At 53.0% G+C, this 115,343-nt stretch carries 96 protein-coding genes and 1 pseudogene (2 of these 97 only partly in view); 35 read left to right on the forward strand and 62 right to left on the reverse strand.

The window, feature by feature from the left end:
* From HCX89_RS00575 to HCX89_RS00600, 6 genes and pseudogenes are all read right to left on the reverse strand, one after another.
* Nucleotides 1-931 carry the 5' portion of an HD-GYP domain-containing protein gene (locus tag HCX89_RS00575; protein ID WP_028779362.1) on the reverse strand. Its footprint begins 278 nt before the window's first position, so 931 of the gene's 1,209 nt are visible here — the first part of the coding sequence; the start codon lies at nt 929-931; its stop codon lies beyond the left edge, outside the window.
* A gap of 279 nt (nt 932-1,210) precedes the next feature.
* Nucleotides 1,211-1,744, reverse strand: a complete 534-nt coding sequence (locus HCX89_RS00580) for a DUF2919 domain-containing protein (protein ID WP_232786026.1) — start codon at nt 1,742-1,744, stop codon at nt 1,211-1,213.
* Nucleotides 1,745-2,014: 270 nt separating this feature from the next.
* Nucleotides 2,015-2,296, reverse strand: a pseudogene (locus HCX89_RS00585) (IS4 family transposase); the annotation flags it as partial.
* 148 nt (nt 2,297-2,444) lie between these two features.
* The gene (gene ligA, locus HCX89_RS00590; RefSeq protein WP_167714708.1) at nt 2,445-4,451 is read right to left on the reverse strand and encodes an NAD-dependent DNA ligase LigA; all 2,007 of its coding nucleotides are present in this window, start codon (nt 4,449-4,451) and stop codon (nt 2,445-2,447) included.
* A gap of 74 nt (nt 4,452-4,525) precedes the next feature.
* On the reverse strand, nt 4,526-5,494 hold the full coding sequence (gene zipA / locus HCX89_RS00595; protein WP_129979016.1) for a cell division protein ZipA: 969 nt from the start codon (nt 5,492-5,494) through the stop codon (nt 4,526-4,528).
* Between the two features lie 21 nt (nt 5,495-5,515).
* A complete protein-coding gene (locus tag HCX89_RS00600; protein ID WP_167714710.1) occupies nt 5,516-8,941 on the reverse strand; it encodes a chromosome segregation protein SMC in 3,426 nt (1,141 codons plus the stop codon).
* A 243-nt stretch (nt 8,942-9,184) separates the two neighbouring features.
* Between HCX89_RS00600 and cysZ the strand changes: the two genes are divergently transcribed.
* Nucleotides 9,185-9,955: a sulfate transporter CysZ gene (cysZ, locus tag HCX89_RS00605; RefSeq protein ID WP_025011788.1), complete on the forward strand. Its 771-nt coding sequence runs from the start codon at nt 9,185-9,187 to the stop codon at nt 9,953-9,955.
* A 73-nt stretch (nt 9,956-10,028) separates the two neighbouring features.
* Here cysZ and HCX89_RS00610 read toward each other — a convergent pair whose 3' ends face one another.
* Nucleotides 10,029-11,153 carry a beta-ketoacyl-ACP synthase III gene (locus HCX89_RS00610; protein ID WP_167714712.1) on the reverse strand — a complete coding sequence of 375 codons (1,125 nt, stop codon included), beginning with the start codon at nt 11,151-11,153 and terminating at the stop codon, nt 10,029-10,031.
* An 11-nt stretch (nt 11,154-11,164) separates the two neighbouring features.
* Nucleotides 11,165-12,313 (reverse strand): RDD family protein, encoded by a 1,149-nt coding sequence (locus HCX89_RS00615; protein WP_254428335.1) that lies wholly within the window; start codon nt 12,311-12,313, stop codon nt 11,165-11,167.
* Between the two features lie 212 nt (nt 12,314-12,525).
* On the opposite strand from HCX89_RS00615, the gene cysK reads away from it, so the two are divergent.
* The 5 genes from cysK to HCX89_RS00640 all read left to right on the forward strand — a co-directional run bounded on the left by cysK (nt 12,526) and on the right by HCX89_RS00640 (nt 22,165).
* Nucleotides 12,526-13,494: a cysteine synthase A gene (gene cysK, locus HCX89_RS00620; RefSeq protein WP_025011786.1), complete on the forward strand. Its 969-nt coding sequence runs from the start codon at nt 12,526-12,528 to the stop codon at nt 13,492-13,494.
* Between the two features lie 232 nt (nt 13,495-13,726).
* Nucleotides 13,727-14,797, forward strand: coding sequence for a methyltransferase (locus tag HCX89_RS00625; RefSeq protein ID WP_144132031.1), 1,071 nt, complete (start codon nt 13,727-13,729; stop codon nt 14,795-14,797).
* A gap of 91 nt (nt 14,798-14,888) precedes the next feature.
* Complete coding sequence (locus HCX89_RS00630) at nt 14,889-15,896, forward strand: TDT family transporter (protein WP_028779371.1); 1,008 nt, start codon at nt 14,889-14,891, stop codon at nt 15,894-15,896.
* A 424-nt stretch (nt 15,897-16,320) separates the two neighbouring features.
* Complete coding sequence (locus HCX89_RS00635; protein ID WP_167714714.1) at nt 16,321-19,218, forward strand: TonB-dependent receptor; 2,898 nt, start codon at nt 16,321-16,323, stop codon at nt 19,216-19,218.
* Nucleotides 19,219-19,519: 301 nt separating this feature from the next.
* Nucleotides 19,520-22,165 carry a TonB-dependent siderophore receptor gene (locus tag HCX89_RS00640; protein WP_028779373.1) on the forward strand — a complete coding sequence of 882 codons (2,646 nt, stop codon included), beginning with the start codon at nt 19,520-19,522 and terminating at the stop codon, nt 22,163-22,165.
* 90 nt (nt 22,166-22,255) lie between these two features.
* On the opposite strand, the gene panF is transcribed toward HCX89_RS00640, so the two are convergent.
* Together panF and HCX89_RS00650 are read right to left on the reverse strand one after the other, a co-directional pair.
* Nucleotides 22,256-23,704, reverse strand: a complete 1,449-nt coding sequence (gene panF / locus HCX89_RS00645) for a sodium/pantothenate symporter (RefSeq protein ID WP_167714716.1) — start codon at nt 23,702-23,704, stop codon at nt 22,256-22,258.
* The gene (locus HCX89_RS00650) at nt 23,701-23,913 is read right to left on the reverse strand and encodes a DUF997 family protein (RefSeq protein ID WP_096141210.1); all 213 of its coding nucleotides are present in this window, start codon (nt 23,911-23,913) and stop codon (nt 23,701-23,703) included. The genes panF and HCX89_RS00650 overlap by 4 nt, the downstream gene beginning before the upstream one ends.
* Nucleotides 23,914-24,860: 947 nt before the next feature.
* Between HCX89_RS00650 and focA the strand changes: the two genes are divergently transcribed.
* The 3 genes from focA to pflA are packed head-to-tail and all read left to right on the forward strand — an operon-like array spanning nt 24,861 to nt 28,852.
* Nucleotides 24,861-25,742 (forward strand): formate transporter FocA, encoded by an 882-nt coding sequence (gene focA, locus HCX89_RS00655; protein WP_025889524.1) that lies wholly within the window; start codon nt 24,861-24,863, stop codon nt 25,740-25,742.
* A 29-nt stretch (nt 25,743-25,771) separates the two neighbouring features.
* The gene (gene pflB / locus HCX89_RS00660) at nt 25,772-28,054 is read left to right on the forward strand and encodes a formate C-acetyltransferase (protein ID WP_028779374.1); all 2,283 of its coding nucleotides are present in this window, start codon (nt 25,772-25,774) and stop codon (nt 28,052-28,054) included.
* 57 nt (nt 28,055-28,111) lie between these two features.
* Nucleotides 28,112-28,852 (forward strand): pyruvate formate lyase 1-activating protein, encoded by a 741-nt coding sequence (pflA, locus tag HCX89_RS00665; protein ID WP_025011778.1) that lies wholly within the window; start codon nt 28,112-28,114, stop codon nt 28,850-28,852.
* 1 nt (nt 28,853) lies between these two features.
* On the opposite strand, the gene yfbV is transcribed toward pflA, so the two are convergent.
* Nucleotides 28,854-29,297, reverse strand: a complete 444-nt coding sequence (gene yfbV / locus HCX89_RS00670) for a terminus macrodomain insulation protein YfbV (protein ID WP_045283407.1) — start codon at nt 29,295-29,297, stop codon at nt 28,854-28,856.
* Between the two features lie 158 nt (nt 29,298-29,455).
* Between yfbV and ackA the strand changes: the two genes are divergently transcribed.
* The 6 genes from ackA (at nt 29,456) to xthA (ending at nt 35,646) form a co-directional block, all read left to right on the forward strand.
* On the forward strand, nt 29,456-30,655 hold the full coding sequence (gene ackA, locus HCX89_RS00675) for an acetate kinase (protein ID WP_025011777.1): 1,200 nt from the start codon (nt 29,456-29,458) through the stop codon (nt 30,653-30,655).
* Between the two features lie 94 nt (nt 30,656-30,749).
* Complete coding sequence (gene pta, locus HCX89_RS00680) at nt 30,750-32,891, forward strand: phosphate acetyltransferase (protein ID WP_107004683.1); 2,142 nt, start codon at nt 30,750-30,752, stop codon at nt 32,889-32,891.
* Between the two features lie 568 nt (nt 32,892-33,459).
* Nucleotides 33,460-33,900, forward strand: coding sequence for a hypothetical protein (locus HCX89_RS00685; RefSeq protein ID WP_025011776.1), 441 nt, complete (start codon nt 33,460-33,462; stop codon nt 33,898-33,900).
* Between the two features lie 95 nt (nt 33,901-33,995).
* Nucleotides 33,996-34,541 carry a septation protein A gene (locus HCX89_RS00690; protein WP_025011775.1) on the forward strand — a complete coding sequence of 182 codons (546 nt, stop codon included), beginning with the start codon at nt 33,996-33,998 and terminating at the stop codon, nt 34,539-34,541.
* On the forward strand, nt 34,541-34,840 hold the full coding sequence (locus tag HCX89_RS00695; protein ID WP_025011774.1) for a YciI family protein: 300 nt from the start codon (nt 34,541-34,543) through the stop codon (nt 34,838-34,840). Before HCX89_RS00690 ends, HCX89_RS00695 begins: the two co-directional genes overlap by 1 nt.
* A complete protein-coding gene (xthA, locus tag HCX89_RS00700; RefSeq protein WP_025011773.1) occupies nt 34,840-35,646 on the forward strand; it encodes an exodeoxyribonuclease III in 807 nt (268 codons plus the stop codon). The genes HCX89_RS00695 and xthA overlap by 1 nt, the downstream gene beginning before the upstream one ends.
* A 147-nt stretch (nt 35,647-35,793) precedes the next feature.
* Here the strand turns inward: xthA and HCX89_RS00705 are convergent, their stop codons facing one another.
* The 3 genes from HCX89_RS00705 to HCX89_RS00715 all read right to left on the reverse strand — a co-directional run bounded on the left by HCX89_RS00705 (nt 35,794) and on the right by HCX89_RS00715 (nt 38,619).
* Entirely contained in the window at nt 35,794-37,209 is a 1,416-nt protein-coding gene (locus tag HCX89_RS00705) for a methyl-accepting chemotaxis protein (RefSeq protein WP_044734322.1), read from the reverse strand.
* 56 nt (nt 37,210-37,265) lie between these two features.
* Nucleotides 37,266-37,769: a DUF1097 domain-containing protein gene (locus tag HCX89_RS00710; protein ID WP_025889517.1), complete on the reverse strand. Its 504-nt coding sequence runs from the start codon at nt 37,767-37,769 to the stop codon at nt 37,266-37,268.
* A 202-nt stretch (nt 37,770-37,971) separates the two neighbouring features.
* Nucleotides 37,972-38,619 carry an MBL fold metallo-hydrolase gene (locus tag HCX89_RS00715; RefSeq protein WP_115390484.1) on the reverse strand — a complete coding sequence of 216 codons (648 nt, stop codon included), beginning with the start codon at nt 38,617-38,619 and terminating at the stop codon, nt 37,972-37,974.
* 193 nt (nt 38,620-38,812) lie between these two features.
* Here HCX89_RS00715 and HCX89_RS00720 point away from each other — a divergent pair, with 193 nt between their 5' ends.
* A complete protein-coding gene (locus HCX89_RS00720) occupies nt 38,813-40,099 on the forward strand; it encodes an alpha/beta fold hydrolase (protein WP_117200620.1) in 1,287 nt (428 codons plus the stop codon).
* Between the two features lie 204 nt (nt 40,100-40,303).
* Here the strand turns inward: HCX89_RS00720 and HCX89_RS00725 are convergent, their stop codons facing one another.
* From HCX89_RS00725 to HCX89_RS00735, 3 genes are read right to left on the reverse strand one after another with little or no spacing between them, the layout of a single operon-like run.
* Entirely contained in the window at nt 40,304-40,687 is a 384-nt protein-coding gene (locus HCX89_RS00725; protein ID WP_025010509.1) for a cytochrome c3 family protein, read from the reverse strand.
* A gap of 44 nt (nt 40,688-40,731) precedes the next feature.
* The gene (gene hutH, locus HCX89_RS00730) at nt 40,732-42,369 is read right to left on the reverse strand and encodes a histidine ammonia-lyase (RefSeq protein WP_107004680.1); all 1,638 of its coding nucleotides are present in this window, start codon (nt 42,367-42,369) and stop codon (nt 40,732-40,734) included.
* A 26-nt stretch (nt 42,370-42,395) separates the two neighbouring features.
* The gene (locus HCX89_RS00735) at nt 42,396-43,955 is read right to left on the reverse strand and encodes a flavocytochrome c (RefSeq protein ID WP_025010507.1); all 1,560 of its coding nucleotides are present in this window, start codon (nt 43,953-43,955) and stop codon (nt 42,396-42,398) included.
* Nucleotides 43,956-44,122: 167 nt separating this feature from the next.
* On the opposite strand from HCX89_RS00735, the gene HCX89_RS00740 reads away from it, so the two are divergent.
* Entirely contained in the window at nt 44,123-45,646 is a 1,524-nt protein-coding gene (locus HCX89_RS00740; RefSeq protein ID WP_167714718.1) for a sigma-54-dependent Fis family transcriptional regulator, read from the forward strand.
* Nucleotides 45,647-45,817: 171 nt separating this feature from the next.
* On the opposite strand, the gene HCX89_RS00745 is transcribed toward HCX89_RS00740, so the two are convergent.
* Entirely contained in the window at nt 45,818-46,585 is a 768-nt protein-coding gene (locus HCX89_RS00745) for a hypothetical protein (RefSeq protein WP_107352223.1), read from the reverse strand.
* 138 nt (nt 46,586-46,723) lie between these two features.
* On the reverse strand, nt 46,724-47,896 hold the full coding sequence (locus HCX89_RS00750) for a porin (RefSeq protein ID WP_025010504.1): 1,173 nt from the start codon (nt 47,894-47,896) through the stop codon (nt 46,724-46,726).
* Between the two features lie 523 nt (nt 47,897-48,419).
* On the opposite strand from HCX89_RS00750, the gene HCX89_RS00755 reads away from it, so the two are divergent.
* Nucleotides 48,420-48,611, forward strand: a complete 192-nt coding sequence (locus tag HCX89_RS00755; protein WP_025010503.1) for a DUF4250 domain-containing protein — start codon at nt 48,420-48,422, stop codon at nt 48,609-48,611.
* A 10-nt stretch (nt 48,612-48,621) separates the two neighbouring features.
* On the opposite strand, the gene HCX89_RS00760 is transcribed toward HCX89_RS00755, so the two are convergent.
* The 4 genes from HCX89_RS00760 to HCX89_RS00775 form a co-directional block, all read right to left on the reverse strand.
* The gene (locus HCX89_RS00760) at nt 48,622-50,658 is read right to left on the reverse strand and encodes a DNA topoisomerase III (RefSeq protein ID WP_167714720.1); all 2,037 of its coding nucleotides are present in this window, start codon (nt 50,656-50,658) and stop codon (nt 48,622-48,624) included.
* 187 nt (nt 50,659-50,845) lie between these two features.
* The gene (locus HCX89_RS00765) at nt 50,846-51,220 is read right to left on the reverse strand and encodes a hypothetical protein (RefSeq protein WP_025010502.1); all 375 of its coding nucleotides are present in this window, start codon (nt 51,218-51,220) and stop codon (nt 50,846-50,848) included.
* A gap of 117 nt (nt 51,221-51,337) precedes the next feature.
* Nucleotides 51,338-51,706 (reverse strand): VOC family protein, encoded by a 369-nt coding sequence (locus HCX89_RS00770; protein ID WP_167715132.1) that lies wholly within the window; start codon nt 51,704-51,706, stop codon nt 51,338-51,340.
* Between the two features lie 67 nt (nt 51,707-51,773).
* Nucleotides 51,774-52,106: a hypothetical protein gene (locus tag HCX89_RS00775; protein WP_107004677.1), complete on the reverse strand. Its 333-nt coding sequence runs from the start codon at nt 52,104-52,106 to the stop codon at nt 51,774-51,776.
* A 325-nt stretch (nt 52,107-52,431) separates the two neighbouring features.
* Here HCX89_RS00775 and HCX89_RS00780 point away from each other — a divergent pair, with 325 nt between their 5' ends.
* The 3 genes from HCX89_RS00780 (at nt 52,432) to HCX89_RS00790 (ending at nt 55,354) form a co-directional block, all read left to right on the forward strand.
* A complete protein-coding gene (locus HCX89_RS00780; protein WP_025889504.1) occupies nt 52,432-52,659 on the forward strand; it encodes a hypothetical protein in 228 nt (75 codons plus the stop codon).
* A 26-nt stretch (nt 52,660-52,685) separates the two neighbouring features.
* Nucleotides 52,686-54,923, forward strand: a complete 2,238-nt coding sequence (locus HCX89_RS00785; RefSeq protein ID WP_167714722.1) for a TonB-dependent receptor — start codon at nt 52,686-52,688, stop codon at nt 54,921-54,923.
* Between the two features lie 107 nt (nt 54,924-55,030).
* Nucleotides 55,031-55,354 (forward strand): hypothetical protein, encoded by a 324-nt coding sequence (locus HCX89_RS00790; RefSeq protein ID WP_109248384.1) that lies wholly within the window; start codon nt 55,031-55,033, stop codon nt 55,352-55,354.
* Between the two features lie 79 nt (nt 55,355-55,433).
* On the opposite strand, the gene HCX89_RS00795 is transcribed toward HCX89_RS00790, so the two are convergent.
* The 3 genes from HCX89_RS00795 to HCX89_RS00805 form a co-directional block, all read right to left on the reverse strand.
* Nucleotides 55,434-55,985, reverse strand: coding sequence for an AAA family ATPase (locus HCX89_RS00795; RefSeq protein ID WP_109248385.1), 552 nt, complete (start codon nt 55,983-55,985; stop codon nt 55,434-55,436).
* Between the two features lie 136 nt (nt 55,986-56,121).
* A complete protein-coding gene (locus tag HCX89_RS00800; protein WP_174839989.1) occupies nt 56,122-56,547 on the reverse strand; it encodes an HIT family protein in 426 nt (141 codons plus the stop codon).
* A 100-nt stretch (nt 56,548-56,647) separates the two neighbouring features.
* Complete coding sequence (locus HCX89_RS00805) at nt 56,648-58,447, reverse strand: acyl-CoA dehydrogenase C-terminal domain-containing protein (protein WP_167714723.1); 1,800 nt, start codon at nt 58,445-58,447, stop codon at nt 56,648-56,650.
* Nucleotides 58,448-58,652: 205 nt separating this feature from the next.
* Between HCX89_RS00805 and HCX89_RS00810 the strand changes: the two genes are divergently transcribed.
* The 7 genes from HCX89_RS00810 (at nt 58,653) to HCX89_RS00840 (ending at nt 68,034) form a co-directional block, all read left to right on the forward strand.
* Nucleotides 58,653-59,501: a D-hexose-6-phosphate mutarotase gene (locus HCX89_RS00810; protein WP_167714725.1), complete on the forward strand. Its 849-nt coding sequence runs from the start codon at nt 58,653-58,655 to the stop codon at nt 59,499-59,501.
* Between the two features lie 23 nt (nt 59,502-59,524).
* Entirely contained in the window at nt 59,525-63,148 is a 3,624-nt protein-coding gene (locus HCX89_RS00815) for a YdbH domain-containing protein (RefSeq protein ID WP_167714727.1), read from the forward strand.
* A gap of 20 nt (nt 63,149-63,168) precedes the next feature.
* A complete protein-coding gene (locus HCX89_RS00820; protein WP_232786038.1) occupies nt 63,169-63,360 on the forward strand; it encodes a YnbE family lipoprotein in 192 nt (63 codons plus the stop codon).
* A 30-nt stretch (nt 63,361-63,390) separates the two neighbouring features.
* Nucleotides 63,391-63,711 carry a YdbL family protein gene (locus HCX89_RS00825; protein WP_039033385.1) on the forward strand — a complete coding sequence of 107 codons (321 nt, stop codon included), beginning with the start codon at nt 63,391-63,393 and terminating at the stop codon, nt 63,709-63,711.
* 171 nt (nt 63,712-63,882) lie between these two features.
* Nucleotides 63,883-65,148 carry an MFS transporter gene (locus tag HCX89_RS00830; RefSeq protein WP_217351518.1) on the forward strand — a complete coding sequence of 422 codons (1,266 nt, stop codon included), beginning with the start codon at nt 63,883-63,885 and terminating at the stop codon, nt 65,146-65,148.
* A 60-nt stretch (nt 65,149-65,208) separates the two neighbouring features.
* The gene (locus HCX89_RS00835) at nt 65,209-65,622 is read left to right on the forward strand and encodes a hypothetical protein (protein ID WP_052657997.1); all 414 of its coding nucleotides are present in this window, start codon (nt 65,209-65,211) and stop codon (nt 65,620-65,622) included.
* A gap of 360 nt (nt 65,623-65,982) precedes the next feature.
* Nucleotides 65,983-68,034: a TonB-dependent receptor gene (locus tag HCX89_RS00840; RefSeq protein ID WP_117200615.1), complete on the forward strand. Its 2,052-nt coding sequence runs from the start codon at nt 65,983-65,985 to the stop codon at nt 68,032-68,034.
* Nucleotides 68,035-68,101: 67 nt separating this feature from the next.
* Here HCX89_RS00840 and HCX89_RS00845 read toward each other — a convergent pair whose 3' ends face one another.
* From HCX89_RS00845 to HCX89_RS00920, 16 genes are all read right to left on the reverse strand, one after another.
* The gene (locus HCX89_RS00845) at nt 68,102-68,932 is read right to left on the reverse strand and encodes a tetratricopeptide repeat-containing protein (RefSeq protein WP_167714618.1); all 831 of its coding nucleotides are present in this window, start codon (nt 68,930-68,932) and stop codon (nt 68,102-68,104) included.
* Between the two features lie 114 nt (nt 68,933-69,046).
* Nucleotides 69,047-69,454 (reverse strand): PaaI family thioesterase, encoded by a 408-nt coding sequence (locus tag HCX89_RS00850; RefSeq protein WP_107111198.1) that lies wholly within the window; start codon nt 69,452-69,454, stop codon nt 69,047-69,049.
* Between the two features lie 92 nt (nt 69,455-69,546).
* Nucleotides 69,547-69,888, reverse strand: coding sequence for a hypothetical protein (locus HCX89_RS00855; RefSeq protein WP_044734307.1), 342 nt, complete (start codon nt 69,886-69,888; stop codon nt 69,547-69,549).
* 134 nt (nt 69,889-70,022) lie between these two features.
* On the reverse strand, nt 70,023-70,448 hold the full coding sequence (locus HCX89_RS00860; RefSeq protein WP_096141227.1) for a DUF6559 family protein: 426 nt from the start codon (nt 70,446-70,448) through the stop codon (nt 70,023-70,025).
* A gap of 6 nt (nt 70,449-70,454) precedes the next feature.
* Nucleotides 70,455-70,886 carry a hypothetical protein gene (locus tag HCX89_RS00865; RefSeq protein ID WP_071238403.1) on the reverse strand — a complete coding sequence of 144 codons (432 nt, stop codon included), beginning with the start codon at nt 70,884-70,886 and terminating at the stop codon, nt 70,455-70,457.
* A gap of 21 nt (nt 70,887-70,907) precedes the next feature.
* The gene (locus HCX89_RS00870) at nt 70,908-71,489 is read right to left on the reverse strand and encodes a GAD-like domain-containing protein (RefSeq protein WP_025010481.1); all 582 of its coding nucleotides are present in this window, start codon (nt 71,487-71,489) and stop codon (nt 70,908-70,910) included.
* A gap of 271 nt (nt 71,490-71,760) precedes the next feature.
* A complete protein-coding gene (locus HCX89_RS00875) occupies nt 71,761-72,144 on the reverse strand; it encodes a hypothetical protein (protein ID WP_144379844.1) in 384 nt (127 codons plus the stop codon).
* Between the two features lie 44 nt (nt 72,145-72,188).
* Nucleotides 72,189-72,494 carry a hypothetical protein gene (locus HCX89_RS00880; RefSeq protein ID WP_045283390.1) on the reverse strand — a complete coding sequence of 102 codons (306 nt, stop codon included), beginning with the start codon at nt 72,492-72,494 and terminating at the stop codon, nt 72,189-72,191.
* A 44-nt stretch (nt 72,495-72,538) separates the two neighbouring features.
* Nucleotides 72,539-72,832 (reverse strand): hypothetical protein, encoded by a 294-nt coding sequence (locus HCX89_RS00885; protein ID WP_025889069.1) that lies wholly within the window; start codon nt 72,830-72,832, stop codon nt 72,539-72,541.
* A gap of 129 nt (nt 72,833-72,961) precedes the next feature.
* Nucleotides 72,962-73,630: a Type 1 glutamine amidotransferase-like domain-containing protein gene (locus HCX89_RS00890; RefSeq protein ID WP_167714729.1), complete on the reverse strand. Its 669-nt coding sequence runs from the start codon at nt 73,628-73,630 to the stop codon at nt 72,962-72,964.
* A gap of 110 nt (nt 73,631-73,740) precedes the next feature.
* Nucleotides 73,741-74,598 carry a hypothetical protein gene (locus HCX89_RS00895; RefSeq protein ID WP_167714730.1) on the reverse strand — a complete coding sequence of 286 codons (858 nt, stop codon included), beginning with the start codon at nt 74,596-74,598 and terminating at the stop codon, nt 73,741-73,743.
* Nucleotides 74,599-74,667: 69 nt separating this feature from the next.
* A complete protein-coding gene (locus HCX89_RS00900) occupies nt 74,668-75,801 on the reverse strand; it encodes an alpha/beta hydrolase (protein WP_167714732.1) in 1,134 nt (377 codons plus the stop codon).
* A gap of 36 nt (nt 75,802-75,837) precedes the next feature.
* Nucleotides 75,838-76,257 carry a DUF6228 family protein gene (locus HCX89_RS00905; protein WP_167714734.1) on the reverse strand — a complete coding sequence of 140 codons (420 nt, stop codon included), beginning with the start codon at nt 76,255-76,257 and terminating at the stop codon, nt 75,838-75,840.
* A 41-nt stretch (nt 76,258-76,298) separates the two neighbouring features.
* Nucleotides 76,299-76,580, reverse strand: a complete 282-nt coding sequence (locus HCX89_RS00910) for a DUF6150 family protein (protein WP_025010474.1) — start codon at nt 76,578-76,580, stop codon at nt 76,299-76,301.
* Between the two features lie 78 nt (nt 76,581-76,658).
* On the reverse strand, nt 76,659-77,102 hold the full coding sequence (locus tag HCX89_RS00915) for a hypothetical protein (RefSeq protein ID WP_025010473.1): 444 nt from the start codon (nt 77,100-77,102) through the stop codon (nt 76,659-76,661).
* A 91-nt stretch (nt 77,103-77,193) separates the two neighbouring features.
* On the reverse strand, nt 77,194-77,805 hold the full coding sequence (locus HCX89_RS00920; protein WP_167714736.1) for a LysE family translocator: 612 nt from the start codon (nt 77,803-77,805) through the stop codon (nt 77,194-77,196).
* 545 nt (nt 77,806-78,350) lie between these two features.
* Between HCX89_RS00920 and HCX89_RS00925 the strand changes: the two genes are divergently transcribed.
* On the forward strand, nt 78,351-78,758 hold the full coding sequence (locus tag HCX89_RS00925; RefSeq protein ID WP_144132064.1) for a GFA family protein: 408 nt from the start codon (nt 78,351-78,353) through the stop codon (nt 78,756-78,758).
* A gap of 132 nt (nt 78,759-78,890) precedes the next feature.
* Here the strand turns inward: HCX89_RS00925 and HCX89_RS00930 are convergent, their stop codons facing one another.
* Both HCX89_RS00930 and HCX89_RS00935 read right to left on the reverse strand, forming a co-directional pair.
* Nucleotides 78,891-80,630 carry a methyl-accepting chemotaxis protein gene (locus HCX89_RS00930; protein WP_096141235.1) on the reverse strand — a complete coding sequence of 580 codons (1,740 nt, stop codon included), beginning with the start codon at nt 80,628-80,630 and terminating at the stop codon, nt 78,891-78,893.
* 440 nt (nt 80,631-81,070) lie between these two features.
* The gene (locus tag HCX89_RS00935; RefSeq protein WP_243880945.1) at nt 81,071-82,693 is read right to left on the reverse strand and encodes a dipeptidase; all 1,623 of its coding nucleotides are present in this window, start codon (nt 82,691-82,693) and stop codon (nt 81,071-81,073) included.
* Between the two features lie 202 nt (nt 82,694-82,895).
* On the opposite strand from HCX89_RS00935, the gene HCX89_RS00940 reads away from it, so the two are divergent.
* Entirely contained in the window at nt 82,896-85,106 is a 2,211-nt protein-coding gene (locus HCX89_RS00940; protein ID WP_144132066.1) for a M3 family metallopeptidase, read from the forward strand.
* 93 nt (nt 85,107-85,199) lie between these two features.
* On the opposite strand, the gene HCX89_RS00945 is transcribed toward HCX89_RS00940, so the two are convergent.
* Together HCX89_RS00945 and HCX89_RS00950 are read right to left on the reverse strand one after the other, a co-directional pair.
* A complete protein-coding gene (locus HCX89_RS00945) occupies nt 85,200-85,616 on the reverse strand; it encodes a GFA family protein (protein ID WP_044735771.1) in 417 nt (138 codons plus the stop codon).
* Between the two features lie 64 nt (nt 85,617-85,680).
* Nucleotides 85,681-87,846, reverse strand: coding sequence for a M3 family metallopeptidase (locus HCX89_RS00950; RefSeq protein WP_025889053.1), 2,166 nt, complete (start codon nt 87,844-87,846; stop codon nt 85,681-85,683).
* Between the two features lie 436 nt (nt 87,847-88,282).
* Here HCX89_RS00950 and HCX89_RS00955 point away from each other — a divergent pair, with 436 nt between their 5' ends.
* Together HCX89_RS00955 and HCX89_RS00960 are read left to right on the forward strand one after the other, a co-directional pair.
* Nucleotides 88,283-90,334, forward strand: a complete 2,052-nt coding sequence (locus HCX89_RS00955; RefSeq protein WP_167714738.1) for a bifunctional 2',3'-cyclic-nucleotide 2'-phosphodiesterase/3'-nucleotidase — start codon at nt 88,283-88,285, stop codon at nt 90,332-90,334.
* Between the two features lie 160 nt (nt 90,335-90,494).
* Complete coding sequence (locus HCX89_RS00960; protein WP_144168430.1) at nt 90,495-91,115, forward strand: DUF938 domain-containing protein; 621 nt, start codon at nt 90,495-90,497, stop codon at nt 91,113-91,115.
* Between the two features lie 157 nt (nt 91,116-91,272).
* Here HCX89_RS00960 and HCX89_RS00965 read toward each other — a convergent pair whose 3' ends face one another.
* The 10 genes from HCX89_RS00965 to fabB all read right to left on the reverse strand — a co-directional run bounded on the left by HCX89_RS00965 (nt 91,273) and on the right by fabB (nt 104,251).
* The gene (locus tag HCX89_RS00965; protein ID WP_144168431.1) at nt 91,273-92,064 is read right to left on the reverse strand and encodes a class I SAM-dependent methyltransferase; all 792 of its coding nucleotides are present in this window, start codon (nt 92,062-92,064) and stop codon (nt 91,273-91,275) included.
* A gap of 99 nt (nt 92,065-92,163) precedes the next feature.
* Nucleotides 92,164-93,678 (reverse strand): amidophosphoribosyltransferase, encoded by a 1,515-nt coding sequence (purF, locus tag HCX89_RS00970; protein WP_025889048.1) that lies wholly within the window; start codon nt 93,676-93,678, stop codon nt 92,164-92,166.
* Nucleotides 93,679-93,721: 43 nt separating this feature from the next.
* Nucleotides 93,722-94,210 carry a CvpA family protein gene (locus HCX89_RS00975; RefSeq protein ID WP_025889046.1) on the reverse strand — a complete coding sequence of 163 codons (489 nt, stop codon included), beginning with the start codon at nt 94,208-94,210 and terminating at the stop codon, nt 93,722-93,724.
* A 107-nt stretch (nt 94,211-94,317) separates the two neighbouring features.
* On the reverse strand, nt 94,318-94,908 hold the full coding sequence (locus HCX89_RS00980) for an SPOR domain-containing protein (protein WP_044734295.1): 591 nt from the start codon (nt 94,906-94,908) through the stop codon (nt 94,318-94,320).
* Between the two features lie 172 nt (nt 94,909-95,080).
* The gene (gene folC, locus HCX89_RS00985) at nt 95,081-96,331 is read right to left on the reverse strand and encodes a bifunctional tetrahydrofolate synthase/dihydrofolate synthase (RefSeq protein ID WP_167715136.1); all 1,251 of its coding nucleotides are present in this window, start codon (nt 96,329-96,331) and stop codon (nt 95,081-95,083) included.
* Nucleotides 96,332-96,420: 89 nt separating this feature from the next.
* Nucleotides 96,421-97,206: a tRNA pseudouridine(38-40) synthase TruA gene (truA, locus tag HCX89_RS00990; protein ID WP_096141610.1), complete on the reverse strand. Its 786-nt coding sequence runs from the start codon at nt 97,204-97,206 to the stop codon at nt 96,421-96,423.
* Nucleotides 97,207-97,338: 132 nt separating this feature from the next.
* Nucleotides 97,339-100,560, reverse strand: coding sequence for a FimV/HubP family polar landmark protein (locus HCX89_RS00995; RefSeq protein ID WP_167714740.1), 3,222 nt, complete (start codon nt 100,558-100,560; stop codon nt 97,339-97,341).
* Nucleotides 100,561-100,726: 166 nt separating this feature from the next.
* Nucleotides 100,727-101,743, reverse strand: coding sequence for an aspartate-semialdehyde dehydrogenase (locus tag HCX89_RS01000; protein ID WP_167714743.1), 1,017 nt, complete (start codon nt 101,741-101,743; stop codon nt 100,727-100,729).
* Nucleotides 101,744-102,874 (reverse strand): 4-phosphoerythronate dehydrogenase, encoded by a 1,131-nt coding sequence (locus HCX89_RS01005; RefSeq protein ID WP_129978977.1) that lies wholly within the window; start codon nt 102,872-102,874, stop codon nt 101,744-101,746. It abuts the gene before it with no gap.
* 165 nt (nt 102,875-103,039) lie between these two features.
* Nucleotides 103,040-104,251, reverse strand: coding sequence for a beta-ketoacyl-ACP synthase I (gene fabB, locus HCX89_RS01010; RefSeq protein ID WP_028781220.1), 1,212 nt, complete (start codon nt 104,249-104,251; stop codon nt 103,040-103,042).
* A 140-nt stretch (nt 104,252-104,391) separates the two neighbouring features.
* Here fabB and mnmC point away from each other — a divergent pair, with 140 nt between their 5' ends.
* Entirely contained in the window at nt 104,392-106,446 is a 2,055-nt protein-coding gene (mnmC, locus tag HCX89_RS01015; RefSeq protein WP_167714745.1) for an FAD-dependent 5-carboxymethylaminomethyl-2-thiouridine(34) oxidoreductase MnmC, read from the forward strand.
* Nucleotides 106,447-106,517: 71 nt separating this feature from the next.
* Here the strand turns inward: mnmC and HCX89_RS01020 are convergent, their stop codons facing one another.
* From HCX89_RS01020 to prmB, 5 genes are all read right to left on the reverse strand, one after another.
* Nucleotides 106,518-106,787, reverse strand: coding sequence for a YfcL family protein (locus HCX89_RS01020; RefSeq protein ID WP_025010460.1), 270 nt, complete (start codon nt 106,785-106,787; stop codon nt 106,518-106,520).
* 3 nt (nt 106,788-106,790) lie between these two features.
* The gene (locus HCX89_RS01025; RefSeq protein WP_025889035.1) at nt 106,791-107,918 is read right to left on the reverse strand and encodes an ATP-NAD kinase family protein; all 1,128 of its coding nucleotides are present in this window, start codon (nt 107,916-107,918) and stop codon (nt 106,791-106,793) included.
* A gap of 42 nt (nt 107,919-107,960) precedes the next feature.
* Nucleotides 107,961-109,148, reverse strand: coding sequence for an MFS transporter (locus HCX89_RS01030; RefSeq protein WP_101059307.1), 1,188 nt, complete (start codon nt 109,146-109,148; stop codon nt 107,961-107,963).
* Nucleotides 109,149-110,243 (reverse strand): chorismate synthase, encoded by a 1,095-nt coding sequence (gene aroC / locus HCX89_RS01035; protein ID WP_025010457.1) that lies wholly within the window; start codon nt 110,241-110,243, stop codon nt 109,149-109,151. It lies immediately after the preceding gene.
* Nucleotides 110,244-110,339: 96 nt separating this feature from the next.
* Nucleotides 110,340-111,284 carry a 50S ribosomal protein L3 N(5)-glutamine methyltransferase gene (prmB, locus tag HCX89_RS01040; RefSeq protein WP_054743814.1) on the reverse strand — a complete coding sequence of 315 codons (945 nt, stop codon included), beginning with the start codon at nt 111,282-111,284 and terminating at the stop codon, nt 110,340-110,342.
* Between the two features lie 84 nt (nt 111,285-111,368).
* Between prmB and smrB the strand changes: the two genes are divergently transcribed.
* Entirely contained in the window at nt 111,369-111,899 is a 531-nt protein-coding gene (gene smrB, locus HCX89_RS01045; protein ID WP_107004651.1) for an endonuclease SmrB, read from the forward strand.
* A gap of 171 nt (nt 111,900-112,070) precedes the next feature.
* Here the strand turns inward: smrB and sixA are convergent, their stop codons facing one another.
* Nucleotides 112,071-112,541, reverse strand: a complete 471-nt coding sequence (gene sixA, locus HCX89_RS01050; RefSeq protein WP_025010454.1) for a phosphohistidine phosphatase SixA — start codon at nt 112,539-112,541, stop codon at nt 112,071-112,073.
* Between the two features lie 171 nt (nt 112,542-112,712).
* On the opposite strand from sixA, the gene HCX89_RS01055 reads away from it, so the two are divergent.
* A protein-coding gene (locus tag HCX89_RS01055) for an insulinase family protein (RefSeq protein WP_144217169.1) crosses the window boundary here: on the forward strand, nt 112,713-115,343 show its 5' portion. It continues 159 nt past the right edge of the window; only the first 2,631 of its 2,790 coding nucleotides appear in the window; the start codon lies at nt 112,713-112,715; its stop codon lies beyond the right edge, outside the window.

Consider the following 115,343-nt stretch of genomic DNA (forward strand, 5'->3'; position numbering starts at 1 on the left):
TCAACTGCTCCTGATGTTGGCCGACCCTATTTTTAAACAGATAACCCAGGGCAATTTGCGGTGACACCATCTCCTGACGCGCCAATTGGCTGTCATAGTCATTGGCCAGTGCCACTATCTGAGTGGTCAGGGGCAGCTTGGCCAGCTTGAGCCCATCGGGGTAGCCTGAGCCATCGATAAACTCATGGTGATGCATCACTATATGCAGTACCTCATTGCCGAACAGGCCACTGCGCTTGAGCATGTCATAGCCAAAATTGGGATGCATGGAGAGAAAATTGCTTTCATGTGGGCTCAAGGGGCCGCGCTTGCGCCTGATGGCATCGGGCACCTTGAGTTTGCCTATATCGTGCAGCAGTGCCCCCAGAGCGATGTCCCTCAGCTTGTCCTTGGACAACTCAAGCGAATGACCGATCATCAAGGCCAGTACCGCCACCGATATCCCGTGCTGAGTCACGCTGGGAGCGCCTTCACCACTGGACACCAAGGCCAACTTGGGATTATCGGATTCCAACAGATGCTCCAGCATCAGCTCTACCAGAGCTGAGGCTTCACGAACGGCGCCTTCGGGATCGGACACCAACTTACTGACCACGGTACGACTGTCATTAATGGCATTCAAAAAACGCCCCTGGCTCTTGCGTATCGCCTTGCGGGCAGAGGCTTTGGGATCCGGTTTGTTGTCCTTTGTTTGCTCTGTTGCCTGCTGCGCCTCGTCTTCCTCTTCAATCACATCATTGAGCAGCTCCTCGTCGGAGAGCAAGATGACATAGGGCACCCCGAGATTACGGATCATCTCTATCTGGCTGGCATCTTTGATTTCTATACGATTGAACAAAAAGGGATGATCTGTCCAGGACAGAGGCAACTTGACTGTAATGCCGGTTTGCAGGCGTGACAGCGGGAGATGGATCCTTTCAGCTTTGGCCACTCAAAGTTTCTCCAGAGAACAACTTGATAAACAAGGTTTTAAAAAACCAATACCCAAGAGTCTTAACTATAGACCATTGAAAACCAAGCGTAAGACTTCAGCGCCAAATTTATGACAAAAACAGCATATTTGACAGTGTTTTAGTTCCTAAACGGCTGCTGAAGCCCTTTTATGTTCATATTTCATCCAAAATGGCTGCAATTGATAACTCTTTAAGCCGAAATATGCCAATGGGTCTCTGTTTTATATAGCAAAAAACCGCCAACCTTGCCTTGTATGTCACTCCAACTTGTCTTGTTTTTGCCAGTCGTTCAAATAGTGGCGCAAATGAGCCGACTTGGCGAGGTACAGCAAAGACCAGAACAGCAGCAAAGCATCCAGCGCCAGATTCCAACTGAACAGCCAGTCGCTGTGACCAAGACGCTGAATAAGCAACATGCCGTCTATCCCCAGCAACAGCGCCAACCACCAACGAATTTGCCGAAATAGTGGGATCACCACCTCAAATACCCGTTTACGTTCCGCCACGATCAAACCATAGACCAGCAAGGCGCCGGCGCCGGCGGCCAGAGCCAATAGGAAGTCGCTCTTTTCCGGATAAAATAGTCGCACCAAAGCGGCCCTGTCGCTGGCCTGGGTAAGGGACGCGGCAAACACACACCAGCCGCGGGCCAGAAACAGTACTATGATGTAAAGCAGTAACGGCGGCTTGATATGACCGTTATTGTCGAGCCAGCGTACATGTTCAAATTTAAGCAAGGGCAGAATTCCATCATTGTGACTCACCCAGACAGGGCCTGGCGCAGCCATCATAAAAAGTAACCGAAAGCGCTCACGCTTGTGACTGACTCCGGCTTCTAGGCAGATGAACCTACAGGCCTTGAGTCCGAAGCATCTTCCAAAACAATGAGGTGGGTCCTGCGGCGGCGCAATTCAAGTTGTGTAAGGCAAATAAGCTAAATAAGGGAGGCATTAACAGACTGTTTGGCTTTTTTGAGTCTGAAATGTTAAGAGTCCTTATCAACTCGGATCAGTTGATGCTAAGTGAACATAAAAAAGCCCCGCAGCTTAGCGCAACGTAGTTCACTTAAGCGGAGCTGCCTTGTGATTAACAGGATATCGGGTCTTTGATATTTTTACCGCCCTAGGCCGATTTGGCTTAGGGCGTTTGTCTATAAAAAGGATGGACAAGTCTCCTCGCAGACTGTTTAGACGCTTCGGCGTATTACCTGGTGACACCGCTTTGCTCATGACTTTGAGCTGACTTGCGATGAACTGACAAGCGTACTTAAAGCTGATTTCATTGGGCATTCGACCATGCTCTACTGCCGCTTGGCTCGCTTCTCGTCTCACCAAGTTATAACCAAAGTCGGCAAAGCAGTTTTGAATAGACATAAAAAATCGGAAACCTACAAACAGGTTTCCGATTGTCTCTCATCAGGAGGTTCGGTCAACCGCTCCTTATCTGATCTACGTTGCGCAGCTTAGCGGGGCTTAAACAGAGAAATAAAGCTCAGGGCTGCAGCAGCGCCAGCAGGCCGGCTTCATCCAACACCTTAACCCCCAGCTCATTGGCCTTGGTCAATTTGGAGCCAGCGGCCTCGCCGGCCACCACGCAGTCTGTCTTCTTGGAAACACTGCCGGACACTTTGGCGCCGAGCGCCTCCAGCTGCGCCTTGGCGTCAGTGCGGCTCATCTGGCTCAGGGTGCCGGTCAATACCCAGGTCTGCCCCTTGAGCGGTTGCTCGTCTTCAGACGGCGCTTCGATGGCCGGCCAGGTCACCCCGGCGACCAGCAGTTTATCTATCACTTCAAGGTTGTGGGGCTGAGCAAAGAAGTGCGCCACATGCTGAGCCACTATGGCACCAACATCTTCCACTTCAATAAGCTGCTCGACACTCGCTTGCTTGAGGGCATCGAGCTCTTTGAAGTGCCGTGCCAAGTTGGCGGCGGTGGATTCACCCACCTCACGGATCCCCAAAGCGTAGAGAAACTTGGCCAGGGTTGTTTGTTTGGCCGCCTCTATGGCCTGCACCAGATTGGTGGCCGACTTGAGCCCCATCCGCTCCAGCATAGTCAGGGCCGAAGCCGTGAGTGAGAACAGATCCGCCGGGCTTTCTACCAGCTCCTTATCGATCAACTGCTCGACTATCTTGTCGCCCATGCCGTCTATATCCAGCGCCTTGCGGGAGGCAAAGTGTTTGATGGCTTCCTTGCGCTGCGCTTCGCAGAACAGGCCACCGCTGCAGCGAGCCACGGCTTCCCCCTCGAGTCGTTCCACCTGAGAGCCACAAACCGGGCATTGCTCCGGGAAACTGATCTCTTTGGCATCCTCAGGTCTTTTTTCCGGCACCACGGCAACCACTTGCGGGATAACATCACCGGCGCGGCGAATGATCACAGTATCGCCAACTTTGACCCCAAGGCGGGCGATTTCGTCGGCGTTGTGCAAAGTGGCGTTGGAAACTGTCACCCCACCGACAAACACAGGCTTGAGCCTGGCGACCGGTGTCACGGCGCCGGTGCGGCCTACCTGAAAGTCGACCCCTTCGAGCAGAGTCATCTCTTCCTGGGCCGGAAACTTATAGGCGATGGCCCAGCGCGGTGCACGGGAGACAAATCCCAGTGTCTGCTGCGCTTCTATGCTGTTGACCTTGAATACCACACCATCGATTTCATAGGCCAAAGCACTGCGGCGCGCCATAATATCCCGGTAGTAGTCATCCACTTCGCTGAGGTCCTTGGCAAGGCGGATCTCACTGCTGACCGGCAATCCCCAAGTTTTAAGCTGCTGCAACTGCCCAAGATGGGTGTCCGCCAGCGGGAAGGATTCCGGCTCAACCACACCCAATGCATAAGCGTAAAACGCCAGTGCCCGGGAGGCAGTGATCTTGGAGTCCAGCTGCCGCAAACTGCCGGCGGCGGCATTACGCGGATTGACAAACAGCTTGTCTCCCTTGACCCGGTTACGCTCGTTGAGCGCCTCGAAGGCCGCCTTGGGCATGAATACTTCACCGCGCACTTCCAACAGCGGCGGATAATCATCGCCCCTGAGTTTCAGCGGCACCGCCCGAATGGTACGAACGTTTTCGGTAATATCTTCACCGACCGCGCCATCGCCCCGGGTGGCGGCGCGCTCCAGCACGCCATCGCGATAGAGGATACTGACCGCCAGACCATCGAGTTTGGGCTCGCAGCAATAGCTGAACTCGCCGACTCTGTCAGTCACCCGCTTATGGAAGGCGGCAAAGTCTTCTTCACTGAAGGCGTTGTCCAGACTGAGCATAGGTTTGAGGTGAGTCACCTGTTCAAACTTGGCCAGCGCCAGACCACCGACTCTGAGGCTTGGCGAGTCGCTGCGTTGCAGTTCAGGGTGCTCGGCCTCCAGCGTCTTGAGCCGCTGCATCAGGCGGTCATATTCAGCGTCGGGAATGCTGGGGTTGTCATCCACATAGTAGCGAATGTTGTGCTCGTTAATGGTACTTATCAGCTGATCAATTTCGTTTTCAATGGCTTGCATAAAAATTCCGCACAAAACAAAGGCCGCAGAGGCGGCCTTGGATAGAGAGACTCACACAGGCTCCCTGATGGATATCAGCCCTGAGCCCGAATACGGCCCAGGTAAGCTTGTTTGGTGTCCTGATGCCATGGCTGACGCTGGCCGTCCAGCAGATCGGCACCAAGATCATCCGCCAATTGATGGGCGGAATTGAGCATGATGGAAAAGTTCATCAGTGGATCGCCGTGACAAGGCAAGGTCATAAACAGAACTATCCCTTGAGTGTTGAACTGCTCCATGTTGTCCGGGTCAAACACCCCGGGCTTAACCATGTTGGCCAGGGAAAACAGCACCCGACCTGTGCCGGCGTTGTCTTCATGGCGATGGAAAATGTTCATGTCACCAAACTTGAAGTTCAGTGCCAACAGGCAAGGCAGCAGCTCAGCACCGCTGAGGCTCTCGCCCTCTTTGGCAACCACATGCAGTACCAAAACATCTGTGGGATCGGGCAACTCATCGTGGCGCGATTCTTCCTTGGCCTGCTCGCGGGTCTGTTGTTCAGTGGCAAGTTGTGGCTCTGGCTGGCTGTTTACCTGATGACCGGCCTGGGCCGTGGTTTGAGTGTCGCTGTGATTATCCGCGCCCAGCCCAAGCTCCATCTGCATTTCGGCAATATCTTCTTCATCATCGATATGTAACACAGGCTCTTGCCGTTGTGGCTTGCTGTTCACTCTCGGCTCGGGTTTGGCGCCTGAGAGGGAAAACGACTGTTCGCCTTCAACTTCATCCTGCTGAGGCGGCTGGAAACCAGGTTTACGCAACTTGCTGCTCTTGAGCTTGGGCGGCTTCTCGTCCGGCGAAATTTTACGCACCCTCACCTCACCAATTCCATCGGCATCGAAACCTTCGCTGTCACGCCGGGCCTGGTCCTTGTAGAAACCTGTCAGCGGATTTTCTTTCAGCGACTTGGGCTGTTGTTTGCGGATAGACCAGAAACCGTGAACCAGCACGGCGATGATGGCAATCGCACCCAACACAAACAATACCAGTTGCAAATTTTCCATTGGTTACCTGTTTTCCTATGGTTATCCGGCGTCGGCCATAGCCACCGCTTCTTCAATATCGACTGCGACTATGCGAGAGACACCCGGCTCATGCATAGTGACACCTATCAACTGATCAGCCATCTCCATGGTGAGTTTATTGTGGCTGATATAGATAAACTGTACGCTGTCCGACATCTCCTGCAAAAGGCGGCAGAATCTGTCGACGTTGGCGTCATCCAAGGGTGCATCGACCTCATCCAGCATACAAAAAGGCGCCGGATTGAGCCTGAAAATCGCAAACACCAATGATAAAGCCGTCAGAGCCTTTTCTCCACCCGAAAGTAGATGAATCGTGCTGTTCTTCTTGCCCGGTGGCCGGGCCATGATGGTCACTCCGGTATCGAGCAAATCATCGTCTGTCAGTGCCAAATAGGCACTGCCGCCACCAAATACCTTGGGAAACAACTCGCCCAGTCCGGCATTGACCTGCTCAAAAGTCGCCTTGAAGCGACTGCGGGTTTCCCTGTCTATCTTGCGGATCGCCTCTTCGAGACTGGCCAGCGCCTTGTTGAGATCTTCATCCTGGGCATCGAGATAAGCCTTACGCTCTTTTTGCTGCTCATACTCTTCAATGGCCGCCAAGTTAATGGCGCCGAGGCGACTTATCTTGCGCCGAACTGATTCCAGCTGGTCCTGCCAGGGCGCTATTTTTGCTTCATCCGGCAGGTTTGCCGCCACTTCATGCAGCTTGATCTGCTGCTCGCTGAGCTGCGCCAATTGGCTGTCGGCCTGACCTTTCAATCCCTCGCGACGTAACTTTAACGTGCTGATTGTCTGAGTCAAGTGCTCCAGTTGTCCAAGCTGTTGTTTTTGCTTTAAAGCTGTACTATCCAACTGCTGTTGCTGCTCGGCAAGTTTGGCCCGGGTGCGCTCAAGCTCCGTCTGCATCCCGTGTTGCAGCGCAAGCAACCCTTCCAGGCGTTGCTCCAGCGGTTGCAGCTCGGCCGTATCTGCATCTTGCTGCGGTTTATCCAGCAATTCCCTGCGCTTGTGCTCGGCCTGCTGCAACTGCTCGGTCAACTGTTTACGCCGCTGCGAAGCCAACGCCAAGGCGGTTTTCTGCTCCGCCAGAGTCCCGTTCAAGGTTTTTAACTGGCGCTCGAGTTCGCTCAGGCTGACTTTAAGGCTGTTTTTTTGCTGATTGGCCTCATTGTGGCGCTCACTCAGCAATCGCTCCTGCCGCTGGCGCTCATACAGAGTATCATCGGCAGCAAACTGACTCTCAATCAGCGTCTCCAGCTCAAACTGCTCCTGCTCGAGGCGCTCTTTCAACTCGGCGATTTCCGCTTCTATCTGTTGCCTTTGTCTGAGCTCGCGTGCAGCCTGCTCGGTGGCAGCCTCACAAGCCATCACAGCGCGGGTCAACGCCAGTTGCTGTTGCTGTAGCGCCTCGGACTTGAGCTGCTGAGCCTGCCTTAATTCGTTGAACCTATCCTGGGCCGCAGTGGTTTGTTGCTGCGCCTGCCGGCTCTCGCTTGCAAGCTTATCGAGCTCAGCCTGAATGGCACCCTGCTCGGCGGTCAGCTTCACCAGTGACTGGCCATCCTCGGCAAGTGTCAGCTTTATATCATGCGCAAAAAGGTCTCCATCGCGGCAGAGGATCAGCTCCCCCTCTGCCAGCCCCTGCTCGAGCAAGTTGGATGCCTGCTGCGCCGACTCGGCCCAGCGCACCCTGTTAAGCCAGGGACTTAAGTTGACGCCGGCGCTGACCGGCCCCCAACTTTGGCGACGAGTCTGAGCAAAACCTTTGCCATCAAATGGTTTGGAGTCAGGATAGACAGCGGCGCGCATCAAGGGGCCAAGCCAGGCCTCAACCACTTGCTCCCAACCGGCCTCAACCTGAATTTCCTGCCAAAGCTGAGTCAAGGCAGTTTGTGTTTCTTGCGTTGCTTGTGCGGCGCCTTCGAGCCACTGACTTATCAGCTCCAGGCGGCCAATTAACCCCGAGCGGCGCTGCACCAACTGCTGCTCCGCTTGTCTTGCCAGCTCCAACGCCTCCAGGGCCTTGGTCAACTCTGCGCCATGCCGTTCGACATCGGCTTTAGCTGCCGCCAATTGTGACTCACACAAGCTGACCTGCTGCTGAAGCTCAGCCGGGTTTGCCCCGTTATCGGCCTCAGGTTGCTGCAATCTTGCACTTAGCTTATCAAGCTGCTCGCTGCGCTGGGCATGTTGTTGCTTAAGATGCTGCTCCCGGGTGGCTGCAAGCTCCTGTTGATGCTTGATATCTCTGACCGCAGTCACCGCCTGCTGCAACTCGCCGGCAAGGCTTTCACTTTGCGAGAGCGCCGCGTCATACTGCTGGCTCAGTTCAAACTGCTGCTCTTCCAGCTCTTCCTGGCGCGGCAAATGTTGCTGCAAACTGTCATCCAGGGTTTGCTCCTGCTGCTTGGCCTGAGCCAGCTCCTCATTCAATGTGGCGATTTGCTGTTGCAGCGCCCCCAATTCAGATGCCTGCTGTTTATCCCGCTCTTTGAGATACTTGAGCTGCTGCTCGATACGGGCGATTTCAGTGTTGTTGTGATAAAAATCGGCAACCTGGCGCTGTTCCTTTTCACTGAGTTCATCCTGAGCCAGCTTTTGCCGAGTCAGGCTCAACTCCAACTCTTGTTTCTGCGCCTGTTGCTGGGCCAGCTCGGTCTCCAGCCTTTCTATCTCGCTGTTTTGCGCCTCGGCCTGATCATTGAGCTCCAAAAAACGCATCACCAAGAGTTCGGCATGCAAGCGCCGCTCACTTTGCTTGTATTCCCGATAGCGTTTGGCGGCCTGAGCCTGAATCGTCAACTTATCCAGTTGCTTACCAAGCTCGGAGCGAATATCCCCCAGTCGCTCAAGGTTTTCACGGGTATGGCGAATACGGTTTTCCGTGTCCTTGCGCCGCTCTTTATAACGGGAGATGCCTGCGGCCTCTTCGATAAAGACCCTGAGTTCCTGCGGTTTGCATTCTATCAAGCGGGAGATGGTGCCCTGGCCTATGATGGCGTAGCTGCGCGGCCCAAGGCCGGTGCCCATAAAGATATCCGTAATATCCTTGCGGCGGCATTTTTGACCGTTGAGAAAATAAAGGGCTTCGCCATCGCGGGAGACCTGGCGCTTGACGGAGATTTCGCCGTAGTTGGCATACTGGCCGCCGATACGCCCAAGGGCGTTGTCGAATACCAGCTCAACGCCGGCGACAGAAACAGGCTTACGAGCACTGGAGCCGTTAAAGATAACATCGGCCATGGAGTCACCGCGCAGGTGTTTGGCCGAGCTTTCACCCAGCACCCAGCGCACGGCATCAATCACATTGGATTTACCGCAGCCATTGGGGCCGATAATGGCCGTCAGCGGATTGAGAAAAGGGATTTTGGTAGCATCGACAAATGACTTGAAGCCAGCGAGTTTTATCTGTTTGAGTCTCATATTTGCCGTTGGATGTCAGTGCCGATTGTTTTTGTTTTGCGGGCCAATCCTGAAGGGAATTCAATAGCCTGATTGAAACGCCGCCGTCCTGGCCCAATAAGCTGTATAAGCGCTGTCACTTTAGCAAAGCGGGCCGCATTTTGTAACGCTTTTTATTCCCTTGGCTGCGTTTTTCCCTTGTTTTCGTGGCCTTGGTTGCTCAAAATCGGCCCTAAGTGTTCTTTTATTGAGAGTAAGTGGTACATGTCCGCATCTTCAAGACCCGCCAAGAGCGGCGTCAACTATTTTCTCGAAGGCTTTAGCCTAATCAAACGTCCGGGCTTGCGCAGCTTTGTGTTTATTCCGCTGATGATCAACCTGCTGTTGTTTGCCGGAGTCATCTATTTTGCCATAGGCCAACTGGGGAATGTGTTTGCCTGGCTCGAAGGCCAACTGCCCGACTATCTCAGTTGGCTTAATGTGATCCTCTGGCCACTGGCGATTATCACCCTGTTGGTGCTGCTGTCGTTTATCTTCAGCTCTGTGATGAACTGGCTGGCAGCGCCATTTAACGGCCTGTTGGCCGAAAAGGTGGAGCAACTACTGACCGGCAAGCCGCTCAATACCGGCGGCACCTTGGATTTAATCAAGGATCTGCCGCGGATCCTCGGCCGCGAATGGCAAAAGCTGGTGTATTACCTGCCGCGAGCCATACTGATCTTACTGCTGTTTTTTATTCCTGTGATTGGCCAAACCGTTTTCCCTGTGGTCTGGTTTATCTTCAGTGCCTGGATGATGAGCATCCAATACTGTGACTATCCTTTCGATAACCACAAGGTGGCGTTCAAAGAGATGAAGTTTGCCCTGAAAAATACCAAGGGCAGCAGTATGAGCTTCGGCGCCGCCGTCACCCTGTTTTCCATGATCCCTATTGTCAACTTTATCGTGATGCCGGTTGCCATTTGCGGTGCCACCTCCATGTGGGTCGACAAGTATCGCGAAGCCTATCGCAATCCGGCCATAGCACCAGATTAAGCGCCGTAAGGCCAATTGAGACACAAAAATGCCTGCAGTTGCAGGCATTTTTATTGCTGAGGAAAGCTCTGTCTTAACAGGCACGCAGAATTAAACTGCCGATGGAGTAACCCGCACCGAAGGAGCTCAACAGGCCCAACTCCCCCTGTTTGAAGTCCTGGTGATATTTATGGAAAGCGATTACCGAGCCGGCCGATGCCGTGTTGGCGTATTGATCCAGCACCACGGGCGCCTTCAAAGGCTCGGGTGTTTCACCCAGGAGCTTTTTCACCACAAACTGGTTCATATTGATATTGGCCTGATGCAGCCACAGACGCTTGAACTGCTCCGGCGTGATACCTGCTTCTTCGAGCTGCGCATCCAAATGCTGGTATATCATGGGTAGCAGCTCTTTAAAGACCTTGCGCCCCTGTTGATGAAACAGCTTATCTGCCTCGCAGGAAGTAGCCGGATCACAACGGTTAAGGAAACCAAAGTTGCTGCGGATATTGTTCGAGTAATGGGTAAAGCAGCGGCTCGACAGAATTTCAAAGACTTGCTGGGCGCGGCAAGTCGCTGCCGGCTCCAATACCAAGGCTGTGGCCACATCACCGAAAATGAAGTGACTGTCGCGGTCACGATAATTGACCTGAGCCGAACATATCTCAGGATTGATGACCAACACGCGCCCGGCGCTACCACTGCGAATGGCATTGGCCGCTGTCACCAGGGCAAAAGTCGCCGAGGAACAGGCAACCTGCATGTCAAAGCCATAACCCCGAGTGCCGAGGGCTTGTTGAATTTCAATCGCCATCGCCGGATAGGCCCGCTGGGTGTAGGCACAGGCGACTATCACCAAGTCAATGTCATCCGCCTTGAGGCCGGCATTATCAAGGGCTTGCTTGGCCGCATGCAAGCCCATTTCAGCCTGCAGTGACAGGCTGTCGCTGGCACGTTCAGGGATCAGCGGCATCATGACTTCAGGATCCAAGATCCCCTCTTTGACCATCACAAATCTGTGTTTGATGCCTGACGCTTTCTCAATAAACTCACTCGATGAGTAATTCAGCGCCGCCACATGGCCAAGATCTATCTGGGCACGGTTTTCGGTATTGAACAGGTCAACATACTGATTGAAGCTGTCCACCAGTTCTTGATTGGTTATTCCTTCCGGAGGGGTAAACAGCCCGGTACCGGAAATGACAATCGCATCCTTCATAAACTACCTTCTTATTGTTTTGTGACCGGATCCGCCTGCAGCACAGTCTCTGTTGGACTCATGCGTGGCTTACTCAGATCGATAACAACTGTTGCTGAGATCTTATCCTGGATGGCTTGCCTGTTGGCATCCCAAAAAATCTGCAAGAAACCCAGCAGTCCAGTGGCAAAGCCTGCACCGTATCCCCCGTAACGGCCAAAGGCGTCCCATAGGGAAAGCTTACCACCTCCGAGGGCAATCACCCGCACCCGCATGATTTTTTTGCCTAAAGTCTGACCATCGAACCAGGCAGTGAACAAGGTAAAATAGAATGCCGCCCAGCCAAATCCAAACCCGAGGTCATTGAGCATCCCCTTGGCCCAAGCGAGCAAACTGTATTGTGTTTCTTCCTCCTGCTCGTCCTCTTCAGCTCCCTGTCTTGAGTCGTCTTCGGCAGATGCCGGCTTGGTTTGTGTGTCGATTTTCGCATCGTTTTTTGCATCGGTTTGTGCGTTAGTCTGTGCATTGAGTGCCGCTACAGACTCGGGCCTCATTGAAGCCAACTGCGGCATCAAGTCTACATTTATCGCCGCAATATCGGCTGAAGCAAGCGGCAAGTCATCCAATGCACCTTGCAGCATGGTCTCGACCTGGGTGCGTGACAGCCCTGCCTCAGCCGCGGCATTGACCAGCAAACCCGCTTCATGTTGGGCACAGGCCTTGTCCTCACACAAACTCAAACGCAGCAGCTGCGGCGTCAAGGTCAGCAGTGTCTGCCCCTGAATTTCATTATCGCGACGCTCTTGCAGGCCGTTGACTTTTATCATCTGCGGCACCGCAGACCAAAGCAAAACCACCGCCATAAACAGGTACAAAAGCCCCTTGGCCCAAGTGGAGATCCTGTTGGCGTGATTGTGTATATAATAAGCCAGCAGGCACACCAAAAGCACAAACAGCGGGCCCGCCTGTTCGGCCAGTACTGCTATCAACAAACCGTCTATCGTGATAGCCAGTGCCCGTTTCCAAGGCTTTGCCAAGGGGGTGTAGAGTAGCTCCGGCGCCACACTGAATGCGGCCGGTGTCACTATGCTGCGGGGATCTTTGCCCGGATACAGCTTAAAGCCGCTCTGTTCCCCGGTTCGATTCGGGTTTGCCTCCTCGGCATTGAAGTTGTGATCCAAGCCTGCTCTCCTATTTGGAATAGAATGTTGATTTTTGGTTAACGTCGAATTGGCGTTGAGATTAACATAAAGCTAAACTGGCTTACTCCGAAGTTACGAATAACAGAGATTCATGTAATAACTAAAAAGAATAAAGAAGAACAAAGATTCACTTCTCTTTGATCTCATGGAGATTATGCTTTAGGGATGCAATCAAAGGAGGCCAGCAAGCCATGAGTAAAATTTTCGAAGACAATTCCTACACCATTGGTAACACTCCACTGGTTCGTCTTAACCGCGTCAGTAACGGCAAGGTGCTGGCCAAGGTAGAAGCCCGTAACCCAAGCTTCAGTGTCAAATGCCGTATTGGTGCCAATATGATTTGGGACGCCGAGAAAAAAGGCCTGTTGACCAAAGACAAAGAGCTGATTGAGCCCACCTCGGGAAATACGGGTATTGCGCTGGCCTATGTTGCTGCCGCCCGAGGTTACAAGTTGACTCTGACCATGCCCAACACCATGAGTCTCGAGCGCCGCAAGCTGCTCAAGGCACTGGGCGCCAACCTGGTCCTGACTGATGGTGCCAAGGGCATGAAAGGAGCTATCGAAAAGGCCGAGGAAATCCGCCAATCGGCGCCGGATAAATATCTGCTGCTGCAGCAGTTTGACAACCCGGCCAACCCTGAGATCCACGAAAAAACCACAGGTCCTGAGATCTGGAACGATACCGATGGTCAAATCGATGTATTTGTTGCCGGTGTCGGTACCGGCGGCACCATCACAGGGGTGAGCCGTTATATCAAGAACACTCAAGGCAAGGCGATCACTGCAGTGGCCGTTGAACCAGCCGACTCACCAGTGATCAGCCAGACTCTGGCGGGCCAACCTGTGCAGCCGGGTCCGCACAAGATCCAGGGAATAGGCGCCGGCTTTATTCCGGGTAACCTAGATCTGGAGCTGATTGACAAGGTAGAGCTGGTCACCAATGACGAAGCGATAGAGATGGCTCACAGGCTGATGAAAGAGGAAGGCATTTTGGTGGGGATCTCCTCCGGTGCCGCCGTCGTTGCCGCCAACCGCATCGCCGCTCTGCCAGAATTTGCAGACAAAAATATAGTGGTGATCCTGCCATCTGCCGCCGAGCGTTATCTGTCCTCGGCCCTGTTTGTCGGCCAATTCGGCGATCAGGAAAACGTGCAGTAAGTAAGCATAAACCGCAACTTGAAAGCCCTGTCTAATGACGGGGTTTTTTTATACCTCTAACGCTATCAGCCCAAACGCAGCGAACTGAAGACCCCCTTTTGATGCCACAATTCAAAGCAGCAGTAACCACATATTTGCCCTCTTGATCAAAGTTTTATGCAACTGGCCTGTACTTGACTTGGGCTTTGGGCCATAAAGGCTTTTTTGAACCTTTCCCACGGCTCCCTAGACAATGCCCTTTTTCAGTGAACCCGCCAAACTCAGTGCCTTCGAAGCCAAATTTGAAGCACAAAAAATCGCCTTCGCTCCGGTCAGTTTTCAGGTAACCCGCTGCCTGCTGCAGTTCGACATCCTCAAGCATATAGATGCCGCAGGCGATGAGGGCATACACCTTGAGATACTTAAAGAACAAACCGGGCTGACAGAATATGCTCTGGGCGTTCTGCTCGATATGGCGCTCTCCATGGGGCTAGTTTGGCACAAGGGAGACAATTACATTCTCGACAAGACAGGCTGGTTTCTGCTGCATGACGATATGGCCGCCACCAACCTCAATTTTATCCACGACATCTGTTACCAAGGCCTGTTTCATCTGCAACAGGCGCTGGAGCAAGGCTCTCCCGAGGGACTGAAAGTATTCGGCGATTGGCCCACTATTTACCCAGCCCTGAGCCAGTTACCGACAGAAGCCAAACACAGCTGGTTCGCCTTCGATCACTATTATTCAGATCATGCCTTTGACAGCCTGATGCCGCGCATATTTGCCAAAGAGCCGGCTCATTTGGTGGATATCGGTGGCAATACCGGCAAATGGGCCTTGAAATGTGCCGGCTACAACACACAGTGCCGGGTAACCATAATGGATCTTGCTCCCCAGCTTGAGCTGGCCGCCGAGGCAGCAAAAGCTGCAGGTTTGAGCGGGCGGATATCCGGCCTGGCGTGCGATCTGCTTGCCCCTGACGGCCCCTTTGTGACCGACGGCGATCTCTATTGGATGAGCCAATTCCTCGACTGTTTCAGCGAGGCACAAATCCTGGCCATCCTGCAGGCTTGTGCCAAAGCCATGCCGGCGACAGCCGAGCTCTGCATTCTGGAAACCTTCTGGGACAGGCAGCCCAATGCCGCCTCCGCCTACTGTGTCAATGCCACCTCGCTCTACTTCACCGCCATGGCCAATGGCAACAGTCGTATGTATCACTCCAAGGTATTGCTGAAACTACTGCAACAGGCAGGTTTCTATGTCGATGAAGATATCGATGACATAGGGCTTGGGCATACTCTGCTGCGCTGCAAGCTTAAATAGATTTGAATCAATGAATAACTTAATTTCAATTTTATTAATCAAAGACCGATTTTAGACTAGGACCATCAAATTGGAATCTAGAGGTCACAGTATGAAACTCGTTGCCACTACCACTGAAGAACTCAGCACTCGCGAGTCCAAGTTCAGTAAAGCCGCTTTCAAGCGACTGCCAAGCCCTCTGGCCGGGTTGGCGCTGGCTATCGCCAGCCTGGGTTGGGCCTGGGAAAACGTGTCAGCAGAATTTCCCGGCCTGGCATTGGGCGCGGCGGTTGCCGGCATATTACTGTCTCTGCTGACAGTCAAATTCATTCTGCATCCTGAATTACTGAATGAAGAACTGCGCCACCCTGTAGTCGGCAGTGTGCTGCCCACCTTTGCCATGGCACTGATGGTGATCTCCAAAGCCGTAGGGATCCATCTTCCTTTGTGTGGCTTCCTGATCTGGTTGACGGCTATCGCCATTCACTGCTGTTTACTGGCGGCCTTTGTGCTGCATAGAGCAATGGACTTCAACCTGGAGCATATGGTGCCCAGTTGGTTTGTGCCCCCTATCGGCATGGTGGTGGCCGCCGTGACCTTTCCCGGCGCCGAAGCCGGCGAGGTAGGCGCCCAAATCGCTCACATCATTCTGATGTTCGGCCTGGTGAGTTACTTGGTGATGCTGCCTGTGATGCTCTATCGCTTGATCTTCTGTAATCCGGTCGCGGATGCAGCCAAGCCGACCATAGCGATTCTGGCAGCACCGGCCAGCCTGTCTCTGGCCGGCTATCTGACCCTGACCCCGGAGCCTGAGCTTTGGTTGGTCGCCCTGCTGCTGAGTCTGGCCCTGCTGATGACCCTGGTCATCTATCTGGCCTTCCTGCACTTGCTGCGCCTCCCTTTCAGCCCTGGGTTTGCTGCCTACACCTTCCCCATGGTGATAGGAGCCACTGCCCTACTGAAAACAGCCGCCTGGTGCAACAGCCAACCCATGCTGCAATCGCTGCACCGGCCACTGGCGTTACTTGGAAATATTGAGCTTGTGATAGCCAGTGCTATTGTCGGCTTCGTCGCTATCAGTTACCTCAGACACTACCGCCCCTGGTCTCTGGGAAACTGAAATTCCCATACACAGAAACCCGCAAAGCGTGACGCAAATCACGCTTTTGCGATTTATTGGATCTTCAATGGTCCATTGAAATCTACTCAAGCTCCTAGACAAAACAAATTCAACTCTTCACTACGAACAAGTTTAAACATTAATAAAACATTTAACTCCACATAAATTTACAGTAGAGAATAATTTACTAATTAATATGACTAATTAGTCAGCAAGATAGAGAGTCAGAACAAATAAACGCTGTACGTTATATTTATGATAACAAGATGAGTACATTTGGTTTCAGTATAATTTAATTACATCTGTATTATCCTTGTTGCACTTTTTATTTCACTAAGGTTATATTCCTGATACATCCGGAAACATTTTTTAATTAATTCGGATGAAAAAAATAAAAACACACATAAGTATCAGGGAGAAAATAATGCAAGCTAATTCTAAATTAGCCAAAGCAGTGCGCTTTGCGTTAATTGGTGGTGTTGCAACTGCAGCTTATTCCGCACCAGCATTGTCGTCGGCAGAACAAGATCAGCAAACGGCTAATTCTGCCGTTGAGCGTATCTCTATCACTGGCTCACGTATCGTACGTGAAGGTGCCGTGGCCCCTACCCCGGTGACAGTAATTTCGGGTGAAGAACTTCTGTCTACCGGTGTTACCAACATAGGTGAAGCCCTCAACCAGTTGCCTGCTCTAGGTAACACCTATTCTCTCGCCAACTCTGGACGTTACATTGGTACTGCCGGAGCCAACCTGTTGGATCTGCGTACCATGGGTACCGACAGAACCTTGGTGCTGGTTAACGGTAAACGCCATGTTGCCAGCTCAGCGGGAAGCTCTTCGGTTGACGTAAACACGATTCCAAGTGCCTGGGTCGAAAAAGTGGAAGTCATTACGGGTGGTGCATCTGCTATTTATGGTGCAGATGCAGTAACAGGCGTAGTTAACTTCATTCTGAAAAAAGACATTGTCGGCTTGGATATTTCCGCTATCAAAGGTCGAGCCGATGACAGTGGTTTTGGTAAAGACAGAGTTTCGCTTTCTTACGGTACAGATATCAATGATGGTCGCGGTAATATCGCCTTCGCCGCAGAATACAGCGCTCAGGATAGACTCAGAGCGTTCGATCGTGATCAAACCAAAACCTCATTTACCAGTCTGAAAAATACCAACAGACCCAAGGATGCCGACGGTAACTATATCGATTCCAATGATCCGTCTGATCCAGACAAGTATTTCCTGCCAAACGGCGGACATTATAAGATCAGCAACGCCGGTACCTTCTTCCTGGATGGTTGGAAGACCTTCAATCCAGACGGGACTATCCGTGATGTCTACATCGGCCCTAAAGTTGATGGGAACTATTGTGTCGACTGTGACTTCACCAACTTGAGACAGTTTGAAGATCTGCAACCAGAATTCAAGCGTTATAACCTCAACCTGAAGAGCAATTATCAGCTGAATGACGATATGAACCTCTACTTTGAGGCCAAATATGTCAACAGTCAGGCCAGTGATTATGGTCAGCCTGCCTTCTTCTTTGGCAACAAGGTAAACACAATTAAGGTTGATAACCCTTATCTGGATCCCAACCTTGTTGCTCTGATGAAGAGTAACAAGGATGCGGACGATAACCCTCAGCCACTGGATTCAATCGTCATCAACCGTTTCATGGCCGACCTGGGCCAACGTGTCGAGGACGACACCCGTGAAACCCAGCGCTACGTACTGGGTCTAGAAGGCGTCTTGGCTGATGACTGGGATTATGACCTGTACGCCATCTATGGCCAGACAGATCTGGAACGGGTGAACAAAAATAACCTCATCTATGCCAACTACCAAAATGCCCTCGATGCTGTCATGCTCGACGGTAACATAGTCTGTCGCAGCGAAACCGCCCGTGCTGAAGGTTGTGTGCCGGTCAACATTTTTGGTGCAGGTAACCCAAGCCAGGAAGCCATTGACTACATCAATACCACTTCTGTTGGTACCGCAGTGATCAAGCAAACCGTTTTGGGTGGCACTATCACCAATTCCGGGCTATTCGAACTGCCAGCCGGTTATGTAGGCCTGTCTACCGGTGTTGAGTACCGCAAAGAAGAGAGTGAGATCAAAGAGCCTGAGAATGCTGCAGGCACATTCTTCAACGCCTTGGGTGAAGACAAAGGTGATTTCGATGTCAAGGAAGTGTTTGCCGAGGTATCAATACCTCTGCTGGCCGACTTGCCGCTGATCCGTCAGTTGGATATGGATCTGGCCGTAAGGTTCGCCGATTACAGCACCATTGGCAATGCGACCACCTGGAAAGCCGGTCTGAGCTGGGAAATCAACGACGAGTTGAGAATGCGCAGTACCTATGCTGAAGCCATTCGAGCCCCTAATATCAGCGAGCTGTTTGGTGCCCCAAGTCAGACTTTCTTCCGGGTTGATGATTCATGCCGTATTGATAACCTCAATAACCTGGCCGATTCTTCCACTCGCCGCAAGAACTGTGCCGCGCTGGGTGTACCTACTGATTTCAATGATCAGTACGATGCCAAAAGCATAGAAGGCAAGAGCAGTGGTAACCGGGAACTGAAACCTGAAGAGTCCACCAGCTACACTGTAGGGCTTATCTATCAACCTGAGTTTATCGAAGGTCTATCTATGACACTCGATTACTGGAATATCAAGATTGATGATGCCATCAGTTCTATTGCGGCTCAGGACATCATAGATCGCTGCCTGGATTCGACCAGTGGTATAGATAACCAGTATTGTGCGCTGATCACCCGTGACCCATCTTCACACCAGATAACGTTGATTCAGAGTCACTCTCTGAACGTTGCAGCCTTGGAGGCCTCTGGTGTTGACCTGGATCTGGCTTATAAGACTGACATTCTGGGTGGTGATTTCAGTGCCAACCTGATTGCGACTCACCTGCTTAAGCGCCGGAACTTCTCCTTCCAGGATAATCCCAGCGATTACGAAGAATTGGCCGGCACTTTGGGATATGCAGATTGGCAGGCCAACCTGACCCTGAACTACAAGTATGAAAACTGGCTCAGCTACTGGCGTACCCGTTTCGTCAATGACGTCAGCTTGTACACAGATAAGGAACTGGCCCGCAACGCAAACCCAAGTTCAAACATGCAGTACGACGATTACTTCATCAGTGATGTCGCCGTGGGTTATCAGTTTGATTCCGGTATAACGCTTAAGTTCGGTATCGATAACCTGTTCGATAAAGACTTGCCTTATGGTACGACCGGTACCACAGCAGGTTCTGCAGCGTACGATAACGTCGGTCGCTTCTACTACACCAGTCTGAGCTATTCCTTCTAAGCTCATTTAAACTGAATATTATTCGGTAAATAAGCGGCGCATTTTGCGCCGCTTATTATTTATTCAACCAACCTCGCAAATGTTAATAAAATGTTTTCATCATGTTTTTAAATGTGGTTGTTGATGTTTTTCAATAGTTTCAAAACATCTGATTACATCTTTATTACAATAAATAATCGGGTAACAAGCATTTAACCACTTGTATTATTTGTATCTTAATGGTTACATTTTGTCGCCGAATTGTTCTATACCGGCTCGAATAAATACAAAAAGACAAAATAAATATCATAAAAGGATATAAATGATGAATCTCAGTGTCAGCAAAGCTGTGCGCTTCGCCCTCTTTGGCGGCGCAGCAGCGGCCACTCTTAGCCTACCTGCAGTTCAAGCCAACGAAAACGAACAACTGGAGCGCATCGAAGTTACCGGTTCACGTATCAAGCGTACCGACATGGAATCGGCACTGCCGGTAACTGTGATGAGTTCTGAAGACATAGCCAAAACCGGCCTGACAGATGTTTCTGCGGTACTGGCACAAATGCCATACAACACTGCGGGCAGCTTCATCAGCGACGCCGGCAGTTCTGCCAGTAACCATGCCAGCTCGGGCATGCGTGGTCTGGGTTCAAACCGCACCCTGACCCTGATCAATGGCCGCCGTATCGCACCATCAGCCACTTTTGGTGCCGATGCAACCAACCTTAACCTGATCCCTATGGACGCCATCGAGCGCATTGAGATCCTTCGTGACGGCGCTTCTGCCATCTATGGTTCCGATGCCATTGGTGGTGTAATCAACATCATTCTGAAGAAGAACTATGACGGTCTTGGATTCGATCTGAAATACGCTAACCCGACTCAGGGTGGCCGTGATGAAATGTCGGCGTCGATGACCTTCGGTAACACAGGCGATAAGAGCACCAGCCTGGTAATCATAGAGCACAAGAAGTTTGATCCTCTCAAGGGTGGTCAGCGTGATCATTTGACCGCCAACTGGGATGAGGCCTATGGCCGCAGCTCTCTGTATGCACCGGAAGGTACCTGGCGCCCAGTGGCTGCCCGCCCAGGCAAAAAAGAAGACGGAACCTTTGAAACGCCAACCTACACAGGTAACTATGTACCGGGTAAAGACTGTCCGGCCGATCAAATCGTTCAGAGCAAAGATGGTCCACGTTGTGGCTATAGCATGTATGAAGGCACCGATTACCTGCCGGATCAGACCAAAGACTCTTTGTTCAGCAACCTGACTTACAGAATTACCGACAACCTGGAATGGTTCGGTCAGGCGATTGTGATGCGTGACAAGTCCACGACTTCCTCTACCGCGCTGTGGACCCCTAACCTGTACATAGCTGCCGACAACCCACTGAACCCAACTTATGGCACGGCCAACGCCAGCGAAGTACAGGCTTACCACCGCCTTACCGGTGTGGCCGATCGCAGCACGACGTTCAAGTCCGATGTGATTGACGTGGTTACCGGTCTGAACCTGGAGCTGGATGCCGGTTCACTGAACTGGTATGTACAGTACTCAGATCAGCAGGTAGACATAAGCACTGACTCCTATGTGTTTGAAGACAACCTGCAACAAGCCGTAGATGCCGGCCTGTACAATCCATTTGTTCTGGGCGGCAATGCGACTCAGGCAACCCTGGACAGCTTCCTGCACACCGCCACCCGTCAAGCTGACTCCAAGACCACAGCGACTGCCATTTCCTGGGCTGCGCTGGCGCCTATCGCACTGCCAGGCGGTGACATAGGTTATGCCGTGGGTGCCGAGTACCAGAAGATGGAATTCAGCGATCGCCGCGACGCGCAGCAAGCTGCCGGCAAAGTACTGGGTACTTACGGTGGTGACTCCGCCGGTGAGCGTAACTACAAGGCTGCCTTTGTTGAGCTGGAACTGCCGGTCACTGACGATCTGAACATCAAACTGGCCAGCCGTTATGACCAATACAGCCTGCCGGACGAAGGCCAGCTGTCCAGCTCTATCAACCTGCGTTACCAGTTGTTGGATAACCTGGTACTGCGCGCCTCTTACGGCCAGGGTTTCCGTGCTCCGTCACTGGATGATCTGCTGGGCGAAGCCGCTACCAGTTATGACAGAGTGATCGACACCAAAGGCTGTCAGATGCTGCCGGCTGACCAACGCGAAGGCGCTGATGTGTGTGAATCAACTCAGTATCTGCGCAAGAGTTCAGGTAATCCGGAGCTGAAACCTGAAGAGTCTGATCAGTATGCCTTCGGTGCAGTGTGGAACATCACTGATGATATCTCTCTGGTTGTGGACTACTACAACATAGAGATCAGCAACCAGGTCAGCTACGTCGGTGCCCAGACTATTCTGGATCTGGAAGCCACGACCGGCCTCGGTGCGTACGATCCTAAATATGTCTATGTGAAGCGTGATACCGACGGCAAGATTGAAGAGATTGGCGCCGGCTACATCAACATGGACGGGGTACAAACCTCGGGTCTGGACGTCTCTTTCAGCTCGCGCTTCGAGCTGGGTAACTACGGCAACCTGAAGTTCGCACTGGAAGGCACCTATGCACTGGAATACACAGAGCAGGCCAGCCCGGTCGACCCACGTTACGACGTGCTGGGTACCAAGGGATATCCTGAGCTGCGTTTCAACTCCACCTTCAGCTATGAGTACGATGCCTTCAGCGCCTCGCTGATCGCCAAGTACATAGACTCCTATGCCGGTGAAACGCCACAGCAGCAAGCTGCCAACATCGACAAGCAGGACTTCGGTTCCTTCACCACTTGGGATCTGGCCATGAACTATGACTTTGACAAGTTCGGTAAAGTCACAGTCGGTGCCCGTAACCTGTTCGATGCCATGCCTGCGGTGAACTATGAGCTGTCCTACCCAGGTTATGACGCCGATACCCACAACATTATCGGTCGCGTAGTCTACGCGGGTTATCAGATCCGCTTCTGATAAACGCTTTAAACGCTTTAATAGCCAAAAGCGCAGTCAATGACTGCGCTTTTTTGTTTAATTCTATCCTCAACAATCAAGCATTGAGCTTCATTCCGCTTTGTCCTGTGTGGTAACCAGAACTTCCCTTACCGGCAACCATGCCTGACAGCCCAACATGGCCAAGAGGGAAACCAGCAAGGCCGGTACCACAGGGTGAATATGAAGCGGCAAAGGCAAGGCCAGCCATTGCAGCATTCCATAACTCAGCAATCCGGAAATCATCGCGGCAAACACCGAGTTGCCAGTCAATGAAGGCCAGAATACCGCCGCCAATATCGGCCAGAGAAACACCGCCTGCAGCGCGCCGAAAGCCGCCAGATTGAGCCAGACTATCATGGCCGGCGGCTCTAGCGCCCAGTAACAGGCGAGCGCAGCAATCATCAACATAGCGATGCGGCTCAAACGCAGCTGGCTTTGCGCCGAGATTTGTGGCCTCACCTTAACCCAGGCATCCCGCACCAGACTGACCGCCGCCTGCAGCAACATGGAGTCCACCGACGACATCACAGCGGCGATGGGCGCCGCCAGCAACACCCCGGCCAAAAGTGGCGAAAACAGTCCGGAGATCAAGGTAGGCATGATTTCATCCGGTACCTGCAAATCGGGATAAAGTGCCCGCCCCATCAGTCCGATAAGATGCGGTAACAAGGTCATCAAAACACTGATAAGGGTGCCCCAAATAATGCCTTTCTTGAGCGCCCGGGTATCTTTAACCGCCAATAAACGCACCACAGTATGTGGCAACCCAAGCGTACCGAAACAGATAAGCACCCAAAACGACAGCATCATGGGCCAGCCCAGTTGCCCTTCATTGCCGTGGGGCTGCAACAAGGCAGGATCTTCGCTGGCCACCTTGGACATCAACTCTGTCATCCCACCATGGCCAAGCAGGGTGAAAAACAGCAGCAAGAGCCCCAGTAGCATTACTATTCCCTGAAAGGCATCTGTGATGGTCACCGCCCTAAAACCACCGCTCAGGGTGTAAGCCAACACTGTCACCACAAACAGTGCCAGCCCCAGGCTGTAGTCGATACCGCTGACCCCGGCAAACAACCTGGCGCCGCCGATAAACTGCACCGTTATCATGGCGATAAATCCAAGCACCAAGGAACCCAGCGCCAACATGCTGACTCCTTTATGTTCGAAGCGAGCGTCCAACCACTCAATCAAGGTGGCGTAAGGCGCCTTGGCCGCGAGGATCTTCGGCCCCAGCACTCCCAGGGTCAGCATGGCAACCGGCACCTGGATCAAGGCAAGCCATACCCAGCCCAAACCTATCTTGTAGGCGGCGCCCGGACCACCGATAAAAGAGCTGGCGCTGGTATAGGTGGCCACCAGCGTCAAGGCCAACATGGGGCCATTGAGAAAACGGCCACCGATAAAAAAGCGCGCCGCCTTATCCTGATAGAGGCTGGCCTTGTCTTGTCTGGCGGCAATAAAGCGGGTCAACACCAGGCTGAGCAACAGATAAACTAATACCGGGATAAGAGTGGTCACTCTTTATGCCCTCCCCGGCCAAACAGGTAGAAGAGTCCCATAATGAAAAACAGCTGGGTCAGGATACAGGACAGCCAAAACCACAATGGCAGGCCGTAATAGTCAGGTTTTGAGTCCCAGACACCCATATCGGTCAACAGGGGCCCCAGAGCCCACAACAGGGCGTAGATCAGGGTAAGTATGATGGCCAGACGTGCCATGGATGGCATAACGGCCTCCTTGGATTGCTCCTGGGGTTGGAGCGTGACAGCAAAAAGAAAGCGTTGATTCTAATCAACTCTTCCCCCGAGTGCCAAGGCATGACTCAAGTTACGCTTTGGTTGTGGGATAAAGTTATCACCCGGTTACCTGATGATATTCCGTTAACTTTTTGACTGCATGCCGAATTAACCATGACAGGACTCACAGCCCTGAGCCTGCTCCCGAACAGGTCACAACGGCCCAAAATTCAAGACCTGACTCAAACTTTGACACCAGTTTGTGAGGCTGTAGGAATAAGGATTTACTTAAATAGACTGTCGGCGGATCCCCCAGTGTCGGCGCTATGGCATACAATTGTTAACCTGCTCGCAAAATTTAGCTTTTCCCTGTGGGGAAAGGCCGATATCAGATGCCGACAGCGCGGCTCTGTGTTAATATTTTTATGGTAAATTGGTAAGACCAATTTTAAGGTTGGATGCGTAACGAGCGATTCTTTGAACAGACTTTCTCGGGGTAGCTAAAACCTCAACCTGGGCTCTGTAAGTAAAGAAGATGGAGATTGCGGCAACATGGGAGATGTAAACATTTCCAGTTTGCAGCCATTCATCGCGAGCAACAGCACAGATTGGACTTTTATAACGTGTTACAAGCTTATGCTTGGGTTAAACACCAAATAGAAAGCACAGGATTCGGTAGATAACACTGCAAGATAATTAAGATTGCGGTGAATTGTTTCAAGACGGTTTTTCAGGCAAAAAAGGAATGGCAAAAAGTAGTTTAATTTCATAATTCAGATTATGCGGCGATTAAATTGATCTGAATCACGTAATTTAATTACATTTTGCTTATAGTTAACGAATTCGATGACTCAAGGGTCATCACACAGAACAAGCGATAAATGAATTTCATAACCTAAACCGGTGGCCAGCCACCAAATGAGCGAAAGAAGGCAGCTATGAACAACAGTCCTAGCCCATTTGATGCATCAACCCCTGCCAATACTGCGCAGAAGGTCGAGGATGCGGCCGTCGTCAAAATCGGCCGCGATACCCAGTCGACCCTGTTGCTGGCCATGACTGCGGGGGTGTTTATTGGCCTCGCGTTTATCTTCTATGTTGTCGCCACTGCCGGTGGCAGCGCCCTTCCCTACGGTCTCAACAAACTCATCGGCGGCCTGTGCTTCAGCCTGGGCCTGATGTTGGTGGTGGTTCTGGGCGGCGAACTCTTCACCTCTACTGTATTAACCATTACTGCCAGAGCCAGCAAACGGGTCACCACCAAGGCCTTACTGCGCAACTGGGGGCTGGTCTATCTGGGCAACTTTATCGGCGCCATGCTACTGGTAGGCCTGATGATCACCGCCAAACACTATGATGCCGGCCACGGTTTGATAGGCCTTGGTTACATGAAGACAGCTCAAGCCAAACTGCACCATGACTTTTTCCAGGCCATCGCCCTCGGGATCATGTGTAACATCATGGTGTGTCTGGCGGTATGGATGGCCTATGCCGGTCGCTCGGTCACTGACAAGCTGCTGGCCGTGGTGTTGCCGGTCGCCATGTTTGTCGCCGCAGGCTTTGAGCATTGCATTGCCAACATGTTCCTTATTCCCATGGCCATTATCAGCAAAAATATGGCCGGCACTGAATTCTGGACAAGCGCCGGGGTCAGCCCCGAGCAGTTTGCCGATCTCACATGGAGCCAATTCGTGTTCCATAATCTGGTTCCCGTCACTCTGGGTAATATCGTGGGGGGAGCTTTATTTGTAGGGTTGACTTACTGGTTTGTGTATCGCCGTCCCTTGCTGGCCAAGCAAGGCAGCGAGGCCAGCAAGTAACTTTATCTCAACTAGAAGGTATGAGTACTATGACCGAGAAAACTGAGCTGTTTGCAAGCGCATGGGAAGGCTTTGTTCCCGGCGATTGGAAGACCGAAGTCAATGTACGTGACTTTATCCAGAAGAACTACACCCCCTATGAAGGTGATGAGTCTTTCCTGGCTGGCCCCACCACTGCGACCACAGCCCTGTGGGACAAAGTCATGGAAGGCATCAAGCAGGAAAACCGCACCCACGCTCCGGTCGACTTTGATACAGACAAAGTCTCTACCATAGATTCCCATGATGCCGGCTACATCAATCAGGAACTGGAAACCATTGTTGGTTTGCAGACAGATGCGCCACTCAAACGCGCCATGCTGCCCAACGGTGGTATCCGCATGGTTGAAGGCTCCTGCGCCGCCTATGATCGCGAACTGGATCCTGAAATCAAATATGTCTACTCCGAACTGCGTAAGACCCATAACCAGGGTGTGTTCGATGTTTACACTCCGGAAATTCTCGCTTGCCGCAAGTCAGGTGTACTGACAGGTTTGCCCGATGCCTACGGTCGTGGCCGTATCATTGGTGACTACCGCCGCGTAGCCCTCTACGGTATCGACTACCTGATGAAGGACAAGGTTGCCCAGTTCACTTCACTGCAGGCTCAGATGGAAGCCGGTGAAGATCTGAGCAACGTTATCCAGTTGCGTGAAGAGATTGCCGAGCAGCACAGAGCGCTGGGCAAGATGAAGAAGATGGCAGCCAAATACGGTTATGACATCTCCGGCCCTGCCAAGAATGCCAAAGAAGCCATCCAATGGACCTACTTCGGCTATCTGGCCGCGGTGAAGAGCCAAAACGGCGCCGCCATGTCTCTGGGTCGTACTTCAACCTTCATCGACGTTTATATCGAACGCGATCTGAAAAACGGCGTGCTCACCGAAGAGCAGGCTCAGGAAATGATCGACCATTTCGTGATGAAACTGCGTATGGTGCGCTTCCTGCGTACTCCTGAATACGATGAGCTGTTCTCCGGCGACCCAATCTGGGCTACCGAATCTATCGGTGGTATGGGTCTGGACGGTCGTCCGCTGGTGAGCAAGACCAGCTTCCGCTTCCTGCACACCCTGTACAACATGGGCCCAAGCCCAGAGCCAAACATCACTGTGCTTTGGTCCGAGCAGCTGCCTCAGCCATTCAAAAAATACTGCGCCAAAGTGTCTATCGACACCAGCTCCATCCAGTATGAAAACGATGACCTGATGCGCCCTGACTTCGAGTCTGATGACTACGCCATCGCCTGCTGCGTGAGCCCCATGGTTGTGGGCAAGCACATGCAGTTCTTTGGTGCCCGTGCCAACCTGGCCAAGACCATGCTGTACGCCATCAACGGTGGTGTGGATGAAAAGCTGAAAATTCAGGTTGCTCCCAAGGCAGATCCTATCACAGACGAAGTGCTCAACTATGATGACGTCATGAGCCGTCTCGATGGCCTGATGGATTGGTTGGCAACTCAGTATGTCACTGCGCTGAACACCATCCACTACATGCACGACAAGTACTCTTACGAAGCCGCGCTGATGGCGCTGCACGACAGAGACGTACGTCGCACCATGGCCTGTGGTATCGCCGGTCTGTCTATCGCTGCCGACTCCCTGTCTGCCATAAAGTATGCCAAGGTGAAACCGGTTCGCGATGAAAACGGTATTGCCGTAGACTTCGAAATCGAGGGTGATTATCCCAAGTTCGGTAACAACGACGCCCGTGTTGACGACATCGCCTGTATGCTGGTTGAAGGCTTTATGGCCAAAATTCGTGACAAGAAGATGTACCGCAACGCCATCCCAACCCAGTCAATCCTGACCATTACTTCCAACGTGGTGTATGGTAAGAAGACAGGTAACACTCCGGATGGTCGCCGCGCCGGTGCACCATTTGCCCCGGGTGCCAACCCAATGCACGGCCGTGACGAAAAAGGCGCTATCGCTTCACTGACTTCAGTGGCCAAGCTGCCCTTCGCTCACGCTCAGGACGGTATATCTTACACCTTCTCCATTGTGCCCAATGCACTGGGTAAAGATGAAGATGCCCGCCGCACCAACCTGGCTGCGCTGATGGATGGATACTTCTCCCACAAGCCAGGCCATGAAGGTGGTCAGCACCTGAACGTCAACGTGATGAACCGTGAAATGCTGGAAGATGCTGTCGTCAACCCTGACAAGTATCCACAGCTGACCATACGTGTTTCAGGCTATGCAGTGCGCTTCAACTCACTGACCCCTGAGCAACAGCAAGACGTGATTACCCGTACTTTCACCAAAGCACTGTAATCCGCGTTTGAAACCGGGCTGCAGCGGCCGCCGCTGCAGCCATTCCAAGGAGAGCACATGACAGTAAAAGGACGGATCCACTCGGTGGAATCCTTTGGCACAGTAGATGGTCCCGGCATTCGCTTTATCGCCTTTATGCAGGGTTGCCTGATGCGCTGTAAATACTGTCACAATCGCGACACCTGGGATCTGGATGGCGGCAAGGAAGTGACGGTCGCGGAGCTGATGGAACAGATAGTCAGCTACCGACCTTTTTTGGAAGCCAGCTGCGGTGGCGTGACCGCCAGCGGTGGTGAAGCTGTGTTACAGGCTGAATTCGTTGCCGAGCTATTCAAGGCCTGCAAGGCCGAAGGCATTCACACCTGTTTGGACACCAACGGCTTTGTCCGTAAATACACAGAGGTGATCGACCAGTTGCTGGACAACACAGATCTGGTACTGCTGGACATCAAACAGATGGATGATGCCAAGCACATAGATCTCACCAAGGTCAGCAACCAGCGAACATTGCAGTTTGCCGAATATCTGGCAAAACGAGGCCAGAAAACCTGGATCCGTTACGTGGTTGTCGGCGGCTATACAGACGATGAAGCCTCGGCCGAAAAACTGGCTGAATTTATCAAGCCAATGACCAATGTGGAAAAAGTGGAATTACTGCCCTACCACGAACTGGGCAAACACAAGTGGGAAGCCATGGGTGAGCACTATGAACTCGACGGCGTATCGCCGCCGGATCGCGAAACCATGGAGCGAATAAAGGCTATATTTATCCAGAAAGGGATCAATGCCGGCTACTGATTCAGAGTTCTTCCCAAAAACCGGCATCGAGACGTTCAAAGGCCAATTTGAGGATCTGCGCCATATCCATATAGCAGGCCTTGGCTCCTAAAGGACGACTGCTCACCCCAAGCCCGGAAAGCTTGGCATTGAGTTGATTACCCCAATCGAGCAAGGACAGCGGCAAGGGATGGCGAGCACGCCAACCCAGCCACAGATAGCCCTGCAAAGGCAGGCTGAGAAAGAACAGAAAGATAGCTATGGCCTGGGGCAGATAGTCCCAACCATAGAAATAGAGTGGCGTGGCAGCCGATAGCATGGCCAACACAGGCATCAACTGCAACGCCAACTGAGTGGCACGAATAACGCGAAACTCAGGAAAAAAGAAACCCAGTTGTCTGACCATGGGCCAGGTCTTCATATAACGATGACCTTCCCTCACGGTTTTGAGAAAGTTAAGGCTCAATCAAGGCACCTGAAACAAGCATAATATTGCTTTTACCTTAGCACAGTTCCCTATTCGGCCCCAACAACGGCTTGACGGCAGGAACGCAGTGAAACAGGTTACAGGCGAGTCCAGTTCACCCGTAACTCATTAATTAAAAACGGCGAAAGGTTTTTAACATGTCTAAAAAACTGGTATTGGTTCTAAATTGCGGCAGTTCTTCTTTGAAATTTGCAGTCATGGATGCACTCACGGGCGATGATCAGATCTCAGGTCTGGCCGAGTGCTTTGGTCTGGAAAACTCCCGCATCAAATGGAAACACAATGGCGAAAAGCATGAAGCCGCACTGGGCGCATTTACCGCGCACCGTGAAGCCGTGGAGTTTATTGTAAACCAGATCCTGGCTCCCCTGCCTGAACTGGCGTCACAGATCCTGGCGGTGGGTCACCGTATCGTGCATGGCGGCGAAAAATTCACCCGCTCGGTTATCATTGACGATCAGGTGATCAAAGGTATCGAAGACTGTGCCTCACTGGCACCGCTGCACAATCCGGCGCACCTGATAGGTATCCGCGCTGCCATGGCCTCGTTCCCAAGCCTGCCTCAGGTTGCCGTGTTTGATACCGCCTTCCACCAGAGTATGCCTGAGCACGCCTTTGTCTATGCCCTGCCCTACAAGCTTTACCGTGAGCACGGCATTCGTCGTTACGGCATGCACGGCACCAGCCATCTGTTTGTCAGCCGTGAAGCAGCCAAGGTGCTGGGTAAAGAGCTGGCCGATACCAATGTAATCTGTGCTCACCTGGGCAACGGCGCTTCGGTCACGGCGGTTAAAGGCGGCAAGAGCATGGATACTTCCATGGGCCTGACACCACTGGAAGGTTTGGTGATGGGAACCCGCTGCGGCGATATCGACCCCTCCATCATCTATCATCTGGTGCACCAACTGGGTTACACCCTGGAGGAGGTCAACAACCTGCTGAACAAGCAGAGCGGCCTTTTGGGGATCAGCGAATTGACCAATGATTGCCGTGGTATTGAGGAAGGATACGCCGAAGGTCACAAAGGTGCGACACTGGCACTGGAAATCTTCTGCTATCGTCTGGCAAAATACATCGCCTCCTACACTGTGCCATTGGGCCGTCTGGATGCCGTGGTCTTTACCGGCGGCATAGGTGAAAACTCCGACATTATCCGCAAGAAAGTGCTGGAACTACTGTCCATCTTCAACTTCCAGGTCGATGATGAACGCAACCTGGCCGCCCGCTTCGGCAATGGCGGAATTATCACTAAAGATGAAGGCACTCTGGCCATGGTCATTCCCACCAATGAAGAGTGGGTCATCGCCGAAGACGCTATTAGTTTGATAGAAGAATAATATGACCAATCAGCCGCCTGGTTAGCCTGGCGGCTTTCATGTTTTTTGACTTTACAAGATTCACCGGAAAACCATCGACTCCGAAGAGGTTTTTATGTCCCGTAACATTATGTTGATCCCCATAGGCACTGGCGTCGGTCTGACGTCTATCAGCCTGGGGATGGTTCGTGCATTGGAACGCCACGGCGTTAAAGTGCAATTCTTTAAACCCATTTCCCAGTTGCGCCCGCAGGATCACGGCCCTGAGCGTTCAACTACCATCCTCAGCAAGTCCCCCACGGTCAACCCGCTTGAGCCGTTTGAAATGGCCCACGCCGAAGCGCTGATCCGTGCCGATCAGACGGATGTGCTGATGGAGCAAATCATCGCCCGCGCCAGTGAAATTGCCGACAACACTGAAACCCTGATCATCGAAGGCCTGGTGCACACCCGTAGCCATCCGTTTGCCGATGATGTCAATTATGCCATTGCCAAGGCGCTCGACGCCGATGTGATTTTTGTCGCAACCCCAGGCAACGACAGTCCGACCGGGCTGATGAACCGCCTCGAAATCGCCTTTAACTCTTGGGGTGGTAACAAGAACAAACGTCTTATCGGTGCCATCATTAACAAGATTGGCGCGCCGGTGGACGACGAAGGCCGTGCCCGCCCGGATCTGTCTGAAGTATTCGACCATCAGGACGTTCAGCGCAGCGATACTGCCGGTATGTTCCAGTTGCCGGGCAAGAGCCCACTGAGGATCCTCGGCAGCGTGCCTTACAACCTGGATCTGGTGTCCCCCAGAGCATCCGACTTGGCCAAGCACCTGCGTGCCCGCATCATCAATGCCGGTGAGATGAACACTCGCCGTCTGCGCAAGGTAACCTTCTGTGCCCGCTCTATTCCCAACATGGTGCAGCACATTAAGACAGACTCGCTGCTGGTCACCTCTGGCGATCGCTCCGACGTTATCGTTTCTGCCTGTCTGGCAGCGATGAACGGCGTCAAGATTGGTGCCTTGCTGCTGAGCGGCGGTTATGAACCTGAGCCTGAGATCATGGCCTTGTGTGAGCAGGCCTTTGAAACCGGCCTGCCTGTGTTCCTTATCGACACCAATACCTGGCAGACCTCACTCAATATTCAACGCTTTGACCACGAAGTACCTGTGGACGATGCAGTGCGCATTGAATTGGTACAGGAATATGTTGCCGGTCATATCGATCAGAGCTGGATTGAAAGCGTCACCGAAAACTCGCCCCGCGAGCACCGCCTGTCGCCACCGGCTTTCCGCTACAAACTTACCGAGCTGGCCCGCGCCGCCCGTAAGACTGTGGTGCTGCCTGAAGGCGATGAGCCGCGCACCATCAAAGCCGCCGCCATCTGCGCCGAGCGCGGTATTGCCCGCTGCGTACTGCTAGGCAAACGTGACGAAATTCTGCGTATCGCAGCCCAGCAGGATGTCATTCTGGGAGAGGATGTCGAGATTATCGATCCCGATGAAGTGCGTGAGCGCTATGTCGAACCTATGCTGGATCTTCGCCGTCACAAGGGCCTGACCGAAGTGGTTGCCCGTGAACAGTTGGAAGACAACATGGTGCTGGGCACCATGATGCTGGCCCAGAATGAAGTGGACGGTATCGTTTCCGGTGCGGTCAACACCACGGCCAACACCATTCGTCCGCCACTACAGCTGATTAAAACAGCGCCCGGCTCCAGCCTGGTCTCTTCCATCTTCTTCATGCTGATGCCGGATCAAGTGCTGGTATATGGTGACTGCGCCATCAACCCGGATCCCAATGCCGAACAGTTGGCCGATATCGCCATTCAATCGGCCGAGTCGGCCAAAGCCTTCGGCATTGAGCCCAGAGTGGCGATGATCAGCTACTCAACCGGTGACTCAGGGACAGGCTCGGATGTGGATAAGGTACGCGAAGCCACCCGGATTGCCAAAGAGAAGCGTCCGGATCTGGTGATTGACGGCCCACTGCAGTACGACGCCGCAGTAATGCCCAACGTGGCTCGCTCCAAGGCGCCGGACAGCCCGGTTGCCGGTAAGGCGACCGTGTTTGTGTTCCCGGATCTCAACACGGGTAACACCACTTATAAGGCGGTTCAACGAAGCGCCGATCTGATCAGCATAGGCCCTATGCTGCAAGGTATGCGTAAGCCGGTGAACGATCTGTCCCGTGGCGCCTTGGTGGATGACATAGTCTACACCATCGCCCTGACCGCCATTCAGGCCACTCAGAGTAATTAATGGTCCGATAGCCAATTCAAGAAAAGCGTCTGCTCCGGCAGGCGCTTTTTTGTGGTCTATTTCACATAGGAGTGTACTCACTCAGCGAGCATCAAAAGCCGGGGAACAGATTGGGTAATGAAAGGTTTATCAGGATAAATCGATGCCGGCCTGCGCACCTGCGCGTCTTTTCAACCTACCCTTTGGAGCTGGCAGCTCAAACCTCTATAAGAACTGATATTGGATACTGACTGCGGCTTTTATCAGCAAAAGCTGTACAAAATCAACGCAAAGGATCCTTTACGCCAGTTATGATTCAGTCAGGAATGAGTCATCAGGAGAGAAACGGATAGGGAAAAGCGCCAAACGTCAAAAAATAACCAGCGACAATTTAACGACGATATCAATCGCTTAGGAAGTATCTATCGAGTCTTCAACACACTTGTCCACAGATTCTGTGGATAAGAATCTCTGCGCTATCCTCTTTATATGCCACAGGATCGCCGATCCCGTCAAGCGTGCGGCATCGGCTTGCGATCAATACTAAAAAAACCGATACTGTTTGGCACCAATCATTAGGGTCAACACTATGAGATATTTACTTTTTCTTTGTCTGCTAGGCCTATTTGGCTGCAATGATGACCCGAGTAAAGCCACCATAGACAGCCCGGAACAAGTCGCCCTGGGATTCTTTCAGGCCATCTACGTAGATAAGGATGTCGAGAAGGCAACCCATTATGTCGATGATCCGATGAAGGAGGTGCTGAAAAGTTACTATATCGCCGCCTCTGTACAGCGCCATATGCTCAATCTACAGATGACAGATGTCACCCTGGAGATTGAAGAGATAGATATCGACTTCTTTCGCAAGTTCACCGATGACGTGACTGTCGTGGTCAAATTTACCGGCCGTAGAGGTGGCCGCCCCTGGGTCGATGACAGAACCATTCGCCTGCATAAACGGGGCCGGGCCTGGGTGATAGTGGAAATTCTCCCGGAAACCGGCAAGATCAACTCAGGTTCCCTGTAATAATTGTGCACTGACCCACGCAAGGGCCGAAGAGGTTTATCCCTCAAAGCCCGCCGTGCTAAACTCACAGGCAATTTTCACTCAGTCTGATTACTATGAAACAACTGTTGGATTTCCTGCCGCTGGTCATCTTCTTTGCCGTTTATAAGTTTTACGATATCTATGTCGCCAGTGGCGCCTTGATAGCCGCAACGGCGCTGCAACTCGTGGTGACCTACCTGCTGTACCGCAAGCTTGAGAAAATGCATCTCATCACCTTTGCCATGGTGGCCGTATTCGGTACCCTGACCTTGGTGTTTCACGACGATGCCTTTATCAAATGGAAAGTCACCATAGTCTATGCCCTGTTCGCCTTGGGTCTGGGTGTCAGCCAATTGCTGAATAAGCCTGTACTCAAGGGCATGCTGGGGCAGGAACTCAAGGTCGCCGACAAGATATGGGCCAGAGTCACCTGGTACTGGGTCAGTTTCTTTATTATCTGCGGCCTTATCAATATCTATGTCGCCTTCAGTCTGAGTCAGGAAACCTGGGTCAACTTCAAGGTCTTTGGCTTGACCGCAGTGACGCTACTGAACACCATAGCAACCGTGGTTTATCTCTTTAAACACATCCCCGAAGAGCAACGCAAGGAACTCAAATAATGTGGTATATGATCTCATCTCAAGATGTTGAAAACAGCCTGGAAAAACGTCTTGCCGCTCGTCCGGCCCATCTACAGCGCCTGCAACTGCTGGCCGATGAAGGACGATTGATGCTGGCCGGTCCACATCCCGCCGTGGACAGTGAAAACCCGGGGGACGCCGGATTCAGCGGCTCTTTGGTGGTGGCCGAGTTTGAATCGCTGGAAGCCGCCCAGGCCTGGGCCAATGCCGATCCTTATGTTGCCGCCGGCGTTTATCTGAGTGTTATCGTTAAACCCTTCAAGCGAGTGCTGCCCTGATGAAAATCGTTTCCTTCAATATCAACGGACTGAGAGCTCGTCTGCATCAACTGCAACAGTTGATAGACAGTCACCAGCCGGACATCATAGGGCTGCAGGAAACCAAGGTGCACGACGAAGCCTTCCCTCTGGCCGAAGTGGAAGCCATGGGTTATCAGGTACATTTCCACGGTGGCAAGGCCCACTATGGCGTGGCTCTGTTATCCAAACAGGCCCCCATTGAGGTTCAAAAAGGCTTTCCCACCGACGATGAAGATGCCCAGCGCCGGCTTATCGCCGGAAAGTTCATCCAGGACAACGGCCGCGTGCTGACAGTGATCAACGGCTACTTCCCCCAGGGGGAGAATATCAATCACGAGACCAAGTACCCGGCCAAGCGTAAGTTTTACGCCGACCTGATGCAGTATCTGCAAAACTCATTCAGCCCGGATCAGGATATTGCCATCATAGGGGATATCAATATCTCGCCGCTGGATCTGGATATCGGCATCGGCGATGCCAATGCCAAACGTTGGCTGAAGACAGGTAAATGCAGCTTCCAGCCGGAAGAGCGTGAATGGTTGCAAACCCTGCTGGATTGGGGTTTGGTGGATACCTTCCGCCAGTTGCATCCACAGCGTAGCGAACGCTACTCCTGGTTTGATTATCGCAGCCGTGGCTTTGATGATAACCGCGGCCTGCGTATCGATGTGATCCTGGCAACCGAGTCGCTGGCAAGCCGTTTGAGTGAGGCCGATGTGGATTACGCGCTTCGCGGCATCGACAAGCCCTCGGATCACGCGCCTATCTGGAGCTGTTTTCGCTGACATTGTCGCTAACGCTGATGGCGCTGCTGATGCTGACCACAGCAAGCGGCACGCCTGAAGCAAGAAACAAAGCTCAGGAAACGCTATAACGCAAAACGCCGACATCTGATGATGCCGGCGTTTTTTTATGGCTCAGCTTCTAGCAGTTCAACTGGTTTTATACTGTGCCAACAGCCGGGTCAGAGCGGCAGAAGCCTGGGCCAGTTTTTGACTCAGCTCTATCGCCCTTTCGCTGGCCTGGCGCATCTGATCCGAGTGGCTGCGGATATCGCCAAGCTGCGAGCTGATCTCCCGGGCCGACACGCTTTGCTCTTCGGCCGAGGCTGCGATTTGGCTGCTGCGATCAAATACCGCATCCACTGAGCCACGCATCCCCTCAACATCCGTACCCACCTGAATGATCGCCTGGCGGCTTTCATCAGCCTGCGACACTATCGCCTCGGTCAACTGAGACAAATTGCGGCTGCCCGCCTGCAAACCCTCAATCATACGTTGAATTTCCACTGTCGCTTCCTGGGTTCGCCCCGCCAGGGTCCGCACCTCGTCGGCAACCACGGCAAAGCCGCGCCCCTGTTCTCCGGCTCTGGCAGCCTCGATGGCGGCATTGAGCGCCAGCAGATTGGTCTGCTCGGAAATACCATCAATAGTGGTCACCACGGCGCCAATCTCGGTGGCATCCCGCGACAGTTGCGATACCGAAGAGAAAGCCTCGGCAATCCGGCCCGACAACTCTCCTATACTGGCAACCGTTTCTGCTATGTGTCTGGCGCCCTGGCCCATCTGAGAGGCGTTGTCCCGGGTCTGGGAAGAGGTTTCGGCGGCGTTATGGGACACTTCGGTAATGGCATTGCTCATCTGCTCCATCGCCGTGGCCACAGTATCGAGAAACTGCCACTGAATTTTGCCCATCTCATCACCGGCGGCGGCTTGCTCGGCAAATTCGGAAGCCGCCATCGACAAGGTTTCGGCATTGCTGCTGATGGCGGTGACCATTTCGCTCATGTTATCGGCGCAGCGGTCAATCTCGCGGGCTATCAGGCTGAAATCATCTGTGCCGAAGAAATTGAGCCTAAAGCTCAAATCGCCGTCAGCCAGGCGTTTGATTGCCATATACATATCCCAGAGTCCGCCGCCGAGTGAGGTGGAGATCCAATAGCTAAGCTGAAACAGTGGCAACAGCCCGACAAAAGCCCACAGCAGCATCCAGTTCGCCCGGCTGAGCATCTCTTGCTCCTGCAGTGTTAAGCTGTCACCGAGCCAGTAGTTGCCGTCACGGCTACTGAGCATGACTTTCACCTCGGCGCGCGGTTCATTGCGGCTAAGGCCTTGCTGCTGTAGCCAAAGATCGCGCTCCGGCTCGGGCGCCAGCTGGAGCAGGGTCTCGGCTTTGGCTTGTAAACGCGCCTCAGCGCCCTGGGTTACACTGGCATCCAACTGCCACCAGTTGGCCAGTGCGATAGCGGCGGTTATGGCGGTAACCAGCGAACACACAAGCCAGAATTTACCGTTGAGACTGAACTTAATCAGCATGGCATCAACTTTTCTAAATTGGATCTGCTTCATCAGTGCTCCTCAGCGCGAAGCTAAAAGCCGGGACAGGACCCTGGCAGTATAATCTATTACTCCACCACCCTTTCGACCGGCAGAGGTTTTGTTTGAGTTTGACGACTGCGGCTGGTTTGGCAATAGCCCATGAGATCGGTCAAGCGACTCATGGCATAACCGAATACGGCACCAATCAGCAGCGGCGGCATAATAGCCGCAATATCCGCCGACATGGCAAAGGTGATGCAACAACCAATAAAGGCACCGGGAATAAAGTTAAGTTTACCGAAGCAGGCCTGCAGGCACATGGCACTGGTGGCTATGCCGGTGAAGATCCAGCCAAATACCGGCGAGACAAAGAAACTGCTGCCGCTGATGATAAGCCAGGCCCAGAATACTCCCGATGTATTGGTGCACCAGGCCTGAAGCAAACCGGCGAACCCACTGCGTCCTTGAGCAAAGAAAGTACTGCACCCCAGAAACCCTATCCAGGTGATCAGACCAAAGGTGTCGGCAACCCCACACCATACAGTGGCCAAGAGGCCGGCAGATATTGCTGCATGCCAACGCTGTTGCATAGGAGTATCTCCACAAAATGTAACTATTGGTTAAATTACCCCGTTTTTGATAACAAAAACCGGATCTACACCAAAAAAGGGCCTATTAATGCCGAGACCTGGCTCACTTTGCAAACATTTAGTAGTAAAAAAACAATAATGGAGTGAATTTCAGCCAAATAAAAACCCGGGCATGCCCGGGTCAGTTGCAACAGGGATAGCCTCAATCGGCCAGTAGCTGATCGGCAACGAAAGGGTTGTTTCGCCGCTCTTCACCAAAGCTCGACATAGGGCCATGGCCGGGAATGAAGTTGACCTGCTCGCCCAAGGGCCAGAGTTTGTAACGAATGGAGTCAATCAACTGCTGATAGTTGGAGCCGGGAAAGTCAGTACGGCCTATAGAGCCACGGAAGAGGACATCTCCCACCCAGGCCAGGTTCTCTTCGCGGTCAAAGAAGATCACATGCCCGGGTGTATGCCCCGGACAGTGAAACACCTGCAATGCCTGCTCTCCCAATGTAATCTCTTCACCATCTTCGAGATAACGGTCTGCCTCGAAAGCTTCACAGGCCGGGAAACCAAAGTTCTGGCTTTGGCGTGGCAGGTTCTCCAGCCAGAATTTATCGTCGATATGCGGGCCAATAATCTGCACGTCACACTCGGTGGCCAAAGCCTTGGCGGCACCAACATGATCTATGTGTCCGTGAGTCAAAAGAATATATTGCAACTGCAGGCCGTGCTGCGCCAGGGCATCCATGATGCGCTCATGGTTACCGCCTGGATCTATCACAGCGGCTTTGCCACTCTTCTCACACCAGATGAGGCTGCAATTCTGCTGGAAAGGGGTCACTGGGATGATCTGGTATTTCATTACACACACTCGCAGGCTGTTATCGTTCCATGATCGATAGATCGTCTCGATGCATGATCCACCAACCCGGCAACAGAAAAATTGATCCCGGGCAGGAAAGCGACAGATAAGCGGCTTTTCTGGCGCCGGTTTGCAGCGCAGGGATTTTTGTATACAATTTTGAGCCATCCAACCTTCAAGCCCAAGGCCCTACATGATAACAGACAGCCGTCTTGCTGGCATCCTGAGCCGCAAACACTTCTTCTCTCTGCCACTGGATTATCAGCACCCCACCGGGGAACAACTGCAAATTTTTGCCCGGGAGCTTATCGGCACCCAGGATAACGCCGCGACCCTGCCACTCCTGGTGTTCTTTCAGGGTGGCCCGGGCTTTGGTGCCGCCCGCCCCCTTGCCAATGGCGGCTGGATTAAAAGAGCGCTCAAGGAGTATAGGGTACTCTTGCTGGATCAGCGTGGTACTGGTCTTTCAAGCCCGGTCAGCTTCAAGACACTGGACGGCATGACGCCTGACGAGCAGGCTGAGCACCTGAGCCATTTTCGCGCCGACAATATCATCCGCGATGCCGAGGCGATTCGGGCGCAACTGAGCCCTGATACTCCCTGGAGCATTCTCGGTCAGAGTTTCGGTGGCTTTTGCGTACTCAGATACCTGAGCGCCTCGCCGCAAGGGCTCAAGGAAGCCTTTATTACCGGCGGTATCCCTTCCCTTGAGCGCCCCGCTACCGAGGTTTACCGGGCAACTTATCAACGCCTGCTGGCCAAAAATCAGGATTTCTTTACCCGCTTCAAAGATGCCAAAGCCCTATTGGCCGAGCTCAGAGGCTTTATCAATAGCCATGAGGCGCGCCTGGCCACAGGAGAGCGGCTGACCCAGGAAATGCTGCAACTTTTGGGGGTCAACTTAGGCATGGAGCAAGGGCCGGAGGCCGTCTACTATCTGCTGGAGCAAGCCTTGATAGATACCCCAATTGGCAAGGCGCTCAATCCCTTGTTTGAGGCGCAGTTCTGTCAATTGCTGGATTACAATACCAACCCGCTGTTTGCCATAATGCACGAGTCCATCTACTGCCAGCAGCAAGCCGCAAACTGGGCCGCCCACAGGGTGCGGGGCGAATATCCGGCTTTTGCCCCGGACGCCGAAGAGCTGCTTTTCAGCGGCGAGATGATTTACCCCTGGATGTTCGAACAGTTTGCCAACCTCAAGCCACTGAAAGCCTGCGCCGAATTGCTGGCCGCCAAAGCCGATTGGCCTTCACTCTATGACCCGAACATTCTCGCCAATAACCGGGTACCTGTCGCCGCTGCCATCTACAGCGAAGATATGTATGTCGAGCAGGCCTACAGCCTGGAAACCGCCGCCAGAGTCGGCAACCTCAAGTATTGGTTGACCTCTGAATATGAGCACAATGGCATACGTATGGATGGTGAGCGGATCCTCGATAAGCTGATTGCGCTCAATCGCGGCCAGGCGCTCAGGTGAATTCAGTTTGGGTTAATTTTAAAAGCGCACACTGAACTTGGTTCCACATCCATTGACGCTTTGCTTAAACACTTGTTTCGGTGTCGTCCCGGTCTGCCCTTTTGGCAGACCTTTTTTTATCCAAAAAAAACCGCAGCCAAGGCTGCGGTGGAAATAACGGACTGGGTCCAATCCAAAGAATACAGGGAGACTCGAACCGCCGACTTAGCGCTTCATTGCTGGATAAGTGAACTCATGGCACTGATTGCAATAAACCTTGCTCTCTTTGTGCTCCTGATGGCAGTAAGTACATGGCAAGTCCGTGCCATAGTGCAGGCTGTCATGGGGGTTGGGTTCAACATCATGACCGGCGTTGGCCGGACGTGCTGTCTGCTTGGCAACATCTTCAGGAGTGCCGTGGCAGGCTTCACAGGCTGTCGCATCGGGAATGGTCTTGCGCTTGGCATCACCATGGCAGGCGGCGCAATCGACACGACCATTTTCAGCCGTCATGACTTCTTTGTGGTAGTCCTTGATCTTCATGGCGTTGGCCGCTCCAGGCAGCAACAAGGCGCAGGCTACAAGAACAGTGGATATCATCTTCAACATCTTGGGCTTCCTGTTGCGGGGCAGTTGCCTGCCCCGCTCTTCTATCAGTAGTTGGCAATAAAGTCGTGTGACGCCTGAATGTCAGGAGTGAAAGGACGATCTTTGCTTACGAAAGGCACTTTCTGACGATAAGCTTCATACATGGCACCTGTGGCTTTACCCTGCTTCAGGCTCTTGTCGTGCATCTTGCGCAGATCGATAGCTTGAGTAGAGTGCAACAGCTCCAGACCATAGATGGTGTTGGTGTTGTCAACAATCTGGATCAGGTTGTCAGAAGCCAGTTTCAGGTTGGTGAAAGTGTCTTCGATGTTACCAGCAATTTGGATACCATCGAATGAAACCGGGCTAGCCAGTTGCTTGTTACGCACCTGCATGTCAACGAAGGCTTTCTGGATAGCACCGAAAGCATGACCATTGTTTTCCGGACCGGCCAGGAAGCGGCTCAGACGGGTAAAGTGGGCATCAGACAGGTGGATAGTGCGCATTACACTGTTATGAGACACGTGAGTCAGGGCAGTGCTCAGGTTCTGTACCGCCAAGGCAACAGGCAGAGGCTCGAAGTTGGTGGTTGGGAACACACCACCCTTGCCTTCAACCATGTATTTGGCTACCTGAGGGAACTGGCTGTAGTCCTTGGATGCGCCCAGTACTACGGCTGGGTTATCGTCTGAGTGGTTGATCTGGATATCGATCACTTCGCCCAGATCCACCAGGGCTTTCTTGGCACTGGCCAGAGTGTAGGCTGTGGTGCGGTAGCTCAGAGGATCCTGCAGCGGACGCTCATCATTCAGTTGCCACAGATAGCTACCATCCAGCTGCGCCAGAATATCCTTGGTGGTTGCCTGAATATAAGGGAAAGGACGGATATCATTGGTTTGTGGCAGGAAAGGCGCCACGTTACCATTCAAACCTTCAAGACTCAGACCGAATACGGTTGGAGACACTTCCAGCAGGTGCTTGGCATCCTGATAGCCCTTCATCGCATAGGCTACAGCCACTGCGTTATTGGACAAGATGGACAGAGCATCTTTACCCATAGGCTCCAGCAAAGGAACTCCGGCATCGGCCATGGCTTCACGGCTACTGACACGCTTGCCCTTGTAGAACACTTCCCACTCACCAATCATCGCCAGACCGACGTGAGAGGCCAACAGGATGTCGGCTTCACCCACAGTACCCTGTGAAGGGATAACTGGAGTGATGCCCTTGTTCAGGTAAGCTTCGTAAAGGTCGGCAACTACAGGCTGAACCCCGGTTTGACCGGCCAGAATGGTGTTCAGACGCACGGCCAGAGCCACACGGGTCAGACGCACTGGCATAGGCTCGCCGACACCGGCACTGTGAGCGCGCAGCGTGCTGTAGTTGAAGCTACGGGAAGCATCCATAACGGCGGCACTCAGCTCACCATTGGCATCAAACAGCTTATGGTCTTTGTTCAGGCCCACACCTACAGTCAGACCATAGACAGGCTTACCCAGACGCGCAGCTTCCATCAGCAACTCGTGAGACTTAACCAGTTTGGTGCGTGCCTGAGAGGCTACTTTGACTTTGGCGCCATCGGCAATGGCCCAGGCTTGTGCCTGAGTCATGTGCTTGCCATCCAGAACCACTTGTTCCATTGCCAGAGCACTGCCTGACATCAGGCCCAGCGTCAGCGACGCCAGCATTAGAGATTTGTTCATCATCTTACTCCTTGTTATTGAATTTGTTACGCTTGCTTCAGTGCTACCGGCTTGGCAGCAGCACAGTTACGGCCGGCATTACGGCCGGTGACAATACCTTCAGCCACAGCACAGGCACCGAGGCGGCTGGCACCGTGAATACCGCCGGTGGATTCGCCGGCCGCATACAAGCCTGCAATCGGCTGGTTACTGACCAGATGCAGGACTTCAGAATTGGTATTAACCTTGACACCACCCATGCAGTAGTGAACTTTCGGCCACATACGCACCGCGTACCATGGGCCCTTATCCAACACTATGGCTTCCTGCATTGGACGACCAAACTCTTTGTCTTCACCGCTTTTGACCGCTTCGTTCCAACGGGCCACCTGCGCCTTGAGCTTGTCGGCCGGCATACCATAGGCCTTGGCCAGTTCATCCAGGGTGTCGGCCTTGGTGATCACCTTGTACTTGATACCCCAATCCAGTGTCTGGGCATTCTTGGCACCTTCGGCATTGGTAAAGCCAATGGGATACACAGGGTTGTTGTGCTCATCTCTGCGGGTCATGATGGCATCGGCACGCGCCTTACGGTCGGCCAGCTCATTGAAGAAACGCTCACCGGTGCGTACATCCACCACTATGCCGTGAGGATAAGTGGCAATGGTGTTGAACTGGGATGCAGTACCAAAACCTTTCTCATCGGGTGATGCCCATGGGCCCAGCTGAATTTGATCCAGATGGATAGGGTTGGCCCCCAGAAGCATCATCTGCTTCAGTGCTTCAGAGGTCGCACCCGGATGGTTGGTTGAGTCCAGATCATTGTTCAGCTCAGGCAGCTGCATCATGCGATATTCGATATCCCGGCCAAAGCCGCCGGTCGCCATGATCACCCCTTTGCGGGCACCTATGGTGCGTATCTTACCTGTCCGCTCCCGTGGGAAATAATAACCTTCACGAACCTCGACCCCGATCACGCGGCCTTCAGCATCACGGATAAAAGATTCGAGCTTGGTTTGATTTTTCATGATCACGCCTTTGGCGCGGGCAGCCTTGACCAGCGGACGTATGATACCGGCGCCGGAGCTTTCTACTGTCTGCAGTACCCGCTGCACACTGTGACCACCGAAATGCTGTACGAAAGGCTTCCACTTGACGCCGTAGTCAATCAGCCACTGGCAGGATTCTGCCGTGCCGTTACATACCAGCTTGAGCATCTCAACATCATTCATGCCACGACCTGCTCGCAACATGTCGGCCACCATGGCATCCACTGAATCTTCAATACCGGCCTGCTTTTGCAACGGAGAACCGGCAACCGCCATGGCACCACCATTAATGGTTGAGTTGCCACCAAAAACCGGCATCTTGTCGATAACCATTACGCTGACACCGGCTTCACGGGCCTGCAGGGCTGCTGCCATACCGGCAAAGCCACTGCCGACTACCAATACGTCTACCAGTTCATCAAAGGATTCCGGCGCCTGTTCGCGGCACTGGGCCATGGCACCACTGCTGACAGCCATCCCCACCCCGGTCACTGCCAGAGCGGCGCCGCCCTTGAGCAACTGACGACGACCACTGTCTATTTTCTGTTTTTCTGTCATGTACTTATTTTCCTTTCATGCAGGGAAAGAACTCAGTCAACCAGTTGCACTGGCCATGCCAACTAACCCAAAAGAGGTGCTCAGGGGGAGATTTATGATTACGGCCACAGAATCACGAAATATAAAGATCTACAATCACGAAACTTCGCGGTTTATTTGAAATATCAATGGAAAAACACTTTTATTACGAGTGTACCAGGCGGCTCTGTAGTAGCCTGCAGTTGGAAACCTCGCTTAAACACTACTTCGACTATGTACGTGACTCAGTGCCACTCGATGGCCTATTCATTAATATTTATCGAAAAGAATTCAATGATATACAATTTATCGCCCAGGCCAGCGAAACGCAGGTAAGCACGCTTGATGTCCAGGTTTCCCTCCCAGAGGGACTGGCCAAAACGCTGGAAGATCCCGATAGGCCGAGGGTGAGGATTGTTAACGACATTGATCATGATCCCGTGACATCCCAGGTTGCCCCCAAGGTGATCCCCGGGATCCGCTCTCTGATCATTTTACGTATGTCGATGGAAGATACCCATTTGGGCATAGTAGGTTTTTACTCCAAGAGTGCCGGTACCTTCCGCCCCCGACACGCAGATATGTTGGCGCCGCAGATGAGCACCTTTGCCCTGATCACTGCCCTCAACCTCAGAGGTCGTAATCTGCTGCTGGAAAATCAGGCGCTGGCCAAACAAAACGTTAGCCTCAAACGCACGCTGGATCTGCAAAACGGTGTGGTCGGTGCCAACTCGGGGCTGAAACAGGTGATGCAACAAGTGCAATCCATCGCCCATCTCAACACCACAGTACTGATGCTGGGGGAAACCGGTTGCGGAAAAGAGGTGATTGCCAACGCCATTCATGAACTCTCGGCCAGGGCCGGCAAACCCTTTGTCAAAGTCAACTGCGGCGCCATTCCCGAGACCCTTATCGACTCAGAGCTGTTCGGCTATGAGAAAGGCGCCTTTACCGGCGCCGAATCGCGCAAGGCCGGTTATTTTGAACAGGCCAACGGCGGCACCATCTTCCTCGATGAGATTGGTGAACTGCCACTCTCGGCTCAAGTGAGACTGCTGCGGGTACTGCAAAACAGCACCATTACCCGAGTCGGTGGCCATGAACAGGTACACCTGAACATCAGAGTGATAGCGGCAACCCACAGGCACCTGCAAGCCATGGTGCATCAGGGGGATTTTCGTGAGGATCTCTGGTATCGGCTGGCGGTATTCCCGATAGACATCCCCTCTTTACGCCAGCGGCGCACAGATATCCCTCTGTTGGTGCAGCATTTTATTGAACAGCTGAGCGCCCGATTCCAGTTGATCAAACTGCCCTGTATCCGCCCTGAGCAGTTGGCCATTCTCAGTCAGTACAATTGGCCCGGCAATGTCAGGGAGCTGATCAATGTGCTGGAGCGGGCCATCATTCAAAACCCGGCCGGACCACTGGACTTCAGTTTCCTGGCGCCGCAAACCGAAGCCGTGGCCACCGCCAGCGGCCAGACCATAGTGGTCGACCCCAGCCATGCGGGCAATCAACTGGTACCGCTGGAAACCATGACCCGTAAATACATAGAGCACGCCCTTAAAGTGACCGGCGGCAAGCTCTACGGCCCCGGCGGCGCTGCCGAGCTGTTGGATATTAACCCCAATACTTTGCGCAGCAAGATGAAAAAACTGGGGATCGTTTAGAAACAGGACATAGCAAACGACTCTGGGCAGGAGCAAGCTCATTCCGGCGGGGAAAAATAACATAAAAGGCCGAAAGTCATCACTTTCGGCCTTTTTATTGCACCTTGCTGCCGGGTCTGGCTGTTGCATCTTTTCGCATCGACGGACTTGAAAGCGCATATACCAGTGGCGTTAAAAAGCGTAGCGCAGCGAGAAGCTGTACTCAAGGCCATCGTTGGGTGCAGTGCCCCAACTCTTGTAGTGCGTCAGCTGCAGCTTGAGACTCAAGTCTTGCGCCAATGGGCCGGAAACAGCGGCAAACAATTGATGACCATAATCGTCGTCATAACCAAAGACAGCCGCATGCTCGTGGTCACGCCCAAAAGCCGCAGTATAATCCAGGTTCAGTTTCCAGCCCTTGGGGAGCACTGGCAAATCGTAGTAACTGTTGCCATTGAGCACCACGCCGGATAATCCTGAGTAATCTTTATCGGTCAGATTGGATTGACTCACAGTATAATGCCCCGCCAACCCCAGGTTGAAACGCAGCGCGCCGCAGTCAAAATGCTGCTTCAAGCCGAGATAAAAATTGTCCTCGGTCAGGTGCTTATGGGTGCCGAGAAAGTTTTGCAGCCACAGGGCGGTACGCTCTTCGTTGAGCCGATAATGCCAAACCGTCAATGACTTGAAGGCGACCCGTTTATCCGCCACCCATTTACCGGGGTTTTCCACCTTGAGCATCTGATAAAAAGTGTTGCGCTCGTCACGACTGAAATGACTGAGCGCCGCAAAGCTTTGGTTGAAAGCCCCGGGATTATCGTCACGGGTGGCACTCGTAAACCCCAGATAACCGGCCTCTATTTGAGTCGATGCGCCGGCATCAGTCGTACCAAAACCGCCAAGCAAAGTAACGGCCAATCCGATTATTTTACTATTGAGTTTCATCTTTTCCTTGTTCAATCAGAGTCTCCTTCACACCCTGGACTCATGTCCTTGATGGCATTTAGTTTCCCTTGTCCAATGCAATGGATAAGCTATTGAATAAATTAAAAAAAGGCCACCATAAGGTGGCCTGTGCAGGGAAATACAGGGAGCCCCTTAGAAGAAGTAACGGATACCTACCGCATAGTTGTTGTCCTGCAGATCTTCCCAGGACTTGTCATCCATGCTGCTGAAGTCAATCTTGGCTTCGGCATACATCACAGTGTCACGGCTGTAACGGTAGTGCAGACCCAGAACCGCAAACTGGCGGGTCCAATCGCCTTGGATGGCGGTGTTGGCATCTGTGTCCAGATCCTGATAGCTCAGCAACAGAGAAGGAACAAAGCCGTTGTCATACTGGTAAGCAAGGATGAATTCGCCGCCGGTGGAGTCGTACAGGCTGCCGCCAACCAGTTCGTTCTGCTTGCTCTTGTGAGCGTTGAAGCCCACGTACAGACCATCGGCGTCACGGCCTGGAGCATACTGGTAGAAGCTGCCGTACTGGGCACCGATACCGACGATCTGGTTGGTATCATCAACGGCAACACCGGCCAGGTTGCCTTCAAAGTCGCCACGGTTGAAACCGGCCAGAACCTTGAACTTATCGGTCACATAGTAAGTCACGCTGGCACCATAGCTGGAGTCAAAGCTCAGCTCAGAGCCATCGTTCAGAGCGGCGCCGTTTTCGTCAAACAGGGCGACATCGTCATTTTGCTTGGAAGCATACTGCAGGGCGATATGCAGCTTGCCGAAGAAGGTATTGCGATACTGGAAGGCAGCATCGGCACGACCGGCGCCGGTCAGGCCACCGTCACCAAAGGTGTAGGCACCTACAGACCAACCTGTGAAGGCATTGAGCACGTCGGTAGTGTAAGCCACATCATAGTATGCACCCCACTGCTTACCGAAAGTCAGAGTACCCCACTTATCATGAGCCATACCCACATAACCCAAGCGGTTGAACAAGAAGTCACTGTTCTTCTCGGCACGCATCTGACCGCCGCCCTGGCCTTGGGTGTAGATCAGGCCGTCATCGCTGGTCACCATGTTGATGCCCCACTCTGTGTGGGCAAAGGCACGCCAGCCGTTACGCTCCTGACGGTCAAAACGGAAACCTACGCGAGAGAAGTTATCAATAACAGAGGTTTCATGACCATCATTGAAGGCAGCAAAACCCAACCAACCTATCATGTTCACACTGTTGGTCTGATCGTTATACAGTTCCACAGCCTGAGAAGCGCCACTCGCCAGCATAGCCGGGATCATAAGTGCCAGGATCTTCTTGTTCATATTCATTACCCTTTTATAAGTAAAACGCGTTTAATACGCTGATTTATTAGACATATTTCTATGTGTTACTCGAGGGCTGCAGTTTGCGTGCCAGCTGTTAAAAAGCCAATCCCAACCCCTGGTTTCCTGAGCTGGATCGACAAATCGTGAAATATCGTGGTTGGCGGGCGTTAAATGCCGTGAGAAGAATTAAATATCGTTGTAACAAGCGAGCAGTTTATGCAGCAAAAGAGATGCATGCGTATCGACAAGAGCCGAGTTTACTGCCACACAGGCAAGAATAATGGTTTGATTTTTATACAGTTAAAGCTAACTCGGTTCGAATCATCACGAATGCTTGATGTAACAAGAGTTGATAAAGAAGGGGGGATAAAACAAAGGCAAAACCGCCGGGAATAGAAAATGAAATTGCTTTATTAAGATATTGATTTTATGAAACTTTAAATATATTCAGGCAAGATTTGCAACCCAAGCCAACTCTATTGCATTATGAAACAGTCAACCGCTGACACCTGGAGGGAATATGGAAAGCCTGCAACATCTGCCCGCCGAAATACTGCTGGGCATAGTCAATGAGAAACTGAGACTGCAATGCCCGGACAGAGATGCGCTTTATTACGAGCTTGACCTGTCACCTGCCCAGCTCGAGCATAAGCTCAGTGCGCTGGGATACGAGTACCATGCCCTGTCCAACCAATACCGACGCTTGAAATAACCCCAAGTTCTCAGGACGTTGCGGACTGGTCTTTGGTTTTGCTCTTGGTCGCTGAGCGATAGCTGCGCTTGCCGGTGCCGGTCTTAACGCCAGTGCTCTTCTTGGTGCTTGTGCCCTTGGGGGCACCTGCCTTGCCGGCATAAGCGCCACTGCGACGTTTACGTCCTTTGAAGCCTGTACTTTTCACGCCACTCAAGGCCGTAGGCAGTTGTGCCTTGGCCTGCTCAATAAGCTCGCCCAGTTTAGCCGTCAAGGGTTGCATAAAGGCCTGATATTTAAGCTCACGGTGACAAATCGCATCCAGGCTACTTTCCCACAGCGCCGTCATATCCGGCGTGGTGGCCACTTCAGGCAGGCTTTGAATAAGCCCGCTACCGGCCTCGGTAGCCAAAATACTCTTGCCCTGACGTTTCAAAAAGCCACGTTTAAACAAGAGTTCAATGATCCCGGCGCGGGTCGCTTCTGTGCCCAGACCATCGGTTTCCTTGAGGATTTTGCGGATCTCAGGGTCTTTCACATAGCGGCTTATTCCTGTCATCGCCGCCAGCAGTGTGGCATCGGTAAAATGCTTGGGGGGCTGGGTCATCTTTTCCACTAATTCACCCTTAAGGCAATCCAGTATCTGCCCCTGAGTCAGCTCAGGTAAGCTGGTTTGAATATCTTCCGCTTCATCGTCGGCTTTTTGTTTGCCAAACAATTGCTTCCAACCCTGTTTCAATGGCTGTTTGGCCTTGGCCACGAAGCAACCTCCGACAATGTCGATCACGGCGCGGGTTTCAAGGTACTCATAATTAGGGTAAAACTGCGCCAAATACTGACGGGCAATCTGCAAATACACCTGACGCTCACGCTGTGATAAAACCCCGAGGTTAGCCGTCTTTTCCGTAGGCACTATCGCGTGATGGGCGTCCACCTTGGCATCATTCCAGGCCTTGGACTTAAGGGCGGGATTGGGTGCTTCACAGCCTTGCAGCAGCTCTGCCGCCCCTTGGGTAATGGCATTCAAGACTGCCGGGGCCAGCTGTAACTGCGCCTTGGGCAGGTGACGGCTATCGGAGCGCGGATAGGTTATCAATTTATGCCGTTCGTACAGAGACTGCGCCGTATCCAGCACCTCTTTGGCGCTCATACCGAAGCGTTTGGCGCAATCAATCTGCAGCGCAGACAGACTATAGAGCAAAGGCGGTGCCTGGTGTCTTTGCTTACGCTCCAGCTCATCTACCCGGCCGGGTTGGCCGGTGATCCTGCCGACCACATTCATCGCCAAACCGCGGGAGAGCACCCGCCCCTCCTCATCCATCCAAGGTTGACAGGCCTCACTGGGCTGCCAGCGGGCGCTGAAACAGCTCCCCTCTTGGGTGCTAAGATGGGCAAGTACTTCATAAAAAGGTTTGGGCACAAAGGCCGCGATTTCCTGATCGCGCCGGACAACCAAACCAAGCACAGGGGTTTGCACCCGACCGACCGACAGCACCCCCTGATAGCCCACCTTGCGCCCCTGCAGGGTATAGGCACGGGTCATATTCATGCCGTAGAGCCAATCGGCTCGGCTACGCGCCAGTGCCGAAGTCGACAATGGCACAAACTCGCGGTTGCTGCGCATCTGCCCCAGGGCGCGTTTTACCGCCTGCGGGTTGAGATCGCTTATCAACAAGCGTTTAACTGCTGCCAACTTATCGCCCTTGACCCCAAGATGGGCAATCACTTCATCCACCAACAACTGCCCTTCCCGGTCCGGATCGCCGGCATTGACCAACTCACTGGCCTGCTTGACCAATTTACGCAAGACACTGAGTTGGCCGCGACTGCTGGCTTTGGGTTTAATCTGCCAATCGGACGGGACAATCGGCAGATGTTCCAACTGCCAGGACTTGTAGGCGGGATCGTAAGCATCCGGCTCAGCTTGCTCCAGCAGATGACCTATACACCAGGAAACACAATCTCCGTTGCCAAGCTCGATATAGCCCTCATGTTTGCGATGGGGTTTTGGGAGCACCTCGGCGATGGCGCGCCCAAGGCTGGGCTTTTCGGCGATATAGAGGATCATCCACTGCGTCCTTTGGCTGTCACTGAACAGTATTACTGGATAAAATTACAGTAATTCTAGCCAAGTCATCTGTCGGCTGCAAACCCTCTGTGGGTAATGGCATGATTAACTAAGCTTGATTGGGCAAAGTTGATAGAACAAGGCGATTGAACAAGGCAACTAAACAAAGCAACTAAACACAGCGCAGCTATCTATTTTCCTCCTCAAGCTCCGCCAGGAATTCTTCACTTACCCAGTCAGCCGTTTCGGGAAGGACTTCTTCTGACAACCAGGAAAAAATATCCTTGTACACGGCCCTGGCCGGAAAACCTTGCTGTTCGCGCTTTCCTGTCCAGGTTAAATGGACAGAGACCAGCTCTTTTTGTATTTCGCCGTCAATCACTTTAAACCCAGCCACGCTGTCATTGTCTTGCCGCCTGGCGATGGGATAGAAGTCCTCCCCGGTTTCTTTTTGGTATTCCATTCTCAGCCCGGGTCCGCCGGGTTCATCGATAAACCACCAAGGCATGAGTCCTGCAAATTTATGCGCTTTCAACCAGTAATACTCTATGGGTAACTGCATCTGCTTAATTCCTTATTGGCCCGACGCTCTGCCCCGGGGTAAAAGCAATTCACCTGGATTTACCATAGTTAAATCAATGGGTTATTTAAGTAAAATCATCCACTATTCAATTTGAAGTTAGCTCTGGAGTATATCCGGATCATGTTGAAGTACATTGAGCAATTTCCCAAATGGATCTCTAATATAAAAGCGGCGCACACCCCAAGGCTCTGAGATTGGCCCGTATTCAATCTTTATGTTTTGCGCTCTCAGCCGATGAAGCACCAAATCAAGATTGTCCACCTCAATAGAGAGATCTGGCACCGGCGTCCCTGAGCCGCCTTCGGTTGCCAAACTGATTTGAATTTTCATCTCTTCAGCTGAGCCAAGGGTTTTAATCCAGCCATGGTCCATAACCAGCTCAAGACCAAAAATCGATTCATAAAATACTTGGCCTGCGTCCAGGTCGGCAGCGGCCACATTGGCTACGATTCGTTTCACTTTCATCAAGCAAGTCTCCTGAAATCTGCTCAAGCCGGCAACGCCGCCGATACGAAAGAGCGAGTCTGTTTTTTTAGCCTAACCATTCGCATGGCACCTGACCTTGCCGATAGCTTTGCTTTAAATAATCCAGAAACCTTGACTCCAAGCCCATGGTCCGAGCTTTCTCAATCAGCTCCAGGTCATCTGTGATATAACAGCATATCTCGTGGCAATTGGTCGCTTCGGACAATTTTATAAACAACGCTTTGCTATCAAATTTGTTATCCAAGTGAGCATCAACCTCGCCTACTTGCTGATTTAAATGCACCCAAGCATTATCAAATGCCGCTTCATCCCTTTTATCCAGCAAGGCATCCAGCTCATCAGCGCGCTTTGAAAACAGATTTTCCAGTAACTTGTCCATAGTGTTGAATACAACCTTTCTCAGTATTTCCCTTTCTACCTTGCCGTAATCTATGCCCTATCAGCGGCTGAAATCAACCATGAAAGCCCGGCCGAGACTTTCCAGGCCAATAGCAAGCCCCTATTTTTTCGACAGTCAAAACCAAGTGTCCCAACTGCGGTCCATCTTCAAAGTACTATTCGAAGATATCTTCACATACCCATGATTTTATTATGGAAATATTCATACCTCCATAAGCTCACTTTTCCATCACTCAGTGTAAATTCAATTGCGAACCATTCTTGTTTGCAATTAAAATGCAACATCTTTCAGGAGGCCAAATAATATGGAAACGTCCCCGCTGTTGTTGCGCTGTAACCAACTGCTTTGGTGTGAGGGATTGGTCTTGCTGGCAATCATGCTGGTATTGGCCAGTTTTGGGCTGGATGCCCGGCTGTTGATCCTGCTTTTGGCACCAGGCTTGGTGCTGTCTTTAGCCTTGGGATACCAACCCGGCAAGAAGACGCTCAGCCTGGTGTTTGCCTGCTGGGTCCCTGTCTGGTGCCTCATTTAACCCCTTGAGTTGTTTAGGAGAATGTTATGCCCAAATCCATGGTTCGGATGAGCCTTGTCGCCGCTGCTGTCAGCAGTCAATTGCTGCTGATGGGGGCCGCCATGGCCGAAGAAGCCCAGATGGAGCGCATGGTGGTCAGCGCCAACCGTACCCCTACCCAGATAAGCGAGCTCTCCAGCACGGTTTGGTTAATCGATGAAAACAGCATCCGCGAGCAGATAGACAGCGGCAAAGGCGTGAAAGAGATGCTGGCCGCCCTGGTTCCCTCCATGGACGTATCCAGCCAGGGCCGAACCAACTTTGGTCAGAACATGCGCGGCCGCGCCATGGTGGTGCTGATAGACGGCGTATCCATGAACACCTCCAGAGGGATCAGCCGTCAGTTGGACAGCATAGATCCCTTTAACATCGCCCGCATTGAAGTGTTGGCCGGCGCCTCAGCCCTCTATGGCGGTGGTGCTTTGGGCGGCGCTATCAATATAGTGACCAAAAAAGCCGCCGACAGCCAGGATACCTTTGAAGCCGAAGCAGGTTTCAAATCGGGTTTTAACGGCAGTGATGACTTGGATTATCGCGCCGCCTTTGCCGTGGCCGGCGGCAGCGATACCCTCAAGGGACGTTTCAGTGCCGCCTGGCAGGAAAATGGCCAATGGTTCGACGGCAGCGGCAATCAGGTAATGCCGGATATCACCCAAACCGGCATGCAGTACACCCAAGGTTATGATCTGATGGCCAACCTGGACTGGAGCCTACCAAACAATGCCACCCTCAGTGCCATGGTGCAGTTTTACAACAATGAGTCCGATGGCGACCACGGCCTTTATATGGGGGAAAACTTCAGCGGCGTCACCTCAGATGCTTCCCTGCTCGAAAGCCGCAAGGGGTTGAATGCCGATCGCAGCCCCAAAACCGATCGTACCTTATTGAACCTCAGCTATACCCAGGCTGACTTTCTCGGCCAAACCTTGTACCTGCAAGGCTTTTATCGCAAGGAAGATCTCGACTTTCACCCCTTCCCTTACGTCAGTGAAACCCTCGGGGTTTACAACTTCTCGGCCTCGTCACAAAACACCGGCATTTATGGCCTGAAAGCCGTGTTGGAATCCAGACCCAGCGACAGCCTCAAACTCACCTGGGGCATCGACTGGGACAAGGAGAGCTTCGACTCGGATCAGATGAGTTTTGATCTCGACGCCGCCAACCAGAGTGGCGGTTTGACCATGAAGGAGCTGTTTACCACAGGCCGATATGTCGACTTCAGTGTCGAGTCCATCGCAGCCTTCCTGCAGGGCAGCTGGGATATCAACGACTATCTGGTGCTCAACGCAGGTTATCGTTATCAGCAGATGGACAACAACGTCGATGACTTTATCGGCTATAACCAACAGGTGGCGATTGCCCAGGGTAAGGCGCCGGGCGCCGATGCTATCAAGGGCGGCAGCACAGACTACCATGTCGGCCTGGTTAACCTGGGATTGGTGGCTAAACTGAGTCGGGATCAGCAACTGTGGCTTGCCTACTCACAGGGCTTTGAGCTGCCGGATCTGTCCAAATACTATGGTCGCGGCAGCTATCAGGCCAATGCCGATGGTTATCTGCAGCTGACCAACAGCATTAATATCAATGATTCCCGCCTCGATGGCATCAAGACCGACTCCTTTGAGCTGGGCTGGCGCTATCTGGCCGACCGTTGGCAGGCCCAGGCCAGTCTGTATTACGCCATCTCGGATAAGGTGATTGAGGTCAATCGCAGCGATCTGACCATAGAAGTCAAGGACAAGGATAAACGCACCTATGGCCTGGAAGCCCAGCTGAACTTCGATATCAGCAGCGCCTGGCAGGTGGGCAGCAACCTGCATCTGGTTCGCAGTGAAATCAAAAATGGCGCCGACTGGATTGATGAGACAGTCACCTATGCTTCACCTTCCAAGGCCACGGCCTTTATCGCCTGGCGCGGTGACAGCCAACAGTTAAGATTGCAGGCCGAGCACAGCTTCAGCGCCGACTCTGACTATCGCTTCAAGGCAAATGATGGCCAGAGAAGTGAGCTGGACAGCTATACCACTTTGGATCTGCTCGGCTCCATCGAACTGCCGGTCGGCACCCTGAGCTATGGCATAGAAAACCTGCTTGACAAGGACTACAGCACCCTTTGGGGCCAGCGAGCCGCTTACTTCTACAGCCCGACTTACGGCCCGGAGAAGATGTTTGACTATCACGGCCGTGGCCGCACTTTTGCCATCAATTACCACCTGAGCTGGTAAATAACCTCAAAAAGCGTCGCCCCTGCGGCGCTTTTTCTCTTTTGCGCTTGTCAGCTCATCTCGGATCCCGTAGTTTGTGGCGGCCATTTTATTTACAGGGAAGTGTCATGCTACTTTTAATCGCGGCGATTATGATTGTCCTGCTGCGTCGTTTGCTCAAGGCCGATGAGCCCTTTCTGGGCTATGAATGGCTCGCGATTGTCACCTTGGCTATTTATCTGCTCTGTTACTTCTACCTGCCGCCATTTGCACCGGCAAGCAACCAGAGAATGGGGTTACTGTACGAGATGATCCCAAGCTTCAGCCTGGGCGCTATCCTCTTTCCCGAACTGGGTTCACGCTACCCTGAAAAAGTGGTTTGTATTTTGGGCGGTCTTGGACTGCTGACCTCTGCTGTGATATTGGCAATATTCAAACTGAGCGTTTGGTAGGTCGGCCCGGGGATTAAACCGGAACCTCTGGTTTAATGGCAGGGAAACAGAAAGTAGCGGAGAAAATGTGAGCGACGGCTTAGGGCGTTTGCAGTGCCTCGCTCACCTTGGCCAAAATGAAACCGGCTCTCTTCGCAACCGACCATTTGGGCACTTCAATTAACTCATAACCGAAAGCCTCATAGGCTTTTTGCATCTCATGATAAGTCGCCACCGCTTCACTGAAGTCCTGCTTACGTTCCATATCATTGGCATAAATGGCTTGCCAGGGCGGAAAGATGAATACCCTGGGGTGATAAACAAGCTCACGGCAATGACTCAGCAAACTCTCGGGAATAGTTAATTTCTCAAGCAGGCTATAACCGTAGGAATCCAGCATACTGCGGTCAAAGAAAATAATGCCGTCATCGCCGCTGAAAGCTTGATAACGCGCCAGCTCTTCATCAACCATGGCATCACGAAAAGCGCTCTTGTCATCCCAGGGCAGCGCCCTTCCAGCTTGCGCCAGCTGAGCCTTTATCACCTTACGGCCGACTTCCGGCACACTCGGATAACCCAAGCTTTGCAAAAAGTCGATGACAGAGGTCTTGCCTGAACCCGGCCCACCGGTAAATACAATGCGATTATGCAATCAAACCTCTCTTTGCTTATCAACGGCAAACTGACTTTAAGCTGATTGAGATTTTGTGCCGCTCAAGCCAATCCCGCTTCAGATGGCACGAATAGCAAACAACCGCCAAGAGGCGGCTGTCTGATGGGGGAACAACTCAAGATTCGATACAGGCGCGAATTCTATCGGCTATGGTGTGCAGCTCATCCATATCCCCCTGATGGGCCGCGTGCTCCATCAGGCCTTTGAGCGGGCCGGGCAACACATGGAAATGTACATGGGGCACACTCTGACCGGCGGCGCTGCCATTGTGTTGGAATACAGTGGAGCCCGGGATCCCCATGGCCTTTTCCACTGCCTTGCCCATCAGTTTGACGGTACGCATGCAGGCCGCCGCCGCTTCATCAGACAACTGATACAGGGTCACGGCCGGCTCTTTGGGCAACACCAATAAGTGGCCCTTGGTTTGCGGCATGATATCCATGAAAGACAGAGTATGCTCGTCTTCATAGAGTTTGATACAGGGCAACTCGCCGCGAAGAATGCGGGCGAAAATATTGTTGTTGTCGTAATTCAGATCCATCTTGTCACTCCATACTGACGAACCGATTGGCTTGGAAGCTATTGGTGTACCACAAAAAAGGGCCGGTTGCACCGACCCTTTGGTATTGAAGCTACCGCAATTAACCGAAGTAACTGTCGTCGAAGGCCATGATGGATTCACTGGCCGCGGCGATTTGACGCCGATAGCCACTGGCGCTGCTGACATAGTAGTCCATAAAGAAACCCGCCGAGGCCAGTTTGCCGGCATAGAAACCGTCGGCATCATCTGCCAGCCCATCGAGCGCCAGCTCGGCCATCCGCGCCCAGATCCACGCCAGCGCAGCTGTGCCAAACAGCTGCATATAAGGCATGGAGGCCGCGCCCAGGTTGTCGGGATTATTCATCCCCAACTCCATCAGGCTCTGGGTACCGCGCTGCAGATCCGTTGCCGCCTGGCCCAAACCTTCGAGCACTTTGGCAAGCCGGGGATCTTGAGCGGCCTTGGGTTTGGCGCCTTCGATAAAGGCCTCCACCTCTGCGGCCCAGAGTTTCAGCGCCGCGCCCTTGTCACCCATCAGCTTACGCCCCACCAGATCCAGGGCTTGCACGCCATTGGTGCCTTCATAAATCATCGCGATACGGGCATCACGGACAAACTGCTCCATCCCCCACTCATGGATATAACCATGGCCGCCAAACACCTGCTGAGCATCGACACAGGCGCTGAAGCCTCTATCTGTGATAAAGCCTTTGACCACAGGGGTAAACAACGCCGCCAACGCTTTGGCTCTGGCCTTTTGCTCGGCATCCTGATGGCGCTCGGCTTCATCGAGCCACAGCGCCTGCTGGCCGATAAGGGCGCGGGCGCCCTCATTGAAGACCTTTTGCGACAACAGCATCCGCCGCACATCACCGTGCACCAGAATAGGATCGGCATTTTGCTCCGGCGCCTTGGTGCCGGACAGTGCCCTTCCCTGAACCCGCTCTCTGGCGTAGGTCAGCGCGTTCTGGTAAGCGATTTCAGAGACGCCCAGCCCCTGAACCCCAACGCCCATGCGCGCCTGATTCATCATGGTGAACATGGCTCTGAGTCCTTGATGGGGTTCGCCCACCAACTCGCCTTTGGCGCCGTCGAACAGCATCACACAAGTGGAATTGCCGTGAATGCCCATCTTATGCTCGAGGCCGCTGGCCTTAACATTGTTGGCCTCGCCCAGGCTGCCATCTTCCTTGACCCAATACTTGGGCACGGCGAACAAACTGATCCCCTTCACCCCGGCCGGGGCATCGGGCAACCTGGCCAAGACCAGGTGCACTATGTTTTCGGCCAGATCGTGATCGCCACTGGAGATAAAGATTTTCTCACCGCTGACAAGATAGCAGCCGTCAGTGCTGGGCTCGGCCTTGGTGCGCAGCAGCGCCAGATCGGTACCGGCATGGGATTCGGTCAGATTCATGGTGCCGGTCCACTCGCCGCTCACCAGTTTGGGCAGATATTTGGCCTTCAGCGCCTCGGAGCCATGGGCAAAGATGGCGCTGTATGCACCGTGGGTCAGCCCGGGATACATGGCAAAGGCCATGTTGGAGGAGGTCTGCATTTCGGTGGCAAAGATACCCACCACTTCCGGCAGGCCCTGGCCGCCGAACTCGGGATCACAGGTCAGCGTTGGCCAGCCGTTATCCACATACTGGCGGTAGGCATCGATAAAGCCCTCGGCGGTTTTCACCCCGTCTGCTTCCAGACGACAGCCCTGCAGATCGCCGACACTGTTGAGCGGCAGCATCACCCCAGTGCTGAAATCGGCCATGCCTTCGAGAATGGCATTGACCAACTCAGGGTCGATTTCATCGAACCCCTGCAGCTTTGGCTGCTGATAAATATCCAGTAACTGTTCAAGAATAAAGCGGTAATCCCGCATCGGCGGCTGATAACTTGCCATATGCTTATTTCCTTTTCCCTGTGATTGATGTCTCACCTTAGCCAATTCTGAGTAAAAACTCAGCACCTCTGACCAGTTTTATATCACTTTTTTTGAATACAAGAACAGCGCTCTGCGTAAATTCGCTTGAACAGCCCCTTATCTCGGGCTGTAAAACTTTGTAAGCTAGGGGCATTATCCTGTTCGCCCGCTAAAGGAATCCTGCATGGCCAGCGTCAACACCCGCAAACACCCCAATGGTCTGGACTATATCGAAATCGATACCCCACTCTGCTACGGCCGTATTTTTTTACAGGGTGCCCAGATAGACAGCTTTGTGCCCAAGGGCAAGGCGCCGCTGCTGTGGGTTTCTCCTGCCGATGACTATCTGCCGGGCAGTGGTATTCGCGGCGGTATTCCCGTCTGCTGGCCCTGGTTTGGCATGCATGCCAATGAGGGCTGGCCCCAGCATGGCTTTGCCCGCACCCGGCTGTGGCAACTTGAGCGAACTCATATCAGTAATGAACGGGTAGAGCTGAGCTTTGTCCTTAAACTCAGCGACGAGGACAAAGGTTACTGGCCCCACGATACCGAGGTGCGGCTGGACTTTGTCCTCAGCGACAGCCTCAGGGTCAGCCTGATTAACCGCAACCTGGGTGAGCAGAGCGTGACGCTGACCCAGGCACTGCACTCTTATTTCCCCATCGGCGATATCCACCAGCTGCGCGCCACAGGCTTTGCCGGCAGCCAATATATCGAGTTTGCTGAAGGCCCATATGCACAAGTCGAGGACGAAGTGCGCTTTGAGCGCGAGACCGACCGGGTTTACACCGGCTTGTCCGAGCTGCAAAAGCTGCATACCCCCAACGGCACGATTCTTGTCAGCCGTGAGCAGAGCCACTCGGCAGTACTTTGGAATCCCTGGATAGACAAGTCCAAGCGGCTGGCCCGTTTCCAAGAGCAGGATTACCTGTCCATGGTCTGCCTGGAAGCCGCCAATGTGCTGGAAGATAAACTGGTGCTAGGCCCCAAACAGAGCCACACTCTGACCACAGAAATCCGCTGGCAGGAGTGAGCGGCCAAGGCCGGGAAACACCAATGAAGTATCGACTCCCAAGCAAGAAACGCCTGACGGTATGGGCTGTTGGCCTGTTGCTTCTGCTGGTGCTGCTTCCGGGTGCCCTGCTGGTAGGGCTGGTTTGGTCCCTGTATGAAAGGCCGCAGTGGCTGCTGCCGCATATTAATCAATATCTGGCTGCGCAAGATATTCGTATCGACGAGTTGCGCCTGGCGCCTGAAGGCTGGGACAGACTGAGCTTCGATTATCTCAAGCTTGATTACCAGGGCAGCGAGCTTGAGTTTCATCAACTCAGGCTTCAGCTCAAATCGCCTGTCAGCGCAAAACGGATTTGGCAATTGCTGGCAGGCGAAGCATCGACGCCGCCCCCTGGCTCCACCGACTGGTTGATGGCGCAACTTCAAAAAGTCAGCTATCAAGACGCCGGTTTTAGTTTGACGCCTGAGCTACTCTTGCCCGGCGGTGATGATGGCGGTCAGAGCCTGGCGCTGGACTTGAACTCTGTGCCCGAAATAGCCCTGGGGCCGACCCGAATAAGCCTGCAACCCGAGGCGGGCGTATCCGATACGCCCAATACGTCGCTGACCTTGAATAAGGCAGGTAATACCCCAAGCTTTACTCTGATGCTGCAAAAGTTGCAGCTCAGCCCTTCCGGGCAACTGGTTACTGAGCTGGCCACCCGGTTACAAGGAGTGCAACAAGAGACTCACTCAGGAACTCAAACAAGACAAGAGACGCCCCTGCTGGCATTAACCGCCGACTTGAAAGCCAAACTCGCCAACGGTGCCCCCGCCTGGCGATTGACCAGTCAACTGCATCTCAAAGCGCTGCAACAGGCGCTGGCAAGTGTTGAGCAGGACCCGGCCGCAGCGCCCCTCATCAGCGCCTTTAAGCTTGATGAAATAGTGAATGCCGAGCTAATGCCGAGCCTTGGCGGAGATCTCTTCTCGCAACTGACTCTGGATTTAACCCAAGGCAACATAGACTCGCGCCATTGCTGGTCAACGCCGACTATTGCCATGCCAGGACTCGAGCAAGTGGCGCTTAAGATAACGCCGCTACCTCTGGAAGCTAAGGCACACAATTCATTGACCGATAGCCCTCTGTGCCCAAGTTCCAACGCTGCTGCCAGTTTCAATGCCAATCCCAAGGCAAGTGCAAATGCCAAGGCTGAGGTTAAGGATAGTGATGGCGCAGGGTTGCGCTTTCGCTTCTCGGGCTCCACCAGCGAGCAGATTTTTGAGCTGGCGCCACTGAGACTCACGCTTTCAACCACTCCGGCTCAGCGCCAAGCGCTGCTTGCCTTGCTCGCAGCAACACCCGCACAAACATCAGCAACCAAGGCCGCGGAACTCGAATCGCAATTGGCGCAGCTGCAGCAAGTCTTGGCGCAAGAGCCAGCTGAAAAAAAACAAGTAAAACCCCTTATCGCCGCAATTGAGCTGGCGCTTGATCAGGGCCTCGACGCCGAATTCAAACCCACCAAGGTCACTGATACAAAGAACAATGCGGCAACGGGCAATGAGACATCCATGCGAGTGTCGCTGCCGAGTCTGACAGTGCGGCCGTTACTGCCCGCCCTGATGACAGAGAAGCAGCAAGCGTCGTTCGGTACGCCAATTAATCAGCCAAGTGCTGCGAAACTGAGCCCGGCAGCGCTCAGTAGTGGCGAGCGGCCGAGTTTGCTGCTGGCCCTTGAAAACCTGCAATTGCAACTGCCAAAGGCCACAGGAGCACAGCAAGACACTTCTGTTTCTTTGCCGCAAAGCGCCAAACCTCAAGGATTAAATTCACCGGGCTCTGGTTTATCAAGCTCTGGCTTCTCAAGCTCTGGCTCATCAGGCTCAAGCTCACCAAACTCAAAGCCCTTGTCGGCCGAGCAGCGACTCGAACTGGCGCTGCAACAGGCCATTCAAGGGCTGCAACTCAGCCTAAATCAGTTGCCACTGGAACAAGCAAGCACAGACTGGCGCCTTGAAGCCTCCCTGCCGAGCGGTTTTCGCTGGCAGTCGGCTGCTGCTGAATTGCAACTCAATGAGGGCGCATCAATGGCGCTTAGCGGTAAGCTGGCACTGGAGCCGACAAGCGAAGGGCAACAACTGGACTTCAGCCTCGCGGCCAATCCCGGGTTCAGCACAGGCGCCATTCAAGCCGGTATAGAGGATAAAAGTATCCATCTCTCGGGCTTTAAGTTGTCACTGCTGGCCCCCCTCAGTGGCAGCTTCAACCAAGGCAAACTTAAGCTGTCTTTGCCCGCGGTCAGCAGCCAGCTGGGTGAATTGCAGGCTAAAAGCGGGCCGCTGGCACTGTCGATTGCCCAAACCTCGCTCCTGAGCCCCGGGCTCAGTCGAACCCTGGATGCCAACCTAAATCAAAAACGGCACTTGCCACTCTTGAGCCAACTCTTGGATGAGCGTTTTGCCAGTCGTTTGAATCTGGCCTTCGATGGGCTCAACTTAAGCCAAATCCGGCATACCAAGCTCGGACCTCGCACCGAAACCCTGCTCAATCTGGGCTATGGCAGCTTCAGCCAGGCCATTGACTGGCAGGATAACCGTCTTATCAGTGAAGAAAACTGGCAACTGGATAATATCCCGCTTCACAGCCGCCACGACTTTATGCCCATCTGGCCCAAGCGGGCCAAAGATCCGCTTGGCTACCGCTTGAACAGTCGCTGGACCCTGGATACGGATCTCGCTGATATCAAGGCGCTGGCGGCCAAGAACCTGCCCCTGCCTCCTGAGTTGGTACTCAGGGGCGAGACCCATATGATTGCCGACCTCAAGCTCGAAGGGCTTGGACGAGCGCTGCAATTGCAACTGGATTTCAACCCGCTGCTGTCGGATCTCTCTGGCAGTATCAGTCAGTTACCATTTGAAGGCGCCAACCTGTCGGCATTGTGCCGTTTGACACTGGCCAAGGAAGCCAAGGCGCCGGCAGAGGCCGAACTCAACTGTCAGCAGCTCAAGGCTTCGGTACAGGCCTTCAACCCCGGAGTGCTGTTGACCAACCTGGGTTTAGAAGGCCAGCTCAGCCTGACCCCTGAACTCGACAGCAACCAAAGCACTCAAGCCAAGCTGTTGCCCGGGTTTCGGGATGCCGATATTCAGGTGCGCGGCCAAGGCGAGTTACTCAAGGGACAAATGCTGCTGCCCAGCTTCCGCTTGCGGCTCAACGCGCCATCCAATGCCTATTTGGTGTTGCAGGGCCTGAGCCTGGAAGAACTGTTGGCCATCCAGCCTCAGGAAGGCATCTACGCCGACGGTATTTTCGATGGTGTCTTGCCGGTATTTATTACCGACGGCCAGGTGTCGGTCAAAGGCGGCCGCCTGGCGGCCCGTGCCCCAGGTGGACTTATCAAGGTCGGCAATAATCCGGCTGTAGCTCAAATGCGCGCCGGGCAACCCTATCTGGACTTTGCCTTTTCCACCCTAGAACACTTGCAATATTCTACCCTGGCCAGCACTTACGATATGGCACCGGATGGTGAGGCCTGGCTCAAGGTTGAAGTAAAAGGTAAGGCCGAGGGGATTGAACGCCCTATCCACTTGAACTACTCTCATGAGGAGAACATGCTGCAGCTCCTCAGGAGTCTGACCATAGGTGACAAGCTTCAAACCCAAATTGAAGCTTCCATGCAGTGAGGACACAAAAGGACATGAATGTGAAACAGACTAAATTTCTGCTGCCGCTGGCTGCAGCCTTGTTGCTGGCGTCGGGTTGTACCCCAACGGTCAAGATTGAGCCACCGGATAAACCAATCGTTATCAACTTGAATGTGAAAATCGAACATGAAATTCGCATTAAGGTCGATAAAGAGTTGGATCAGCTGCTGACCAATGATGAACTCTTCTAAGGTGCCAGAATTCGCGAAAGGAAAACACAGATGAAAACCAAGTTGATGACCCTGACTGCCGCCCTGTTGATGAGTTTCTGCGTCTTTGCCATAGGTTTGCAGGACGCCAAGAGCCAAGGGTTGGTGGGTGAACAGCAAAACGGCTATTTGGGCGTGGTCAAATCCAGCGCCGAGGTGACGGCACTGGTTAAGGATGTCAATGCCAAACGCCGGGCACATTATGAAAAAATCGCCCGTCAAAACGGGATTTCCGTGGATGATGTTGCCAAACTCGCCGGCGCCAAGGCGATTGCTGCCGCCGACAAAGGCCATATAGTGCAGGATGCTTCCGGCAAGTGGGTTCGTAAATAACCCGTTACCCCCCCCCTTAATAAGGACTGGCTCAATGCTGGTCCTTTTTTATCGCTTTAACCCTTATCAAAATATTCCCCGGCCCTGACATAAGCGCAGCCCGCTTGTGTCGCTTCAAAGGTGCCCCCCACCCCGCAATTCCCGCATGGCATAGCCCCATAACAAGTTTTCATGAGCGTGGCAGCACAGACGGGTCGTAAAATCGCATTTGCTGAATTATTTCTGAACTATGACTACAGCACTATCTTTCGTCGCTTGCCACTATCCACAGGAGTCAAGATGCTACTGGCTATTCTTGCGTTGACTCTCGCCAGTTTCGCCATCGGAACCAGCGAATTTATCATTATGGGTTTAATGCCCGAAGTCGCCGGGTCACTCAATGTCAGCTTGCCTCAGGCCGGCCTGTTGGTGACCTTCTACGCCCTTGGCGTAGTATTCGGTGGCCCTGTACTGGCGATGGCTACTGCCCGGATCCCCCGCAAGCGCACCCTACTCGGGCTTATGTTACTGTTTATTGGCGGTAACCTTTGCTGCGCCTTGGCCGATGGCTATGAAACCTTGATGCTGGCTCGCGTACTGAGCGCTTTATGTCATGGCACGTTTTTTGGTTTGGCTTCCATAGTGGCTGCCGATTTGTCCCGGCCGGAAAAACGGACCCAAGCCATTGCGTTGGTCTTTATGGGCGTTACCCTGGCCAATATCCTGGGAGTGCCCCTGGGTACAGCCATAGGTCAGGCACTGGGTTGGCGCAGCGCCTTTTGGGGAGTTGCCGCAATAGGATTGTTGGCACTCGTTGCGTTGTGGTTTTACCTGCCGGCCAATCTGGTTCAGCAAAAGGTAAGGTTTAAAGATGAACTCAAGGTACTAAAGAACCGCAAAGTCCTCAGCGGCCTGGCCTTATCCGTGGTGGCCAACGCCAGCCTCTTCAGTGTTTTCACTTATATTGCCCCAACCTTGGGACAAGTTAGCGGCGCCTCTCCCAAGGAGATCACTTTGGTACTGTTTGCCTTGGGGTTGGGATTGTCTCTTGGCAGTTTGCTTGGCGGCTTTCTCGGCGACAGAAAACTTCTGCCCTCGCTCACATTCCTGAGTCTGGCGTTGATTGGCATTCTAACCCTGTTGCATTTTTGCCTCGGCAGCTTGCTGTTAACCGTGCCGCTGCTGATGCTGTGGTCAGTTGTCGGCTTTGCGCTTTGCCCCATGCTGCAGATGTTAGTGGTCAAGAGTGCCGCCAAGGCGCCTTTGTTAGCGTCAACCTTTAACCAAAGTGCCTTTAATCTGGGGAATGCCCTCGGTGCCTGGATTGCCGGGACTCTGCTGGCATTGGGCACAGGACTGAAAGAGCTTCCGTTGGCCGGGGCCTTGCTGGCGCTGATGGCTTTGCTCCTCGCCATGAGTCTGGGTTGGCGCCGCGAACCACAGGCAGCCAACACTTGATGTCGATTGCCGCTTTGGTTAACCTCACGGCACAGACTGCAGCCCCAAAGGAAGGACCCTATGGCTGAATCCCCCGCACAGATCATGCTTGAAGACGCAGAAACGCTCCACACCCGCCAGGCGGTATGGAGCGCACTGTCGGACTTGTTTCTTGATACAGATGTCGCCCTGCACTACCCCGGCATCACCCGAGTATGTGCACTTTCACCCTATTCCCTGCCGGAACTGGAGCATATTCTCTACCGCGAAGTTGCCCCTGTGTGCGGCCCCAATCTATTCGATGTCTGTGGCGAATGGGCCGGTTTCGATGAGCAGTGGCTCAAGGAGAGTATTATGTTGCAGTTCACTACTCCTCCCGGTCTTTGGCAAAGATTGAAGCAGCGCTTGGCACAAAGAATGTTCGCCCGTTACCTGACGCCTCATTGGCAACTCTTGTCGCTGCAGATCCAAAGCCGGCGCAATAACCAACGCTAACTAGCCCTTTGAAGTCTTTAGCCGCTGAGCATTGGGCGGCAGCGGCTTCCAACGGCCAAAGTCATATTGATTCCAGTCTGACTGAGATATAGAGCGCCCCCTTTGATCCAAGCCATCGAACGTGCCCGAGCAACTTACCTTAAGCGCACTCAGATGCCAGCCCTAAAAACTGCAGTTTCATCACAGACTTATTTCGAGTATCCAATTTGTCCCTTCTACAAAAGATTTCCCTGCATTCGATCACAATTTATTAAATGATAACAATTATCACTTGCACTCATATTTGTAACAATATAAATTTGCCCCCCACTTAAAGCTTATTTTCTCAATCGCTTCATTTGTTAATCAGGACAGATACTCATGCCTAGCTACAAGTTTAAGCTCAACGCCCTGCTGCTCGCTATGCTGGCATCACCGGCCTTTGCCGACGATGCTGTCGAGCGCGGAAATCAATCAATCGAAAAAATTGTCGTTTTGGGGGAAAAGACAGAGAAATCATTGAAAGACGTGAGTTCATCTGTATCTGTCATCACCGAAGAGCAGCTTAAGACGCTGCAATACCTGTCGGTGCATGACGCCATCTCTGAAATCCCCAACCTGGTAGTGCTGTCCGGGCAGATGCCCAATATCCGCGGGGTTTCCGGTAACGGAGCCGCCACCGGCTTTAGTGGGGTTTCCGGCGGCGCCAAGACCCGGGTATCGACCATAACCGATGGAGTGGCAGAACCTTTTATGGCGGATTTGACCGGCGATACCGGCATGTGGGACATAGAGCAGATTGAAGTGTTTCGTGGTCCCCAATCCACCAGCAATGGCCGCAACAGCATAGGCGGCGCCATGTTTATCAAGACCAAGGATCCGACTTTTGACTGGCAGGGTGCCGCTCGTGTGGGTTATCGCAGTGAGAGCCAATATATAGACTCGGCCGCCGCTATCTCCGGCCCTTTGATTGAAGATGAGCTGGCCTTTCGCCTGTCGGCGCAGCATACCGATGGTGAAACTTACGCCAACCCTGTTATCCATGAAGCTAACCCGCCTGGCTTTGATCTGAATAAGCTCAACACAGACAGAATAAGAGCCAAACTCCTGTGGGAGCCCGCTGCCATTGACGGCCTCAAGGCCATGCTCAGCTATTCCAAAAACCATGAGCGCGGCAACACGGGACGGCAGTACTTCAGTGGTGACGATCCCTGGAAGTATCAGCCCATCAATCCCAGAAACATGGACACTGAATCCGATACCGGCAGCATCAAGCTGGACTACAGGATCAGTGACAATTTCTCGGTCGACTTCTTGCTGGCCAGAATGAACTACAACTGGGTGATGGATACTTATGACAAGGATCCTGCTACCGAGCAAGTGGTGAGTATGGAGGAGTCCAACACCACGGCTGAAACCAAGCTGCATTTTGGCCTTAACAGCGAACTCTACAGCGGCTTTATCGGCCTCTACTATTTCAAGCGCGATCAAGACTTCAACAGTATCGGCGGTTCGGTTTATCGCGGCGACGACAATAGTGACTCCAAAGCGGTTTTCGGCGAATTTACCTATAACTTCACCGATGACTTCAGGATCACCGCCGGAGGCCGGGTCGAACGGGAATCGCAGCTACGTAATTTCTGGATGAAGCAGCCGCAAACGCCCATAGAAGATACCCTGGACAACAGCAAGACCATCAAGTTGCCCAAGCTGGTGCTGCAATACGATATCAATGCCGAGACCACAGTCTCCTTAAGCGGTCGCCGTGGTTACAACGCCGCCGGTGCGGCGATAGGCTTTCCGGAGAATGAGTTCTACTTCTACGATGAAGAGTACGTTAACGCCTATGAACTTGGGCTGAGAACCAGCCTGGATGGCGGTAATATCAACCTGAGCGCCAACCTGTTCTACAACGACTACGACGGATATCAGGCCACAGGTTCTGCCAGACGGGTTATCAACATGGACAAGGTAATTACCTATGGTGCCGAGTTTGAAGCCTCAGCCATGGTGACCCGGGATCTGCGCCTGCACGGCGGCCTTGGGCTGTTGAGTTCGGAAATCAAGGAACCTGGAGAAGGTTATGCCTCAGCCAAGGGCAATGAACTGGATTCGGCCCCCTCAATGACCGCCAATCTCGGTGCCCAGTATTGGCTGACAGATCAGCTTACCTTCAGTGTCTCCGCCAACTATGTCGGTGAGTACTATGGTGACTTTGAGAACACAGAGGAACGAGTTGCCGGTGACTATGTGCTGGCACGTATGTCGCTCAATTATGAGACAGACAACTGGATCTTCAACGCCTTCGTCAACAACGCCTTTGATGAGAAAGCCGTGTTGAGCCGCTCTCCGGCAGCCCGTAACTACCCGGATGGCTATGCGGCGATAGTCGATCCCCGTAACTTTGGGGTCTCAGTCACCTACCAGTTTTAACCTTAGATAAGCCAAAAGGCTCCCAAGGGAGCCTTTTTAATTTTATTGAAGCCCCTTTGACCAAGAGTTACGGCTTCCAAGCCGTTTCATGACTGAGTCTCACGCGGCGATCATCCCCTAAGTGCGTTAAACACAAGGCGGAAAACTCGCTTTGCCAACGAGTCAGCTCAAACCCATAGCGCTCTTGAAAGGCCTGAGTCTCAAAGTACATGGAATAGGCATAGTTTTGATACAGCATCAATCCGGGCAGCACTTGGCCAGCCTCTAGATACTCCCTGGATGCCGCCAGCATGATGGGATAGTTGTCGTTATGCTTTTCACCGCCGAATCCCGGCTTAAAGCCATCGAGCCGGCGGATGAAGGGATCATCTTCAAGATAAGTTTGCAACTGCACCTGGCTGAGCATTCGCATTACGCCATCAGAGGGGATGCCGAAGGCCCAATTACTGTGAAACGCCCGTAGAGCAGCATGAGCCGCCAGTTCATTTCGCCCCAAACGCCTTAACTGCGATGCCAGTGCAAACCAATAGTCACCCACTTCCGGTAATTGCTCGCAGGCCTGCTGCAGTAAAACAATGCCTGCCTCAATATCGTCCTGCTTGGCTGGCCCCTCCTCTGCTCCGCGAAAAAACGCCTTGGCGCTCTGAACCAACATTGGCGCAAAGTCTGCGTCTTGCGGCTCTTCATCGCCGCGCTCCCAGTCGTTGGCTTCGAGCCAGGCAACAAATTTACCGGCGCCGGAAAAGGCCGGTACCAACTTGGCCTCATCGTGCCACATGTCACAGACAATCGGCGCCTCTGTCTCCCGGCCCAAGGGCCAATAGAGCCCAAAATAATCACCGTTGCCGAGCTCGGCATCGAACAGAGGCAGAAAGCCCAATGAAGGATAGGGTCCCATGGGCTGCTCGTCCGCAGCAAAAGGTGATAATAGATTGATTTCAGGAGGAATATGCATGATGCGACATCTCTATCAGCGCGGAGGAAAACAACTGTTTTTGAATGGGGTTAGAGGCTAGCTCGCCGGCGGAATGGAATAAGTGCCCACGGCATGGGCCACCAGGTCGCTGTGTCCGTTTGAAAACACAGACACCTCGGCAATCGCCAGTGATTTACCCAGTTTCAGCAGCCTACAATCGGCGACAATGTCACACTCGGCACTGGGTTTACGCAGGAAGTTGATATTCAGGTTAGTGGTTACCGCCAGCGGCACTATGCCTATTTCCCCCAGCAAGGCGACATAGATGGCAATATCCGCCAGCTCCATCATGGTCGGCCCTGAGACAGTACCACCGGGGCGCAGGTGCGCCTGAGTTATCGGCTTACGCACTCTGGCCGACTTATCTCCCAGATGTTCAATCACAATGCCGCTATGTGGCAGCTCATAGTTAATAAAAGCTTGCAGCTCGGCGATAGTCACCATCTAAACCTCCTTGATTGTTAGGCCACTCGTTGCGGGTATCAATGGGCATGGGTATTACTTGGACATTGGCAGCCTCTGGTTTAGCTGCCCTTCTACTCCTGTTTGGTCGTGGGCTTTGATACCACTTTTGATTGTTGCCGACGTTTAAGCTCCCGCCCCTGAAGGGTGAATATCGACCAGACCAACAACAAAGGCAGCATTGGGACTATCCCCCAAAGCAAATCCACAGAACTTGCCACCAAGGTGTATTTAAGCTGATATACCGGCACCAACACCCAAAGGGGATAGCTGTAAAACAACCCTCGCACCAGACGCATAGACAAACTGCGACGCAGCTCGGCGCCGGGAAGCGAGGCAAACATCAAGGCAAACCAGCCCAAAACGCCCGTCAGCAGTGCAAAACCCAGCACAAGCTGGATCAATAGTTCCGGCATTGCCCTCTCCCTGAGTATAAGCTTCTAACCCTTTTGCCCGATTTACAGTGCTGACCGGAGCTCTCCTGTCAGCCAGGAGTGGTCATCGCAGAAGCAAAGGCCAAGCGCCCACGACCAGCTCGCTCACTTTCAGCTTAATCACTGCCAGAATCACACCCTAGTTCCACAGCGGCGGTTTCCGCTGCACTATGGTCTGTGCTGGCATCATGCAGGCTCGTGATAGAAAAATCCTGTGGCCGGCCAAAGGTAACCTCCGCAGCTTCCCTTCTCAGTTGCCCATAGTCCGGCTCACTGGAACCTTGGGCGATGGAAGTTTGCATCGAAATGCGGGAAAACTCGGCCGGTGAGCAGTACATGGCATAGGCATAATATTCGTTGGTCGAAATCTTGCCATTGCTGTCACCGTCTCTGGCCGGACGCCTGAGCTTTTGTCTGATTAAGGCCCTTTCCAGCTGATTTCTGGAGTAATATCTCTTCTTGCCATAATGCTTTAGCAAATCCCTGGATAGCTTACGGGCATATTGCCTTATCTTTCGTTTTCGAAACAGATGGGCAAACATAAGAACTCACTCTGCTTGGCTCGCTTCTCCAATATGCCGCTTTGTGCTCAGAGCCTGATTGGAGCCCACTTGCCGAGCGGCACCAAAGAACAGATATGGCGCGGCAAATAAGTTAATGATTAAACTGTAAAACAGCGGCAACAAGGCCACGCCCAAACCGGCCATGATGGTTTCGGCGCCGCCTAAGCTTTGCATCAAAACCCGCAGCAAACCGTAAATAAACATAAGCCCGGCGGCCAACCAGCATACTTTGATGGCACCCCGTAATTTGGCGCGCCTTGTCGCAGCCAAAGGGGTAAACCAACAAGCCAGGGCGGGAGCAATAACGCCAAGCATGGAGGGGAAATCGATAAACATGGCCCAGTGCGCCGACAAAACCAGCTTGCCAAGCGTATACAAACAGACCAACCAGTAGACTATGACTGCTGCCCGGTTCAATTTCTCCTCCTGTTCTCGAAGTTAGGCTTCAAGTGCCAATTGCAGCAATAAGTCCAGCTGAACCCTGGCATCGCCTCTTTGAGTCTTATCAATGGCAGGCTCACCACCGAGACGCAGTGCCGGGGTGTAAAAGTAGATCTGGTTCTGCTGCAGCTTGCCTTGCAGGTCACTGACTTGCTGAAGATCCTTCTTCCTGAAGAAACTGGCTTGCACTTCATCGTCACAACACCAGTCGTTGAAGAAATCTTCCATGCTCCAGGTGAGCACATCTGTCTGCGAAGTGTGGGGATCGATAAAGGCGATATCTTCATCCCCTTCGTCGCTCAGGAGCCGATAATAAAAAATGTCGCCAAAACAGCTGATAGCGAACGGGATGCGACTCATGTCTTCATCCAACATCAGCCAGCCCCAGAGATTGTCCAGGTATTCATCCGGATCAATAAGTTGGATTAAACCATCACCATAGTGGCCAAAGCCATGTTGTTGCCACAGTTCCAATAAGCACTCGGGCAAATGGTCCTGATATTTGGCAAGAGTTGGCGCCGATACTGATTTGATATCTGCGCCGGGTGGCAGATGGTCGATAAAAGATTGCAGAAGCATTGAGGTAAAATTCCTTTTCCTATCAGAATAACTGTCACAAAACCTTGGGTTTTCCGTGACCTTGATTTGAAAGCCTTAGCAGGCACTTAGACATGGGGCGTGGATAAGCCCGTTGCCGATTATGCGGCCTTTGATAGCATGATTGCAATCCCGAGAGACGCACCGGCTATACACAAAGCCCAAAAATCGCTGAGACAGTATCGATATTTGTCCGCAATATCTATTCGATCGCAAAACTCTCGGCGACAAGCTTTAAGGTATCAGTCTGAGCTTATTGTGGTACAGACCTGGCATCGAGCCGTAAAATGGTGAAGGCGATGCTTTCGCCGCTAATATTGCTATCGAAAGGTGCCTCCAGCCGACATAGGCCGACATCTATGACAGCACCTTGGGTAATATCGGTTATGGTGCCAAATGCACGGTAGCTCCATCCCTGAATATGCTGCAGCTGCCTTAACCCCTCCGGGTTGCCGGCCAACATGGTGTTTTGATCTTCCTGTTCACAGGCGATACCGACGCTCAGCTCAATATCAATGATCTCACCATAAGTCAGGCTGTCACCACCGAATTCATCCATCACAGTAAGCGGCTGCCCCGCCACTTCAATAACGGCTTCGAGGTAATCGCCCTCGGTTTGCTTAAATACTGCTTGCACGGTTTTCCTTATAAAATTCTTTTTTGAGGCTGTTTCTCAGCTGGTCACTGCTCAGCTTCTTTGGCCGCCAGCCACTCACATTCGGCTGTGGTGGCCAATTCCCCCAATTGACGACGCTGATCCCGCCCCTGGAAACTGGAACGAGCCCCCTTGAGGATAGGTACCGCATATTGAATATCACGGGCCAGTCGCTCGAGAAATAGATTACCGGAACGGCGATATTCCGCCATTTCTTGCCCATTGAGCTGGATCATAAAGCGGTTGTTATGTCGGCAAAGCACATCCAGATATAGTTGTCCTTCATGCTCCAACAGGTACCATTGCGCTTGAGACATTGCCAATACTTTCATACCCAGCTCCCGACTATGCCGCTTTTACCGAAAGAGGCATAAAATTACAGCAGCGTAAGCCACTCTGAGGTATCTGCCAGAATAAACTCATAGCGTTTGCCATCATTGAGAATGACCCGCAGCGCATCTGCCGATATAGGGAAAATACCGCCGCCAGTAGCCAGACACTTTTCTACCGCGCAGATATCATCACGCTTGAGTGTGTAGGGCCCCAGCCCCAGTTGCTGATTGAAAGGCACAAACTTAAGTTCATTGCCGGTCAAGGAGATTTTGCCATCGGCTTTGGCCACTCCATTCTGCACTGTAGTCATTGACGATTTGATCAGTTCTGCTGCCATCCTTGCTTCCTCTTGGGTAATGCCTTGCTTCCTTAAGGCCTTGTTGGCATAAGCCATCAATAATGTTCAAACTACCTCAATAGATGAGGTTTGTCATCCCGATGAACGGGCACTGCTGCACTGCAAAACTCAGGCGATAGCCTCTGGCAGGATGAGCTCCGGCGCGCCAAAACAGTGAAGATAGCCATCAATAATGGCCAAAGCGTCTTCATCCGAGCAGAGATAAACGGGCGAACCATGCCGCTTAGCCAATTGCTTTGCACGCTGTTTTTGGCTGAGGCCATGGGATTGGTCTCGGCTCTGCGAATGAACCACATGGGGCACAAATAAAAGGTCGGCCAAGCACAGCGCCTTCAGGTTTTCAAGGCCCACTGTATTGCTGTCACCACAAAGCGCCGCGGTTTCTATGTTGGCGGTCAGCAGCATGGCGCCGGCACTGACACCAACCAAGAGATGTCCGGATGCAGCATAGCTCTTGAGTTTCTGCTGTTGATTGCGACTATGCAAGCCGCGCAAAAAACGGTAAGTATCCCCGCCCGAGAGATGCACTAAAGGCTTATCCAGTAACGTCTGCATCACAGTGTCGTTAAAACCCCGTTCAAAATCCAGGTAGGTGTTGAGGTTTATGCCAAGGCCTTGATAAAACGCCTGTGTTGCCCGGTAGAAATCTCCCTCGGGATCAGGCTCTGAACCTATGTAACCACCGACTTGTCCTTTAAGCCCCAAAGCCTCAATAACAAACGCTAGCGCCTTATGGCCGGTTGCGCTTTGGTGATTACTGAGCAGCAGTAGATTCATACTTTTTCGCTCCTTGAAAGTCGGCAGTTTCTTGCAACACCCTGAGTTTCCCGCTCACAGCCTCAACGGCCATTCGCGCCGAGATTGATAGAGTTCTTCAGCCTAAGACATCAGCGCAGGGAGTCAAAAGCAGCCAGCAGTGCTTCATCTTCTCTTTCTAACAGGCACTCGCCAATCTCATCTATGGGTAACGCAGCGCTGCGGGACAACAGCTTAAGGGCTTCAATATGCTCAAGAGTCAGTTCATGCTCGGTAAGCAAGAACGACCAATCGAAACTGTCGACAAGCGCCTGCTCGACACCATCGGCATACAGCTGGTTAAACCTTTTTGGGTTGTGACCGAAGATCAATGCCGCCAAGCAAGCATATTCGCCGAATTCACTGTCATCATCAAAGCAGTAATCCAACGCTATGCCCCGACTTAGCAAGGCAGCCAAAGCCTGTTCACCGGCTCCATTCAAATGGTATTCATTGTAAAACAAACAGGCCGCCGCCGTAGCCAGTGCCTCATGGGAGAAGGCATATCTGGGCAGTAGAAAATTAAAAATGGCGTAAGCGTCAGACTCTCCTGCGAAGGCCAATGCCAACAACCGGTTATGGTCCAAGCGGCCACCCACTGAAATAAACGCGCTAATAAAACCGAGGTAAACATCGTGACACAGCCGGTAAAGATGTTCAGGGTCGTCTTCGACCAAGCTGCCATCCGGGCCGTTGACTTTGATGATGTCAAATAGCGGCGTAAACTGCTTCGGCTCGGAATAATACGCCACACGGCAATACATAAGGTAATAGATTTGATAGTCCTTGATAACGGCGTTCGCTCTGAGATAAGAGATGATCTCAAGCCAGGCCGGGTCTTTCTCTATCCTGAACATATATTGGGACCAGGCTTTCGGCATGTGCTGGCGCAAATAGTCCAGATTGCCTTCTTCAATATGTTGTTTTATCTCATTTAATCCACGAAACACGGCATTCCTCTCATAACAGGTGTAAATCTTCTCCGGGAAATCCCGGGCTTGGTAGGTAAAAGACCTGAGTTAGGGCTGACTCAGTTTTTGCTCAAGCGCCCGGTTCTGAGCCATAATCTCTTCGAGAAAAACCGAACCATGCAGCCTGGCCAATTGCAGCGCCTTGATAGACGCCGCCATTGCCTTATCGAGCTGTTGGTTAAGCGTATAGGCCGTTGCCAGGCTGTCCCAAAGGATTTCCGAGCGAGCGAATTTCTCTACTCCTTGCTCCAATATGGCAACGCCCCAGGCAGCTTGGCCCTCATAGGCGGCCTTTAGGCCGTATACATTGAATTGATGTGCCGACAACGGAAAGGTATAGCCATACTCGGCAGTTTTTCCCCTGTAGAACGCCTGCAGTTGTTGCAGCGACATCACATCGACTTGTGGTACCGCGTTCCAGCCACTGAAGATGGCTTTAAGCCCCTCGACATTGCCAATCAAGGGAGTGCTGTCGTGGGTTTCTCGGGCAAAACGGGCATTGAAAACCTGTAGCTTTGACGGCTTCTTGGTTTCCAGTTTTTGCAGCATGGCGTCAAAAGCCTGCGCCATCTCGCCTGGCTCACTCGCCATACTGAGAAACCAGCGCATGGGCGCTTTGCGCTCGCGAGTCTGGTATTTGTCGTAATCTGTAATCAAGGCACCATCGTCCCACCAGAGGCTGGGACTAATGGCTATCGCGGCATTGAAGGAAGATGCCGGACCGAGCGCCTGATAACTGCTGTAAAGCCCGGCCAAAGAGTGGCCAAATATCATCCGGTAAGGCGCCAGACGGTAACGTTCACTCAATGTAGGCAGCAGTTCCTCTGCGATAAAACGGTTATAAACATCAGCCTTTCCCGCCCTTGCGGCGAAATCTTCCGGCTCTGTGGGAGTAAAGTACTTGAGTCTGTCGCGGGTGCTTATGCCCACCACTATCATTTCCGGCACTATGGCGTATGTGCTCAGAAAGCCGACGCTGGATGCCACATGATGAAACTGGGTCGAACCATCAAGTACCAACAGCAAGGGGTAATGAAAACTGTCTGAATGTCGATAACTCTCGGGCAAAGCAACCTGAACTGTCACGGCTTCATCGATAAGCCCGGCCGCAAGTGTAAAACGCTGCTCTTCGGCCAATACAGTCAACGACAGCAAGGCACAAAGCAAAAATACGAATCTCATGGAAATCCTTGTCAGTAAAACGTCTTTAACGGGCATTCAAAGGCCGGCCGGCGCGGGATAAAAGAAATCTTTGCCGTTCATAGCCAATGCCTGCAACTGCCCGGCATCTATCGCCAGGCTCACCTCGGCGCTCCAGGCAGGAAAACCACCTTTGGCTAAAAGGCTGACGGTCAATAACAGATGGCCACAGGCATCTATCGTTGCCACAAGACTGTACTCACCTTCTATGGCAGCCCAGCTTTGCTCGCCTTGCCAACCCTGCCACTGCCGGGCAAGCTCCTCAAAGAAATCCGCCGGGTTCCGTCCGTAGGGAAGATTATCCACCCTCACACTTGCCTGCATGCCTTCTCCCGAGATAGTCACGCAATAGTGTTCAAGCCAACCACTGGTGTCCAGCTCGGGTTTATGAAAACACACAGAGCAGCCAAAGCTGTTTTCCAATATCCATTCTTTCACCTTTCCGGCGTCCTCTTTACCTGGATTTAAAAGCAGCCGGGTTACAAACGGCCTTTGAGCGGGTGTTGAGTTTGCCAACCACTGGCCCCGCGGCTGCTGACAAAATACACCAGCAGATCGGCCGCGCCACGATGGCTGACCCAATGAATGAGTGACGTAGCCATTGAGCGGCTCGCCACCTGGCACCAGAGACTATCCTGATTGTGTGTAGCGCCGCGGCTGTCGACTCGATAAACCAATAGATCGGCGGCCGCTCGGGAGCTGACTTCATGTACCAGCACCTTGGCCGCTCCCCGAACCTGAACCTCATAAATAAGCGCCATAAAATCTCCCTGTTGTAGCTTGGCTCTTGGTGGTTTTGCCTCTTATATCTAAATGCCACGCCTGTGATGCCTGAACACTCAGGGCTGTAGCATGCCTAAATCTTCAGCCACTTTCAGCGGATTAAAAGGCCCGTCGATAGCCTTTGCTAGCGCCTCAACCTGACTCTGATCCAGGTGTTGTATCGCCTCTTTGTCCGGCGCCTCAAAATAGATAAAACCTTTGAGCAAGTCGTTGAGTGTGGTGATATCGGCATCGGCGAGTACCGCTTTGAGTCTCAGTGCTTCATCCTCAGTACACTGATAGTCTTTTAACTCATTCAGGTAAATCAACACTGCTATCTTGTCTTCACGTGCCAGAGCGTTGAACCAAGGGCTGGCGGGGAATGTGAGTGTCGATGTCTTGCCCTGACGATCACATGCTTGCCAGCTATCATTCCATTGCTTCAGATAGGAAAACTTATCGACTTGAGTTGCGCAGCCTGATAGCAACAGCGCAATTGATACCACTATGATTTTCTTCATAAATCCCTTTTATTCTGCAAGCTTGTTGAAGATACCAACAACCCGCTTGAGATCATCCTATTTAAAAGCTCATGCCATAAACCCTGTGACACTAGCGGCTTGATGCGGCGAGGCCTATGCCGAAGCAGACAAAGACGCCGCCGCTTAGCTTATTCAGCACTGAGCTTCCCTTACCGGAAGCCAGCTTGGTCTTGGCAATGGAAGCAAACAGGGCATACAGAGTGTGAATAAGGATCACCAATCCACTAAAGGTTGCGGCGAGTAAGGCAAACTGAGGAGCGTATTCCCGCTGCAGGTCGATAAACTGCGGGAATATCGACATAAAAAACACGATCGCCTTGGGATTGGAGATGGAGACTAAAAATCCTTCGGCGAAACACTTGCGAGCGCAGCCTTGCTGCAAATGAGCGCTGCTGGTGCCACCACCCTTGGCTCGGAACATTTTCAGGCCAAGATAGATAAGATAAGCGGCGCCAATAAACTTAATCAGGGTAAAGGCCAGCATTGAACTGGCCAACACAACCCCCAAACTGGTGGCCGAGATCAAGGCAACAAACAAAATAGCCAGTGCGACCCCAAAGATACCGGCAAAGGTCTTGAGCAAGCCGCGTTGAATCGAGTTATTGACGGTCAGCATCACCGCCGGTCCAGGCAAGAGAATGGTGGCCATGGCAACACCGAAATACACAAAATAGTTATCCATTTTTATTCCTGAACTGATAAAACTGTCAAAAACCCTTAATCCATTCAAAATCTGCCAATCATTGTCATTGATATAGGGCCTGCAAACCCGCAAACATGGATAAGCAATAAGCGATAAGCTCAAATCATCACCATAACCCAGGCGCACGAGTTTGATGTGCTGGAGAATCAACATCCGGTAATGAGTAAACAAGAGAGCGCGCCGAACCTTGAGTTCAATCGACGATAGCTACCGCGGAACCGACAATCCTTTTCGTCGCGTAAACATCCTTGAATACCCCAGGAGCTTGTACCGTATCTCATTGATAGTTATGGCGACCATACCCAAGCAAGTCACAGATTACAAGAAGATTTCCCGAAGGCCAAAGCCGCTTCTTTGGGTGCAAAATCGCGCTGGTTATGGTGCCAACTGGATTTGCTGTTTCCCGGTCCATCCCATTAGAATAACCTCGTTTGCTTATTCCTTGAGCCAGGGAGCCTGGAGCGGCTGCCAAGATTTTGGGACGGGCTCGAAAGGGAATAACCTATCAACACCAAGGAGGGAGCATGAAGCTCTATCGAGGCAGTTGCCTTTGCGGCAAGGTTCGTTTTGAAATCAGCGCTGAGCTGCAGCAATTCTTTTTGTGCCATTGCAGTCGCTGCCGCAAGGATTCAGGTTCGGCTCACAGTGCCAATCTGTTTTCAGACAGCGCCGAGTTAACCTGGCTCAGTGGCCAGGACGCCATTACTGCGTTTACCCTGCCCGGTACCCGCCACAGCCGCCATTTTTGCGCCGTTTGCGGCTCGGCGCTGCCCAAAGCGGTCGAAGGTAGCCACCTGCTGCAAATACCTGCAGGCAGCCTGGATGATGAGCCGGGTCTAACTCCCCAGGCGCACATTTTTTGTCAGGCGCGCGCCGCTTGGGATAGTGAATTGGGAACTGTGCCGCAATGCGCTGATAAACCAGATATTTAGCTTTACTCATTCAGATATGATTTACTGATGACTCTCCCATTGGCACTATCAACTTACAATTACGCTCTGGTGTAACCATTATCGAGTAGGAGATTTACGCTTTGAAAAGACCCGATACTATCTCCAATTCAGCTAATAGCTATATTCTTTAGCGTGCATTCTGAGCTCTGCCGCCTTATTCTCCAGATATTCTGCAGTATTGAGCAGTCTTTCTATCACATCTGCCGTATTACGGGAGTTATCTCTAATCACTGTCATGCTGCTTGCTAAATCACGTGATACCAGAGACTGCTCCTCTGTAGAAGAGGCCACCTGCGTATTGATATTATGAATAGCCTCAGTGCTCACAAGAATGTTCTCAAAAACTGAAATAATCCCGCCAAACTCTTCATCGGCCTTATTCATCAATTCAGCAGCTTGAGTCACAGAACCGCCAACTTCGGTTGTCCGTTGTTGTAAACTAGCGACTATGTCGTCAATCTCTTTTGTAGAGTCCTGAGTACGCTGTGCCAACGAACGAACTTCATCGGCAACAACCGCAAAACCTCGCCCCTGCTCTCCAGCGCGAGCCGCTTCGATTGCTGCATTCAAAGCCAGTAAATTGGTTTGCTCAGCAATAGCCTTGATAACTTCCAGGACATTGCTTACCTGATCACTTTCAGTGACCAAATGTTGCATAGCTACTTTTGTTTTTGCAAACTCCTGTGCTAACACGCTCATTGCAGACTGTGCCTGCCGTACAGTCCTCTGACCTAAGGATACATTGGATTCATTCTCCGCGGCTCTAGCTTCAGCCTCTTGGGTATTTTCGCTGACATGCATCAATGTCGTCGTCATCTCTTCCATAGCACTAGCACTTGAATCCAACTCAGAGGCCACTTTTTGAGAGCTGGCTCTTGACTCATTTACTGCTGACTTGGCTTCCTCCGACAACTTTGCAACCTCTTTAGAAACGCTGTCTGTTACAGCCAAGGAGGTTGCCAATGAACTTATAAAAGCGTTAATCTGCTCCCTTATTTGGGCAATTTCACCACTGGCTGTAACCTGAATCCGTTTACTTAGGTCTTTCGTTTTCTGAATGTCCATCAATTGTTCGTATACGAGTACAATTGGATTGGCAATTTTATATTTAACCATCACGAAACCAACAATACTGACCAATATCACTATAGCCAGCAGTAGCTGCGACCAGAAAAGAGCGCTTCTGAGATCCTCCATTCGCTGGATAAAGTCTGCACCAGTACGCTGATCCAGGGCCGAAAAAAACTGGTCAATTGGTGCCATAATTTTGGCTTTTTCCCTATGGTAAGCAGGACTGTGAAGCAGTTCTCTTGCCAGCGCCAGATCTGGTTCTCCCCGAACACTATATTTGCCACTGGTCGGATCCAAAAATATGCCTTTAACCGCATTCATTGCCTTAACTTCCAACGCCACTAAGGCATCAGAATTCGCTTGGGCCTGATCCAGGAAGTCGAACTCCTTTGCACTAAAGCCCAAAGACTTCATCGTGTCTTTAATTGCAGCACGTTCGCCATCCGCTTTGGGTTTGTCACCATAATTCAATACTAAATCCCAATATATTTGGTGGTAGTGCTGCGGCCGAGGTTTCTCTCCATTGCGAATATCAAGAATATCCTGATACATCTTCTCGTATTTCTCTTCGCCGGTAATAGCATAGGTACGGGCAAGCCGTGTAAGATCGTCTGAACTTTGTCTCAGTTCATCAGCCACCTGATAAGACTTATATCGAATATTCGCCGCATCACCTAACTGAACAATTTTAGCCGATTCATTCATAGTGAAGATGAAGGTTAACAAGGCGCTCGCACATATAGCACCAAAAACAAGGCTCATCATGGATTGCGTTTTCATTCATGCTCTCTTGACAATTAGAGGAATCGTCCTTTAAGCGTAACTCATGCGCATCGTATCGATAACAATATTTTCACAATTGTGATGAGTTCACAAAAATCATACCTGCCTTAACTTCAAATACATTTTTCAGTAGCCCACACATGAGACTTAAGATCAACATCAAAAGACCGAGTCTTCATCCCTTTAGGGAAGGTGCGAATAAGTCCTCGTGGCACTCTGGCTTACACAGCAATTGGCGTTCAAGGCATCTGACTGAAGGCATGCCGGGGCCTGTCGAAGTCGGATAACGCAGAGAGAGCCAGTTGCTGTGAAAGCCCCGAAGGGCGTGGCTTACAGGCCTGCCTGTTGTGTTGTGCTTCTTATTTGCTGCGAACCACGCCTTGCATCCAGGCCTGTAAGCCGACGCAGAGCACACATGGGGCTTGTTCGCACCTTCCTTAGATTACCGCCAACTCCACCATGGCAGCGGTATACATCTTAAGGTTCAGCTGCAACTGCTCGCGGGTGATAAACTCATGTTCACTGTGGCCTGTATACTCGACACCCGGCATGGCCGGACCAAAACTGAGGGCATTGGGAAACAGTTTACTGTTGGTGGAACCGCCAATAGCAACAGGTTTAGGGTCGGCAATACCGGTAAACTCGGCAAACACATTGAGCAGGGTTTGCAGATGCGGCGCCTTATCCATCACCTTGGGCTCGCCCCAATAGCTGCTGACATCGACCAGAGTCACGCCGTGGGATTGCTGCCAACCGGCCAGCGCCGCGGACAGCTGTTTATCCAAGGTTTCCGGGCTCTTGCCTATGGGGCGCCTTAGGTTAAGCGTAATGCTGGTACCCCCCTGCCCCCACTCCACCACAGTCGGCGCCAGCGACATAGGCCCCATAAAATCATCGCTATAGCCCAGCTCGCCAAAGCGCTCGGCATAGAGGTCCAAGCCTATCATTTCATTGATAAATGCCAAGGTTAATGCCGACTGGCTCGGCGCGAATGTCTCAGACTCCAACAGCGCAGCCAGATGAGTCACGGCATTGACACCATCTTCAGGGGTTGAGGAATGGGCCGATTTACCGTTGGCGGCGATCTCCAGGCTGTCGAAATCCAGGGTAAAATCATAGTGCACCCCCTGCTGGGACTCTGCGACGCGTTGCAAACGGCTGACCATTGCGCTGTCGGCTCCGCGGATCAGGGCCAAGGCCTGCTGGGGGATCTGACTGGCAAAGGAGCCACCGCTGAAATGCTGCAGTTGCGGTTTATCGAAATTAGGCGCCTTGACTTTGGGTTCAGGTATCGTGAGTTTTATCTGGCTCCAGCCCTTCTCGGCGGTGACTACAGGATATTCGGCGTCTATGGTGATATTCATATCGGCCGCTTGATAGTCCTTGAGAAACACTTTCAGCGGCTCCCAGTCCGACTCCTCGGCCAGATATACCATGAGTTCAATGCGGCGGTTCAGTTTTACCGACTTGTCCTTGAGCGCCTTCATGGCGTACATGGCGGTGACTATCGGCCCCTTATCATCTTCGGTGCCGCGGCCTATCAGCTTGCCCGGTTGCGATTGAGTATCCAGTTGATAGGGACTCTGGTGCCAAAGCGTTGAATTGGCCGGTTGCACATCCCCGTGGGTAATGATGCCAAGCTTATTAGCGCCGCCGCCCCTGTCTTCGCCAAGGCCTATCAAGAGCACATAACCGTGATCGGCATAATCCAGCCCCAACTGCTCAGCTTGGGCCTTGAGCGCCTGCTTGAAGCCGATGAATTCCGGATTGGTGTCGGGCGTCAACCCTGGGATAGCCTCGGTATTGAAGCGCACCAACTCGGCGAGACTCTGTTCCATCTCGCTGCCGTAGCGGTCAAGGCTGTACTGGGCCAAGGTTTTCGACAGTGGCGAGACTTTACTCAATGCAGACTCTGTACCTTGGGCAGCACTTACGCTTGAAGTCTGGCTCGAAGCCTGGCTCGAGGGCTGAGCCGTAAGGCCGCTCTCTGCGCTTACAAAAGGAGCAAACACGCACAGGGACAGCGACAGGGATAAACGGGAAAGTGTTCTTATCATCATGGCAGGGTGGCTTTTGTTATCTTTTATTTTCAATGGCCTGAGAGTGTGCCACAGATACAGTTTCGATACTGCATTCGCTAAATTTTGTTACAAACTAAACAGGACAAAATTGGCCTTTTTCAATACGGCATGTTACTAAGGACGGCTTCGGCGCGGCCCGCTGCGCCATACGGGAGATAAACACCAGCATAGAGGAATAACAATGAAGGGAATGACCCTCTCTCCAGTGGCTCTGGCCCTGGGATTGGCGCTGACACTGAGCGCCTGCGACAACCAGCCTGTATCCCAGAGCGACACATCTGCCCAAACTCAAGCGCCTGCTCTCCAGAATGGCACAGGCACAAACCCAGCCGCAGCCAAGGCCGAACAAACCCGGGACAACCCTTTCTTCCAGCCCTGGAATACTTACCTTGAAATCCCCGCCTTTGATCGCATCAAGTCCGAGCATTACCTGCCGGCCTTCAAACAAGGGATTGCCGAGCGCAAGGCAGAGATTCAGGCCATCATAGATAATCCGGCCGCCGCTGACTTTGCCAACACCATAGAAGCCATGGAGCGCAGTGGCGCCTTGCTGACCAAGGTGTCAGGGGTGTTTTATAACCTCACCAGCGCCGACACCTCCGCCGAGCTGCAGAAGATCTCCAAGGAAGTATCCCCGTTGTTGTCTTCCAGCCGCGATGATATTTACCTGAACAACGCCTTGTTTCAGCGGGTCAAGGCTGTCTATCAGCAAAAAGATCAGCTGGTACTGAACCCGGCGCAGCAGAAGCTGCTCGAAGACACCTACAAACGCTTCAGCCGCGGCGGTGCCAACCTGGATGAAGCCGGTAAGGCGGAGCTTAGAAAGCTCAATGAAGCGATTGGCAAGCTGAGCTTGGAGTTCGGCGACAATGTGCTGGCAGAAACCAACGACTTTGAACTTGTGATAGACAAGCAGGCCGATCTGGCCGGTCTGCCGCAGGATGTGATTGACGTTGCCGCCCAGGCGGCCATCAAGCGCGGCCATCCCGGCAAATGGGTATTTACCACCCAACGCCCCTCCGTCACCCCGTTTTTGACCTATGCCGATAACCGAGAGCTGAGAGAAAAACTCTACAAGGGTTATATCGAGCGCGGTAACAACGACAACGCCCACGACAACAAGAAGGTGCTGGCAGAGCTGGCGGCTCTTAGAGCCAAACGAGCCCAGCTTCTGGGCTATCCGAGCCACGCCCACTATGTGCTGGAAGAGCGTACTGCCAAGACTCCGGAAAATGTCTACGCCCTGCTGGATAAAATTTGGCCCGCCGCCCTGGCCCAGGCCGAAGCCGAAAAGGCCGAGATGCAAAAGCTTATCGACAGCGAAGGCAAGGACTTCAAACTGGCCGCCTGGGACTGGTGGTACTATGCCGACAAGATACGCGTCGCCAAGTACAGCTTTAACGAACAGCAGACCAAGCCATACTTCTCGCTGGAAAACACCCTCAAGGGCGTGTTCTACACTGCCAACCGCCTCTATGGCATCAGTGTCACCGAGCGTGACGATCTGCCCAAGTATCACCCGGATGTACGCACCTTCGAGGTGAAAGATAAAGATGGCAGCGTTATCGGTATCTTCTTTGGCGATTACTATGTGCGTGACAGCAAACGCGGCGGCGCCTGGTCCAATGCCTATCGCCGCCAGGCGGTGGTCGATGGCGTCAACGAGCAGCCCATCATAGTCAACGTACTCAATTACCCTCGCCCCAATGGCGATGAGCCGACGCTGCTGACCTTCGATGAAGCCGGTACCCTGTTCCATGAATTCGGCCATGCGCTGCACGCCTTGCTGTCCAAGGTGGAGTATCGTTCCCAGTCCGGCACTTCCGTGCCCCGCGACTATGTGGAGTTCCCGTCACAGGTGATGGAAAACTGGATGACTCAACCGGATGTGCTGGCGCATTTTGCCAAGCACTATCAAACCGGTGAGGTGATCCCCCAGAGCCTGGTAGACAAGATCCGCGCCGCCAGCAAGTTCAACCAGGGTTTCGCCACGGTGGAATACATGGCAGCCACCAAGCTGGATCTGGACTGGCACAGCAGCAGCGTCACCGAACCTCAGGATGCTGCCGCCTTCGAGCAGCAATCGCTGAGCAAGATGGGGCTGATCCCTGAGATAGCGCCGCGCTATCGCTCCACCTACTTCAGCCACATCTTCTCCGGAGGATATTCGGCCGGTTATTACTCCTATATCTGGTCCGATATTCTCGGCGCCGATGCCTTTGAGGCCTTCAAGGAAAACGGTATTTTTGACCCGGCTACCGCCAAGGCGTTCCGCAGCAACATCCTTGAGCGCGGTGGCAGTGAAGATCCTATGGCGCTTTACAAGGCGTTCCGTGGTCAGGAAGCCGCCATTGAGCCACTGCTGCGCAGTCGCGGCCTGCTGGCGGAATAAACGCTTGCCGGATTAGCAATGTCCAGCAGCGCAATCAAAAAGCCGTTCACTCAGTGAACGGCTTTTTTAGTTCTTTATCAAGGCTGGCCTTTATCAGGGCTGACCGGTGTATTGCTTGACTCCGGGCGGGATAACAAACCAGTCCTGCTTTTCACTGACCCAGGCATGGGCACTCGGCTGAATGATACGGGTATCTTCCAGGTTACTGGGCTTGAGCTTGATACTCTGCGGCTCAGCCGGGTTGTAGTGATAGATACGATTGCCGCAGCGACCACAAAACTTGGCGGCGCTGATATTGCCGCTGGCCGAACCCCGCTGCCAATGGCTCAGTTCGCCAATGAATTCTATATCTTCGGCTCTGACAATCGCCGTGATGCTGAAGGCACTGGTGGACAGCTTCTGGCATTCCTTGCAGTGGCAGGCCACCACCATCTGCGGCGGCGCCAACAAGCGATAACTGACAGCGCCGCACTGGCAACTGCCCTTGATGGGATAACGAATAGCTTCCATAGCTTTTATCATCTTATTTGAGGGATAAAAAACACCCGCCATTTGGCGGGTGTTATCAAAGGTTTCAGTCTACCAGGCCTCGGCGCTTGAGCAGCGCATCCACTGTGGGTTTCTGGCCGCGGAACTGGATGTAGTCCTGCATCAGATCCTCACTGTTCCCCTTGGAGAGAATTGCCTGACGATACTTGTCACCATTGGCTCGTTTGAGGCCACCTTCTGCCATGGTATGGGCAAAGGCGTCGGCAGCGAACACTTCGGTCCACAGGTAAGCATAATATCCGGCCGAGTAACCGCCACCGAATACATGGCTGAAATAAGTCGACTGGTAACGTGGCAACACAGGCGCGTAATCCAGGCCATGTTTGGCACGGGCCTTGGCTTCGAAGGATTTAACGTCCGCCACTTGTTCACCAGCCTTGAGTGAGTGCCACTCCATATCAAGCAGCGCTGCGGCCAGATACTCTACCGTGTCATAGCCCTGGTTGAAGGTAGCCGCTGCTCGCACTTTTTCCAGCAAGGCTTGCGGAATTGGCTCGCCGGTTTTGTAATGTTTGGCATAGTGAGCCAAAACGTCCGGATCTGTGGCCCAATCCTCGTTGGCCTGGGATGGGAACTCAACAAAGTCCCTTGGAGTAGCGGTACCAGCAAGGCTTGGGTATTTCACCTGCGAGAACAAACCGTGAATGCCGTGGCCAAATTCATGGAACATGGTAGTCACTTCATCAAAGGTCATCAGCGTAGGCTGACCTTCGGCTGGCTTGGGAATATTGAGCGCGTTGTACACCACAGGCTTGTTATCCAAAAGGAAGCTTTGGGTCACGTACTCATCCATCCAGGCGCCGCCGTTCTTGCCTACTCTGGCGTAAGGGTCCAGATAGAAGAGCCCGATGGAGCTGCCGTCTTCGTTGAATACTTCCCAGGCGCGGACATCTTCCTGCCATACCGGCAGATCCTTGCGCTCTTTCATTGTGATGCCGTAGAACTTCTGCATGGCGTAGAACATGCCGTCATTCAGCACGGTATTGAATTCGAAGTAGGGCTTGATCTGGCTCTCATCCAGATCGTATTTGGCCTTGCGAACCTGCTCGGCATAGAAGGCCCAGTCCCATGGCTGCAGCTCAAAGTCGGCACCGGAAGCCTTGATTTGCGCCTGGATATCCTTGCCTTCAGCCTTAGCCTTGGTAACGGCCTTGGGTGCCAGGTCATCCAAAATGGCAAATACCGCATCCGGATTACCGGCCATCTGATCGGCCAGTACATAGTCAGCCCAGGTTTCATAACCCAGCAGTTTGGCCTTTTCGGCGCGCAACTGTGCCTGCTTGAGTACGATAGGACCATTGCTGGCCATGGCGCGATTGGCCGAAGTCTGCCAAATTTTCTCTCTCAGGCCTCTGTCTTCCAGGCTCGACAGCAGTGGCTGGCGGGTGGTATTCACCAGGCTTATCAGGTAACCCTCTTTACCCGCTTCCTTGGCGGCGTTGGCCAGGGCGCCTATCTCATCCTCACTCAAGCCTTTGAGCTGCGCCTTATCGGTCACCAGGATCACATCATCCTTGAACGACTTGAGAATGTTTTGCGAAAACTCGGTCGACAATGTGGCCAGCTCACCGTTGAGCTCACGCATTTGGGTCTTGTCGGCTTCGCTCAATTTGGCGCCGGCACGGACGAACTGATTGTAATAGAAGTCCACCAGACGCTGATCTTGCGCGCTCAGGCTATCTTTGTGGTTGTAGACAGCTTCAACCCGGGCAAACAACTTGGGATTGAGGAAAATATTGTCGCTGTGTTCGGTAAGCTTGGGAACGATTTCCCCTTGAATGGCCTGAAACTCATCGTTGGAGATCAACCCGGCCAGATTGAAGAAGACCCTGGAAGTACGATTGAGAATGGCGCCGGTCTTTTCCATCGCCACTATGGTGTTATCAAACGAAGCGGCTTCGCTGTTGTTGATTATGCCGGCAATTTGCTGGTTGTGTTCCTTGATCCCGGCTTCAAAGGCCGGCAGATAGTCTGCGATTTTTATCTTGTCGAACTGCGGGGCATGATACTGCAGCGGACTTGGGCTGAGCAGCACATTGCTTGCTGTTTGTTCGGTGCTTTTTGCCTCTGGCATACTTTGGCTCGCTTCTTTGGCCGGGGCATTACTGACAGTTTCATTGGTTTGCTGTTCGGCACAGGCACTCAGCACCAGTGCAGCGCCTATGGCGGTGGCGATTAATGTCTTACGCATCTTGACTCCATTAACGGCAGGCTATTGCTTAGTTATGATTGAATACCCGGGACACCTGTCTCGGCGGGGCAACAGCCCTGTTGATTCCCGCCATTACCTTAACAACTCTTCCGCTATTTGGACAATGACTTAACTGTAAGAAATTCTGCCCTCCCCCATGGAGCCGACATGACTGAGCAGAAATCCAGCGTCAAAGTCGGGCCTCTTGCGGTCACTGGAACAAGTTTTGAACAACCGGGACAGTCAGCGGACATTTATTTGCCACTTGTCACAAATTGTCACCCGTTTTTAACGGCCGATGTCACATAAGTGTCGCCGCCTTTGGGTATACTGCGCCTTGGTTAACCAGATTAATCATATGATTAACAGTGATTTAACCGGATGATGGACGGGATAATCTCCCGGGGTCGATAATAAAAACCAAGAGTAGTAAACAATGCAAACTAAAACATTAGTAACACTGGCGGTTGCCGCCGCAATGGGTCTCAGTGCCTGTGGCAGTGACAACAAGGATGAGCCAACGGTGAGCGTGGATCTGCGGGTTTTGGAAACCACAGATCTGCACACCAACATCATGGATTACAACTATTACAGCGGCAAGGAAGACCCTACTATAGGTCTGGCCCGTACCGCCAGCCTGATCCATGCCGCCCGCAAAGAAGTCACCAACACAGTATTGGTCGATAACGGCGATCTGTTGCAGGGCAGCCCCATGGGCGACTATATGGCCAAGGTCGGTATCGCCGATGGCGAAGTGCACCCCGCCTACAAGGCGATGAACCTGCTCGATTATGCCGTGGGTAACATAGGCAACCACGAATTCAACTACGGCCTGGATTTCCTGGAGAAATCCCTCGCCGGCGCCCAGTTCCCCTATGTCAACGCCAACGTCTATTGTGATGCCGATGATTGCTGGAAGGGACTCAAGAAAGGTGACAACCTGTTTACCCCTTATCTCATCAAGGAAACCGAGGTTAAGGACACTGACGGCAACAGTCACAAGCTCAAGATTGGCTATATAGGATTCGTGCCTCCGCAAATTATGCTGTGGGACAAGCAGAACCTCACCGGCAAGGTACGCGCCGAGAGCATAGTGGAGAGCGCCAAGAAATTTGTGCCGCAAATGAAGGCTGAAGGCGCCGATATCATTATCGCCATTCCGCACTCAGGCATTGGCTCCACCGAAAACCCAGGCGATCCTGCTGCCGAAAATGCCACCTATGCCCTCACCTATGTCGACGGCATTGATGCCATCATGTTCGGCCACAGCCACTCCATCTTCCCCGATGCCCGCTATGCCGACTTGCCCAACACAGATGTGGAAAAAGGCCTGCTTAACGGTGTCCCCGCCGTGATGCCGGGTCGCTGGGGCGACAACATGGGCCTGGTCGACTTCAAACTGCAACGTAAAGACGGCAAGTGGACTGTGCTCTCGGCCCGCACTGAGGCCCGCCCTATCTATGACGGTGCCAACAAGACACCTCTGGTGGAAGCCGATAAGGACATTCACGATGCGGTTGAGCTGGAACACCAGGGCACCATCGCCTTTGTCGAGCAGCCAATCGGGGTAGCTGCCGCCGACATGTTCAGCTTCCTGACGCTGGTGCAGGACGACCCGACTGTGCAGATTGTCTCCGACGCCCAGATAGCCAACGTCAAGGCCAAGCTGCCGGAAGCACTCAAGTCATTGCCTGTGCTCTCTGCAGCCGCGCCGTTCAAGGCCGGTGGCCGCCATAGCACCACCAGTGATGCCGATCAGTATGTAATGGTGGACAAAGGGCCGCTGACCTTCAAGAACGCCGCCGATCTCTACCTCTACCCCAACACTATGGTAGCGGTTAAGCTAAACGGCGCCGAGCTGAAAGACTGGCTCGAGTGTTCAGCCAACCAGTTCAACCAGATAGATCCTGCCAGCACTGAGCCGCAGGAGCTGGTGAACTATAACCACCCCACCTATAACTTTGATGTTATCGATGGCGTGACCTACAAGATAGACGTGACACAGCCGAGCAAATTCGACCGGGATTGTGCTCTGGTCAATGCCGATGCCTCGCGAATTGTGGATCTGGCCTTCACCGACAGCGAAGGCACTGTCTATACAGGTGAAAACCTGGCGGCCAAGGAATTTATCGTCGCCTCCAACAACTACCGCGCCTTTGGCGGAAAGTTTGCCGGCACCGGCAGCGAGCACGTGGTACTGGAACTGCCGGACACCAACCGTGAAGCTCTGGCGGCTTACATCACAGAGCAGTCCAAATACAATCCTGAAACCGACAAGTATGACGCCATGGTCAACCCCACTGCCGACTATAACTGGGACTTCAAGAGTATAGATACGGCTGTTGCCCTGGATATCCGCTTTGCGACTCAGGACAGTGACAAGGCCGCCAACTTCATCCAGGCCAACCAGCAAAGGACCATGACCAAGCTGAGTACCGATGAGCTGGGCTTTGCCGTCTACCGCATAGATCTCAAGCCTGCCCAATAAGACTGTCGATTGAGACTGAAAACGACCCAAGCGCCCTCAGGGGCGCTTTTTTATGCTTCTTCTTGCCATAATTTAAACCTCTGGCAATGTTATAAAGTAAGTACAATAAAACACCAGACTCACTCAGCCGTCACGACGGCAAGATTGCAGGAAATCTTTTATGTCTTCGATACCCGCGCCCTTCTCCCAAGCCTGTGAAAACAACCGCGAGCCGATACTCAAAATACTCAAACAGGCATTCTCAGGCTGCCGCAGGGTATTGGAGATAGGCAGTGGAACCGGTCAGCACTCTGTCTACTTTGCCCCGCAGTTGCCGCATCTGGTGTGGCAATGCAGCGATCAACCCCAGTATCTGGATGGGATCCGCGCCTGGCATGCCAAACTCCCGGCGAGTAACCTGGCCGAGGTAATCACTCTGGAGGTGTGCTCACCCTGGCCGCAGGCGGCAACTGAGCCGGCGCCGGATGCCATCTATAGCGCCAATACTGCGCATATCATGAGCCAGCCCATGGTGGAGGCGATGTTTACCGGCATAGGCAAAGTATTGCAAAGCGGCGGCCGTTTCTGCCTCTATGGCCCCTTCAACTACCGAGGCGATTACAGCAGTAACTCCAACCGGGTGTTCGATGCCATGTTACGGCAGCGCGATCCACAAAGCGGCATTCGCGATCAGGAGTGGATCCTGATGCTGGCCGCAGCCCAGGGGCTTGAGCTTTGTCAAGATCATGCCATGCCCGCCAATAACCGCCTGCTGGAGTTTGTTCGCAAAACGGCTCGCTAACTGAGAAAAAGTCATGCGAAAAAATCACGAGAAAAAGCCACAAGAAAAGTCACGAGCCAACAGTCGTGATAAAAAGCAGTGAACAAAAAGTAGTGAACAAAATAAGCGTTTTACCTGAAAAGCTCAGGCGCTATCAGCCTCTGAAGCGCCTTTGTTTTTACACGGCTTTGGCGTAGAGAAACAGATCTGTGGCCTTGACCTCGCCCTGCTCCAGATAGGGTTTACGCAGGCTGTCGATGAGCTCAAACCCGGCCGCGGCCAACTCACTGACGAAAAACACTTCGGGATAATAGTGGATAAATACTCTGTCTCCTGCGCTGGAGCTTTGATAGCCGGACGCTTGATAGTCATCCTCCATGGAGGCCAGATACAGGAGCCCGCCGTCATTCAGTAGCACACGGCAGTCTTGCAGTAAGGCAATCACATCCTGACGTTCAAGATAAGGCGTAATGAAGAGCAGAAGTATTGCATCAAAACCCTCTGGCGTGTCTAAGCCATCAAGGGCATTAAAGTCATCAAGGGTATTAGAGCCATCAGAAACCCCAAGACTTAGGGGCGTAGCTGCACTTTCAGGCACATCTAAGGTTGCGATAGCCTGCACGGCATCAGCTTCAAGCAGCGACGAAAGACAACCAAGCTCGCGGCTATCCAGCCGATAAAAACGTCCCTCGGGTAACAATTCACTGGCAAGTGCCACCATGGCCGGCGCCGCATCTATACCCACTATCTCGAGCTCAGGCACCCTTTTTGCCAACATGCCGCTGACATGCCCTGGGCCACAACCGATATCCAGTAACCGCAGGCGCCGTCCGGCACAGGCCTGATACTGCTTCAGCAAGGAGGCAAATCGGTTATGGGCCGAGTCATAACAATCGTTGCCGGCAAACTTATCCCGATAGGGAAGCGCCATTTTGTCAAAGGTTGCTACGGTTTCCCGGTACTTATCCATTGTGCTTCTCTCCCTGCACCATCAAGAGTCGAGGCTCAGCATACTGACTGGCACAGAAAAAAGCCAACCTCAAGGGTTGGCTTTATCAGAGAGTACTTATCAAGGATGGCAGACGTTATGCAGCTCCAGGTTGGTACCTATATCCTTGTTGCGGTTGGCCTTGGCATCGTCGTTACGCAGCTGGGTAAGATGATCCAGATAGGCCTGATCCACATCCTTGGTGATGTAGTGGCCGTCAAACACTGAGGTTTCGAAGCGCTTGATATCCGGGTTTTCCATTCGCACCGCTTCCACCAGGTCGCTCAGATCCTGGAAGATAATGCCATCTGCGCCAATGAGACGGGCGATTTCATCGGCATCACGGCCATGGGCAATCAGCTCATTGGAGGTTGGCATGTCTATACCGTAGACGTTGGGGAAGCGGATCTCGGGCGCGGCCGAGGCGAAATACACCTTCTTGGCGCCAGCTTCACGGGCCATCTCAATGATCTGCTCTGAAGTGGTACCACGCACTATGGAGTCGTCCACCAGCAGGACATTCTTGTCCTTGAACTCGGCGTTGATGGCATTGAGCTTGCGTCTAACCGACTTCTTGCGCTCCTGCTGCCCCGGCATGATAAAGGTACGGCCGATGTAGCGGTTCTTCACGAATCCCTGACGGTAAGGCAGATCCATGCCACGGGCAATTTCCAGAGCAATATCACAGGAGGTTTCCGGAATAGGGATCACCACATCGATATCATGGTCATACCATTCCTTGCGGATCTTCTCACCCAGCTTGGCGCCCATGTTGACCCGGCTGGCATAGACTGACACCTTGTCTATGGTGGAGTCCGGACGGGCAAAGTAAACGAATTCGAAGATACAGGGGGCATAGCTTGGCGCTTCGGCGCACTGACGGGTAAACAGCTCACCTTCTGTGGTGATATACACGGCTTCGCCGGGAGCCACATCGCGCATCACTTCAAAACCAACGGCATCCAGTGCCACGCTCTCTGAGGCCACCATATACTCGGTACCAGAGGCTGTCTCGTGCTTGCCGAGCACCAGAGGGCGAATACCAAAAGGATCGCGAAATGCCACCAGGCCCTGACCGATAATCATGGCCACCACGGCGTAGGCACCGCGGGTATCGGCGTGCACCCGGGAGACGGCATCGAACACTTCATCCGGGCTCAAGGTCAGGCTGTCGGTCTTGTCCAGCTCATCGGCCAACAGGTTGAGCAGCACTTCAGAGTCGGACGTGGTGTTCACATGGCGGCGCTTGTTGCGCAGCCCTTCGGCCAGTTGCACTGTATTGGTCAGGTTGCCGTTGTGCGCCAGAGAGATCCCGAAAGGAGAGTTCACATAAAACGGTTGGGCTTCAGAGGCACTGGAGCTGCCGGCCGTGGGATAACGCACATGGCCCAAGCCTGCGTTGCCCTGCAGCCGCTGCATATGCTTGGGTTCAAATACGTCCTTGACCAGACCATTGGCCTTACGCAGGCGAAAGGCATTCTGATCGATAGTCACTATGCCTGCAGCATCCTGGCCACGGTGTTGAAGCACTGTCAGTGCATCATAGATGGTCTGATTGACCGCCGAGCGGCCAACGATTCCGACGATACCACACATGGGTAAGCTTCCTCATTGTAAGATGTTCTGATAATTGTATTTTTTATATTTTGGGTACAAAGCTTGAGGTATTTTCCAGGTAGTCAAAAAACCACTGGATAACCACCCCGAATTCGGGCACCAGTTGCGAACCCTGCCACCAATCGGTTTTGGGCGCGCCGGTAAAGGCATCCATAAAAAAGAGTATGGCACTGACTATCAATGCGCCGCGCAGCGCACCGAAACACAGGCCAAGAATTCTGTCCGTTCCCGAGAGTCCTGTCTTGGAGACCAACTGGCCTATCAAATAGTTCACCAAGGCCCCCACTATCAGGGTGACAATAAACAAGATGGCAATGGCGACCCCGTTTCGCAGCACCTCATCATTGATTTGAGTGATATGAACGGCAAGGTCCTGATAAAACTGGCTGGCGATGAAAAAGGCGGCGAACCAAACCACCAGCGACATGGCTTCTTTGGCAAAACCACGGATCAGACTGATAAGGGTCGATAATCCGATAACTATGATGATGGCGTAATCTATCCAAACCATGGGTAGAAGTATCCGGTGAAGATTTAAGTCGGCGGGATTCTACCAGAGAAGGCAAGCATTCTCACCCCCGGGGCGTAAATAATTGCTTGCCGACTCAGGGCAAACTGTCATCTTTCCTGTGGGTTATAGCGAACCACTTTACCCTTGAGTTTGGTCAACTCTTCAACCTTCTTCTGTTGCTGTTTGATGCGATCACTGGAGACATCCGGACCGACAAACACCCGGGTCAACTTTCCGTCCACAGGCTTGTCCGGCAAGGTATAGGCGCTGAATCCGGCCTTGCGCAATTTGGCTACCAGGGCTTTAACATTGGCCGCGTTACTGAAGGCGCCGAGCTGTAAAGTCCAGGCTGCATCACTGGGTTTGGCCTTGGGTTCAGGAGTCTTTTTGACCTCCTGTGGCTTGGATTGGGCGGTGTTGGAAACACTGTTTTCGGTAGCTTTCACCTCGGGAGCGGGTTCGACTTCAACCTGAGGCTCGTCTGTTTCCTGTGCCAAGTCCAGAGTCTCGGCGACATCCAGGGTTTCAAACTCTCCCGGCTCCGCCAATTGCGATTCGGTATCCGGCCGCAGCGGAATTTCAGTGAACTGCTCTTGCTGGCGCTCTTTCTTGCCATCGAGAATGTCAGGTAAAAAGATCACCCCCAAGGCGACCAATACTACGGTACCTACCAGACGGTTATGAAACTGAGTCGACAAAATATCTTCCTTCCAGTCAATAAGGGATAGTGCGAATAAGTCCTCGTGGCCTTCTCTTTTGTAGAGAGTGGCTTGCACAGCAATTGGCGTTCAAGGCATCTGACTAAAGGCATGCCGGGTCCTGCCTGAGTCAGATAACGCAGAGCACACATGGGACTTGTTCGCACCTTCCTTAGATAAGCGCTTTAAAGCCCGAAACAGTGTAAAAGGAGCCAAAGACAATTACCACATCTTCGGCGCCGAGTTTGGGTTTGAGGTATTGCCAGCAATCCGGCATCTGTTCAAATTCCCGGGCGTCACAGCCATCCGGCAGGGCTTTTCGCAAACGGCCGGCATCGGCACCACGCTCATTATGCAGCGTCACCAACAACCAGCTGTCTATGCTAGGCGCCAGCGCCTGCATCACGCCCTCGATATCCTTGTCCTTGAGCATACCGCAAACGCCATAGACTCGCCCCTTGGCCTGCAGTTCATCCAGCCTTTGCGCCAGATAGCGGGCCGCGTGGGGATTGTGCGCCACATCCAAAATAATCAGCGGCGCCTCACTGATATGCTCCATTCTGCCGCTGAGCCTGGCACTGGCGAGCCCTGAGCGAATCGCCGCTTCGGAGAGTTCAGGCCAGAGTTGTTCCAGCGCAGCCAAGCTGGTGGCGGCATTGGGCAGAGGTAATTGCGGCTTGGGTAAGTCTACAAACTGCCAGTGCTCACCGCAAAAATCCCAGCCTGTGCGGGTTTGCTTGTAGGAAAATGCCTGCCCTACCGCCTTGAGTAAGGCGCCCTTTTCATTGGCAACCTCAACTACGCTGGCAGGCATCTCGGCATCGCCCACTATCGCCGGGCGGTTCTTACGGAAGATGCCGGCTTTCTCACGGCCAACCAACTCCCGGGTGTCACCAAGATACGCCTGATGATCAAGATCTATGGCGGTTACCACACTGACATCGGCATCTATGATATTGGTGGCATCCAGCCTGCCTCCCAGGCCCACTTCCAGAATAACCAGATCCAGCCTGGCCTGCTTGAACAGCAGTAACCCGGCCAGCGTGGCATATTCAAAGAAGGTCAGCGAGGTGTCGCCCCTGGCCGCTTCTATGGTTTCAAAGGCCGAGATAAAGTCGCTATCCGGTGCATCGACGTCGTCTATTCGCACCCGCTCATTGTAATTGATGATATGGGGCGAGCTGTAAACCCCGATCCGATAACCCGCCGCGCGCATGATCTGCTCCAGCATACGGCAGGTGCTGCCCTTGCCATTGGTACCGGCAACTGTGATCACCTTGGTGCTGCCCAGTGACAGCACCCCGAGCCTGGCCGCAACTTGGGTGACCCGCTCGAGCCCCATATCGATTTCGGTCGGATGAATGGCCAGCAGGTAGTCCAGCCAAACAGACAAAGGAGCGTTGGCTCCCGGTAGCGGATGCAGATGAGCGGATGATTGCGACATTTGATTCTTCCCTTAAATCTTGATGTTGCCGCAAGCAAAAGCGTGGCGGCAACAGCATGCTAACGGTTTCAGTCCGGCATAAACAGTGGGCCCATAGCCAGCTTGGGCAGTTGATATTGCTCAGGATAACTGACATGCACCAGATAGAGGCCATTGGGTTTGGCCGTGGGGGCAGCCTTGGTTCTGTCTTTGAGCTCCAGCAACTGTCCCAGCCAATCCAGCGGCTGATTGCCAAGCCCCACTTCCAGCAGCGAGCCGACAATATTGCGCACCATGTGATGCAAAAAGGCATTGGCTTCGATATCCACTATCACATACATGCCCTGGCGGGTCACACTGACCCTGTGCACATTGCGAAACGGGGTGCGCGACTGGCATTGGATCGCCCTGAAACTGGTGAAGTCGCGCTCGCCCAGCAGATACTGGGCCGCCTGATGCATCTTCTGCTCGTTTAGGTCACCGTGATAATGGCTGACGCCACCACGCAAAATGCCGGGACGGAAATTGTGGTTGTAGATGATATAGCGGTAGCGGCGAGCGGTTGCCGAAAAGCGGGCATGAAAACTGTCGTCTACCTCTTTGGCCCAGCGCACCGCGATATTATCCGGCAGATTGGCATTGACGCCCAGGGTCCAGGCGCCTTCTTTACGCACGGCAGAAGTATCAAAATGCACCACTTGCCCGGTGGCGTGTACCCCGGCATCGGTGCGACCGGCGCATTGCAGTGCTATCGGCTCATTGGCGACCAGGGATAAGGCCCGCTCCAACTGCCCCTGAACTGAATCCACTTCGGCCTGGCGCTGCCAACCATAATAGCCGCTGCCGTCATATTCGATACCCAACGCGATACGCATCTGTTTCTCCCCTGATCTCAAGGCGGCGAATTCTACCACAGAGCGGGCATTCGCCTCCAAGAAAAAGCCCGGACAATAAACGGACTGCATAAAAAACGGCGCTCCAGGCGCCGTTTGAGTATTGATTGAGCTCTAGCCCAAGGTTTTTATCAGGGCTGCAGCTTCCTCTTGCTGGCGGGCGTTGCCGTCCAGCTCCACCTCTTTAAGCAATGCCTTGGCGCTGTCTTTGTCATCGATTTCGATATAGGCCCGCGCCAAGTCCAGCTTGGCATTGACAGAGTTTTCCTCATCATCGACATCGACCATAGCGGCGGCGCCAACGAGGGAGTCGAGCTCCCCCATATCCACATCCAGCTCCTTGTAGGGGTCGGTATCACTGTTGCCTTCATCGGCTTCACTGAGCAGGCGCTCAATATCGATAAAACCGTTTTCCTTCTGGAAGGCGCTGAGATCGTGCTCAGGTACCATGCTGGAAGCCACCTTGCCTTTTTCTTTGGCATCGAGGGCCGCAAGCGCTTCATCCACTGTCAGTTTATGGTCTTCGAGATCCAGCGAGTCATCATCATCCAGTTCGAGGCTGAACTCCTCATCCGCCTCGGCTTCCTTGGCAACGTTTTCAGAAAAAGCGGCCAACAGGTCATCGTCGCTCAGGCTCTTGTCACTGTCGTCAGTATCCTGGGCCAGGTCAATATCCAGGGCCTGCTCGGTATCTGTTACGCTGTCTTCAACATCAGCAGCCTGTTTCTGATTAGAGAGTTCCTCTTGAGCCAAGAGCTCTTCTATGGCTGAAGGCTCTTGCTCTTCTTGCGCTGAAGGCTCTTTTGGCGCTGAAGGCTCTTCCTCAACCAAGGGCTCTTTGGGTGCGGAGGGCTCCCACTCAAGAATATGGGGATCATGGCTCTTGCTGCCGGCCTTAAGATCGTCGAAGAAGCCGGAATCCTTGTCGCTGCGTTGAGCGCTTTGTGGCGCGCTGTCGGTATCCCTGCTCTCATCGGCTAAAGTATCGGTTTCATCGGACTTTTTAGGCTCATCCAAGTCCTCAACCTGCGACAAGCCTGCCAGCATGGCATCCAATTCGGCATCGCTGCGCTCAGTGGCATCACCCGACTCAACCTCTGAGCTATCTTCCTCGTCAGTCTCAGCTATCGCCTCATCAACGTTATCTATCGCAATTACGTCATCCGCAAGCCCAGCCAACAAGGCGTCCAGATCTTCACTCTCTTCCCCAGCTTGAACCTTCTCTGCTTCCGCTTGAGTCTCGACAGCATCGCCCAAGTCATCGAAGCCTGCCAGCAAGGCATCTATGTCTGCCTCTGTATCGCTGGAGTCTATGACAACATTGTCATCTTCAAGCTCTGCGGCGATAGCGTCACTTAAGTCTTCCGTTTCAGTGCTCTCTGCTGCCGGCGAGTCGAATCCAGCCAACAAGGCATCAATGTCTGCTTCTTCGCCCAGCTCGGTATCAGCTGAGTCATCCTCATCCAGCTCGGCAGCAATGGCAGCGCTAAGATCTTCCTCTGCTTCAGTCTTACTATCGTCTTCAACTTGAGTACCGGCTTCAATTTGAGGTTCTGTGTTTTCATTGACGTCAAACCCGGCCAGCAGCGCATCGAGATCGGCTTCCTGTGTCTCATCCAGAGTCTCTTCAGCCGGTTCATCTTCGGCCAATTCGGCAGCGATAGCGGCACTGAGATCTTCATCCTCATCAATGACTACAGAGCTGTCATCGGCCTGGCTCTCCAGATCCAAACTCTGCAGCTCTGTATCCAATTCAGGCTCGGAATTCTGCTCTTTGGGTTCGAGATTGAGATTCTGTTCAAGCTCGGCTTCAAAGCTCTGGTCGAAAGCGGCCGTCACATCTTCGGGTAAGGTTTCACTGAGCTCAGGCTCTGATGCTGGAACACTTTCGGCCTGCAACTCTTCAGGAATGGTTTCCTGTTTATCGGTATCGTCCAATCCGGCCAGCAGTGAGTCCAAGTCTTCCTCTGCGGGTTCTTCCTGCTCACCCGACTCCTGCTCGCCCATGGCTTCGGCCCAGAGATCATCGAGGGACTGGCCTTCATCTTCGGCCTCTTGGGTGTCATCCCCCTCTCCCGAGTCGATGAACATCTCCTGCGCCATGTCCATCTGCTCGTTGTCACTCTCAACTTCCGGCTCAGGCTGCAGCGCTGAGCTGTCGACATCCAGCAGTGAATCAATGGAATCGTCCGGATCATCATCCAGATGCACCGCCAATTCATCGTCGGCATTGGCCATCTCGGCTGTGGCCGCGCCGGCGACAGCCGCGGCAGCCATTGGAGCCGCTTCGGTCTGTGGTGCTTGGGCATCACTCTGTTTACGTCTGCGGCGCAGCATGCTCCATAGCAATAACAACAGCAGTACCGCGGGTATGGCCGCGGCCAGGGCCAGTAACAACGGGTTGTCCATCAGGCTGCGCCAGAGGTCGTCCGGCTCATTAGCCGTAGTGCTGGCAGCTTGAAGTTGCTGCTTGAGTTCAGCATTTTCGGCTTTGAGTTGCTGCTCCTGCTTTTTGCTGGCCTGCAGCGATTCTTCCAACACAGACAGACGCTGATTCAGTTCATCGATTTGCGCTTGCAGCCCTTGGTTATCGGTATTGGCCACTGTGAGCATGTCCTGCGCGCGTCCCAGTTCATCGGTCAGGCTCAGATTGCGGCTCTGCAGCGCTTCAATGCTGTTGTCGTCGGCCGTTTCCGGAGTTGCTTCCGTGGCTGCTTTTTCGGTTGTGGTGGCTGGCGATTTGTCTGCAGCCACTTGAGTTGGCTCAGTCGATGGCTCACTGACTTTCGGCTGCGCGCTGTTTTCCTTGGCACTTGTAGCTACCTTGGATGGCTGCGCCGCCGTTGGAGTTTGGGTGGCCGACGTTGGCTCTTTTGCGGCTTGGCTTTCACGCTCGGGGGCTTTGGCAGTTTCAATTTTGCCATCATCTGCTTTTAGCGGCTTACCGGAAGACCAGCTCTTGTCGTCCTGCTCGGCACGGGCTCTGGCCATACTCTGGGGAATAGCCTGCATCACCTCTTTGGAAGGGATCAGCAGTATCATGCCCCGTTCCAGGCTGTTGTAATTATTGGAGGTGAAGGCGTGCGGGTTGGCCTCAAATATAGCGGCCATGACCTGATAGATGCTAACACTGGAATCCGGTCTGACTTTCTGGGCAATGCTCCAGAAGGTGTCTGATGGCGTAGTCGGACCATACTGGCGTACCTGTTGGCGCACCTGACCATCAGGACCGGTAATTTTCAGGCCTTCTGCATGGGCGGGTTCAATGAGAGTACCTTGGTTCAGGGCAAAAAAAGCGGCCATCAGGCCAACAAGATATGAAGTGCGAAAGTTCATCCATTCTTCCCTTTCAAGCGCTGGTTTCGCCAACTGACGACTGGCTTTAGGCATTTGTATTTATTGAGATTACTATAAACCAGAAATGTCCGCCCTGCTACTGTTCACATTTGCAAAACAAAAAAAGCCTGCTGCTTGCAGGCTTTTTCAACAGAAACAAAGAGTTCTACAGATAATCGCGGATTAGGATTTCGCCTATCTGTACACTGTTGAGCGCCGCGCCCTTGCGGATATTGTCAGAGACCACCCAAAGATCTATGCCCAGATCGTGGGAAATATCCTTGCGCACCCGGCCGACATACACAGGGTCACTACCGGCACCTTCGGTGACAGCTGTTGGATAATCATCATCATCTTCAAACAGCACCACACCTTCGGCATCCCGCAATACCGCCTTGACTTCCGCGGCATCAACCGGCTGCAGCGTCTCGATATGAATCGCTTCCGAATGGCCATAGAACACAGGTACCCGTACCGCGGTAGGGTTCACCAAGACCTCGCTGTCGCCGAGGATCTTCTGGGTTTCCCAAACCATCTTCATCTCTTCTTTGGTGTAGCCATTTTCCATAAACTTATCTATATGCGGCAACACGTTGAAAGCTATCTGCTTATCATAAACCTTGGGGTCGGAAGGCAAGCCCTGCAGCAGCTTGGCAGATTGACCCGCCAGCTCTTCAATCGCCTTTTTGCCTGTACCGGAAACCGACTGATACGTGGCCACATTGATACGGCTGATCCCAAAGGCATCATAGATAGGCTTGAGCGCCACCAACATCTGAATGGTTGAGCAGTTGGGATTGGCGATAATATTACGGTTACGGAAGTCGGCAATCGCCTGTGGATTGACCTCTGGAATAACCAATGGAATATCCAGGTCGTAACGGTAGTGGGAGGTGTTATCTATCACCACACAACCGGCATCGGCCGCTATCGGCGCCCACTTGGCCGAAACATCACCACCGGCAGAGAAGAAGCCTATCTGCGCCTGAGTCCAGTCGAAGCTCTCCACATCGAGGATCTCTACCTGTTTACCGTGAAAACTCACGGTTTCACCGGCGCTGCGACTGCTGGCCAGTGGAAACAGATTCGCCACCGGGAAGTTACGCTCCTCGAGGATTTCTATCATGGTTTGACCCACAGCCCCTGAGGCACCCAATACGACAACGTTAAATTCCTGCGACATTTACAGACCGACTCCTGAAAAACCTAAATGAGACAACCAATCTACCCCAGAACCCCCGGCGTTTGAAAGAGTCAAAGCACTGAATTCTCGCCTATGGCGGTGATTTTTTCTCATGTCATCAAAACCTGCGGGGTTTTTCAGCATTTTCCGGAATTTTTCATCGTCATCACGTAGATCATAAATAAATCGGCATAGAGACAACAATGCCTTTTCATCGGGCATACTGCTGATATCGAGCCGGGAATTCCAGCGCTCGGGCAATAGAGTGGCAAGTGACTTGTCCGCCGGGCGATTGAGTATCGCCATCAAGGCCTGATACAGCATGAAAGTGCCCCTGGCCTTGCCTTCCAGGCTGTAACCGGCAATATGCGGGGTAGCAAACTCCACCAAAGGCACAAGTTCCATCATGGGGTTGGGCTCCCCTTGCCAAACATCCAGTACCAACTTGAGGTCCGGCCGTTTGCCCTTGACCCGGATCAGCGCGCGATTGTCTATCACTTCACCGCGGCAGCAGTTAAGCAACCAGCAGCCGGGTTTCAATGTCTCCAGTCGCTGCTCGTCAAACAGATACCAAGTAGGATGTTCGCCATCCCTGGTCAGAGGTACGTGCAGACTAACAATATCGGCGCCGGCAATCAGTTCATCCAGGCTGACAAAACGGCGGCTGTCTCCAGCCTTGGCCAGTAAGGGGTCACAGAGCAAGGTTTTGATTCCGTAGGCTTCAAGGCAGCGCGCCAGCGCCGAGCCGGTATTGCCGGCGCCAACTATGCCAACGGTTTTACCTTTGAGCTGAGTATCAAACCTGTTGGCCAACTCCAACATGGCGATAAAAGCATACTCGCCAACCGCAGTGGCATTGCAACCTGGGGCATTGGAAAAGGGGATATTACGGGACGCCAGATAATCCTTGTCCACATGATCTGTCCCTATGGTGGCACTGCCGACAAACTTAAGTTTATGTGCGCCTGCCAGCAGGGCCTCATTGACCTTGGTGACCGAGCGCACCAGCAAGACATCGGCATCGGCTACCGTTGCCGCATCCAGATGACGACCATCAACCGCCACTATCTCCCCCAGCTCGGCAAACAAGGGCTGCACATAGGGCATATTTTCATCAACCACCAACTTCATCGACTTTCCTGCTCTGTTGTGGATTAAGCCGCTATTCTATCAGCGGCCTGCAGACTTGTCTGAGTCCGGCGCACATTTAAGGAAGCTACTAACAAGTTCTGCGTCAGCTCATAAGCAAAGAAGGAAGCCATTCGGCTTCCTTCTTGTTTCACTGAATCAAGGCGCTTACTTGTACTTGCGCATCACCAGTGTGGCGTTGGTGCCGCCGAAACCGAAGCTATTGCTCATAACAGTGTTGAGCTCGGCGTCGCGGTATTCACGCACAATTGGCATACCTTCTGCGGCCGCGTCCAGATTGTCGATATTGATGGAAGGCGCGATAAACCCACCTTCAAGCATCAACAGGCTGTATATAGCCTCATGAACACCGGCTGCGCCCAGGGCATGGCCTGTCAGCGACTTGGTTGAGGCAATCGCCGGCATCTGGCCGTCGAAGACTTCACGCAAGGCTTCCAGTTCACGCACATCACCGACAGGGGTAGAAGTACCGTGAGTGTTAACATAATCGATAGGTGTATCTACTGACTCCAGCGCCATCTTCATGCAGCGCACGGCACCTTCACCGCTTGGGGCAACCATGTCATAACCGTCTGATGAAGCGCCATAGCCGATGACTTCGGCATAAATCTTGGCGCCACGGGCCAGCGCGTGCTCCAGCTCTTCGACAATCACTATGCCGCCGCCACCTGAGATAACAAAGCCATCACGGTCGGCATCATAGGTGCGGGAAGCTTTTTCCGGTGTGTCGTTATACTTGGTCGACAAGGCGCCCATAGCATCAAAGCCCATGGTCAGGGTCCAGTCGATCTCTTCGGCGCCGCCGGCAAAGACCATATCCTGTTTACCCATCTGGATAAGTTCCACCGCGTGACCGATACAGTGCGCACTGGTGGCACAGGCCGAGCTGATGGAATAGTTCATCCCTTTAATTTTGAAGGGCGTCGCCAGACAGGCACTGGCAGTAGAAGACATAATCCGCGGCACAATATAAGGACCCACACGCTTGACGCCTTTGGCACGCAAGGTGTCTGCCGCCTGAACCTGGTTGGAAGACGAAGCGCCGCCGGTACCCACGATAAGACCCACACGAGGATCTGAATACTGCTCTTCGGTCAAACTGCTGTCTTCAATAGCTTGCTGCATAGCCAAATAGGCGTAGGCTGCGGCATCACCCATAAAACGCAACGCCTTGCGATCAATAAGCTCTGCGGGATTGAGTTTGATGTCGCCCCAGACATGACTGCGCAGCTGCATCTCCTCAAACTGATCCGAGTGGGTGATACCACTGCGGCCAGCCTTGAGAGATTCAGTCACTTCTTGTTTGTTATTACCGATACTTGAAACAACGCCAATTCCGGTGATCACGACTCTTTTCATGTTTTACTATCCATTCCGTACAATTCAGTACCTACTTTTGCTGACGCCATGTTAGCCGTTTTACAGCATTTAAGTGGTCAGCTTTCCGTAAACTTGGGTAAAATAATGCCGAACAAGGCCTCCAGAGTAAAAGATTGCCCGTGAAACAGGAACAACTTCGGCCATCCGGCAGTGAAAATACGCAAACTTGCAGCCAAAATCCCACATCTGCAGAAACAACACAAGCCCCGGCGACAACTCTTGCGCCCTACCAACAAACCCGGCTCGATGACAAGCCCCTTGGACGGCAAATCTGTCTGGCGGCGGTAGGCGGCGAAACCCTGTTGCCGCTGATACAACTCTGGAGCCAACTGAGGCAGGATTATCCCAAGCTTGTGTTACAACTTTTGCTGTTCGCTGCCGATAAAAACGCTCAGGCCGAGTCGCTCGAGCTTCTGAAAAACAAACTGCAATTATGGCAGAAGGCTGAAAATACGACATCCGCCGAGAGTCAAACGACTGCAGTAATGAGTTTGCTCGCCGAGCTGCAGGCAGGAAAACCCATGGCGCTCCAAGGCTGCCAGCGCTTTGTGCTCGATGGCGGCAGGCTGAGACTGGATCTCTATCTTGAATTCGACGCTGTGCTGCTCAAAGAGCTGCCAGGTTTAAGCCATCAAGGTTGGATAGACAACTGGCTGTGGCTTGCCGAGTCCTTGCCCTCTGAGGCAGCGGCATGGCAGATGGCTCGCCTGGCCAAAGACAGCGCCGCCCTGCTGTGCTTACCGGAAAGAAAAGAAAGATTTGCGCCCTTAATGGTCAATAGCGGCCTCAATGCTGCGGATTTTAGCAGCCCGGCATCGCTGCTTTTGACTCACCAAACTGAGCTCGAGCCTATCGCCAAGGCTGAGCGCCTTGCCTTGCGGCACCAAAGCAGTGCCCGGCTGGCGCCCTGGCCACTCTATCGGGAGCCGGCGCTTGCAGCCGATGACAGTGTTGCCATTATCGGCGCCGGTGTGGCCGGCAGTCAGTTGGCGTTGTCGCTGGCCGAGCGTAAACAAGCCAGCCAGGTATTTTGCAGCGAGGAAAACGCGGGTGAAAGTGCCAGCGGCAACCGTCAGGGCGCGCTCTACCCGCTGTTGACTCCGGAAACATCCGAGCTCAACACCCTGTTCCAACAAGGTTTTCTCTTTAGTCGGCGGCGGATAACCGCGCTGGCTGCCGCCGGTTTCGATATCGCCCATGACTTTTGCGGTGTGTTGCATACAGGTTTTGATAAGCGAAGTCGCGCCCGTCTGAATAAGATTGCCGAGGGCCAAAACTGGCACTCGGATATTCTGCGCCGGGTCGACAGCACTGAGGCGACAGAGCTTGCGGGATTGGATATAAAAGAAGATGGTCTTTTTTACCCTCTGGGTGGCTGGGTCTGTCCCAGAGCCCTGTGTCAGGCCGCCATCCAATACGCCGTCTACTCGACTTACTGTGACTTTCAACCCCGAACCTATATCAGCGAGATTTCAAGAGAAGGTAGCCACTGGTGGCTGAGTGCAGCTGATGGTCGCCGCTTTGGACCATTCAAAAAACTGGTGCTGGCAAGCGGCGCTTCGCTGACGGCGCTGCCACAAACTTCGGCCCTGCCCGCCTCCCCCTTTCGCGGCCAGGTCAGTGAAGTGGCAACCCAAGGCGGTTTGGGAGCGCTTAAGACTGTACTCTGCGCCAAGGGCTATCTCACCCCGGCCTGGGAGGGTATTCATTGCCTGGGAGCCAGTTATGTTAAAGATCCCGAGCAATTGGCCTACAGCGCAGTCGAGCAGAGAGAAAACCTGCAAAAAATCGCCATGAGTTATCCGGATGCCGACTGGCACCAGGGGCTGGTGATGGGGCAAGGTGCCAGAGTGGGTGTGCGTATGGTCACCCGGGATCACTTCCCCATGTTGGGACAAGCGCCGGATGTCGAGGCACTAATCCAGGGCTATCAGCAACATCAGCACACTCCCGAGAGTGCCCGCTACTGGCAACAGACGCAGGCGCCTGTGCATCCGGGTCTATATGTTCTTGGTGGTTTGGGTTCCCGCGGCCTCAGTACCGGCCCCTTGGCGGCGGAAATTCTGGCATCAGAACTTTGCCATCAGCCTTTGCCTGTTGGAAGTACACTGCTGCAGCGCCTCAACCCCAACCGGATGTGGATGCGAAAGCTCATCAAGGGCAAGGCGCTGTAAACTCTCTGCATTCGCTATCATTTCAAACACAAAAAAGCCCCGAACGGGGCTTTTTCTTGCTCAAACCAGACTCAGGCGGCGATCCGCTGTTTCAGTTCTGACCAGGCGTTATCCACCAGACGGTAATCGGCATCTTCAAGCTCTTTGGCTGCCAGTTTCAGGCATTGCTGCATCCGCTCATTCAAGGCATCCGGCCCTTGCTCTGACTCGTTTTCCAGCTCGGCCAGCACCACGGCAAAATGCCCCTGCAGGTAACCGCTGGCAAACAGGGCATCATCATCACCGCCGGCCACTATCTCGCCAATCCACTGCTCCAATGCCTGTTCGTACTTCTCTAACATGCTCTACTCCGCTAAGTCTGGGTTGGCCACCTGATACATCACGTAATCCCGATAACCTGTCACAATTCGATAATAGCCACTAAGTTCGCTATCCAATTTCTGGTCGCCACTATCCACGATAAGCGGCCTGCCTTCAAGTGCTTTTAGTTTGCTTTTGGTGGCAAGGATGATGATATTTTCCTTGCCAATGCGCCTGATAAGCTCGGGCGACAACTGCTGATTGCCACGGCCAAGAATGTGCCCTTGGCCACCTATCAGGGTAATGACCAACTTAACCTTTTGATTTTCAGTGGCACTCAATAACTGCGCCGCATTAAGATCCGAGGCCAGCAGGGTCTTGTCCTGCACCAGATCCACCCCGAGCAGGGTGTTATCGAGCCCCAGCTCCTCCATCACGGCCGCCACTGTACTGCCGGAGCCCATGATATAGAGCTCATCTTCCATATCGCCGACCACCTCGGCGGCAATATCCGCCAGCACCAGTTCATCCACCTCGCGGCCGCCCATCTTCACCGCCTGGATATATCGCGGCTCGGCAGGCACTGTCATTTCACCATAACGCCGCGCCCTGACAGTGCCTTGGCGGAAGGCCTCTTCGTCTATGTCCATCACATCGGCGCTCATCAGACTCACCAGGGCGCCTTCCAGCAGTTGCTTCAATACCAGCCCGGATGCATGGGGAGTAATGCCGTAAACACCCGAATGAATTTTGACCCCGGCCGGTACACCGAGTACAGGGAAGTGCTCACCGACAACCCCATAGATATCCCTTGCCGTGCCATCGCCGCCGGCAAACAGCAGCAAGTCCAGCTCCTGCGCCATCAAGGCCTTGGTGGCAGCCTGGGTATCACTGCGACTGGTATCCGTTGCCGCCTGATAACACACCTTTGTGCGGAAACCCAGCTTTTGCGCCAGGTCGGCGCCCATGTTACCCGAGGCGGTATAAATTTGCAGGCGCTCGGCAAAAGGCGTTATCACAGCCAAGGCCTGCTCCATTCGCAGCCCGGCCTTGGGGGTGGCGCCCAGGCTCAGCGCCTCTTTTGCCACACCGTCGCTGCCCTTGAGGGCGACACTGCCCCCAAGCCCGGCCAGCGGATTAATGATAAGGCCCAGTCGAAACATTTTACTCATAACTCTCTCCGGCAAATGATGCTCTGCTCTTGTAAGAAATCATCAGGCGTCAATGGGGTCACTCTGTGATTGACGCCTGGAGTCGCTACCCGGAATAGCCAGCACGGCCAACATGGACAGCAAGGCGCACGCAGCGGCAAACACCCAACACCAGAAGGCGCCGCTGCCATCGCCCCAAATCAGGCCGCAGATCCAGGTGCCCAAAGCGCCGCCGACGCCAAAGCTCAAACTGGCGTAAAGTGCCTGGCCCTTGCTTCGGTGGCTGATATCAAAATTACGGTGAACAAACTGGATGGATGCCGCATGGGTCAAACCGAAGGTAAAGGCATGCAGCAGTTGGCTGAGCCCCAAAAGCAACATGCTTTCGGCGCCAAAAGCCACCAGAAGCCAACGCAGTGCCGTCATGCCTATGCTCACCAGCAGCAGCGTCTTGACCCCATAGCGACCGAGCAACCTGGGCGCTATCATAAACATGAAGATTTCCGCCATTGCCCCGAGAGCCACAAAAATACCGGCGCTGGCCTCTGTGTAACCCACCTGCTTGAGATAAAGCACGAAAAAGCCGTAGAAAGGCCCGGCGCTGGCTTGAAGCAACATGGCAGACAGTAAAAACCACAGCAGCGGCCGCCCGAGTTTGAGTGCCGGCTTATTCTGCACGGCCCCCGCCGAAGCCCGATTCGAAGGCAAGGGTAAGGCACTGCCCAGTAACCCAAGAAACAGACTCAGCCCCACATAAAGCAGCACCTCGGGGCCAAATTCCTTGATGGCCCAGCCTGTGCCCACCACCAGCACGATATAGCCGACACTGCCGAAACTGCGAATGAGGCCATACTTGTTGGCTTCAGCCCCCAGGGTTTCCAGGGTGATCACCTCAAGCTGCGCCAGAATCGCATTCCAGAAGAAGGTATAGAGGGCCAGACTCAGCGCCAGATAGAGAAAGCCACCATGATAAAAGAAACTCAGATAGGTCAAGGCGGCGGCGAAGGCGCCGAGCTTGATAAGCTCAGAGCGCATGCCGGTGCGATCCGCCACCAGCGCCCAGACATTGGGCGCGACTATGCGGGTTGCCATAAGTATGGCCAGCAGGAAGCCTATTTCGGCGGCGTCGAAACCACGGTTGTCAAAAAATACCCCCAGATAGGGCACCATGACACCGAGTATGCCAAAGAAGAAGAAATAGCAGGCAGAAAGCCAGGCGAGCTGTCCCCCTGCGGGAAACAGTCCGCGCATTTATCGCATTCCAAGTACAGGTGTAAGGCTGCTGACATCCTGGTTTTGGGCCCGATGACGCAGCAAGTGATCCATCAAGACTATCGCCAACATGGCTTCGGCAATGGGCACGGCGCGGATCCCGACACAGGGGTCATGCCGCCCCTTGGTCACCACTTCGGCCTCTGTGCCCTGCACTGTCATGCTCTTGCCTGGCACGCTGATACTGGAAGTGGGTTTGAGCGCCATATGGGCCACTATGGGTTGCCCGGAAGAGATACCCCCGAGCACGCCGCCGGCATGGTTGCTGTCAAACCCGGCTGGCGACATCAGATCTCTGTGCTCTGAGCCCTTTTGGTTAACAACGGCAAAGCCATCACCGATTTCAACGCCCTTGACCGCATTAATCCCCATCAGCGCATGGGCAATATCGGCATCGAGACGGTCAAATACCGGCTCGCCAAGGCCGACCGGCACATTGGTGGCCACCACACTGACCTTGGCACCGATGGAATCACCGGACTTTTTCAGCTCGCGCATATAGTCATCCAGCGCTTCCAGCTTGGAGGCATCGGGGAAGAAAAAGGGGTTCTGTTCTACCTGAGCCATATCCAGAGTGTCAGCGCAAATAGGCCCAAGCTGGGAGAGATAACCCTGGATCTCAATGCCGTGTACCGCCTTAAGGTATTTCTTCGCCACGGCCCCTGCCGCCACCCGCATGGCAGTTTCCCGCGCCGAGGAACGGCCACCGCCGCGATAATCGCGCAGTCCATATTTTTGCTGATAGGTATAGTCGGCATGCCCGGGACGGAACAGATCTTTGATATTGGAGTAGTCCTGGCTGCGCTGATCGGTATTTTCAATCAACAGACCGATGGAGGTGCCTGTGGTCTTGCCCTCAAACACGCCGGAGAGAATACGCACCTGATCCGGCTCGCGCCTGGCTGTAGTATAGCGGGAAGTACCCGGACGGCGACGGTCGAGATCCTGCTGCATATCGGCTTCGGTCAGCTCAAGCCCTGGCGGGCAGCCATCGATAATGCAGCCGAGTGCAAGCCCATGGCTTTCACCAAAAGTGGTGACGACAAAGTTCTGACCTATGCTGTTTCCCGACATCCGCTTAATTTCCCCCTGGAGATAAAATGACCGAGCGCTGAGGTTCGGCCATCCGAACCTCGCCTTTACTGGCCCATTGGCTAATGGGCCGCTTTATTATTCACTGTCTTTAAAAATGGCGAACAGTGATTGATTTTCAACTAGCTGATCTTTGGTCAGCACAAACACCCCATCACCACCATGTTCAAAGCTGACCCAGGTGAAAGGCACATCGGGGAACTGCTCAATCAGGTGCACCATGGAGTTACCCACTTCAACCACCAGAATACCGTCATCTGTGAGGTAATCGGCGGCGTTGGCCAGAATGCGTTTGGTGATATCCAGGCCGTCGCGTCCGGACGCCAAACCAATTTCCGGCTCATGGCGATACTCATCCGGCATATCGGCAATATCTTCGGCATCAACATAAGGGGGGTTGGACACAATCAGATCGTACTGCGGCGCTCGTGGCACTGCGCTGAAAAGGTTGGACTGCATGGGAAACACCCTGTCCATCACGCCGAGCGACTCAACGTTTATCTGCGCCACTTCCAGTGCATCCTCGCTGATATCCAGCGCATCGACCTCAGCCTCTTCAAACTGATAGGCACAGGCGATAGCGATGCAACCGCTGCCAGTGCAGAGATCGAGGATCCGTCTTACCGGCTTGTTGTAGAGCCAGGGACCGAATCCGTTTTGGATCATCTCGGCAATGGGTGATCTAGGCACAAGCACCCTTTCGTCCACATAGAAGTCCAGCCCGGCAAAACGGGCGGTGTTGGTCAGATAAGGTACGGGCAAGCGCTCGCGTACCCGGCGGATGATAAGCTCAACTATCTTGTGTTTTTCGCTGCTGGTGAGATTGGCGTGGATCACCTGCTGACCAATGTCATCGGGCAGATGCAGGGCATGAAATACCAGGGAAACCGCTTCGTCCCACGCGTTATCTGTACCATGGCCATAATAAACATTGGCGTCATTGAAACGGCTGACGGCCCAGCGCAACATGTCGCCTACCGTCCGCAATTCGGTGACGGCTTCATCCACAAAGATCTTATCCAAAATCTGACTCCGGCTTTATTCTTATTCCGCCCCCATTGTAACTGAAGTCTGTTCAGAAGAAACAGGATTCAATAAAATAGCCTAATGAACGAAGAAAACGACAAAGAAGGCCTGGCGGAATTTCAGGCACTGGTATCCGGGATCACCCCGCTCGACCAGGATAAACGCCATTTCCGCCCGCCGAGCAAAACCAAGAAGCAACTGGCTGAAAAAGAAGTTCAGATACAGGCGGACAGTTATTTTTCAGACGTTTACCAGCCATTATTGCCAGTTAACGGCCCTATGCGTTGGTGTCGGAACGATGTGGACGCCATGGAAGTCAAACGTCTGCGTAGAGGCGATTATGTGCCTGACTTTCTTTTGGATCTGCATGGTTACCGCCAAACCGAAGCCAAGCTGGAACTGGCAGCCTTGATCCAGGCCTGTATCCGTGAACACAGCCCTTGCTGTAGTGTCATGCACGGCTACGGCACCGGCATTCTCAAACAGCAGTTACCCATGTGGCTGGCGCAGCACCCCAAGGTCAAAGCCTTTCACCAGGCCCCCAAAGAATGGGGCGGCGATGCGGCGCTGTTGGTACTGATAGATATCGGTGAACATCCCCACAGACGCTAGCCACAGTAGAGCTGCCCCCTTTTAAAGACTTAGCGCGATAAATGCAAGGAACCCGGCCATGGCCGGGTTCCTTGTTTAGCTGGCGCTTTAAGATTCATCTTTTAATCACATAAGGCGCATGATTTCAGGTTAGTTGCAGCACTAAAGGCGGCTTTAAACCTGGGGAAAGCACTAGGCGATATTGTGCGGCCCTTGCTGCCACATCACGCTTGCCTGCTGACCATGTACATCAATAAGTGCCACTGACGAGGTCGCAAATAACGGCGGCTCAATGCCGGCCACCAATTCACTGACCATATAACCCAATAGTGGCATGTGGGCTATCACCAACACCTTGTCAGCCTTGAACTGTTCCGCGTATGCCTTCACCAGGCTGGCAGCCATTTCAGGGTCAGCAGATGGTACCAATTCATCCAATACCATCCATTTACGCGGTTCAGGAAAGTGCTTTCCCAGTTCTTGCCAGGTCTGCTGCGCTCTGAGGTAGGGGCTTACCAACACCAGATCAAAGGCAGAGACTGAATCATTCAGCCAGTTGCTCATCTGTGTCGTATGGAGGCGTCCGGCATCAGTCAGCATTCGCTCCCGATCCGAGGGTGCTTCGAAACTGGCCTCACCATGGCGCATTAGAAAAAGCTGCATACATCACTCACTACAGAAAAAGTTCTTATGGTTCTATGTCAATTGTAGCCGTTTATAGCGCGGCAACAAACCGCACAGCTCTCAATCTTTAGTCGAAAAATCCAAGAGATATTTGCCAAAAAAGCATAAGGCTATCAATATATAACAATCTGTCTATACGGGAGTTATCCCTTGAGCACTTGCCAGTCTGTCATTTCCAGCCCCAATGACCACCGCAGCTATCGTCATCTGACTCTGACCAACGGCCTGCGGGTGTTGCTGGTGCAAGATATGCATTCTGCCCAGGCCGCCGCATCCATGGCGGTCAATGTCGGCCACTTCGATGATCCTCAATCCCGCCCCGGGATGGCACATTTTCTCGAACACATGTTGTTCCTGGGTACAGCCAAATTTCCCGAGGCAGGAGGTTATCACAGCTTTATCAACCAACATGGCGGCAGCAATAATGCCTGGACGGGCACAGAGCACACCAACTTCTTCTTTGCCATAGATCCCCTGGTATTTGCCGAGGCACTGGACAGATTCAGCCAGTTCTTTATTGCACCTTTGTTCAATCAGGAGTTGGTGGACAGAGAAAGACACGCCATAGAATCTGAGTTCAGTCTCAAGCAGAAAGATGATATCCGCCGTATCTATCAAGTATTGAAAGAGACGGTCAACCCGGCGCACCCTTTCAGCAAGTTTTCCGTCGGTAACCTGCAAACCCTGGGCGGAGACGAGCAACAGCTCAGGGAAGAACTGCTTGCCTTCTACAAGAGCCATTACAGCGCCAATCTGATGACCCTGTGTCTGGTGGCTCCCATGGCAATCGATGAGCTCGAGCAGTATGCCAGACGCTATTTTTCGGCAATAGAAAATCATGATCTGCAAAAAACCTATCCCGAACTGCCACTGTTCTCCAGTGAGCAACTGCAAAAGCAGATCCATATAGTGCCGCTTAAAGAGCAAAAACGCCTGACCCTGAGCTTTGCCCTGCCCGCTATCGATCGCTTCTATCGCAGTAAGCCACTGACCTTCATCAGTCACCTACTTGGGAGTGAGAGCCACGGCAGCCTGTTTTCCAAACTCAAGGAAGCCGGTCTTATCAACGGGCTTTCCGCCGGTGGCGGCATCAACGGCTACAACTTCAAGGAATACAGCATCAGCATTCAGCTGACCGACAGAGGTTTGAACCAAACCGACAAGGTGGTTGCTGCTTGCTTCGGTTATATCAAACTCATTGCCGATACTGGGCTGGAAGACTGGCGCTATCAGGAAAGAGCCAATCTGCTCAAACTGGCATTTCGCTACCAGGAACAGATAAAAGCCCTGGATCTGGCCAGTCACCTCAGCATCAATATGCAACATTATCAGGTTGAAGATACCGTCTATGGCGACTATCGCATGGATGGCCTGGATGTCGCTGAAGCCAGAGCACTGATGAGCCTGATGACCCCGGATAATATGCGCCTGCAACTGGTGGCCCAGGATCTGGATACCGAGCAACAAGCGGCCTGGTATCACACCCCCTATCAAATTAAACCCATAGAAGAAGCCAGGCTGGCACTGTGGCGCTGCGCCGAGGCTGAAACCGGGATGGAGCTGCCAAGGCCTAACCCTTTCATCGTAGAAGACGCCATAGCCCGAGGCGAACCCAGCCGGCATCCTGAGCCGGTGATTGTCGCCGAAGGTGCCGGTTACCGTATCTGGCACAAGAAAGATGATGAGTTCAATGTCCCCAAGGGGCATCTTTATCTCTCGCTCGATTCGGATCAGGCCAGCCCCACGCCGAGACATGCCGCCTTGACCCGGCTGTATGTGGAGATGCTGCTCGATCATCTGACCGAACATACCTATCAGGCGGAAGTAGCCGGCCTCAGCTACAACATCTACCCCCATCAGGGCGGGCTGACCCTGCATTTAACCGGTTTTACCGGCAACCAGGAAACCCTGTTGGCGCTGCTGATAGACAAAGCCCGGGAGCGCAGTTTTACCCAGGAGAGGTTCAACCTTATCAAACGCCAGTTACTACGCAGTTGGTATAACCATGCCCAGGCCAAACCCATCTCCCAGCTGTTCACCAGCTTGACGGTAACCTTGCAAAAACGCAGTTATGAACCACTGCGGATGGCTGAGCTGTTGGAAGATATCACCCTGGACGATCTGCATGACCATGTGAGCGCCTTCTATGAAAAAATCTATCTGGAAGGCCTGGTCTACGGTGACTGGCTGGAACAGGAAGCCCAGTCTCTGGGAAAACGACTCAGCCATATTCTGTCTCTGGTTTCCAAGCCCAGCCGTGAATCTGCAAGAGAGTTGGTCAACCTTCAGGGGAAAGGAACCGTACTCAGGGAGCTGAACATAGCTCACCCGGACAGCGCCATCATAGTCTATTACCAATCCGTGTTTGCCACTCCGGAGAAAATGGCGTTGTTCAGCCTGCTGAATCACACCATGTCGTCGACTTTCTTCCACGAGCTGCGAACCCAAAGACAACTCGGTTATATGGTGGGCACAGGCTATCTGCCGCTAAACCGCCACCCGGGGATGATCTTCTATGTACAGTCACCGACCGCCGGGCCACTGCAATTACTGGAAGCCATAGATGAGTTTATCGCCGACTTTAACTACGCCGTGATGCAGATAACCAATGAGCAGTGGGAAAGCACCAAGCAGGGACTGATCAACCAAGTCATGGAACATGACGCCAACCTCAAGACCCGCGGCCAACGTTATTGGGTCAGCATAGGCAATAAGGATTATCACTTTAATCAGCGTGAGCTGGTGGTAGCAGAAATCAAGCGCCAAACCCGGGCCGGCCTG

It is taken from the genome of Shewanella sp. Iso12, from assembly GCF_012030025.1.
Taxonomy (GTDB): Bacteria; Pseudomonadota; Gammaproteobacteria; order Enterobacterales; family Shewanellaceae; genus Shewanella; species Shewanella algae.

Coding starts and splice junctions, on each gene's coding strand:
- HCX89_RS00580 (WP_232786026.1), bottom strand. CDS start 1,744: ATGATGGCTGCGCCAGGCCCTGTCTGGGTGAGTCACAATGATGGAATT.
- ligA (WP_167714708.1), bottom strand. CDS start 4,451: ATGCAAGCCATTGAAAACGAAATTGATCAGCTGATAAGTACCATTAAC.
- zipA (WP_129979016.1), bottom strand. CDS start 5,494: ATGGAAAATTTGCAACTGGTATTGTTTGTGTTGGGTGCGATTGCCATC.
- HCX89_RS00600 (WP_167714710.1), bottom strand. CDS start 8,941: ATGAGACTCAAACAGATAAAACTCGCTGGCTTCAAGTCATTTGTCGAT.
- cysZ (WP_025011788.1), top strand. CDS start 9,185: ATGTCCGCATCTTCAAGACCCGCCAAGAGCGGCGTCAACTATTTTCTC.
- HCX89_RS00610 (WP_167714712.1), bottom strand. CDS start 11,153: ATGAAGGATGCGATTGTCATTTCCGGTACCGGGCTGTTTACCCCTCCG.
- cysK (WP_025011786.1), top strand. CDS start 12,526: ATGAGTAAAATTTTCGAAGACAATTCCTACACCATTGGTAACACTCCA.
- HCX89_RS00625 (WP_144132031.1), top strand. CDS start 13,727: ATGCCCTTTTTCAGTGAACCCGCCAAACTCAGTGCCTTCGAAGCCAAA.
- HCX89_RS00630 (WP_028779371.1), top strand. CDS start 14,889: ATGAAACTCGTTGCCACTACCACTGAAGAACTCAGCACTCGCGAGTCC.
- HCX89_RS00635 (WP_167714714.1), top strand. CDS start 16,321: ATGCAAGCTAATTCTAAATTAGCCAAAGCAGTGCGCTTTGCGTTAATT.
- HCX89_RS00640 (WP_028779373.1), top strand. CDS start 19,520: ATGATGAATCTCAGTGTCAGCAAAGCTGTGCGCTTCGCCCTCTTTGGC.
- HCX89_RS00650 (WP_096141210.1), bottom strand. CDS start 23,913: ATGCCATCCATGGCACGTCTGGCCATCATACTTACCCTGATCTACGCC.
- focA (WP_025889524.1), top strand. CDS start 24,861: ATGAACAACAGTCCTAGCCCATTTGATGCATCAACCCCTGCCAATACT.
- pflB (WP_028779374.1), top strand. CDS start 25,772: ATGACCGAGAAAACTGAGCTGTTTGCAAGCGCATGGGAAGGCTTTGTT.
- pflA (WP_025011778.1), top strand. CDS start 28,112: ATGACAGTAAAAGGACGGATCCACTCGGTGGAATCCTTTGGCACAGTA.
- ackA (WP_025011777.1), top strand. CDS start 29,456: ATGTCTAAAAAACTGGTATTGGTTCTAAATTGCGGCAGTTCTTCTTTG.
- pta (WP_107004683.1), top strand. CDS start 30,750: ATGTCCCGTAACATTATGTTGATCCCCATAGGCACTGGCGTCGGTCTG.
- HCX89_RS00685 (WP_025011776.1), top strand. CDS start 33,460: ATGAGATATTTACTTTTTCTTTGTCTGCTAGGCCTATTTGGCTGCAAT.
- HCX89_RS00690 (WP_025011775.1), top strand. CDS start 33,996: ATGAAACAACTGTTGGATTTCCTGCCGCTGGTCATCTTCTTTGCCGTT.
- HCX89_RS00695 (WP_025011774.1), top strand. CDS start 34,541: ATGTGGTATATGATCTCATCTCAAGATGTTGAAAACAGCCTGGAAAAA.
- xthA (WP_025011773.1), top strand. CDS start 34,840: ATGAAAATCGTTTCCTTCAATATCAACGGACTGAGAGCTCGTCTGCAT.
- HCX89_RS00705 (WP_044734322.1), bottom strand. CDS start 37,209: ATGAAGCAGATCCAATTTAGAAAAGTTGATGCCATGCTGATTAAGTTC.
- HCX89_RS00710 (WP_025889517.1), bottom strand. CDS start 37,769: ATGCAACAGCGTTGGCATGCAGCAATATCTGCCGGCCTCTTGGCCACT.
- HCX89_RS00715 (WP_115390484.1), bottom strand. CDS start 38,619: ATGAAATACCAGATCATCCCAGTGACCCCTTTCCAGCAGAATTGCAGC.
- HCX89_RS00720 (WP_117200620.1), top strand. CDS start 38,813: ATGATAACAGACAGCCGTCTTGCTGGCATCCTGAGCCGCAAACACTTC.
- HCX89_RS00725 (WP_025010509.1), bottom strand. CDS start 40,687: ATGTTGAAGATGATATCCACTGTTCTTGTAGCCTGCGCCTTGTTGCTG.
- hutH (WP_107004680.1), bottom strand. CDS start 42,369: ATGAACAAATCTCTAATGCTGGCGTCGCTGACGCTGGGCCTGATGTCA.
- HCX89_RS00735 (WP_025010507.1), bottom strand. CDS start 43,955: ATGACAGAAAAACAGAAAATAGACAGTGGTCGTCGTCAGTTGCTCAAG.
- HCX89_RS00740 (WP_167714718.1), top strand. CDS start 44,123: ATGGAAAAACACTTTTATTACGAGTGTACCAGGCGGCTCTGTAGTAGC.
- HCX89_RS00750 (WP_025010504.1), bottom strand. CDS start 47,896: ATGAACAAGAAGATCCTGGCACTTATGATCCCGGCTATGCTGGCGAGT.
- HCX89_RS00755 (WP_025010503.1), top strand. CDS start 48,420: ATGGAAAGCCTGCAACATCTGCCCGCCGAAATACTGCTGGGCATAGTC.
- HCX89_RS00760 (WP_167714720.1), bottom strand. CDS start 50,658: ATGATCCTCTATATCGCCGAAAAGCCCAGCCTTGGGCGCGCCATCGCC.
- HCX89_RS00765 (WP_025010502.1), bottom strand. CDS start 51,220: ATGCAGTTACCCATAGAGTATTACTGGTTGAAAGCGCATAAATTTGCA.
- HCX89_RS00770 (WP_167715132.1), bottom strand. CDS start 51,706: ATGAAAGTGAAACGAATCGTAGCCAATGTGGCCGCTGCCGACCTGGAC.
- HCX89_RS00775 (WP_107004677.1), bottom strand. CDS start 52,106: ATGGACAAGTTACTGGAAAATCTGTTTTCAAAGCGCGCTGATGAGCTG.
- HCX89_RS00780 (WP_025889504.1), top strand. CDS start 52,432: ATGGAAACGTCCCCGCTGTTGTTGCGCTGTAACCAACTGCTTTGGTGT.
- HCX89_RS00785 (WP_167714722.1), top strand. CDS start 52,686: ATGCCCAAATCCATGGTTCGGATGAGCCTTGTCGCCGCTGCTGTCAGC.
- HCX89_RS00790 (WP_109248384.1), top strand. CDS start 55,031: ATGCTACTTTTAATCGCGGCGATTATGATTGTCCTGCTGCGTCGTTTG.
- HCX89_RS00800 (WP_174839989.1), bottom strand. CDS start 56,547: ATGGATCTGAATTACGACAACAACAATATTTTCGCCCGCATTCTTCGC.
- HCX89_RS00805 (WP_167714723.1), bottom strand. CDS start 58,447: ATGGCAAGTTATCAGCCGCCGATGCGGGATTACCGCTTTATTCTTGAA.
- HCX89_RS00810 (WP_167714725.1), top strand. CDS start 58,653: ATGGCCAGCGTCAACACCCGCAAACACCCCAATGGTCTGGACTATATC.
- HCX89_RS00815 (WP_167714727.1), top strand. CDS start 59,525: ATGAAGTATCGACTCCCAAGCAAGAAACGCCTGACGGTATGGGCTGTT.
- HCX89_RS00825 (WP_039033385.1), top strand. CDS start 63,391: ATGAAAACCAAGTTGATGACCCTGACTGCCGCCCTGTTGATGAGTTTC.
- HCX89_RS00830 (WP_217351518.1), top strand. CDS start 63,883: ATGAGCGTGGCAGCACAGACGGGTCGTAAAATCGCATTTGCTGAATTA.
- HCX89_RS00835 (WP_052657997.1), top strand. CDS start 65,209: ATGGCTGAATCCCCCGCACAGATCATGCTTGAAGACGCAGAAACGCTC.
- HCX89_RS00840 (WP_117200615.1), top strand. CDS start 65,983: ATGCCTAGCTACAAGTTTAAGCTCAACGCCCTGCTGCTCGCTATGCTG.
- HCX89_RS00845 (WP_167714618.1), bottom strand. CDS start 68,932: ATGGGACCCTATCCTTCATTGGGCTTTCTGCCTCTGTTCGATGCCGAG.
- HCX89_RS00850 (WP_107111198.1), bottom strand. CDS start 69,454: ATGGTGACTATCGCCGAGCTGCAAGCTTTTATTAACTATGAGCTGCCA.
- HCX89_RS00855 (WP_044734307.1), bottom strand. CDS start 69,888: ATGCCGGAACTATTGATCCAGCTTGTGCTGGGTTTTGCACTGCTGACG.
- HCX89_RS00860 (WP_096141227.1), bottom strand. CDS start 70,448: ATGTTTGCCCATCTGTTTCGAAAACGAAAGATAAGGCAATATGCCCGT.
- HCX89_RS00870 (WP_025010481.1), bottom strand. CDS start 71,489: ATGCTTCTGCAATCTTTTATCGACCATCTGCCACCCGGCGCAGATATC.
- HCX89_RS00880 (WP_045283390.1), bottom strand. CDS start 72,494: ATGAAAGTATTGGCAATGTCTCAAGCGCAATGGTACCTGTTGGAGCAT.
- HCX89_RS00885 (WP_025889069.1), bottom strand. CDS start 72,832: ATGGCAGCAGAACTGATCAAATCGTCAATGACTACAGTGCAGAATGGA.
- HCX89_RS00890 (WP_167714729.1), bottom strand. CDS start 73,630: ATGAATCTACTGCTGCTCAGTAATCACCAAAGCGCAACCGGCCATAAG.
- HCX89_RS00900 (WP_167714732.1), bottom strand. CDS start 75,801: ATGAGATTCGTATTTTTGCTTTGTGCCTTGCTGTCGTTGACTGTATTG.
- HCX89_RS00910 (WP_025010474.1), bottom strand. CDS start 76,580: ATGGCGCTTATTTATGAGGTTCAGGTTCGGGGAGCGGCCAAGGTGCTG.
- HCX89_RS00915 (WP_025010473.1), bottom strand. CDS start 77,102: ATGAAGAAAATCATAGTGGTATCAATTGCGCTGTTGCTATCAGGCTGC.
- HCX89_RS00920 (WP_167714736.1), bottom strand. CDS start 77,805: ATGGATAACTATTTTGTGTATTTCGGTGTTGCCATGGCCACCATTCTC.
- HCX89_RS00925 (WP_144132064.1), top strand. CDS start 78,351: ATGAAGCTCTATCGAGGCAGTTGCCTTTGCGGCAAGGTTCGTTTTGAA.
- HCX89_RS00930 (WP_096141235.1), bottom strand. CDS start 80,630: ATGAAAACGCAATCCATGATGAGCCTTGTTTTTGGTGCTATATGTGCG.
- HCX89_RS00935 (WP_243880945.1), bottom strand. CDS start 82,693: ATGATGATAAGAACACTTTCCCGTTTATCCCTGTCGCTGTCCCTGTGC.
- HCX89_RS00940 (WP_144132066.1), top strand. CDS start 82,896: ATGAAGGGAATGACCCTCTCTCCAGTGGCTCTGGCCCTGGGATTGGCG.
- HCX89_RS00945 (WP_044735771.1), bottom strand. CDS start 85,616: ATGGAAGCTATTCGTTATCCCATCAAGGGCAGTTGCCAGTGCGGCGCT.
- HCX89_RS00950 (WP_025889053.1), bottom strand. CDS start 87,846: ATGCGTAAGACATTAATCGCCACCGCCATAGGCGCTGCACTGGTGCTG.
- HCX89_RS00955 (WP_167714738.1), top strand. CDS start 88,283: ATGCAAACTAAAACATTAGTAACACTGGCGGTTGCCGCCGCAATGGGT.
- HCX89_RS00960 (WP_144168430.1), top strand. CDS start 90,495: ATGTCTTCGATACCCGCGCCCTTCTCCCAAGCCTGTGAAAACAACCGC.
- HCX89_RS00965 (WP_144168431.1), bottom strand. CDS start 92,064: ATGGATAAGTACCGGGAAACCGTAGCAACCTTTGACAAAATGGCGCTT.
- purF (WP_025889048.1), bottom strand. CDS start 93,678: ATGTGTGGTATCGTCGGAATCGTTGGCCGCTCGGCGGTCAATCAGACC.
- HCX89_RS00975 (WP_025889046.1), bottom strand. CDS start 94,210: ATGGTTTGGATAGATTACGCCATCATCATAGTTATCGGATTATCGACC.
- truA (WP_096141610.1), bottom strand. CDS start 97,206: ATGCGTATCGCGTTGGGTATCGAATATGACGGCAGCGGCTATTATGGT.
- HCX89_RS00995 (WP_167714740.1), bottom strand. CDS start 100,560: ATGAACTTTCGCACTTCATATCTTGTTGGCCTGATGGCCGCTTTTTTT.
- HCX89_RS01000 (WP_167714743.1), bottom strand. CDS start 101,743: ATGTCGCAGGAATTTAACGTTGTCGTATTGGGTGCCTCAGGGGCTGTG.
- HCX89_RS01005 (WP_129978977.1), bottom strand. CDS start 102,874: ATGAAGTTGGTGGTTGATGAAAATATGCCCTATGTGCAGCCCTTGTTT.
- fabB (WP_028781220.1), bottom strand. CDS start 104,251: ATGAAAAGAGTCGTGATCACCGGAATTGGCGTTGTTTCAAGTATCGGT.
- HCX89_RS01020 (WP_025010460.1), bottom strand. CDS start 106,787: ATGTTAGAGAAGTACGAACAGGCATTGGAGCAGTGGATTGGCGAGATA.
- HCX89_RS01025 (WP_025889035.1), bottom strand. CDS start 107,918: ATGAGTAAAATGTTTCGACTGGGCCTTATCATTAATCCGCTGGCCGGG.
- HCX89_RS01030 (WP_101059307.1), bottom strand. CDS start 109,148: ATGCGCGGACTGTTTCCCGCAGGGGGACAGCTCGCCTGGCTTTCTGCC.
- aroC (WP_025010457.1), bottom strand. CDS start 110,243: ATGTCGGGAAACAGCATAGGTCAGAACTTTGTCGTCACCACTTTTGGT.
- smrB (WP_107004651.1), top strand. CDS start 111,369: ATGAACGAAGAAAACGACAAAGAAGGCCTGGCGGAATTTCAGGCACTG.
- sixA (WP_025010454.1), bottom strand. CDS start 112,541: ATGCAGCTTTTTCTAATGCGCCATGGTGAGGCCAGTTTCGAAGCACCC.